This window comes from Sphingomonas jejuensis, from assembly GCF_011927695.1.
Lineage (GTDB): Bacteria > Pseudomonadota > Alphaproteobacteria > Sphingomonadales > Sphingomonadaceae > Sphingomonas_K > Sphingomonas_K jejuensis.
The window spans coordinates 553632-664244 of the sequence record NZ_JAATJE010000001.1 but is presented as its reverse complement, the minus strand read 5'-3'; the positions used below and the strand labels follow the sequence as shown (position 1 = coordinate 664244).

Annotated in this window: 117 protein-coding genes, 2 tRNA genes and 1 pseudogene (2 of these 120 running past the window's edge); 44 read left to right on the top strand and 76 right to left on the bottom strand. The window is 68.4% G+C overall.

Annotated elements, in window-relative coordinates; genetic code table 11:
* Positions 1-1593, top strand: partial view of a hypothetical protein gene (locus tag GGR88_RS03365; RefSeq protein WP_167953006.1) — the 3' portion only. 585 nt of this gene lie to the left of the window's left edge; the window shows 1593 of its 2178 coding nt (coding positions 586-2178); its start codon lies beyond the left edge, outside the window; it ends in the stop codon at positions 1591-1593.
* 16 nt (positions 1594-1609) lie between these two features.
* On the opposite strand, the gene GGR88_RS03360 is transcribed toward GGR88_RS03365, so the two are convergent.
* From GGR88_RS03360 to GGR88_RS03350, 3 genes are all read right to left on the bottom strand, one after another.
* The gene (locus GGR88_RS03360; protein ID WP_167953004.1) at positions 1610-1879 is read right to left on the bottom strand and encodes a DUF1467 family protein; all 270 of its coding nucleotides are present in this window, start codon (positions 1877-1879) and stop codon (positions 1610-1612) included.
* Positions 1879-3513 (bottom strand): ribonuclease J, encoded by a 1635-nt coding sequence (locus GGR88_RS03355; protein ID WP_167953002.1) that lies wholly within the window; start codon positions 3511-3513, stop codon positions 1879-1881. Before GGR88_RS03355 ends, GGR88_RS03360 begins: the two co-directional genes overlap by 1 nt.
* Before the next feature lie 221 nt (positions 3514-3734).
* Positions 3735-4523 (bottom strand): type III pantothenate kinase, encoded by a 789-nt coding sequence (locus tag GGR88_RS03350; RefSeq protein ID WP_167954323.1) that lies wholly within the window; start codon positions 4521-4523, stop codon positions 3735-3737.
* Positions 4524-4748: 225 nt separating this feature from the next.
* On the opposite strand from GGR88_RS03350, the gene GGR88_RS03345 reads away from it, so the two are divergent.
* On the top strand, positions 4749-5489 hold the full coding sequence (locus GGR88_RS03345; RefSeq protein WP_167953000.1) for an SDR family oxidoreductase: 741 nt from the start codon (positions 4749-4751) through the stop codon (positions 5487-5489).
* On the opposite strand, the gene GGR88_RS03340 is transcribed toward GGR88_RS03345, so the two are convergent.
* The 22 genes from GGR88_RS03340 to GGR88_RS03235 all read right to left on the bottom strand — a co-directional run bounded on the left by GGR88_RS03340 (position 5482) and on the right by GGR88_RS03235 (position 25705).
* Complete coding sequence (locus GGR88_RS03340) at positions 5482-6171, bottom strand: biotin--[acetyl-CoA-carboxylase] ligase (protein ID WP_342449763.1); 690 nt, start codon at positions 6169-6171, stop codon at positions 5482-5484. The two genes, GGR88_RS03345 and GGR88_RS03340, sit on opposite strands and share 8 nt — an antisense overlap.
* Positions 6171-7625 carry an NADH-quinone oxidoreductase subunit NuoN gene (gene nuoN, locus GGR88_RS03335; protein WP_167952998.1) on the bottom strand — a complete coding sequence of 485 codons (1455 nt, stop codon included), beginning with the start codon at positions 7623-7625 and terminating at the stop codon, positions 6171-6173. Before nuoN ends, GGR88_RS03340 begins: the two co-directional genes overlap by 1 nt.
* Complete coding sequence (locus GGR88_RS03330) at positions 7625-9187, bottom strand: NADH-quinone oxidoreductase subunit M (RefSeq protein ID WP_167952996.1); 1563 nt, start codon at positions 9185-9187, stop codon at positions 7625-7627. The genes nuoN and GGR88_RS03330 overlap by 1 nt, the downstream gene beginning before the upstream one ends.
* A 10-nt stretch (positions 9188-9197) precedes the next feature.
* Entirely contained in the window at positions 9198-11291 is a 2094-nt protein-coding gene (gene nuoL, locus GGR88_RS03325; protein WP_167952994.1) for an NADH-quinone oxidoreductase subunit L, read from the bottom strand.
* 7 nt (positions 11292-11298) lie between these two features.
* The gene (nuoK, locus tag GGR88_RS03320; RefSeq protein ID WP_167952992.1) at positions 11299-11604 is read right to left on the bottom strand and encodes an NADH-quinone oxidoreductase subunit NuoK; all 306 of its coding nucleotides are present in this window, start codon (positions 11602-11604) and stop codon (positions 11299-11301) included.
* The gene (locus GGR88_RS03315) at positions 11601-12212 is read right to left on the bottom strand and encodes an NADH-quinone oxidoreductase subunit J (protein ID WP_167952988.1); all 612 of its coding nucleotides are present in this window, start codon (positions 12210-12212) and stop codon (positions 11601-11603) included. Before GGR88_RS03315 ends, nuoK begins: the two co-directional genes overlap by 4 nt.
* A 72-nt stretch (positions 12213-12284) precedes the next feature.
* Positions 12285-12770, bottom strand: a complete 486-nt coding sequence (gene nuoI / locus GGR88_RS03310; RefSeq protein ID WP_167952986.1) for an NADH-quinone oxidoreductase subunit NuoI — start codon at positions 12768-12770, stop codon at positions 12285-12287.
* Positions 12767-13171, bottom strand: a complete 405-nt coding sequence (locus GGR88_RS03305; RefSeq protein ID WP_167952984.1) for a hypothetical protein — start codon at positions 13169-13171, stop codon at positions 12767-12769. Before GGR88_RS03305 ends, nuoI begins: the two co-directional genes overlap by 4 nt.
* A gap of 95 nt (positions 13172-13266) precedes the next feature.
* Positions 13267-14307, bottom strand: coding sequence for an NADH-quinone oxidoreductase subunit NuoH (nuoH, locus tag GGR88_RS03300; RefSeq protein WP_167952982.1), 1041 nt, complete (start codon positions 14305-14307; stop codon positions 13267-13269).
* A complete protein-coding gene (nuoG, locus tag GGR88_RS03295) occupies positions 14304-16313 on the bottom strand; it encodes an NADH-quinone oxidoreductase subunit NuoG (RefSeq protein ID WP_167952979.1) in 2010 nt (669 codons plus the stop codon). Before nuoG ends, nuoH begins: the two co-directional genes overlap by 4 nt.
* A 4-nt stretch (positions 16314-16317) precedes the next feature.
* A complete protein-coding gene (locus GGR88_RS03290) occupies positions 16318-16941 on the bottom strand; it encodes a hypothetical protein (RefSeq protein WP_167952977.1) in 624 nt (207 codons plus the stop codon).
* Complete coding sequence (nuoF, locus tag GGR88_RS03285; RefSeq protein ID WP_167952975.1) at positions 16938-18239, bottom strand: NADH-quinone oxidoreductase subunit NuoF; 1302 nt, start codon at positions 18237-18239, stop codon at positions 16938-16940. The genes GGR88_RS03290 and nuoF overlap by 4 nt, the downstream gene beginning before the upstream one ends.
* 100 nt (positions 18240-18339) lie before the next feature.
* Entirely contained in the window at positions 18340-19017 is a 678-nt protein-coding gene (locus GGR88_RS03280; protein ID WP_167952973.1) for a complex I 24 kDa subunit family protein, read from the bottom strand.
* Positions 19017-19244 (bottom strand): hypothetical protein, encoded by a 228-nt coding sequence (locus GGR88_RS03275; protein WP_167952971.1) that lies wholly within the window; start codon positions 19242-19244, stop codon positions 19017-19019. Before GGR88_RS03275 ends, GGR88_RS03280 begins: the two co-directional genes overlap by 1 nt.
* Positions 19241-20476, bottom strand: coding sequence for an NADH-quinone oxidoreductase subunit D (locus GGR88_RS03270; RefSeq protein ID WP_167952969.1), 1236 nt, complete (start codon positions 20474-20476; stop codon positions 19241-19243). Before GGR88_RS03270 ends, GGR88_RS03275 begins: the two co-directional genes overlap by 4 nt.
* Positions 20476-21351 (bottom strand): NADH-quinone oxidoreductase subunit C, encoded by an 876-nt coding sequence (locus GGR88_RS03265; protein ID WP_167952967.1) that lies wholly within the window; start codon positions 21349-21351, stop codon positions 20476-20478. The genes GGR88_RS03270 and GGR88_RS03265 overlap by 1 nt, the downstream gene beginning before the upstream one ends.
* Positions 21351-21902, bottom strand: coding sequence for a NuoB/complex I 20 kDa subunit family protein (locus GGR88_RS03260; protein ID WP_167952965.1), 552 nt, complete (start codon positions 21900-21902; stop codon positions 21351-21353). Before GGR88_RS03260 ends, GGR88_RS03265 begins: the two co-directional genes overlap by 1 nt.
* Positions 21893-22270, bottom strand: a complete 378-nt coding sequence (ndhC, locus tag GGR88_RS03255) for an NADH-quinone oxidoreductase subunit A (RefSeq protein WP_167952963.1) — start codon at positions 22268-22270, stop codon at positions 21893-21895. The genes GGR88_RS03260 and ndhC overlap by 10 nt, the downstream gene beginning before the upstream one ends.
* Before the next feature lie 343 nt (positions 22271-22613).
* A complete protein-coding gene (locus GGR88_RS03250) occupies positions 22614-23426 on the bottom strand; it encodes an inositol monophosphatase family protein (protein WP_167952961.1) in 813 nt (270 codons plus the stop codon).
* 70 nt (positions 23427-23496) lie between these two features.
* The gene (gene efp, locus GGR88_RS03245) at positions 23497-24060 is read right to left on the bottom strand and encodes an elongation factor P (protein WP_167952959.1); all 564 of its coding nucleotides are present in this window, start codon (positions 24058-24060) and stop codon (positions 23497-23499) included.
* Positions 24061-24096: 36 nt separating this feature from the next.
* Positions 24097-24666 carry a M23 family metallopeptidase gene (locus GGR88_RS03240; RefSeq protein WP_167952956.1) on the bottom strand — a complete coding sequence of 190 codons (570 nt, stop codon included), beginning with the start codon at positions 24664-24666 and terminating at the stop codon, positions 24097-24099.
* A 10-nt stretch (positions 24667-24676) separates the two neighbouring features.
* Complete coding sequence (locus GGR88_RS03235) at positions 24677-25705, bottom strand: L,D-transpeptidase family protein (RefSeq protein WP_167952954.1); 1029 nt, start codon at positions 25703-25705, stop codon at positions 24677-24679.
* Between the two features lie 131 nt (positions 25706-25836).
* Here GGR88_RS03235 and GGR88_RS03230 point away from each other — a divergent pair, with 131 nt between their 5' ends.
* Positions 25837-26385 (top strand): YcbK family protein, encoded by a 549-nt coding sequence (locus GGR88_RS03230; RefSeq protein ID WP_167952951.1) that lies wholly within the window; start codon positions 25837-25839, stop codon positions 26383-26385.
* A gap of 113 nt (positions 26386-26498) precedes the next feature.
* Entirely contained in the window at positions 26499-26666 is a 168-nt protein-coding gene (locus GGR88_RS03225) for a hypothetical protein (protein ID WP_167952949.1), read from the top strand.
* Between the two features lie 20 nt (positions 26667-26686).
* Here the strand turns inward: GGR88_RS03225 and thiE are convergent, their stop codons facing one another.
* From thiE to tkt, 8 genes are all read right to left on the bottom strand, one after another.
* Positions 26687-27382 carry a thiamine phosphate synthase gene (gene thiE / locus GGR88_RS03220; protein ID WP_209023184.1) on the bottom strand — a complete coding sequence of 232 codons (696 nt, stop codon included), beginning with the start codon at positions 27380-27382 and terminating at the stop codon, positions 26687-26689.
* Positions 27379-27894, bottom strand: coding sequence for a hypothetical protein (locus GGR88_RS03215; RefSeq protein WP_167952946.1), 516 nt, complete (start codon positions 27892-27894; stop codon positions 27379-27381). Before GGR88_RS03215 ends, thiE begins: the two co-directional genes overlap by 4 nt.
* A complete protein-coding gene (locus GGR88_RS03210; protein ID WP_167952942.1) occupies positions 27891-28805 on the bottom strand; it encodes a class I fructose-bisphosphate aldolase in 915 nt (304 codons plus the stop codon). The genes GGR88_RS03215 and GGR88_RS03210 overlap by 4 nt, the downstream gene beginning before the upstream one ends.
* 117 nt (positions 28806-28922) lie before the next feature.
* Positions 28923-29417, bottom strand: coding sequence for a thioredoxin domain-containing protein (locus tag GGR88_RS15585; protein ID WP_167952939.1), 495 nt, complete (start codon positions 29415-29417; stop codon positions 28923-28925).
* Positions 29414-30598, bottom strand: a complete 1185-nt coding sequence (locus tag GGR88_RS03200; protein WP_167952937.1) for a phosphoglycerate kinase — start codon at positions 30596-30598, stop codon at positions 29414-29416. The genes GGR88_RS15585 and GGR88_RS03200 overlap by 4 nt, the downstream gene beginning before the upstream one ends.
* A complete protein-coding gene (locus tag GGR88_RS03195) occupies positions 30595-31128 on the bottom strand; it encodes an MOSC domain-containing protein (RefSeq protein ID WP_342449704.1) in 534 nt (177 codons plus the stop codon). The genes GGR88_RS03200 and GGR88_RS03195 overlap by 4 nt, the downstream gene beginning before the upstream one ends.
* Complete coding sequence (gene gap, locus GGR88_RS03190; protein WP_167952935.1) at positions 31128-32138, bottom strand: type I glyceraldehyde-3-phosphate dehydrogenase; 1011 nt, start codon at positions 32136-32138, stop codon at positions 31128-31130. The genes GGR88_RS03195 and gap overlap by 1 nt, the downstream gene beginning before the upstream one ends.
* A gap of 15 nt (positions 32139-32153) precedes the next feature.
* Positions 32154-34115 carry a transketolase gene (gene tkt, locus GGR88_RS03185; protein ID WP_167952925.1) on the bottom strand — a complete coding sequence of 654 codons (1962 nt, stop codon included), beginning with the start codon at positions 34113-34115 and terminating at the stop codon, positions 32154-32156.
* Between the two features lie 141 nt (positions 34116-34256).
* On the opposite strand from tkt, the gene GGR88_RS03180 reads away from it, so the two are divergent.
* From GGR88_RS03180 to GGR88_RS03165, 4 genes are all read left to right on the top strand, one after another.
* Positions 34257-34463, top strand: a complete 207-nt coding sequence (locus GGR88_RS03180; RefSeq protein WP_167952923.1) for a hypothetical protein — start codon at positions 34257-34259, stop codon at positions 34461-34463.
* Entirely contained in the window at positions 34451-34762 is a 312-nt protein-coding gene (locus GGR88_RS03175; protein WP_167952921.1) for a cell division protein ZapA, read from the top strand. The genes GGR88_RS03180 and GGR88_RS03175 overlap by 13 nt, the downstream gene beginning before the upstream one ends.
* A 191-nt stretch (positions 34763-34953) precedes the next feature.
* Positions 34954-35505 carry a 5-formyltetrahydrofolate cyclo-ligase gene (locus GGR88_RS03170; protein WP_167952919.1) on the top strand — a complete coding sequence of 184 codons (552 nt, stop codon included), beginning with the start codon at positions 34954-34956 and terminating at the stop codon, positions 35503-35505.
* Positions 35505-35720 carry a DUF2842 domain-containing protein gene (locus GGR88_RS03165; protein WP_167952917.1) on the top strand — a complete coding sequence of 72 codons (216 nt, stop codon included), beginning with the start codon at positions 35505-35507 and terminating at the stop codon, positions 35718-35720. Before GGR88_RS03170 ends, GGR88_RS03165 begins: the two co-directional genes overlap by 1 nt.
* Positions 35721-35744: 24 nt before the next feature.
* Here the strand turns inward: GGR88_RS03165 and GGR88_RS03160 are convergent.
* The 11 genes and pseudogenes from GGR88_RS03160 to GGR88_RS03110 form a co-directional block, all read right to left on the bottom strand.
* A tRNA-Asp gene (locus GGR88_RS03160) sits at positions 35745-35821 on the bottom strand.
* A 43-nt stretch (positions 35822-35864) separates the two neighbouring features.
* On the bottom strand, positions 35865-36971 hold the full coding sequence (locus GGR88_RS03155) for an AI-2E family transporter (protein WP_245196548.1): 1107 nt from the start codon (positions 36969-36971) through the stop codon (positions 35865-35867).
* 218 nt (positions 36972-37189) lie between these two features.
* On the bottom strand, positions 37190-38299 hold the full coding sequence (locus GGR88_RS03150; RefSeq protein ID WP_167952915.1) for an acyl-CoA dehydrogenase family protein: 1110 nt from the start codon (positions 38297-38299) through the stop codon (positions 37190-37192).
* Between the two features lie 25 nt (positions 38300-38324).
* On the bottom strand, positions 38325-39503 hold the full coding sequence (locus GGR88_RS03145) for an acyl-CoA dehydrogenase family protein (protein WP_167952913.1): 1179 nt from the start codon (positions 39501-39503) through the stop codon (positions 38325-38327).
* Positions 39504-39516: 13 nt separating this feature from the next.
* Positions 39517-40284, bottom strand: a complete 768-nt coding sequence (locus tag GGR88_RS03140; protein ID WP_167952911.1) for a thioesterase family protein — start codon at positions 40282-40284, stop codon at positions 39517-39519.
* Positions 40281-41057 carry an SDR family NAD(P)-dependent oxidoreductase gene (locus GGR88_RS03135; RefSeq protein ID WP_167952909.1) on the bottom strand — a complete coding sequence of 259 codons (777 nt, stop codon included), beginning with the start codon at positions 41055-41057 and terminating at the stop codon, positions 40281-40283. Before GGR88_RS03135 ends, GGR88_RS03140 begins: the two co-directional genes overlap by 4 nt.
* Positions 41054-41818, bottom strand: coding sequence for an SDR family NAD(P)-dependent oxidoreductase (locus GGR88_RS03130; RefSeq protein WP_167954318.1), 765 nt, complete (start codon positions 41816-41818; stop codon positions 41054-41056). Before GGR88_RS03130 ends, GGR88_RS03135 begins: the two co-directional genes overlap by 4 nt.
* Positions 41819-41861: 43 nt before the next feature.
* Positions 41862-42878: a phosphotransferase family protein gene (locus tag GGR88_RS03125; protein ID WP_167952907.1), complete on the bottom strand. Its 1017-nt coding sequence runs from the start codon at positions 42876-42878 to the stop codon at positions 41862-41864.
* Positions 42875-44140, bottom strand: coding sequence for an acyl-CoA dehydrogenase family protein (locus GGR88_RS03120; protein ID WP_167952905.1), 1266 nt, complete (start codon positions 44138-44140; stop codon positions 42875-42877). Before GGR88_RS03120 ends, GGR88_RS03125 begins: the two co-directional genes overlap by 4 nt.
* Before the next feature lie 129 nt (positions 44141-44269).
* Positions 44270-44354: transfer RNA gene (locus GGR88_RS03115), tRNA-Leu, on the bottom strand.
* 44 nt (positions 44355-44398) lie between these two features.
* Positions 44399-44734 (bottom strand): annotated as a pseudogene (locus tag GGR88_RS03110) (magnesium chelatase subunit ChlI family protein); the annotation flags it as partial.
* 231 nt (positions 44735-44965) lie between these two features.
* Here GGR88_RS03110 and GGR88_RS03105 point away from each other — a divergent pair.
* Genes GGR88_RS03105 through GGR88_RS03090 form a run of 4 tightly spaced genes read left to right on the top strand, consistent with a single transcriptional unit; the run spans position 44966 to position 49745 of the window.
* Positions 44966-45631, top strand: a complete 666-nt coding sequence (locus GGR88_RS03105) for a TnsA endonuclease N-terminal domain-containing protein (RefSeq protein WP_167952901.1) — start codon at positions 44966-44968, stop codon at positions 45629-45631.
* Between the two features lie 54 nt (positions 45632-45685).
* Positions 45686-47629: a Mu transposase C-terminal domain-containing protein gene (locus GGR88_RS03100; protein ID WP_167952899.1), complete on the top strand. Its 1944-nt coding sequence runs from the start codon at positions 45686-45688 to the stop codon at positions 47627-47629.
* Positions 47626-48531, top strand: coding sequence for a TniB family NTP-binding protein (locus GGR88_RS03095; protein WP_167952897.1), 906 nt, complete (start codon positions 47626-47628; stop codon positions 48529-48531). The genes GGR88_RS03100 and GGR88_RS03095 overlap by 4 nt, the downstream gene beginning before the upstream one ends.
* The gene (locus GGR88_RS03090; protein WP_167952895.1) at positions 48531-49745 is read left to right on the top strand and encodes a TniQ family protein; all 1215 of its coding nucleotides are present in this window, start codon (positions 48531-48533) and stop codon (positions 49743-49745) included. Before GGR88_RS03095 ends, GGR88_RS03090 begins: the two co-directional genes overlap by 1 nt.
* Here the strand turns inward: GGR88_RS03090 and GGR88_RS03085 are convergent.
* The 3 genes from GGR88_RS03085 to GGR88_RS03075 form a co-directional block, all read right to left on the bottom strand.
* Positions 49728-51419 (bottom strand): hypothetical protein, encoded by a 1692-nt coding sequence (locus GGR88_RS03085; RefSeq protein ID WP_167952893.1) that lies wholly within the window; start codon positions 51417-51419, stop codon positions 49728-49730. The genes GGR88_RS03090 and GGR88_RS03085 overlap by 18 nt on opposite strands.
* An 84-nt stretch (positions 51420-51503) precedes the next feature.
* Positions 51504-52772 (bottom strand): Y-family DNA polymerase, encoded by a 1269-nt coding sequence (locus tag GGR88_RS03080; RefSeq protein ID WP_167952891.1) that lies wholly within the window; start codon positions 52770-52772, stop codon positions 51504-51506.
* Positions 52769-53197, bottom strand: coding sequence for a LexA family protein (locus GGR88_RS03075; protein WP_167952889.1), 429 nt, complete (start codon positions 53195-53197; stop codon positions 52769-52771). The genes GGR88_RS03080 and GGR88_RS03075 overlap by 4 nt, the downstream gene beginning before the upstream one ends.
* A gap of 207 nt (positions 53198-53404) precedes the next feature.
* Between GGR88_RS03075 and GGR88_RS03070 the strand changes: the two genes are divergently transcribed.
* The 7 genes from GGR88_RS03070 to GGR88_RS03040 are packed head-to-tail and all read left to right on the top strand — an operon-like array spanning position 53405 to position 64408.
* Positions 53405-53683, top strand: a complete 279-nt coding sequence (locus GGR88_RS03070; RefSeq protein WP_167952887.1) for a hypothetical protein — start codon at positions 53405-53407, stop codon at positions 53681-53683.
* A complete protein-coding gene (locus GGR88_RS03065; protein WP_167952885.1) occupies positions 53680-56769 on the top strand; it encodes an ATP-binding protein in 3090 nt (1029 codons plus the stop codon). The genes GGR88_RS03070 and GGR88_RS03065 overlap by 4 nt, the downstream gene beginning before the upstream one ends.
* Positions 56769-57242 (top strand): DUF7680 family protein, encoded by a 474-nt coding sequence (locus GGR88_RS03060; RefSeq protein ID WP_167952883.1) that lies wholly within the window; start codon positions 56769-56771, stop codon positions 57240-57242. Before GGR88_RS03065 ends, GGR88_RS03060 begins: the two co-directional genes overlap by 1 nt.
* A gap of 17 nt (positions 57243-57259) precedes the next feature.
* A complete protein-coding gene (locus GGR88_RS03055; protein WP_167952881.1) occupies positions 57260-60136 on the top strand; it encodes a DUF1156 domain-containing protein in 2877 nt (958 codons plus the stop codon).
* Positions 60136-60864 (top strand): hypothetical protein, encoded by a 729-nt coding sequence (locus GGR88_RS15470; RefSeq protein ID WP_167952879.1) that lies wholly within the window; start codon positions 60136-60138, stop codon positions 60862-60864. Before GGR88_RS03055 ends, GGR88_RS15470 begins: the two co-directional genes overlap by 1 nt.
* A complete protein-coding gene (locus tag GGR88_RS03045) occupies positions 60855-63995 on the top strand; it encodes a DEAD/DEAH box helicase (protein ID WP_167952877.1) in 3141 nt (1046 codons plus the stop codon). Before GGR88_RS15470 ends, GGR88_RS03045 begins: the two co-directional genes overlap by 10 nt.
* Positions 63992-64408: a hypothetical protein gene (locus GGR88_RS03040; RefSeq protein ID WP_167952875.1), complete on the top strand. Its 417-nt coding sequence runs from the start codon at positions 63992-63994 to the stop codon at positions 64406-64408. The genes GGR88_RS03045 and GGR88_RS03040 overlap by 4 nt, the downstream gene beginning before the upstream one ends.
* Before the next feature lie 55 nt (positions 64409-64463).
* Here the strand turns inward: GGR88_RS03040 and GGR88_RS03035 are convergent, their stop codons facing one another.
* Together GGR88_RS03035 and GGR88_RS03030 are read right to left on the bottom strand one after the other, a co-directional pair.
* Positions 64464-65918: an argonaute/piwi family protein gene (locus tag GGR88_RS03035; protein ID WP_167952873.1), complete on the bottom strand. Its 1455-nt coding sequence runs from the start codon at positions 65916-65918 to the stop codon at positions 64464-64466.
* Positions 65918-67267, bottom strand: a complete 1350-nt coding sequence (locus tag GGR88_RS03030) for a DUF4365 domain-containing protein (RefSeq protein WP_167952871.1) — start codon at positions 67265-67267, stop codon at positions 65918-65920. The genes GGR88_RS03035 and GGR88_RS03030 overlap by 1 nt, the downstream gene beginning before the upstream one ends.
* A gap of 90 nt (positions 67268-67357) precedes the next feature.
* Here GGR88_RS03030 and GGR88_RS03025 point away from each other — a divergent pair, with 90 nt between their 5' ends.
* Genes GGR88_RS03025 through GGR88_RS03010 form a run of 4 tightly spaced genes read left to right on the top strand, consistent with a single transcriptional unit; the run spans position 67358 to position 69474 of the window.
* Positions 67358-68425 (top strand): hypothetical protein, encoded by a 1068-nt coding sequence (locus GGR88_RS03025; RefSeq protein ID WP_167952869.1) that lies wholly within the window; start codon positions 67358-67360, stop codon positions 68423-68425.
* Positions 68426-68446: 21 nt separating this feature from the next.
* Positions 68447-68665 carry a DUF5818 domain-containing protein gene (locus tag GGR88_RS03020; protein ID WP_167952867.1) on the top strand — a complete coding sequence of 73 codons (219 nt, stop codon included), beginning with the start codon at positions 68447-68449 and terminating at the stop codon, positions 68663-68665.
* Positions 68659-69162 (top strand): hypothetical protein, encoded by a 504-nt coding sequence (locus GGR88_RS03015; RefSeq protein ID WP_167952865.1) that lies wholly within the window; start codon positions 68659-68661, stop codon positions 69160-69162. Before GGR88_RS03020 ends, GGR88_RS03015 begins: the two co-directional genes overlap by 7 nt.
* A 48-nt stretch (positions 69163-69210) precedes the next feature.
* Positions 69211-69474 (top strand): hypothetical protein, encoded by a 264-nt coding sequence (locus GGR88_RS03010; protein ID WP_167952863.1) that lies wholly within the window; start codon positions 69211-69213, stop codon positions 69472-69474.
* A gap of 75 nt (positions 69475-69549) precedes the next feature.
* Here GGR88_RS03010 and GGR88_RS03005 read toward each other — a convergent pair whose 3' ends face one another.
* The 5 genes from GGR88_RS03005 to GGR88_RS02985 are packed head-to-tail and all read right to left on the bottom strand — an operon-like array spanning position 69550 to position 74086.
* Positions 69550-70338, bottom strand: a complete 789-nt coding sequence (locus GGR88_RS03005) for a hypothetical protein (protein ID WP_167952861.1) — start codon at positions 70336-70338, stop codon at positions 69550-69552.
* A gap of 2 nt (positions 70339-70340) precedes the next feature.
* Complete coding sequence (locus GGR88_RS03000) at positions 70341-71162, bottom strand: hypothetical protein (RefSeq protein WP_167952859.1); 822 nt, start codon at positions 71160-71162, stop codon at positions 70341-70343.
* A 40-nt stretch (positions 71163-71202) separates the two neighbouring features.
* Positions 71203-72093, bottom strand: a complete 891-nt coding sequence (locus tag GGR88_RS02995; RefSeq protein ID WP_167952857.1) for a 3'-5' exonuclease — start codon at positions 72091-72093, stop codon at positions 71203-71205.
* 58 nt (positions 72094-72151) lie between these two features.
* Positions 72152-73519 carry a YifB family Mg chelatase-like AAA ATPase gene (locus GGR88_RS02990; RefSeq protein WP_245196425.1) on the bottom strand — a complete coding sequence of 456 codons (1368 nt, stop codon included), beginning with the start codon at positions 73517-73519 and terminating at the stop codon, positions 72152-72154.
* A gap of 60 nt (positions 73520-73579) precedes the next feature.
* Positions 73580-74086, bottom strand: a complete 507-nt coding sequence (locus GGR88_RS02985) for a DUF6985 domain-containing protein (protein WP_209023183.1) — start codon at positions 74084-74086, stop codon at positions 73580-73582.
* Between the two features lie 157 nt (positions 74087-74243).
* Here GGR88_RS02985 and rpmH point away from each other — a divergent pair, with 157 nt between their 5' ends.
* Genes rpmH through GGR88_RS02955 form a run of 6 tightly spaced genes read left to right on the top strand, consistent with a single transcriptional unit; the run spans position 74244 to position 78524 of the window.
* The gene (gene rpmH / locus GGR88_RS02980; RefSeq protein WP_167954315.1) at positions 74244-74378 is read left to right on the top strand and encodes a 50S ribosomal protein L34; all 135 of its coding nucleotides are present in this window, start codon (positions 74244-74246) and stop codon (positions 74376-74378) included.
* Positions 74375-74716, top strand: a complete 342-nt coding sequence (gene rnpA, locus GGR88_RS02975; protein WP_245196536.1) for a ribonuclease P protein component — start codon at positions 74375-74377, stop codon at positions 74714-74716. Before rpmH ends, rnpA begins: the two co-directional genes overlap by 4 nt.
* Positions 74713-74940, top strand: coding sequence for a membrane protein insertion efficiency factor YidD (gene yidD, locus GGR88_RS02970; RefSeq protein WP_167952855.1), 228 nt, complete (start codon positions 74713-74715; stop codon positions 74938-74940). The genes rnpA and yidD overlap by 4 nt, the downstream gene beginning before the upstream one ends.
* A gap of 31 nt (positions 74941-74971) precedes the next feature.
* Positions 74972-76681, top strand: a complete 1710-nt coding sequence (yidC, locus tag GGR88_RS02965) for a membrane protein insertase YidC (RefSeq protein WP_167952853.1) — start codon at positions 74972-74974, stop codon at positions 76679-76681.
* Positions 76678-77319 (top strand): ribosome biogenesis GTP-binding protein YihA/YsxC, encoded by a 642-nt coding sequence (gene yihA, locus GGR88_RS02960; protein WP_167952851.1) that lies wholly within the window; start codon positions 76678-76680, stop codon positions 77317-77319. Before yidC ends, yihA begins: the two co-directional genes overlap by 4 nt.
* A gap of 59 nt (positions 77320-77378) precedes the next feature.
* Complete coding sequence (locus tag GGR88_RS02955; protein WP_167952849.1) at positions 77379-78524, top strand: DegT/DnrJ/EryC1/StrS family aminotransferase; 1146 nt, start codon at positions 77379-77381, stop codon at positions 78522-78524.
* A gap of 58 nt (positions 78525-78582) precedes the next feature.
* On the opposite strand, the gene GGR88_RS02950 is transcribed toward GGR88_RS02955, so the two are convergent.
* Positions 78583-79212 carry a carbonic anhydrase gene (locus tag GGR88_RS02950; RefSeq protein ID WP_167952847.1) on the bottom strand — a complete coding sequence of 210 codons (630 nt, stop codon included), beginning with the start codon at positions 79210-79212 and terminating at the stop codon, positions 78583-78585.
* Positions 79213-79402: 190 nt separating this feature from the next.
* Here GGR88_RS02950 and GGR88_RS02945 point away from each other — a divergent pair, with 190 nt between their 5' ends.
* Together GGR88_RS02945 and dapE are read left to right on the top strand one after the other, a co-directional pair.
* The gene (locus GGR88_RS02945) at positions 79403-80065 is read left to right on the top strand and encodes a glutathione S-transferase family protein (RefSeq protein ID WP_167954314.1); all 663 of its coding nucleotides are present in this window, start codon (positions 79403-79405) and stop codon (positions 80063-80065) included.
* Positions 80066-80141: 76 nt separating this feature from the next.
* Entirely contained in the window at positions 80142-81284 is a 1143-nt protein-coding gene (gene dapE / locus GGR88_RS02940; protein WP_167952845.1) for a succinyl-diaminopimelate desuccinylase, read from the top strand.
* Here the strand turns inward: dapE and GGR88_RS02935 are convergent.
* The 5 genes from GGR88_RS02935 to GGR88_RS02915 form a co-directional block, all read right to left on the bottom strand.
* On the bottom strand, positions 81275-81694 hold the full coding sequence (locus tag GGR88_RS02935) for a GFA family protein (RefSeq protein ID WP_167952834.1): 420 nt from the start codon (positions 81692-81694) through the stop codon (positions 81275-81277). The two genes, dapE and GGR88_RS02935, sit on opposite strands and share 10 nt — an antisense overlap.
* Positions 81681-82007 (bottom strand): YdeI/OmpD-associated family protein, encoded by a 327-nt coding sequence (locus GGR88_RS02930; protein ID WP_167952832.1) that lies wholly within the window; start codon positions 82005-82007, stop codon positions 81681-81683. Before GGR88_RS02930 ends, GGR88_RS02935 begins: the two co-directional genes overlap by 14 nt.
* A 77-nt stretch (positions 82008-82084) precedes the next feature.
* Positions 82085-82624 carry a Smr/MutS family protein gene (locus GGR88_RS02925; RefSeq protein ID WP_167952830.1) on the bottom strand — a complete coding sequence of 180 codons (540 nt, stop codon included), beginning with the start codon at positions 82622-82624 and terminating at the stop codon, positions 82085-82087.
* The gene (mltA, locus tag GGR88_RS02920) at positions 82605-83816 is read right to left on the bottom strand and encodes a murein transglycosylase A (RefSeq protein WP_342449703.1); all 1212 of its coding nucleotides are present in this window, start codon (positions 83814-83816) and stop codon (positions 82605-82607) included. The genes GGR88_RS02925 and mltA overlap by 20 nt, the downstream gene beginning before the upstream one ends.
* Positions 83813-84469 carry a Tim44/TimA family putative adaptor protein gene (locus GGR88_RS02915; RefSeq protein WP_167952826.1) on the bottom strand — a complete coding sequence of 219 codons (657 nt, stop codon included), beginning with the start codon at positions 84467-84469 and terminating at the stop codon, positions 83813-83815. The genes mltA and GGR88_RS02915 overlap by 4 nt, the downstream gene beginning before the upstream one ends.
* 174 nt (positions 84470-84643) lie before the next feature.
* Here GGR88_RS02915 and secB point away from each other — a divergent pair, with 174 nt between their 5' ends.
* From secB to GGR88_RS02895, 4 genes are all read left to right on the top strand, one after another.
* Entirely contained in the window at positions 84644-85129 is a 486-nt protein-coding gene (gene secB / locus GGR88_RS02910; RefSeq protein ID WP_167952824.1) for a protein-export chaperone SecB, read from the top strand.
* A gap of 27 nt (positions 85130-85156) precedes the next feature.
* A complete protein-coding gene (murJ, locus tag GGR88_RS02905) occupies positions 85157-86731 on the top strand; it encodes a murein biosynthesis integral membrane protein MurJ (RefSeq protein WP_167952822.1) in 1575 nt (524 codons plus the stop codon).
* Positions 86731-87738 (top strand): tryptophan--tRNA ligase, encoded by a 1008-nt coding sequence (gene trpS / locus GGR88_RS02900; RefSeq protein WP_167952820.1) that lies wholly within the window; start codon positions 86731-86733, stop codon positions 87736-87738. Before murJ ends, trpS begins: the two co-directional genes overlap by 1 nt.
* Positions 87739-87888: 150 nt before the next feature.
* Positions 87889-88524, top strand: a complete 636-nt coding sequence (locus tag GGR88_RS02895) for a DUF4136 domain-containing protein (RefSeq protein WP_245196424.1) — start codon at positions 87889-87891, stop codon at positions 88522-88524.
* A gap of 85 nt (positions 88525-88609) precedes the next feature.
* On the opposite strand, the gene GGR88_RS02890 is transcribed toward GGR88_RS02895, so the two are convergent.
* Positions 88610-88762: a hypothetical protein gene (locus GGR88_RS02890; RefSeq protein WP_167952816.1), complete on the bottom strand. Its 153-nt coding sequence runs from the start codon at positions 88760-88762 to the stop codon at positions 88610-88612.
* On the opposite strand from GGR88_RS02890, the gene GGR88_RS02885 reads away from it, so the two are divergent.
* A complete protein-coding gene (locus tag GGR88_RS02885; protein ID WP_167952814.1) occupies positions 88761-89567 on the top strand; it encodes a hypothetical protein in 807 nt (268 codons plus the stop codon). The genes GGR88_RS02890 and GGR88_RS02885 overlap by 2 nt on opposite strands.
* Here GGR88_RS02885 and dnaA read toward each other — a convergent pair.
* The 3 genes from dnaA to mutM all read right to left on the bottom strand — a co-directional run bounded on the left by dnaA (position 89564) and on the right by mutM (position 92584).
* Positions 89564-90937 (bottom strand): chromosomal replication initiator protein DnaA, encoded by a 1374-nt coding sequence (dnaA, locus tag GGR88_RS02880; RefSeq protein ID WP_245196423.1) that lies wholly within the window; start codon positions 90935-90937, stop codon positions 89564-89566. The genes GGR88_RS02885 and dnaA overlap by 4 nt on opposite strands.
* 477 nt (positions 90938-91414) lie before the next feature.
* Entirely contained in the window at positions 91415-91678 is a 264-nt protein-coding gene (gene rpsT / locus GGR88_RS02875; protein WP_167952810.1) for a 30S ribosomal protein S20, read from the bottom strand.
* A gap of 93 nt (positions 91679-91771) precedes the next feature.
* The gene (mutM, locus tag GGR88_RS02870) at positions 91772-92584 is read right to left on the bottom strand and encodes a bifunctional DNA-formamidopyrimidine glycosylase/DNA-(apurinic or apyrimidinic site) lyase (RefSeq protein ID WP_167952808.1); all 813 of its coding nucleotides are present in this window, start codon (positions 92582-92584) and stop codon (positions 91772-91774) included.
* 76 nt (positions 92585-92660) lie between these two features.
* On the opposite strand from mutM, the gene GGR88_RS02865 reads away from it, so the two are divergent.
* From GGR88_RS02865 to GGR88_RS02845, 5 genes are all read left to right on the top strand, one after another.
* Positions 92661-93392: a class I SAM-dependent methyltransferase gene (locus tag GGR88_RS02865; RefSeq protein ID WP_167952806.1), complete on the top strand. Its 732-nt coding sequence runs from the start codon at positions 92661-92663 to the stop codon at positions 93390-93392.
* A 7-nt stretch (positions 93393-93399) separates the two neighbouring features.
* Complete coding sequence (gene ubiB, locus GGR88_RS02860; RefSeq protein WP_167952804.1) at positions 93400-94932, top strand: 2-polyprenylphenol 6-hydroxylase; 1533 nt, start codon at positions 93400-93402, stop codon at positions 94930-94932.
* 88 nt (positions 94933-95020) lie between these two features.
* Complete coding sequence (locus tag GGR88_RS02855) at positions 95021-95308, top strand: CsbD family protein (RefSeq protein WP_167952802.1); 288 nt, start codon at positions 95021-95023, stop codon at positions 95306-95308.
* Positions 95309-95494: 186 nt separating this feature from the next.
* On the top strand, positions 95495-95944 hold the full coding sequence (locus GGR88_RS02850) for a DUF2059 domain-containing protein (protein ID WP_167952800.1): 450 nt from the start codon (positions 95495-95497) through the stop codon (positions 95942-95944).
* A 189-nt stretch (positions 95945-96133) separates the two neighbouring features.
* A complete protein-coding gene (locus GGR88_RS02845; protein WP_342449762.1) occupies positions 96134-97366 on the top strand; it encodes a bifunctional phosphopantothenoylcysteine decarboxylase/phosphopantothenate synthase in 1233 nt (410 codons plus the stop codon).
* 24 nt (positions 97367-97390) lie between these two features.
* Here GGR88_RS02845 and eda read toward each other — a convergent pair whose 3' ends face one another.
* The 6 genes from eda to GGR88_RS02815 form a co-directional block, all read right to left on the bottom strand.
* Positions 97391-98008, bottom strand: coding sequence for a bifunctional 4-hydroxy-2-oxoglutarate aldolase/2-dehydro-3-deoxy-phosphogluconate aldolase (gene eda / locus GGR88_RS02840; protein ID WP_167952797.1), 618 nt, complete (start codon positions 98006-98008; stop codon positions 97391-97393).
* Positions 98005-99834, bottom strand: coding sequence for a phosphogluconate dehydratase (gene edd / locus GGR88_RS02835; protein ID WP_167952795.1), 1830 nt, complete (start codon positions 99832-99834; stop codon positions 98005-98007). Before edd ends, eda begins: the two co-directional genes overlap by 4 nt.
* On the bottom strand, positions 99827-101290 hold the full coding sequence (zwf, locus tag GGR88_RS02830; protein ID WP_167952793.1) for a glucose-6-phosphate dehydrogenase: 1464 nt from the start codon (positions 101288-101290) through the stop codon (positions 99827-99829). The genes edd and zwf overlap by 8 nt, the downstream gene beginning before the upstream one ends.
* A gap of 93 nt (positions 101291-101383) precedes the next feature.
* On the bottom strand, positions 101384-101866 hold the full coding sequence (locus GGR88_RS02825; RefSeq protein WP_167952791.1) for a hypothetical protein: 483 nt from the start codon (positions 101864-101866) through the stop codon (positions 101384-101386).
* Positions 101863-102612 carry a prepilin peptidase gene (locus GGR88_RS02820; protein ID WP_342449702.1) on the bottom strand — a complete coding sequence of 250 codons (750 nt, stop codon included), beginning with the start codon at positions 102610-102612 and terminating at the stop codon, positions 101863-101865. The genes GGR88_RS02825 and GGR88_RS02820 overlap by 4 nt, the downstream gene beginning before the upstream one ends.
* Entirely contained in the window at positions 102609-102902 is a 294-nt protein-coding gene (locus GGR88_RS02815; protein ID WP_342449701.1) for a hypothetical protein, read from the bottom strand. Before GGR88_RS02815 ends, GGR88_RS02820 begins: the two co-directional genes overlap by 4 nt.
* Positions 102903-102944: 42 nt before the next feature.
* Here GGR88_RS02815 and GGR88_RS02810 point away from each other — a divergent pair, with 42 nt between their 5' ends.
* Entirely contained in the window at positions 102945-104132 is a 1188-nt protein-coding gene (locus GGR88_RS02810) for an acetyl-CoA C-acyltransferase (RefSeq protein WP_167952787.1), read from the top strand.
* A 4-nt stretch (positions 104133-104136) separates the two neighbouring features.
* Here GGR88_RS02810 and GGR88_RS02805 read toward each other — a convergent pair whose 3' ends face one another.
* Together GGR88_RS02805 and GGR88_RS02800 are read right to left on the bottom strand one after the other, a co-directional pair.
* Positions 104137-105123 carry an acyltransferase family protein gene (locus GGR88_RS02805; protein ID WP_167952784.1) on the bottom strand — a complete coding sequence of 329 codons (987 nt, stop codon included), beginning with the start codon at positions 105121-105123 and terminating at the stop codon, positions 104137-104139.
* Positions 105124-105282: 159 nt separating this feature from the next.
* Positions 105283-105771, bottom strand: coding sequence for an SH3 domain-containing protein (locus tag GGR88_RS02800; protein WP_167952781.1), 489 nt, complete (start codon positions 105769-105771; stop codon positions 105283-105285).
* Between the two features lie 96 nt (positions 105772-105867).
* Here GGR88_RS02800 and GGR88_RS02795 point away from each other — a divergent pair, with 96 nt between their 5' ends.
* Positions 105868-106065, top strand: coding sequence for a hypothetical protein (locus tag GGR88_RS02795; RefSeq protein ID WP_167952779.1), 198 nt, complete (start codon positions 105868-105870; stop codon positions 106063-106065).
* Positions 106066-106107: 42 nt separating this feature from the next.
* On the opposite strand, the gene GGR88_RS02790 is transcribed toward GGR88_RS02795, so the two are convergent.
* From GGR88_RS02790 to GGR88_RS02775, 4 genes are all read right to left on the bottom strand, one after another.
* Positions 106108-107511, bottom strand: coding sequence for an NAD(P)H-dependent flavin oxidoreductase (locus tag GGR88_RS02790; RefSeq protein ID WP_167952777.1), 1404 nt, complete (start codon positions 107509-107511; stop codon positions 106108-106110).
* Positions 107512-107580: 69 nt separating this feature from the next.
* Entirely contained in the window at positions 107581-108702 is a 1122-nt protein-coding gene (locus GGR88_RS02785; RefSeq protein ID WP_167952775.1) for a glycoside hydrolase family 130 protein, read from the bottom strand.
* Entirely contained in the window at positions 108699-109454 is a 756-nt protein-coding gene (locus tag GGR88_RS02780) for an SDR family oxidoreductase (RefSeq protein ID WP_167952773.1), read from the bottom strand. The genes GGR88_RS02785 and GGR88_RS02780 overlap by 4 nt, the downstream gene beginning before the upstream one ends.
* 47 nt (positions 109455-109501) lie before the next feature.
* Positions 109502-110380: an alpha/beta fold hydrolase gene (locus GGR88_RS02775; protein WP_167952771.1), complete on the bottom strand. Its 879-nt coding sequence runs from the start codon at positions 110378-110380 to the stop codon at positions 109502-109504.
* On the opposite strand from GGR88_RS02775, the gene GGR88_RS02770 reads away from it, so the two are divergent.
* On the top strand, positions 110379-110613 hold the start of the coding sequence (locus tag GGR88_RS02770; protein WP_425338458.1) for a protein adenylyltransferase SelO family protein. Its footprint extends 1181 nt past the window's final position; only the first 235 of its 1416 coding nucleotides appear in the window; the start codon lies at positions 110379-110381; the stop codon falls past the right edge of the window. The two genes, GGR88_RS02775 and GGR88_RS02770, sit on opposite strands and share 2 nt — an antisense overlap.

The following is a 110613-nucleotide window of genomic DNA, read 5'->3' as shown; positions in this document are numbered from 1 at the left end:
AAGCAGGTCCGCGGCATCACCGCCGTGCTCGACGACACCATGTTGTCCGCGCTGGAAGGAACGGGCGCGCTGGAAGCCCGCGTCGCCGCCATTGGTGAGCGCGCGCAGGCGGCCGAGGCGATCGCCACCGGCGCCGCCGAGACGCTGGCCGATCGCATCCGCCTGGTCGACGAGGCGGGCGCCGCCGCCGGCGGGCGCATCGATGCCGCCGCCACTGGCCTCTCCGACCGCGCGCAGGCCGCCGTGGCCGAGGCGGAGGCCGCCTTCGCGCGCACCCGCGCCGGGCTGGAGGAGCAGGCCGCCGCGATGACCGCGCTTGCCGACCAGGCCCGCGCCATGATCGAGAGCGCGGCCGAGGGCAGCACCGGCGCGCTTGCCGAACGCCTGTCCCACGTGTCCGCGCAGGTGGCGGAGATCGGTGCGGCGCTGGCCCGCCACGACGGCACCGGCGCCGCCATGATCGACCGCATCTCGGGCGGGCTCGATCAGGTGGAACAGCGCTTCACCACCATCGACACCGACGGGGTGGCCCGGGCGCAGCGGCTGACCGCGGCGATGGCCGGCCTGACGGACGAGGCCGATCGCATGGCCGGCGCGCTCGCCAATGGCGGCACGCTGGCGGAAGCGCTGATGGTGCGCGCCGATCACCTGCTCGCCGCGCTCGACGCCAACGCGCGCGAGATCGACGAAACGCTGCCGGCGGCGCTTGCCCGGCTGGATGCCGCGGCCGCCACCGCGCAGGGGCGGCTGGAGGCGATCGGCCCCGCGCTCGACGGCATGAGCAGCCGGGGCGACAAGCTCCTGGGCGATCTCGCCCGCGTCGAGGCGCTGCTCGACGGGCAGCAGGCCCGGCTGCAGGCCATCGCCGGCGTCGCGTCAGACGCCGATGGCCAGGCGCGCGCGATCGTGGACGGATCGGGGGCGCAGCTCGTCGACATGATGGTCCGCGTCCGCGAAGCCGCGGGCAACGCGGCGGACCGCGCGCGCGACGCCATGGCCCGGCTCGCGCCCGATCTCGCCCGCTCGGTCAGCGATGCCGGCGACGCCGCGCTCGCCCCCATGCAGCAACGGGTGGAGGCGCAGACCGCCGCGCTCGCGGCCGCGGCCGAACGCGCGGTCGCCGCGGCCGACGCCGCCGCCGCTGCGCTGGCGGAGCGTGTCCGCCTGATTGAGGATGCCGCCGGCTCGCTCGACCAGCGGCTGGTGGAAGCCGGCGGCGACATCGGGCGGGAGGATTTCGCCCGCCGTGTCGCCCTGGTGATCTCCGGCCTCAACAGCGCGTCGGTGGATGTCCGCGCGCTGCTCGCCACCGATGCCACAGATGCCGACTGGCAGGCCTATCTCGGCGGCGACCGCAGCCTGTTCAGCCGCCGGCTCGCCCAGTTGCTGGACGAGGGCGATGCCGCCGCGCTCGCCACCCGCCTGCGGGAGGATGCCGCCCTGCGCGACGGCGTTCACCGCTTCGTGCAGGATTTCGAGGCGATGCTGCGCGCGGTGCTCGCCACCCGCGAAGGCGGCGCGCTCGCCGTCACGCTGCTGTCGTCCGACATCGGCAAGGTCTACGCGGCGTTGGTGCGGCTCCTGGCCGCCTAGCCGCCGCGCGGCAGGATCAGTTCGGCGGCCGGATCCAGACCAGGCTCTCCGCCGAGATCCAGCCATAGACATAGTTCAGGTAGAAGCAGCCGAACAGCACCAGCGACACGATTGTCGCCCGTGCCAGCACGCGCCCCAGCCTGAACTCGTGGGGCGCGCTGTCCGCCTGCCCCCGCACCCGCTCGGCGCCGGCCTCCTCGCCTGTGCGGATGCCGAACGGCAGCACGATAAAGACGGCCAGCACCCAGAACAGGAAATAGATGGCGAGGGCGGACGTCCAGCGCATCAGACCGCCAGCAGCATCACGTCCACGACGGGCTTCTTGCCGGTCCAGCGCACCGCCGTCCGCCGCACGGCCAGCCGCACCGCTTCCTGGCGCTTGTCGCCCTTGGCACCGCTGTCGAGCGCTTCCTCGACCGCGGCGACCGCCTCGGCGATGAAGTCGTCGCGGTCCTCCTCGACCGGCAGGCCCTGCGTGCGGATCTGCGGATCACCGGCCAGCTTGCCGCGCTTGTCCACCGCGGCCGCGACCGACACCTGGCCATAGGCCGCGACGCGGCGACGCTCCTGCATCGTGGATCCGTCCGCCGGCAGGATGACGTCACCGTCGATCACCAGCCGGCCGACCGGCTCGTGGCTGACCAGCGACGGCGCGCCGGGCGCGAGCCGGATCAGGCTGCCATTCTCCTGCACCACGGCGCGGCGGATGCCCTTTTCCATGGCGAAGCGGGCATGTTCGGTCAGGTGCCGAAGCTCCCCGTGCACCGGCACCAGGATCTCCGGCCGGATCCACTTGTACATCAGCTCCAGCTCCGGCCGTCCCGGGTGGCCGGATACATGGACGTGCGCCTGACGATCGGTGATCATCTGCACGCCCGCGCCCGCCAGCTGGTTCTGGATGCGGCCGATCGCCGTCTCGTTGCCCGGAATCTGCTTGGACGAGAACACGACAAGGTCGCCCTTGCTGAGCTTCAGCGGGTGGCTGCCCGACGCGATCCGCGCCAGCGCCGCGCGCGGCTCGCCCTGGCCGCCGGTGGCGACGATCATCACCTCGCGCGCCGGCAGCTTCATGGCCTGGTCGAAATCGACGGTCTCGGGGAAATCCTTCAGGTAACCTGCCGCGCGGGCGACCTTGATGATCCGGTCGAGCGACCGCCCGGCCACCACCAGCTTGCGGCCGGTGTCCTCCGCGACCTGCCCCAGCGTGTGCAGCCGCGCCGCATTGGAGGCAAAGGTGGTGACCAGCACCCGGCCCTCGGCCGCGCCGATCACCGAATCGAGGCCGGCGCGCACCGCGGATTCGGATCCGGATGCGGCGTCGTTGAACACGTTGGTGCTGTCGCACATCAGCGCCAGCACGCCCTTGTCGCCGATCGCCTCAAGCTCCGCCGCCGTGGAGGGCGTGCCCAGCACGGGATCCTCGTCCAGCTTCCAGTCGCCGCTGTGGAACACCCGGCCATAAGGCGTCTCGATGACAAGAGCGTTGCCCTCGGGGATGGAGTGCGCCAGCGGGATGTGGTTCACCGTGAACGGCCCCAGCTTATAGGGGCGGTTTGGCTCAACCATCTTCAGCTTCACCTTGTCGGCGATGCCCTCGCTGTCCAGCTTCTCGCGGATCAGGCCGGCCGTGAACGGCGCGGCATAGAGCGGCACGCCGAGGTCCTGCGCCAGATAGGGCAGCGCGCCGATATGATCCTCATGGCCGTGCGTCAGCACGATGCCGACCAGATCGTCGATCCGGTCCTCGATGAAGCTCAGGTCGGGCAGGATCACGTCGACGCCGGGCAGGCCCGGATCGGCAAAGGTGATCCCGCAGTCGACCATCAGCCACTTGCCGTCGCAGCCATAGAGATTGACGTTCATCCCGATCTCGCCGGATCCGCCGAGAGCGAGGAAAAGCAATTCCTTACCAGGTTTCATTCACATCTTTCGTCAGTGTTCGCGCGTGAAAAACGCGCCAAGGATCGGGCATCCGCCCGGAATGGGGGTGATCGGGATCGGCCTTTCCGAAGAAAGCCTCGACCCCGTTCGTTTCGGGCGGAGTCGAAAAGCACCGCTCTGGGGCGCTTCCCGGCTCCGTGCGGAACGAACGGAGGCTGTGCAGAACCTGGGGCAAGCCGTTCATCCGGGCTCGCAACCGCTCAGGCTGCGCGTTGCATATGGGCGGCCGCATGCAACATCGCCAGCCCCCTCAGCGTCAGGTCGGGTTCCACCGCATCGAACAGGTCGGTCCGCCCGTCGAACAGCACGGCCAGCCCGCCGGTCGCGATCACGCGCGCCGGTCGGCCGATCTCCGCCTTGGCGCGCGCGATCAGCCCTTCCATCATCGCGACATAGCCCCAGTAGATGCCGGACAGCATCTGCGCCTCCGTCGTGCGGCCGATCACGTCGTCGCTCGCCGGCGCCTCGATCGCGATCCGCGGCAGCTTGGCCGCCGCCGCGACCAGCGCATCCAGCGACAGGTTGACGCCCGGCGCGATCACGCCGCCCTTGTAGGCGCCGGTATAATCCACGACGTCGAAGGTCGTGGCCGTGCCGAAATCGATCACGATCAGGTCGTCGGGGTGGATGGCATGCGCCGCCATCGCGTTCAGCACCCGGTCCGCGCCGACGGTCTGCGGCTCCACCACGTCCAGCACGATCGGCCAGGCGGCGGCGCCGCGTCCGGCCACCACCGGCTCGACGCCAAAATATTTGGTCGACAGCACCTGCAGGTTGTGGAGCGCGCGCGGCACCACCGTGCCGATGATCACCGCATCGACGGCATCGCGGCCATAGCCTTCCAGCTGCAGCAGCTGGTGCAGCCACACCGCATATTCATCGGCCGTGCGCCGCGGGTCGGTTGCGATGCGCCACCGCGCGCGGATCTCGCCGTCCTCGAACAGCGCGAACACGGCATTGGTGTTTCCCGCATCGATCGCCAGCAGCATCGCGTCCCCTTCCATCGCGGTGCCGCCATGCAGCCCGGTCGCTTCCCTTTACCGCCTGACCGGGGCTTGTCGAAGGGTTGCGCGCCTCCTGCCGATCATCCGCGGCCGCTCGCGTGCCCACGCTCCGGACGATTGCCACCGGAAATGTCGCCGATCGCCGCCCCCACCCCTTCCGCGCGCGCGATCGCACACCAGATCGGCGCCTCACGATCCGGAGCATCTGCGATGACCCCCAGCGGCAACACCATCCTCATCACCGGCGGCGGCAGCGGCATCGGCCGCGCGCTCGCCCACCGCCTCCACGACGCCGGCAACCACATCATCATCGCCGGACGCCGCCTGGACGCGCTCCACGAGGCTGCGGAGGGGCGGGAGCGGATTGCCGTGGTCGAGCTCGACATCGCCGATCCCGCCTCGATCGCGGCGCTGGCCCGCCGGGTCGTTGCGGATCACCCCGCGCTCAACATCCTCGTCAACAATGCTGGCGTCATGCGGTTCGAGGCCGTGGACGCCGCCCGCGACCTCGGTGATGCGGAGGAGATGATCACCACCAACCTGCTCGGCCCCATCCGCCTGACCGATGCGCTGGTCGGCCATCTCTCCGGCCAGCCGAACGCAGCGATCGTCAATGTCACTTCGGGGCTCGCCTTCGTGCCGCGCACCGATGCGCCCACCTATTCGGCGACCAAGGCGGCCATCCATTCCTACACGGTGTCGCTCCGCCACCGGCTCGCCGGCCGGGTGGAGGTGGTGGAGCTGGCGCCCCCGGGCGTGCAGACCGACCTGACGCCGGGACAGGCCAGCCGCGACGGCTACCAGCCGCTCGACGAATTCGCGGACGAGGTCATCAGTCTCTGGTCGCAACCTGCTGAAATCCTTGTGGAACGCGTTCGCCCGCTCCGCCATGCCGAAGCCAGCGGCCAGTTCGATCAGGTGCTCGACAGGGTCAACCCGGCCCTCAACTGATCAGGAACACGTCCCCGGCCCGCACCTCGATGGTCTCCGTCGCGGTCTCCAGCCGCAGCGCTCCGTCGGCTGTCAGCCCGCGATAGACGCCGTCCACCGCCTCCGCCCCCGGCATCGCCACCCGAAGCGCGGTGCCGTCGGGGTAGGCCCGCGCCATCCACTGCTGCCGCACCGGCTCCAGCCCGTCCGCCCGCCACCGCGCGAGCCAGGCGGCGAAACAGTCAGCCAGCGTTTCGCAAAGCGCCTCGGGTCCAACCGCCGCGCCCAGCGCCGCCGTCGTCCGCCCCGGCACGTCGGGCGCACTGGCCAGGTTCACGCCGAACCCGGCTACGACCGCCTCCCCGCTCCGTTCCAGCAGGATGCCCGCCAGCTTCGCGCTCCCCAGCATCAGGTCGTTCGGCCACTTGATCGACAGCGCGGCATCCGGCGCATGCCGCCGCATCGCCTCATCGAGCGCGACGGCCGCCACCAGCGCCAGGCCGGGCGCCGGCGGATCGGCCGGCCGCAACCGCACCAGCGTGCTCGCGAACAGGTTGCGGGGGGCAGACGCCCATGACCGGCCCAGCCGACCACGCCCGGCCGTCTGCCGCCCGGCGCGCAGCCACGCTCCCTCGGCTGCACCCTGCCCCGCCTCTGCCAGCAGGTCGGCGTTGGTGGAGCCCGTTTCCGCGACGAAGCGGATCAGAACAGCGCGGCCGCCGCCTGCCCGCTCGCCAGCGCCAATGCCGGGATCAGCAGATAGCCGAGCGGCGACAGCAACACCGCGGCAGCCGCGATGAGGCCGCCCTCGAGCCGACTGTCCGACGGCGCATAGCCGGGTGCCGGCTCGTCGAAGTAGATCGTCTTGACGATCTTCAGGTAATAATAGGCCCCGATCACCGACAGCGCGATGCCGATCGCGGCCAGCTCCCAATACCCGACGCCGATCAGCGCATCGAACACCAGGAACTTGCCCCAGAAGCCGAACAGCGGCGGGATCCCGGCCAGCGAGAACATGAACACAGCCATCGCCGCCGCCAGTCCCGGCCGCGTCCGCGACAGTCCGGCGAGGCTGGCGATCGTCTCCACCGGCCGTCCCTCGCTGTCGCGCATCTGGAGCACGCACAGGAAGCTGCCCAGCGTCATGACGATGTAGATCGCCATGTAGCTGATCACCGCCGCCAGCCCCTCCGCCGTGCCCGCGGCGAGGCCGAGGAGCGCGAAGCCGACATTGTTGATCGACGAATAGGCGAGCAGCCGCTTGATGTTCGACTGGCCGATCGCCGCCACCGCTCCCAGGATGATGGAGGCGAGTGCGACGAACACGATGATCTGCCGCCATTGCTCCAGACCGGGCCCAAGCGCCTCGGCAGACACGCGCACCAGGAGCGCCATCGCTGCGAACTTCTGCGCCGTGGCGAACACGGTGGTCACCGGCGTCGGCGCGCCCTCGTACACGTCGGGCGTCCACATGTGGAACGGCACTGCGGAGATCTTGAACAGCACGCCCGCCAGCACGAACACGAGGCCGAACACCTGGCCCAGCGACGGCTGCCCCGTTGTCTCGATCGACTCCGCGAAGGCCGCGGCGATGCCGTCGAACAGCGTGGTGCCGGTAAAGCCGTACAGCAGCGATACGCCGTAGAGCATGATGCCGGACGCAAGCGCACCCAGGACGAAATACTTCAGCCCCGCCTCCGCGGACCGCAGGTCACGCCGGAGGAAGCTGGCGAGGACGTAGGCCGCAAGCGACTGGAGCTCCAGGCCGACATAGAGCGTCAGGAGGTCACCGGCCGACACCATCATCCCCATGCCGACGCAGGAGAACAGGATCAGGACCGGGTATTCCGGCTGCATCGTCCCGCCCGCGCGGCGGAAGAAGCGCGGCGCGATCAGGATGCACACCGCCGCCGCGACATAAATGCCAACCTTGCAGAAGGCGGCAAAGGCGTCGGCCTGATGGAGACCACCGAAGCTGTCACCGCCGGTCGACGCGGGGCCGAGCAGCGACACGCCGGCCAGCGCGAGCACGGCCACCGACAGCAGCGTCACCATGTCCACGCCGCGCTCGCCGCGCCAGGCGGCCGCCAGCAGCAGCAGCACGCCACCGATGATGAGGATCAGCTCGGGAGCGAGCCGGAGAAGATAGTCGGCCATCAGTGCGCCTCCGCGCCGTGCGCGTCCTGGGGACCGCCGACCTGTTCCTGGACTGCGCCGGGCGCCGCGGCGGCGACCTGCGCATCGCCGACCGGACGCGCCCGGTCGATCCGCTGCGTCAGCGCGGCGACATCCGCGCGCATCGGCGCGATGAAGCTTTCGGGATAGATGCCCAACCAGAGGACGACCGCGGCGATCGGCGCGAGAAGCGCGATCTCGCGACGCGACAGGTCCTCCATCTTCAGCACGTCCGGCTTGTCCGCCACGCCGAACACGACGCGCCGGTAAAGATAGAGCGAATAGGCCGCACCAAGGATGATGCCGGTGGTGCAGATCAGCGTGGCGAAGCTGTTCACCTGATACACACCCATCAGCGAGAGGAACTCGCCGACGAACCCCGACGTGCCCGGAAGACCGATGGTCGCCATCGTGAACAGCAGGAACAGGATGGCATAACGCGGCATCACCGATGCCAGCCCGCCGTAACGCGCGATCTCACGGGTATGCAGCCGGTCGTAGATCACGCCGACGCACAGGAACAGCGCGCCCGACACCAGGCCGTGCGACAGCATCACGATCATCGCGCCTTCCAGCCCCTGCTGGTTGAAGGCGAACAGCCCGACCATCACGATCGCCATGTGCGCGACCGACGAATAGGCGATCAGCTTCTTCATGTCGGCCTGCACCAGCGCGACCAGCGAGGTGTAGACGACCGCGACCATCGACAGCGCCAGGATCACCCAGATCAGCTGTTGCGACGCTTCGGGAAACATCGGCAGCGAGAAGCGGATGAAGCCGTATCCGCCAAGCTTCAGCAGCACGCCCGCCAGGATCACCGATCCCGCCGTCGGCGCTTCCACATGGGCGTCGGGCAGCCAGGTGTGGACCGGCCACATCGGCACCTTGACGGCGAACGACGCGAAGAAGGCGATCCACAGCCACGTCTGCGCCTCGACGGGGAAGTCCGTCTCCATCAGCGCCGGGATCGACGTGGTGCCGGCATAGCGCGCCATCCACAGCATCGCGATCAGCATCAGCACGGAGCCGAGCAGCGTGTAGAGGAAGAACTTGTAGCTGGCGTAGATCCGCCGCGTCCCGCCCCAGATGCCGATGATCAGGTACATCGGGATCAGGCCGGCTTCGAAGAAGATGTAGAACAGGAACAGGTCCTGCGCCGCGAAGGTGCCGATCATCAGCACCTCCACCAGCAGGAACAGCGCCATATATTCGGGCACCCGCCGCTCGATCGCGCGCCACGACGCACCGATGCAGATCGGCATCAGGAACACCGAAAGCATGATCAGCATCAGCGCGATGCCGTCGATGCCCAGCGCCCATGCGAACCGCCCGAACAGCGGCTGGTACTCGACGAACTGCCACCGCTCCGCCTGGCCGGCCTGGTCGAAGGTCGCCCACAGCACGATGCCGAGCAGAAGGTCGATCAGCGTCGCGCCCAGCGCGATGCGCCGCGCGTTCGCCGCTGCGGAGTAGACGCAGGCCACGGCCGCGACGAGCGGCACGAGCAGCATGACGGACAGGATCGGAAAGCCGAGCTGGTTCATTGTGTCGGCCTCAACCCAGGATCGCCCAAGTGGCGAAACCCACCAGGCCCAGAAGCATCACGAGAGCATAGTTCGCCAGCTGCCCGGACTGGAACCGGACGGCCGCCCGGCTGCCGACCTGCACTGCGGCGGCAAAGCCGTTCGGGCCGAAGCGGTCGACCAGGCCGACATCGCCCCGCTGCCAGAACAGCCGGCCGAACCAGAAGGCCGATCGCACGAACAGCAGGTGGTAGATCTCGTCGAAATACCACTTGTTGAGCAGGAACCGGTACAGGATGCGGAACTGCTCTGCGAAGCGCTGCGGCCAGTCCTTGTAGACGACGTAGGCGAGGATGGCGGTGCCGAGCCCGATCAGCATGGCGACGGTCGCCGACAGCTTCACCCACATCGGCGTTTCGTGGATGTGGTGGATCAGCGCCTCGTCGAAGGCGATGCTGCCGCGCCAGAACTCGGCGGAATCGATGAAGAACGGGGCGAAGGCGATGCCGGCGAACACGGCGCCGATGCTCAGCACGACAAGCGGCACCAGCATCGGCCACGGGCTTTCGTGCGGGTGATAACCGCCGGTGCCCGCCGGAAGATCGTGCTTCGTCGGCCCATGCGCATGCGGCTCGTCACCCGCGCTCTCCTGCGCCGGCGGATTGTCAGCATGCGCGACGGCATGACCATGATCGTGGTCATGGTCGTGGCCGTGCCCATGGTCGTCATGGAGCGCATGCTGGATATGCTCGGACGCGGCCCAGCGCGGCTTGCCGAAGAAGGTGAGGAGGACCAGCCGCCACGAATAAAAGCTGGTCAGCAAGGCGGCGAACACACCCACGAAGAAGGCGAAGCCGCCCATCGACGTGCCCGAGGCATAGGCCGCCTCGATGATCGCGTCCTTCGAATAGAAGCCTGCAAAGCCGAACACGCCGTACAGCCCGACGCCGGTGATCGCGAGCGTGCCCAGCGTCATCGTCCAGAAGGTGATGGGGATCTCACGGCGGAGCGCGCCATAATAGCGCATGTCCTGCTCGTGGTGCATCGCATGGATCACGGAGCCCGCACCCAGGAACAGCAGCGCCTTGAAGAAGGCGTGGGTGAACAGGTGGAACATGGCGATGCCATAAGCGCCGCTGCCGGCCGCGAAGAACATGTAGCCGAGCTGCGAACAGGTCGAATAGGCGATCACGCGCTTGATGTCGGTCTGCACCGTGCCGACGGTGGCGGCGAACAGCGCGGTCGCCGCACCGATGAAGGTGACGACGGTCAGCGCGGTCGCGCTCGTCTCGAACATCGGCGACAGGCGGCACACCATGAACACGCCGGCGGTCACCATCGTCGCGGCGTGGATCAGCGCGGACACGGGCGTCGGCCCCTCCATCGCGTCGGGCAGCCAGGTGTGGAGGCCAAGCTGCGCGGACTTGCCCATCGCGCCGACGAACAGCAGCAGGCACAGCACCGTCATCGTGTCAAAGCGCTGCCCCAGGAACCCGATCGTCGATCCCGCCATCGCGGGCGCGGCCTCCAGGATCGCCGGGATCGACACCGTTCCAAACACCAGGAAGGTGCCGAAGATGCCGAGCATGAAGCCGAGGTCACCGACGCGATTGACGACAAAAGCCTTGATCGCCGCGGCGTTGGCCGACGGCTTCTGGTACCAGAAGCCGATCAGCAGATAGGACGCCAGGCCCACACCTTCCCAGCCGAAGAACATCTGCACCAGGTTGTCGGCGGTCACCAGCATCAGCATGGCAAAGGTGAACAGCGACAGATAGGCGAAGAAGCGCGGCTGGTCCGGGTCCTCCGCCATGTAGCCCCAGCTGTACAGGTGGACGAGCGCGGACACGGTGGTGATCACCACCAGCATCACCGCCGTCAGCGTGTCGACGCGCAGCGCCCAGTTCACGTCCAGCGTGCCCGACTGGATCCAGGTGAGCACCGGCGCCACGCCCGGCTCCGCACTGCCCGTCAGGAACCCGATGAAGATCGGCCAGCTGAGTGCGCAGGAAATGAACAGCGCGCCCGTGGTCACCCCCTTGGCGACGATCGGCCCGAGCGCACGTTGGCCGAACCCGGCGACAAGCGCCGCCAGCAGCGGCAGGAACACGATGACCTGAATCACGGCCGGCTTACCCCTTCATCCGGTCGACGGCGTCGATCGCGATTGTGCCGCGACCACGGAAGAAGATGACAAGGATGGCAAGGCCGATCGCGGCTTCCCCGGCCGCGACCGTCAGCACGAACATCGCGAACACCTGGCCGACGAGATCGCCCAGGAAGGCGCTGAACGCGACCAGGTTGATGTTCACCGCCAGCAGGATCAGCTCCAGCGCCATCAGGATGACGATGATGTTCTTCCGGTTGGCGAAGATGCCGAGCACGCCCAGCACGAACAGGATCGCCGAGACGACCAGATAGTGGACAAGCCCGATCACAGCTCCACTCCCACGCCGACCGGCTGGTTGACGTTGCGCGTCGCCTCGTCGGGCCGGCGCGCGTTCTGCCGCGGCACCGACTGCGACCGGGTGTTCGACCGCGTCCTGTGCGTCAGCACGATCGCGCCGACCATCGCCACCAGGAGCAGCACGCCCGCGGCTTCGAAGATGTAGAGATAGCGGGTGTAAAGAAGCGTTCCGACGGCCTGGATGTTGGACATCCCCTCCGGCGTCGGCGCGACGCGCTGCGACAGCGCCAGGCTGCCTGCGCTCCATGCGCCCACCGCGATCACGATCTCGGCCGCGAGCACCAGCGCAACCAAAGTCCCGAACACGGCATAACGGGCAAAGCCCGCGCGCAGCTCGGCGAAGTCGATGTCGAGCATCATCACCACGAACAGGAACAACACGGCGACCGCGCCGACATAGACGATGACCAGCAGCATCGCGATGAACTCGGCGCCGACGATCAGCATCAGCCCGGCGGCGTTGAAGAACGCCAGGATCAGCCACAGCACCGAATGCACGGGGTTGCGCGACGTCACCGTCATCGCGCCCGACAGCAGCACGATGGCCGCAAACAGATAGAAGGCGAACGCCTGGATCACGTCGGCACTATCCCCTGTTCAACGGCAACGATCGGCGCCCGGGGGCGCGGCGGTTCACGATTGCCCGGCGCATTAACGGTAGGGCGCGTCGGCGGCAAGGTTGGCGGCAAGCGCGCGTTCCCACCGGTCGCCGTTCGCCAGCAGCTTCGACTTGTCGTAGATCAGCTCTTCACGCGTCTCGGTCGAATATTCGAAGTTCGGCCCTTCGACGATCGCATCCACCGGGCAGGCTTCCTGGCAGAAGCCGCAGTAGATGCACTTGGTCATGTCGAGGTCGTAGCGCGTCGTGCGGCGGCTGCCGTCGTCACGCGGCTCCGACTCGATGGTGATCGCCTGCGCCGGGCACACCGCCTCGCACAGCTTGCACGCAATGCAGCGCTCCTCGCCGTTCGGATACCGGCGCAGCGCATGCTCACCGCGGAAGCGCGGCGACAGCGGGTTCTTTTCGTAGGGATAGTTGATCGTCGCTTTGGGCTTGAAGAAGTAACGCAGCGTCAGCGCATGCGCCTTCACGAACTCCCACAGCGTGAACGACTTGATGATCTGGGCGACGGTCATCGGGCCAGAAGCTCCTTTGTTTCGGCCGCCGACAGCGGCGACTGCTCCTCGCTCCCGACCGAGCAAAAACCGACCGACCGCGACACACTCTCGCCCCGGTCGATCGTCAAGACGAGGCTTGCGGGCCAGCTGCCGTCCGGGCGCGTCTTCATGTACGGCGTCACCTCTTCGACGATCGCCGCCCGATCGGGGCCGGAGAACCGCATCCCCCGGTAGGTCGCCGTGCCCGGGTTCGACGCCGGCAGCAGGCTTTGCGTCATCGCGCCGAGACCGGCGTCCTGGCCGTCTTCGAACCGATACCGCAACGGCGTCGATGCCACGCGCCCGTCGGCGGCGACATAGCCGCGCCCTCCATCGGTCACGAAGCGGAGGCGCGACCGCGTGAAGGCCTCGTCGATCATCTCGCAATCATAAGAGAGGCGCGGGGCCGTCTCCGTCTCGGCCGTGGGTTCCCAAGGCCCAACCGGACTCAGCATGGCGAGGCTCAGCATGAGCATCAGCTATACCTCGTCAGCATCAGCCAGCCCGACACCAGGAACACCCAGAACAGCGACAGCGGCAGGAACACCTTCCAGCCAAGGCGCATCAGCTGGTCGTACCGGAACCGCGGCACGGTCGCCTTGACCCAGCTGAACACGAAGAAGAAAAAGAGGATCTTGGCGAAGAACCAGAAGATACCCGGCACCAGATAGAGCGGCGCCCAGTCGACCGGCGGCAGCCACCCGCCCCAGAACAGGATCGCGTTCAGGGCGCACATCAGGATGACGTTGGCGTACTCGCCCAGCCAGAACAGCGCGAAGCTCATCGACGAATATTCAGTCTGGTAACCCGCCACCAGCTCCGATTCCGCCTCGGTCAGGTCGAACGGCGCGCGCGCGGTCTCGGCAAGGGCGGAGATCAGGAACACCACCGCCATCGGGAACAGCAGCGGGTTGAACGCGAAGCCGTTGATGAAGCCGAAGACATGCGCCCGCTGCGCCTCGATGATGCCGCTGAGGTTGAACGTGCCCGCCCACAGCACCACCGAAATCAGCACGAAGCCGATCGACACCTCATAGCTCACCATCTGCGCGGCGGCGCGCAGGGCGGAGAAGAACGGGTATTTGGAGTTGGACGCCCAGCCCGACATGATCACGCCGTACACGCCCAGCGACGATACCGCGAAGATGTAGAGCAGCCCGACATTGATGTCGGCCAGCACCATGCCCGGCCCGAACGGGATCACCGCCCACGCGATCAGGGCCACGGTGAAAGTGATGATCGGCGCCATCAGGAAGATGCCGCGGTTCGCCGCTGTCGGGATGATGGTTTCCTGCAGGAACACCTTCAGCCCGTCGGCGAAGCTCTGCAGCAGCCCGAACGGTCCAACCACATTGGGCCCGCGGCGCAGCGCCATCGCCGCCCAGATCTTGCGATCGGCATAAATGATCATCGCCACCGCCAGCATCAGCGGCAAGGCAATCAGCAGGATCAGGATCAGCGTCGCGGTGAACCAGCCGAAGCCGGTGCCGAGCACACTCTGGAACCACTCGGTCACTCCGCCGCCTCCAGGAACTGCTCGCCATGCAACAGCTCGGCGGAACAGCGCTGCATCGTGTCGCTCGCCCGCGCGATGCTGTTGGTGAGATAGAAGTCGGCGATCGGATAGCGCACGCCGCCCGACACGTCGGACGGCAGCGTCGGCGGCGCCCAGTCAAACCGCACCAAGCCTTCCTGCGCCAGCATCGGCACCGCGGCACCCATCGCGACCCTGAGGCCCTCCAGCGTGTCGAACGGCAGCGGCCGGCCGACCACGGCGGACAGCGCGCGGAAGATCGCCCAGTCCTCGCGCGCGTCACCCGGCGGGAACACGGCGCGTTCGCCGCGCTGCACCCGGCCCTCGATGTTCACCCAGGTGCCGCTCTTCTCCGTATAGGCGGCGGCCGGCAGGATCACGTCGGCGCCGTGCGCGCCCTTGTCGCCATGATGGCCGACATAGACGACGAAGCTGTTGTCGAACGTGCCCGCCGGAACTTCGTCTGCACCAAGCAGGAAGACCAGCGACGGCGATGCCGCCACCACGTCGCGGATGCCGCCCGGCTGCGAATAACCGAGCATCAGCCCGCCCATCCGCGCCGCCGCCGTGTGCACGACGTTGAAGCCGTTCCACCCGTCGCGCACTGCCCGCATGTCGGCGGAAAGCTTCAGCGCCGCACCCAGCGCGCCTGCGCCGAGTGCACCCGGCCCGACGATCACCACCGGCCGCTCGGCCGCGTCGAATACGCTGGTCGCCGCCTCCGGCAGCTTGCCGAGCAGCGACAGGTCGTCGCCCAGCCACTCCACCGAATAGGTCAGATCGACCTGCGGGCCGATCGCGAAGACCTTTGCGCCCTTCTTGATGGCCTTGCGAATGCGGGTGTTCGCCAGCGGCGCTTCCCAGCGCAGGTTGGTACCAACCAGCAGGATCGCGTCCGCGTCCTCAAGGCCGTTCAGCGTCGTGTTGAACGCCACCGCACCCAGGCTTGTCACGTCATAGTCGAGGCCGGTCTGCCGTCCCTCGAGCAAGGTCGACCCCTGCCCCGCCAGCAGCTCGCGTGCGGCATACATCGTCTCGCAGTCGACCATGTCGCCCGCGATCGCCGCCACCTTGTCGCCCGCGCTGCGCAGCCGATCGGCGACCGTACTGAGCGCCTCGTCCCAGCTCGCCGGCTGCAATCGTCCGTCGCGCCGCACATAGGGGCGGTCGAGCCGACGCTTCACCAGCCCGTCGATCGCGTGGCGCGTCTTGTCGGTCGCCCACTCCTCGTTGACGTCGTCGTTCACGCGCGGAAGCACGCGCAGCACCTGCCGCCCGCGGCTGTCGACACGGATGTTGGTGCCGATCGCGTCCATCACGTCGATGGACGGCGTCTTCCTCAGCTCCCAGGGCCGCGCTTCATAGGCATAGGGCTTCGACGTCAGCGCACCCACCGGGCACAGGTCGACGACATTGCCCGACAGCTCGGACGTCACCGCCCGCTCCAGATAGGAGGTGATCTGCATCCCCTCGCCGCGGCCGAGCGCACCGATCTCCTCGACCCCTGCGACTTCCTCGGCGAAGCGGACGCAACGCGTGCACTGGATGCAGCGGGTCATGATCGTCTTGACTATCGGGCCCATGTACTTCTCGGTGACGGCGCGCTTCACCTCGTCATAGCGCGATGCGCCGCGGCCATAGGCCACCGACTGGTCCTGCAGGTCGCACTCGCCGCCCTGGTCGCAGATCGGGCAGTCGAGCGGATGGTTGATCAGCAGGAATTCCATCACGCCCTCACGGGCATGCTTCACCATCGCGCTGTCGGTGCGCACCTCCTGCCCGTCCGCCGCCGGCAGCGCGCACGACGCCTGCGGTTTGGGCGGCCCCGGCTTCACCTCGACCAGGCACATCCGACAGTTGCCGGCGATCGACAGCCGCTCATGATAGCAGAAGCGCGGGATCTCCTTGCCCGCAGCCTCGCAGGCCTGGAGCACGGTGGCACCCTGCGGCACCTCGACTTCGATGTCGTCGACCTTCAGTTTCGGCATTCGATCAGCTTCCGCTGGCGCCGGCAGCGGCCGGCTGGACAAGGCGGTAGGCGGCCAGCGCGAGAACCGCGCGGATGCCGTTGCGATTTAGCGACGCGCGCGTGCCCGGCGTCAGACAATCCGCGATTGGCCCCGTCAGCGCCATAATGGCATCGCGCTCGCCAATCGAGCCCACGTCAGTAGCGAACAGTGTCGCGACCTGATCCGGTGCCGTGTCGACCGTGCACATTGCGGCGCTCTCACCATCGTCACGCGCTGTCGGGCGGGTAGCCGCAGGCATGGACGAAAGTCGCGAGAGGAGCGTTCGTCTCTCCAGCAACTGCATCAGCATTGCCTCCGCCATGCTCCCAGCAAGCAGCACGCCGCCGAAGCTCAATTCCGCACCACGCAAACAGCTGCGCTCGCTCAAGGCAAAGTCGCGAAGGGCCGACTGATATTCAGGCGTTCTATAATCCATTCCCAAAATCTGTTGCGCACGGACGGGCTCTCTCCGGACAACGCATTGCGAGAAATGCTGCATGGCTCGCGCCGCCTGCCGCGGCGTGCCACGGACGCCATCTTGGGCGGCCGCGGGCATCGTTAAAGCCAAGGCGGCGGTCCCGAGGATCAGGGCAATCGATCGCTTCACTCCGCCGCCTCCGCAAACGTCGGCACGCCGCCGTTGCGCTCATGGATGCGACGCTCCAGCTCCGGCCGGAAATGACGGATCAGTCCCTGGATCGGCCACGCCGCCGCGTCGCCCAGCGCGCAGATGGTGTGGCCTTCGACCTGCTTGGTCACCTGCTGCAGCATGTCGATCTCGGCGACCTCGGCCTTGCCCTCGCGCAGCCGCTCCATCATCCGCCACATCCACCCCGTGCCCTCGCGACACGGCGTGCACTGGCCGCAGCTCTCGTGACGGTAGAAATAGCTGATCCGGCTGATCGCGCGGACGATGTCGGTGGACCTGTCCATGACGATGACGGCCGCGGTGCCCAGGCCGGAGCCCAGCGCCTTCAGCCCGTCGAAATCCATCGGCGCGTCCATGATCTCGGCGGCCGGCACCAGCGGCACCGACGATCCGCCCGGGATCACCGCCAGCAGATTGTCCCACCCGCCGCGGATGCCGCCGCAGTGCGTGTCGATCAGCTCGCGGAACGGGATGCTCATCGCTTCCTCGACCACGCACGGACGGTTCACATGGCCGCTGATCTGGAAAAGCTTGGTGCCCTTGTTGTTCTCGCGTCCGAAGGAGGAGAACCACTCCGCCCCGCGCCGCAGGATCGTCGGCACGACGGCGATTGATTCCACATTGTTGACGGTGGTCGGGCACCCGTAGAGGCCAGCGCCGGCCGGAAACGGCGGCTTCAGCCGCGGCTGGCCCTTCTTGCCCTCCAGGCTTTCCAGCATCGCGGTCTCTTCGCCGCAGATATAGGCGCCGGCGCCGCGGTGGACGAACACGTCGAAGTCATAGCCGCTGCCGGCCGCGTTCTTGCCGATCAGCCCCTTGTCATAGGCCTCGGCCACGGCGGCAAACAGCACCTCCGCCTCGCGGATATATTCGCCGCGAATGTAGATATAGGCCGCCCGCGCGCGCATCGCGAAGCCGGCGATCAGCGCACCTTCGATCAGCTTGTGCGGATCGTGGCGGATGATCTCGCGGTCCTTGCAGCTGCCGGGCTCGGACTCGTCGGCGTTGATTACCAGGAAGCTCGGCCGCTCCGGCGTCGGCGCCTTGGGCATGAAGCTCCACTTCATGCCGGTCGGGAAGCCCGCACCGCCGCGACCGCGCAGGCCGGACGCCTTGATGGTGTCGATGATCTTGTCGACGCCAAGGCCGATCAGGTCCTTGGTGTTGTCCCAATCGCCGCGCTTCATCGCGGCATCCAGACCCCACGGCTGATAGCCGTAGAGGTTGGTGAAAATCCGGTCCTTGTCGGCGAGCATCACTGGCCGCCCTTCTTTGCTTTTGCTTGCACCGCGAACACGACGATAAGGCTCATGAACACTGCGAACAGCGACGCGAAGATCGCGATGAACTCCGGCTTCATGCGCGCCACTCCCCACGATAATCGTGGTTCTCGTCGATCATCGCCGCCAGGTTGGTGGGCGCGCCCAGCGGCTCCACCGTGTGGCGACCCGGCTCCTGCGTTCCCGGCTTCGGCCGCTCGCCGCGGGCAAGCGCGTCCAGGACCGTCAGCGTGCGATCGTAATCGAGATCCTCGAAATTGTCGTCGTTGATCTGCACCATCGGCGCCGACGCGCAGCTGCCCAGGCACTCCACCTCGATCAGCGTGAACAGCCCGTCGTCGGTGGTCGCGTCCTTCTTCATGCCCCGGTCGTAGCATGCCCGCAGCACGTCGTCCGATCCGCGCAGCATGCACGGCGTCGTCCCGCACACCTGCACATGGTACCGGCCGACCGGGCGCAGATTATACATGGTGTAGAAGGTCGCCACCTCCAGCACGCGGATCTTCGGCATGTCGAGCTGCTGCGCGATCGCCTCCATTACCGGGATCGGCAACCAGCCCTGCGTGCCCGTCTCCTCGCCGACCTGGCGCTGGGCGAGGTCCAGCAGCGGCATCACCGCCGACGCCTGCCGCCCGGGCGGATAGCGCTCGATCACGCGCTGCGCCTGCTGCGCATTCGCGTCCGACCACCGCCACCCGCTCCAGCGCGCGCGGACCTCCGCCTCGTCAGGGATATGAGCGCGATCGGCAGCCATCAGTAGAGTTCGTCCTGTTGAGCGTTGTGCTCGTTCATCGTCATCCGCCAGATCAGCGCGCCGTAGAGCACGATCGCGGCCAGCATCCCGCCGAACAGCGCGTCCATGCCGACGGCCTCGGCCCGGCTCCACCCGGTCGCGGTACCGATGCCGATCGCCGCCGGCATCGCCGTTGCGGGCGCCACCAGCAACACGCGTCCCCAGCCGGACTGCGCGCGCAACGTCACCGGTCGCACTCCCCGAACACGATGTCCATCGCACCCAGGATTGCCGTCGTGTCCGCCAGCATGTGGCCCTTGGACATGAAGTCCATCGCCTGCAGGTGGCTGAACGCCGTCGGCCGGATCTTGCAGCGATAGGGTTTGTTGGACCCGTCCGCCACCAGGTACACGCCGAACTCGCCCTTCGGGCTTTCGGTCGCGACATAGACCTCGCCCGCCGGCACGTGGAAGCCTTCGGTATAAAGCTTGAAGTGGTGGATCAGCGCTTCCATCGACCGCTTCATCTCGCCGCGCTTCGGCGGCACAACCTTGCGGTCAAGGCTGGCGATCGGCCCCTCCGGCATGTCGCGCAGGCACTGCTTGATGATGCGCGCAGACTGCCGCACCTCCTCCACCCGCACCATGAACCGGTCGTAGCAATCGCCGCGCGTGCCCACCGGCACGTCGAACTCCATCCGGTCATAGACGTCGTAGGGCTGCGACTTGCGCAGGTCCCACGGGATGCCCGCGGCGCGGATCATCGGGCCGGAAAAGCCCCAGGCGATTGCGTCCTCGCGGCTGACGGTGGCGATGTCGACGTTGCGCTGCTTGAAGATGCGGTTGTCCGCAACCAGGCTCACGGCATCCTCGAACAGCTTGGGCAGGCGCGTGTCCACCCAGTCGCCGATGTCGGTCAGCAGCCTGAGCGGCACGTCCTGGTGGACGCCGCCGGGCCGCAGATAGGCCGCGTGCATGCGCGCCCCCGATGCCCGCTCGTAGAAGCCCATCGTGTCTTCGCGCAGCTCGAAGAACCACAGGTTCGGCGTCATCGCGCCCACGTCCATCACATGCGACCCCAGGTTCAGCATATGGTTCATGATCCGCGTGATCTCGGCAAAGAGAACGCGGATATATTGCGCACGAAGCGGCACCTCGAGGTCGAGCAGCTTCTCGACGGCGAGCACATAGCTGTGCTCCATGCACATCGGCGAACAGTAATCGAGCCGGTCGAAATACGGCAGCGCCTGCAGATAGGTCTTGTGCTCGATCAGCTTCTCGGTGCCGCGGTGGAGCAGGCCGACATGCGGGTCGATCCGCTCGATGATCTCGCCTTCCAGCTCCATCACCAGGCGCAGCACGCCGTGCGCGGCCGGGTGCTGCGGGCCGAAGTTGATCGTGTAGTTCTGGATCTCGGTGTCGCCCGGCGTCGGGTCCGACGCGTCGGTCCGCCCGATCAGCTCGTCCACATAATCCGCCATCACTTATGCTCCTCGGGCGGCAGCGGATCGCTCCGCTCCTCCTTCGCCGGCGTGGTCTGCACCGGCGGCGCGGACGGATCACGGTCCGGCTTCTCGGACGGCGCGTTGCCGGGATGCGGCTTGCCCGCGCCCGTGTCGGCGGGGGTGTCCGTCACCTTCTTGTCGCCGGCCGGCGCCTGCGCCTTGCTCTCGCTTGTATCCGCCCGCTTGATCTGGTCGGCCGTTACCGGCGTCATCGCGCCCTTGGCCTGCGGCAGCGCGGCCTTCTCGTCACCCGGCAGCGTATAGGACGCGCCTTCCCACGGGCTCTGGAACTCGAAGGTGCGATAATCCTGAGCCAGCTGCACCGGCTCGTAGACGACGCGCTTGTCCGTCTCCGAGTAGCGCAGCTCGACATAGCCGGTCAGCGGGAAGTCCTTGCGCTGCGGGTGCCCGCGAAAGCCATAGTCGGTGAGGATGCGGCGCAAGTCCGGATTGCCGTCGAACAGCACACCGTACATGTCGAACACCTCGCGCTCCAGCCAGCCGGCGACCGGCCAGATGCCGGTGACGGATGGGACGGCATGCGCCTCGTCCGTTCGCACCCGCACGCGGATGCGGCTGTTCCGGGTCAGGGACAGCAGGTGGTAAACGACCTCGAACCGCTCAGCGCCGTTCGCCGGATAGTCGACGCCGGCGATCTCCATCAGCTGCTGATATTCCAGACCGGGCGTGTCGCGCAGTGCCACCAGCGCCGGCACGATCTGGTCGCGCTCGATCGTCAGCGACACCTCGCCGACCTTGTCATACGCCTCGATCAGCGCATCGCCGATGGCGGCGCGCGCGGCGTCGATCAGGCCGTCATTGGCGGCATAGCGGGGGGCAACGGTCGGCATCAGCGCTCCAGCGTTCCCACGCGGCGGATCTTACGCTGCAGCTGCATGATCCCGTAAAGCAGCGCCTCCGCGGTCGGCGGGCATCCCGGCACATAGATGTCGACGGGCACCACCCGGTCGCACCCACGCACCACCGAATAGCTGTAATGGTAATAACCGCCGCCATTGGCGCAGCTGCCCATCGAGATGACGTATTTGGGCTCCGACATCTGGTCGTAGACCCGGCGCAGCGCCGGCGCCATCTTGTTGCAAAGCGTGCCGGCCACGATCATCACGTCCGACTGACGCGGGGACGCGCGCGGCGCCGCGCCGAACCGCTCCAGGTCATAGCGCGGCATGTTGACGTGGATCATCTCCACCGCGCAGCAGGCGAGCCCGAAGGTCATCCACCACAGCGACCCCGTGCGCGCCCACTGGAACAGCTCCTCGGTCGACGTGACCAGAAAGCCCTTGTCGCCCAGCTCGCCGTTCAGGTCGTTGAAGAAGGCCTGGTCTGGCGCACGCTCCTCGATCGGATGGCGGTTCTCTGCCGGGTTCAGGATCACTCCCATTCCAGCGCTCCCTTCTTCCACGCGTAAACATAGCCGAGCATCAGCTCGGCCAGGAAAATCATCATCGCTGCCCAGCCGGCCCAGCCGATCCCGACGAGCGACACCGCCCACGGGAACAGGAACGCCGCTTCCAGATCGAAGATGATGAACAGGATCGCGACGAGGTAGAAGCGGACATCGAACTGGCTGCGCGAATCCTCGAACGCGGGAAAGCCGCATTCATACTCGCTCAGCTTCTCGGGCGTCGGCTTGTGCGCGCCCGTCGCGCGCGCCGCCAGCATCGGCAGGAAGACGAACGCCGACGACAGGACGATGGCAACGCCCAGGAACAGGAGAATCGGCAGATATCCGGCGGCGACCGACGCCATAAAGCTGGTGCTCCGTTTGGGACGACACCGCAGATGGTGACTGTCCGGGGCGGCTTCTAGGCCCGGCGGATGCTGCAATGCAAGCATCGGGCAACGTTGCGAATCACTCGCAATCGTGCCCTCTGCCTGGCGTCTCGAGGTCGGTGGTTCAGCGCTGCGCTGACACCACCGGCGGGCCATAGACGGGCGCCAGCGAACCGATCACCTCATCCGCCGGAATCACCCGCCACGGCGTTGCGGCAAGCGCCGCCGGCAACGCCGCCTGAACGCCTCTCCCCCCAGAGTTTACAGGGGGATAGCAGGCGCCAGGCTTCAGAGAAGATGCTTATCTTCGATCAAGAGGTTAACGCAGCGCGTTGGCCAGCAGCTTGTGGAGGCGGCTGTGCACGGCCTGGTTGGCTGCCAGCAACTCCTTGCGCTCGATCGGCCGGTCACCGCCGCGATAGTCGGTCGCATAGCCACCTGCCTCGCGCACCAGCAGCAGTCCTGCCGCGGCGTCCCACGGCTTCAAGCCGCTCTCCCAGAAGCCGTCGTACCGGCCGGCGGCGACCCAGGCGAGGTCCAGCGCGGCCGCTCCCAGCCGGCGGATGCCGGCCACTTCGGGCGCGATCGCGCCGAAGATCCGGCTCCATTCCGGGAAGTTCCCATGTCCCAGAAACGGGATGCCCGTCGCCACCAGGCAGTCGGCAAGGTCGCGCCGCGCCGACACCCGCAGCCGGCCGTCCTGCAGCCAGGCACCGCGCCCCTTCTCCGCCCAGAAACTTTCATCGGTCAGCGGCTGGTAGACCAGCGCCTGCGTGATCTCCCCGCGTCCGTCCGGCCGCCGATCCTCCACCGCGATCGAAATGGCGAAATGCGGGATGCCGTGAAGGAAGTTGGTGGTGCCATCCAGCGGATCGATGATCCAGCGCGGCTTGTCCGGATCGCCCTCGATCTCGCCGGCTTCCTCCAGCAGGAACCCCCAGCCGGGCCGCGCCTTCGACAGCTCCTCGTACAGCGTGCGTTCGGCGCGCTGGTCCGCCATCGACACGAAGTCGGCGGGCCCCTTGCGGCTCACCTGCAGCTGCTGCACCTCGTTGAAGTCGCGGCGCAGCCGCGGCGCGGCCTTGCGCGCCGCGCGCTCCATGACGGTGATCAGGCCGGAATGGGCAACCATGGCAAAGTCTCTCGCGCGTGCGACGGATGATGCGGAAGCGCCCCTCCCACGGCGGCGGGAGGGGAAAGGCTCAGTCGGCCCGCTTCACATATTCCTTGGAATAAACGTCGACCACGATCCGCGTGCCCGATGCGATGTGCGGCGGCACCATCACGCGCACGCCGTTGTCGAGCACGGCGGGCTTGTAGGACGACGATGCCGTCTGCCCCTTCACCACCGCGTCCGCTTCGACGATGGTCGCCTCGATGGTGTCGGGCAGCTGCACGCTGATCGGCTTCTCGTCGTAAAGCTCAAGGACGACGTCCATGCCGTCCTGCAGGAACGCAACCTCGTCGCCCAGCATGTCGGCCGACAGCGTGATCTGGTCGTAATTGTCCTTGTCCATGAAGGTCAGCTGCTCGCCATCCCGGAACAGGAACTGGAAATCCTTGGTATCCAGCCGCACCCGCTCCACCGTCTCGGCGGACCGGAAGCGCACGTTGTTCTTGCGGCCGTCCACCAGGTTCTTCAGCTCGACCTGCATGTACGCGCCGCCCTTGCCGGGCTGCGTGTGCTGGATCTTCACGGCGCGCCACAGCCCGCCTTCATATTCAATGATGTTGCCGGGACGAATGTCCACGCCGCTGATCTTCATGGGCCTGCCTGACTGGTGGAAAGAGCGGCGGACGCCTTAACCCGGCCCCCGCCGTCCGGCAAGCAGCGGGAACGGGTTGATCGCCTCGCCCTCGTGCCAGCTCTCCCCCGCTCCCATGCGCTTGACCGAAAAATGGAGGTGCGGCCCATCCGGCGACGCGTTGCCGGTCGATCCGACCGTGCCGATCGCGGCGCCCTGCGGCACCGTCTGCCCTTCGGCCAGCCCCGGGCGGTACCGGTCGAGGTGCGCGTAGTAATCGACCCACCGTCCGTCGCTGGAGCGCAGATACGCCGTTAGCCCGCCATCCCCGCTCTGGAACAGCTTCTCCACCCGGCCCGCACGCGCGGCGAGCACGGCCGTCCCGCGCGGCGCCATGATGTCGATCGCGTCGTGCGACCGCGCCCCGCCCGCCCGGCTCTGCCCCCATGTGTCGACCAGCGCGGCGGACGAAACGCCCGCCACCGGGATGATCAGCGCCGTGCCGCCATAAGGCGGGATCATCGACGGCTGCCGCTGCGCGATCGGCGAGCCTTCTCCCTGCAGCAGCCAGAAACATCCGCCCACCAGAAGAAAGGCGGACAGGACCAGCCATCCCAGCCGGTTCATCGGGCGTCCTTCAGGCCACGAAGCGCGCGCGGGTGCCCGGCTTCACCATCAGCGACAGGCGCGCCACGTCCCAGTTGGTGAGGCGGATGCACCCGTTCGATTCCGCTCGGCCGATCTGCGCCGGCTCGCTGGTGCCGTGGATCCCGTAATGCTCCTTGGACAGGTCGATCCACACCACGCCGACCGGGTTGTTCGGGCCGGGCGGAATGCGCAGCACCTCCTCGCTGTCGGCCACGCCGCGCAGCAGCTCGGGGTCGCGGCGCCAGTCGGGGTTCTTGGCCACCCCGCGGATGGTCCAGTTGCCCAGCGGCAGCGGATCGTGCCGGCTGCCCATCGTCGCCGGGAACTGCGCGATCAGCTTGTCGGCCGCATCGAACACGCGCAGCACGCCGTCCGACTTGTCGACCGTGACCAGCGCGGCCTCCGGCTGCTCGGCGCCCACGCCGAGGCCGGCCAGCGTCGCGTTCCACGCCGCATCGTCGTCCGAATAGTTGGTGGACGCCGGCATCACGCCGGGCACGCTGATGCGCCGCCCCGCCCCGATCATCGTCTCGCGCGAGTTGAGGCGGACCAGCGTCTCCGGCGTCGTGTGGTAGCGCTCGGCCAGCCGCTCGAGCAGCGATTGGTAGGGCAGCGCCTGCAGGCGCGCCTTTTGCGCGTCGTCGGCGGGCGTCGGGACGAAGGGTCCGCGCGCTTCTTCCGGCGTGATCGTCGCGACCATCACGGGACGGATCTGCCGGTGCGGGTAGAGCGCGCGTAGCGTCGCCGGGTCGAGCTCGCCCGACTGCGTCAGGTTGTTCGCCTGCTGGAATCCGCGCAGCGCCCACTTGAAGGATTCGCCCGTCCGCCCATCGATCACGCCCGGCGAAAAGCCCAGCCGATCAAGGATCACCTGTGCGTGCATCACGGTAAGGTCGACCGGCTCGCGGAGCGGGTCGGCGGGAGCCGCCGGCCGTGCGCCCTGCGCGCCGATAGCCGTTGGAACGAGGCAAGCCGTTCCGATCGCAAGACAAAAGCTGATCAGACGCCGTGAACGCATGCAACCACTCCGCTATCTACTCACTCGTCCTCGCGAAACGAACGAGGTCCCTCATTCTTTCCGGGAGCGATCCGATCTCCACCTTCGACAGACGTTCGCTGATCCGCCTCGGCCTCGCGACGGTCGGGTCGATGGTGGTGGCCGCGCCGACCGCGACGGCCCTGGTGTCGAGCCCGTCTCCCCTTCCCCGTCCGCAGCCGCGCGTCTCGCCGCCGCTGCTGCCGGAACGCCGCCTCGCGCTTCGCAACCTCCACAATGACGAGCGGTGCGATGCCTGCTGGCTGCGCGGCGGCGCCCTCCATCCGGAAGGGCTGGCGGAGATCGACCATGCCATGCGCGACTGGCGCACGGGCGAGATGATGGAGATGGACCGGGGCCTGATCCGCCTGCTGTCAGACCTGCATGACGAGCTCGACCTTGCGCCGACGCGCGGGTTCAATCTCATCTCCGGCTATCGCTCGCCCGGCACCAACGCGGCGCTCCGCGCGCGTGGCGGTGCGCACACCGGCGTCGCGACCCGCAGCCAGCACATGCTGGGCAAGGCCGCCGACATCGCGGTGGACGGCGTGTCGACGGAGCGGCTGCGCGACGCAGCGCTGGGCCTGGGGCGCGGCGGGGTCGGCTACTATCCGGCCGACGGCTTCGTCCATGTCGACACCGGCCGCGTCCGCCGCTGGTAGGCCTCTTTTTCGCGCGCACCCGGCCCAACCGCGTCGAACCTTAAGCATGTGGGTGCGCGCGCCCTTCGCCTGATCTTAACATCGCGGCTCCACCATGGATGCGAGGATGATCGATGGATCAGGCCAGGATGGGGACGAACAAGGACACCGGGATCTCGCGGGACGAGCCATGCTCGCTTGCGCGCGAACAGATGCTGGACTGGCTGGCTGATCAGGCGCGCATCGCCGGCCAGCGCCGCCGCGAGGGGCGATCGCCGCCCCTGCCGCTCCTGCGCAATTGATCTCCGACGGGGCGCGGCGTTCAGCCGCGCAGAACCGCGTCGAACGCGCGCACGGCGGCCACCTCGTCCTCGCCCCACACGGCGGAGCAGACGGCGATGAAGTCGGCGCCCGCCTCGATCAGCGGCGGGGCATTCTGCGGCGTGATCCCGCCGATCGCGACGCAGGGCAGCTCGAACAGGGTCGTCCACCATCCCAGGACGGTCGGCTCCGGCCGGTGCTGGACCGCCTTGGTCGTCGTCGGGTAGAAGCTGCCGAACGCCACATAGTCGGCGCCCGCCTCGCCCGCCTCCATCGCCAGGTGACGGCTGTCGTGGCAGGTCACGCCGATCTGCACATCCTTGCCCAGCCGCTCGCGCGCCTCGCGCGGGTCGCCGTCGTCCTGGCCCAGATGCACCCCGTCGGCGCCAATCCGCTTGGCCAGCGCCACGCTGTCGTTGACGATGAAGGCGGTGCCCGCATCGGCGCAGATGCGCTGCAGCGGCTCGGCGAGCCGTGCGGCCTCGTGCTGGTCGATGTCCTTCAGCCGCAGCTGGAATGCGGCCACCGCGCCGGCGTCCAACGCCCTGCGCAGCCGGTCGGGAAAGCCTCCGCCAACCTCCAGGGGAGAGATCAGATAGAGTTGGCACGCCGGCCGGCGCGGGTCCCGCTCGAAACGGTTGGCGAAGTCGGGGTCCAGCGGTCCCAGCGGATCGTCGTCGATAGGCAGATCGGTCATCCGCGTGCGCATACCGCCTGCACCGCCGCCACGAAAGCTGGCAGATCGTCGAAGCGGTGCGCCACCGCATGCACCTGCCGGCGACCAACGCGCAGCGGCGGGGCAATGTCGACGATCGCATTGGGGAACGCCAGCAGCGCCAGGTTGAGGACGCCGCGCGCGTCGACGACGGCACTGGTCAGGCCCTCCGTGCGGACGCCGGCAATCCGCTCGGCAGGCACACGCACTTCCTTTGCGCGCCCGCAGCGCAGCACCACCTCGCCTTCGCCTGTCACGCTCGGATGGGTGCTGAACGACCGCAACAGCAGCAGGAGCCAGACCAGCCCTGCCAGGGAAATCAGCGACAGCGTGACGGCCAGTGCCGGCCACCAGAAGGCGACCAGCACATGAACCACGATCAGCTCGATGGCGGACAGCGATGCCAGCACCGCCAGCATCGGTGCCACCGCGCGCCGGCTGGAATGCACCAGCAGGGTGCCGTCCTCCCGCAACGGGAGGACGGCATCGCTCACTCCGCGCCCTGGTAGATCGCCACGAGGCGGTCGAGCATCGCGATCGCGTCCTCGCGCGGGCGCTGGAATGTGTTGCGACCGATGATCGATCCGTTGCCGCCGCCGTCGCGGATGTCGCGCGCATCCTGGTACACCGCATCGGCGCCCTTGGCGGCGCCGCCCGAGAACACGACGATCCGGCGGCCGTTGAAGCAGCTCTTCACGACATGGGCGACGCGCTTGGCCTGGGTGGAGGCATCCAGCCCCTCATAGGCCTTCTTGGCGTCCTTCTGCTCGATATGGTCGGTCGGCAGCTTCACCTTGATGATGTGCGCGCCCAGCAGCGCGGCCATGTGCGCGGCATAGGCGCCGACATCCAGCGCCAGCTCGCCTTCCTTCGACAGCTGCCCTCCGCGCGGATAGGACCAGATCACGGTGGCGATGCCCGCGGCCTTGGCTTCGGCGGACATCTCGCGGATCTCCTCCATCATCTCGAACACGTCGTCCGCACCCGGATAGATGGTGAAGCCGATCGCCGAGCAGCCGAGCCGCAGCGCGTCCTCGACCGTGCCGGTCACCGCCTGGTTGATCGACGACGACCAGCTGTTGGAGCTGTTGACCTTCAGGATGGTCGGGATCTGGCCGGCGAAGGTGTCCGCCCCTGCCTCGATCATGCCCAGCGGCGCCGCATAGGCGGACAGGCCGGCATCGATGGCGATCTGAAAATGATAATGCGGGTCGTACGCCGGCTCGTTGATGGCAAAGCTGCGCGCCGGGCCATGCTCGAAGCCCTGATCGACGGGCAGGATGATCAGCTTGCCCGTGCCGCCCAGGCGTCCCTGCATCAGGATGCGCGCCAGGTTGGCCTTTACGCCGGGATTGTCGGATTCGTAATTCGCCAGGATCTGGCGAACGATCGGCGTCATGGTCATGCTATCCCCTCAAGGTCATCGTTGATCGTTCGAATTGGCGTTCGGGCCGGCGCGCCGCCGCTGTCGATCGGGCGCGCCCCCATTCGGTTGGGCCGCGGCATGGGGTGGCCGCCAGCCTCATTGTCCGCGCGCCGCGGCCATGAAGTCCGTTTCCGCCCGGATCAGCGTCACGCTGCCTTCCGGCTGCGTCGCCAGCCAGCGATCCAGGTCGTGCGACACCGCCTTGCAGGGGACGCACCATTCCGCCCAGAAATCCACCACCACCAGCGACGGCGTCCCGACCGCAGGCCGCACCGGCCCGCCGCCGTCGCGCAGCTCGAACGCGGACAGCACGTCGTCCAGGGTCGCACCGGCGATCACCCGGCCACCGGCTGCCGCCTGGCGCAGCTGCCCCACCGTGCTGGTGCCGGCGGGCATCAGCCGCAGGATCGGGCGTCCTTCCGCATCGAAGGCACGCACCTCGGGCAACTGAAAGCTTTGCCCCTTGGCGTTGCGCTGCACGAACACGCGCTTGGCGGCGTCCGTCCAGGTCGCCTCGACGACGCGCGCGGATGCCCCGGCGGGCACCAGCGCGATCAGCGCCGCCGCCAGGATCGCGCGCGTGCGCCTCACCGTGCCAGCGCCTTCACGCCGGGAAGCTCCTTGCCTTCCATCCACTCCAGGAACGCACCGCCCGCCGTCGACACGAAGCTCATCTCACCCGCGACACCGGCCTGGTTCAGCGCCGCGACGGTGTCGCCGCCGCCTGCCACCGACACCAGCGATCCGTCGCGGGTCAGCGCGGCCGCCATCTTCGCAAGCGAAACCGTCGCCCGGTCGAACGGCGTCGTCTCGAATGCGCCAAGTGGGCCGTTCCACACCAGCGTGCGGCAGTTCTTCAGCACGTCGCCCAGCGCCTCGGTCGCGGCCGGTCCGATGTCCAGGATCATCTCGTCCGGGGCGACTTCGTGCACATTGACCGTCCGCGTCGGCGGGTCGGCGCGGAACTCGGTCGCCACCACCACGTCATAAGGCAGGTGCACCGTGCAGTTGGCCCGGTCGGCGGCGTCCAGGATCTCCTCGGCCGTGCCGGTCAGGTCATGCTCGCACAGCGACTTGCCGACATCCACGCCGCGCGCCGCCAGGAAGGTGTTGGCCATGCCGCCGCCGATGATCAGGTGGTCGACCTTGGCGACCATCTGCCGCAGCACATCGAGCTTCGTCGACACCTTCGCGCCGCCGACCACCGCCGCCACCGGATGCTCCGGATTGCCGAGCGCCTTTTCCAGCGCGTCGAGCTCGCGCTCCATCTGCCGCCCGGCGTAGGCCGGCAGCCGCCGCGCCAGCCCCTCGGTGGACGCATGCGCCCGGTGCGCCGCCGAAAAGGCGTCGTTGACATAGATGTCACCCAGCGCCGCGAAGCGCTCGATCACGGCCGGGTCGTTCTTCTCCTCGCCGCCGAAGAAGCGGGTGTTCTCCAGCAGGGCGATGTCCCCGGGGTTGAGCGACGCCACCGCCTCCGGGGCAACCTCCCAGTCGACATACTGGACGTCGCGGCCCAGCACCTCGGTGAACGGCCGCGTCAGCTGCGCGGTCGAAAATTCGGGCGTCGGCGTCTTCGGCCGGCCCAGATGCGCCAGCACCAGGACGATCGCGCCGGCGTCCGACAGCTCCGCGATCGTGGGCACGGCTGCTTCCAGACGCGTCGCATCCGTCACCTTCGCACCATCCATCGGTACGTTCAGGTCCTCGCGCACCAACACGCGCTTTCCGCGCACATCGCCGATATCATCCAGTGTTTTGAACGACTTCATGACAACTCCTCGACGATGATGCGATCTCCGACCCGGATCTCGCCACCCGCCAGCACCCGGCTCAACACCCCGCCACGCCAATCAGGTGTCAACGCGGCCCTCAACCCCGGCGCAATCTCGTCCATCCGCCGGCACGGGTCGCATTCCCCGGTGATCTCCACCTGCACCGCCTCGCCGATCCGCAACCGCGCACCCGCGCGCTGCGGCAGGTTCAGCGCGCCGACCAGAAGGTTCACGCGGCGCTCCTGCCACTCGATCGTCACCCCGACCTGCTTCACCGCAGCGAGCCAGTCATCCGCTTCCATCAGCGTCAGCTGCCGCCGCCCGCGCCCGCCCGGTTTGACCGCACCGCGATAGTCACCGGCGATGCCCGCCTCGACGGACACGCTTGCCCGGTCCAGCAGCTCGATCGGCCCGCGCGGCCGCCCATGCCGGGCGATGCCCAGCAGGACGCCGGTCGCGCTCCCCCCGTCGCCGGCCGCCGAGGGCGCACCGTCACTGACCGACAGCGGGGGGTGCGGCGCGTTCATCAGATCAGCTTGGCCATGGCGGTCGCGGTGTCGACCATCCGGTTGGAGAAGCCCCACTCATTGTCGTACCAGCTGACGACCCGCACCAGCTTGCCGTCCAGGACGGCGGTCTCCAGGCTGTCGACCGTCGACGATGCCGGCGTGTGGACGATGTCGATCGAGACGAGCGGCTCGTCCGAATAGACCAGCACGCCCTTCAGCGGACCCTCTTCCGACGCAGCCTTCAGGATCTGGTTCACCTCGTCCCGCGTCGTGTCGCGCTTGGGCGTGAAGGTCAGGTCCACCAGGCTGCCGTCCGGCACCGGCACGCGCACCGCCGACCCGTCGAGCTTGCCCTTCAGCTCGGGCAGCACTTCGCCCACCGCGCGCGCGGCGCCGGTGGTGGTCGGGATCATGGACATCGCCGCCGCGCGCGCACGGCGCAGGTCCGGGTGGATCTGATCCAGGATCTTCTGGTCGTTGGTGTAGGCATGGATCGTGGTCATCAGCCCGCGCTCGATGCCGATCGCATCGTTCAGCACCTTGGCCACCGGCGCCAGGCAGTTGGTGGTGCACGATGCGTTGGATACGATCACATGGTCGGCGGTCAGCTTGTCGTGGTTCACGCCGTACACCACCGTCAGGTCGGCGCCCTTCGCGGGTGCCGACACCAGCACCTTCTTGGCGCCGGCCTGGATGTGCCTGGATGCGCTTTCCTTGTCGGTGAAGAAGCCGGTGCACTCCAGCACCAGGTCGATGCCCATTTTGCCATGCGGCAGGTTGGCGGGGTCACGCTCCTTGGTCACGCGGATGCGCTTGCCGTCGACCACCAGGTCGTCGCCTTCCGCCGACACCGCGCCCGGATATTTGCCATGCACGCTGTCGCGGCTGAACAGCCAGGCGTTCGACTTGGCGTCGGCCAGGTCGTTGATCGCGACCAGCTCCAGCTCGCCCTCGCCCTTCTCGAGCAGGGCACGCGCCACCAAACGGCCGATGCGTCCAAACCCGTTGATCGCGACCTTCACTGCCATGACATCAATCCTTCCTCAGAGCGCGGCCTTCACCTTGGCCGCGATGTTGTCGGCCGTGAGGCCGAAATGATCGTAAACCGCCGGAGCCGGTCCGGACGCGCCGAAGCTGTCGATGCCGAACCGAAGGCCATTCACCATCGTGTAGCGTTCCCAGCCGAGCGTCGTGCCCGCCTCGATCGAGACGCGCATGATCTCGGACGGATCGACGTTCGGCAGGATGTCGTCGCGATAGGCCTGCGGCTGCGCGTCGAACCGCTCCCACGACGGCATGGACACCACATCGGCGCCGATGCCGTCCGCCTCCAGCCGCTCCGCGACCGACACCGCAAGCGCGACTTCCGATCCGGTCGCGATCAGGATGACGCGGCGCGGCGCCGCTGCGGCACGCAGCCGGTACGCACCCTTGGCCGACTTCATCTCTCCCGCGTCGCTGCGGAACTGCGGCAGATCCTGCCGCGACAGCGCCAGCAGCGACGGGCCATCCTTTCGCGCGACGGAAAGCGCCCAGGCTTCCGCGGTCTCGACGGCATCGCACGGGCGCCAAACGTCCAGGTTCGGGATCGCGCGAAGGCTCAGCAGGTGCTCGATCGGCTGGTGCGTCGGCCCATCCTCGCCCAACCCGATGGAGTCGTGCGTCATCACATAGACCACGCGCGCACGCTGGAGCGCGGACAGCCGGATGGCGGCGCGCGCATAGTCGGCAAAGACCAGGAAGGTGCCGCCGAACGGGATGATCCCGCCGTGCAGGGCCATGCCGTTCATCGCGGCCGACATCCCGAACTCGCGGATGCCGTAATAGATGTACCGGCCCGCATAATCGTCGCGGGTCAGCGGCGTCATGGCCTTGGTCTTGGTGTTGTTCGATCCCGTGAGGTCGGCCGATCCGCCCACCATCTCCGGCAAGGCAGCCGCCAATCCGCCGAGCACGGCTTCCGACGACTTGCGCGTCGCCTGCGGCTTGGTCGCAAGATCGGCGGAGACCGCCTCCACCGGCAGGTCCACGTCCCCAGCCATCCGCCGCTCGAACTCTGCCTGGAGCGGGTGCCCCGACAGCCGGCCCTGCCAGGCCTCACGTGCAGCGGCACCCTGCGCACCGACCTGGCGCCACGAATCCGCGATCGCCTCAGGAATGACGAACGCCTCGTGCGGCCAGCCCACCGCCTCGCGGGTCTTGGCGACGATGTCCGGACCCAGCGCCGCGCCATGCACCGCACTGGTGCCTTCCTTGCCCGGCGCACCTTTTCCGATCACCGTTGTGCAACGGATCAGCGTGGGCCGCGGATCGGCCTTCGCCTCCGACAGCGCGCGATCGACATCCTCCATGTCGTGGCCGTCGCATTCGACCACGTGCCAGCCGGTGGCGCGGTAGCGGGCGGGGATGTCCTCGCTCGACGACAGCGACACCGCGCCATCGATCGTGATCCTGTTGTCGTCCCAAAGCACGTTCAGCCGGCCGAGGCCGAGATGCCCGGCCAGGCCGATCGCTTCGTGGTTGATGCCCTCCATCAGGCACCCGTCGCCGGCGATCACCCACGTATGGTGATCCACCAGTTCCGCGCCGAACGTCGCCATCAGGTGCCGCTCGGCGATCGCCATGCCGACCGCCATCGCCAGTCCCTGGCCCAGCGGCCCTGTGGTGCACTCCACACCGGGCAGCTCGAAATTCTCCGGGTGCCCGGCGCAGGGGCTGCCAACCTGCCGGAACGACCGGACGTCCTCGATCGTCGGCCGCGCGAACCCGCTCAGGTGAAGCAGGGCGTAGATCAGCATCGACCCATGGCCTGCCGACAGCACGAACCGGTCGCGGTCCGGCCAATAGGGGTCGGCGGCGTCGAATTTCAGGTGGCGGGTCCACAGCACGGTCGCGGCATCGGCCATGCCCATCGGCATGCCGGGATGGCCGGAGTTCGCCGCCTCCACCCCGTCCATGCTGAGCACGCGGACGGCGTTGGCGAGATCGGTCGGAGCGACGGTCATCTGATATCCCGTATGAGGCGGGCGGAAGATGGTCGGAGCCTTTGTCCGCTCCCAGCCGACGCGTCAACCGCCCGGCGGAGCGCCCTTCCCGCGCGCCCGATCGCCTTGCTCCACATGGGAACGCTCCCTAGCTTCCAGCCGATGAACGAGGATCGTCTGATCGCTGCTTTCGGCCGGCTCGATCTCGCTTTGCGGCGGGTTGAGCAGGTGGCGTCGACACCGTCTGCCGGCACGGCCGACAGCGGTGATCCGGCGTTGCAGGAGCGTCATGCGCTGCTGCGATCGGCCGCCAGCGCAGCGCTCGCGGACCTCGACAGCCTGATCGAGAAGCACACATGCCGACCGTAAGCCTGCCGATCGGCGGCCGGACCTATGATCTCACCTGCCGTGCGGGCGGCGAGGATGCCCTTCGCCGCCTCGCCGGGCGCGTTGATGAAAAGGTGCGACAGGCAGCAGCCAGCGCCGGCCAGACCGATGAGGTCCGCCGCTTGCTGTTCGCGGCCCTCCTGCTCGCCGACGAAACCGCAGCCGCTCCACCCCAGCCTCAGTCGCTGGATCTCGACGCGGTCGCCGACGCGGTTGAGCGACTGGCCGCGCGTGTCGAAAAGCTGGCGGCAAGGCTTGAGGAAGAGCTCCCGGCCGCCTAAATTGGCGGTGGCGGGAACTGCCCGGTACGAGCCTTGCGAACATCCCTGAGGCTATTCATCATCCAAGGGGGCTGTCCCTGAGCAGATCCAGGTCTGACTTACATGGTCCCCACCTGACGTTTTGGGCGTCAGAGGATCTTCAGGCACACGGCCATGGCGGTCCCGCCACCCCGCCCTTCCCGGCCGCAGGCTTGGACAAACCCGCGCTTCGTGCTGCGCTTCGCGCCCGGCGGGACGCGCATGTGCTTGGCGGCGCTTCCGGCTTCGACATCGGGCAGATGCCGCCCGGGCTGCGCGACCGCCTGTCCTCGTCTCGAACGGTGGCCGGCTATGTCGCGATCGGCAGCGAGATCGATCCCACGCCCTTGATGGACGCAGCAGCGGCGCTTGGCGCCAGGCTGGCGCTTCCGCTCACGACCTCGCGAAAGGACCCGATCCGGTTCGTGGAGTGGACACGGGGCGACGCGCTCGTCGCCGGCCCCTTCGGTCTGCTTCAGCCCGCTTCGGATGCTCAGGCGGTGGATCCCGACCTGATTCTCACCCCGATGCTGGGGTTCGATCGCGCGCTCAATCGTCTTGGGCAGGGCGCCGGTCATTATGACCGGGCGTTCACGACGCTGCCTTCCGCCACGCGGATCGGCGTGGCTTGGAGCGTGCAGGAGGTTGACGCGCTTGCGGCCGATCCCTGGGACGTGCCGCTCCACGCGCTTGTCACGGAAAAAGAGTGGATCGAGGTTCAGTGATGCCGAGTTGGCGCAAACCTGCCGGGATCGGCCTCATCCTGCTGCTGATCGCGGTCTGGGCGATCATCGTCGCCAGCCTGTCGGGTCCGATCGGCCGCTTGCCGCCGGTGCTCCAGGCCATCGTCTACCTGATCGCGGGGATCGTCTGGATTCTGCCGTTGAAGCCGCTGCTTTTGTGGATGGAAACCGGGCGCTGGCGGGTTCCGCCGTCCTGATCCGCCACGGCGCTTGATGCGCGGTGGCGCGAGTGACGGGGCTCGAACCCGCGACCTCCGGCGTGACAGGCCGGCGCTCTAACCAACTGAGCTACACCCGCTTGCGCGGTGGAGGGCGCCGGTTAGGCGAGCCCGAAGCGTCCGTCAAGCGTCACGCGCGCTGCCGGCGGAAAGTTCAGGCTCTTCGCCGCGCACCTTGGTCAGCGTGCCCGATTCGAACAGGAAGCCCGCGATGTCCGGACGCCCCGCCGCCGCGATGATCGTCTGGATGATGATAAGCAGCGGGACCGCCAGCAGCGCGCCCAGCGTCCCCCACACCCACCCCCAGAAGCTCAGCGAGATCAGGATCAGCAAGGGGTTGATGGTCAGCCGGCGCCCCAGCACCAGCGGGGTGATGACGTTGGCCTCCACCAGGTGCAGCCCGATCTGGATGGCCGCCGGCAGCAGCGCGTACCAGATGTCGTTGAAGCTCATCAGTCCGCCCAGCGCCAGCAGCAGGGCGGCCAGGATCGGGCCGAGATAGGGCACGTAATTGAGCAGGGCGACGATCCCGCCCCACATCAGCGGCGACGGCATCCCGATCAGCCACAGCAGCGCCGCGGTGGTCAGCCCCAGCGCTACGTTGATGAGCGTGATCGTGCCGATATAGGCCGAGGTCGCATCGACGACGTTCTGGATCACCCGCGCGGTCTGCATCGCGCCGCCGAAGCTGTGGCGCGACCGGATCGTGTCGCGGCGCAACCGCGACCATCCGGCCAGGAAGAAATAGATCACCAGAATCGCGAAGAAGGTGTGGATCGCCGCGGTCGGCGCAGACGACGCGTAGGCAAGGACCGACGTCGGCGTTTCCACCGCCTGTTGCTGCGCCGCCGCCGTGGCGGGCGCGGAGGCGATCAGCTCGACCGTATCGTCCACGAAGCGCTGGAAGTTCGAATAGAAGTCGATCAGCGGCGCAAGGTTCGACTGGATCTGCGGAATGCGCGACGGCAGCACCGCGAACCACTGGGTTGCGGGCACGACGATGGAGGCGAGCGCCCCGTTCACCACCAGCAGCACAACGAGCAGGCAGGCGAACGCGGCGAGGCCGGACGGCACCCGCCGGCGTTCCAGCCATTCGAGGAGCGGCACCAGCGCAACGGCGATGACCAGCGCGGCGGTCACCGGCAGGAAGAACTCGGCGCCCGCCTTCAACGCGAACGGCATGCCCATGAGGAGGCCGGCGCCGCCGATCAGGGTCAGCGAGGCGAGCAGGCGGTCGCGGCGGAGCTGGACGGGGGTGTCGGCCTCGTCGGCCGCCGCGGCGCCCGTCGGGGCGAGCGCATCGACGACCCTGTCGGTCGCGGAGACCGCGGGGGGTTCTGCCTGGTTGAGGGCCTTGTTGACGGTCACAGCATTCCTCCGCGGAACGACGCTACCGGAGGACGGAGAGCGTCACCAGCGGAGAGATTTCGTTTCGGATCCGAAGCGACTTAGTAGCCCGACAGGCGGGCCAGCGCGTCGGCGTGGAAGTCCGCATCGCCGCCAAGCTCCGCCAGCACGCGCGCGCGCTTCATGAACAGGCCGATGTCATGCTCGTCCGTCATGCCGATGCCGCCGTGCATCTGGACGGCCTCCTGCACCGCAAGCGTCGTGGCCAGCGTCGCGGCGGCCTTGGCGACGGCCACGGCCCGTTCGGCGCGCGCGTCGCCGGCGTCGAGCAGCTGTTGCGCCTTCAGCGTCGCCGCGCGCGCGGCGGTGAGCTCCGAATGGAGGTGCGCCGCCCGGTGCTGCAGCGCCTGGAACCGGCCAATCTCCTGCCCGAACTGCTTGCGGGTGCGCAGATAATCGAGCGTCATCGCGGTCGCGCCCGCCGCCACGCCGTTGAGCTCCGCCGCGGCGCCGGTGCGGACGGCGGCAAGCGTCGCGCCCACCGCGTCCGCGCCGCCGACCATGGCATCCCCGTCGACCTCCACACCGTCCAGCGCGATCGTCGCGGCAAAGCTTGAATCGACCAGACGTTCGGCGGCGCGGGTCACCCCCGGCTGGCCCGGATCGACCGCGAACAGGGCGAGCCCGGCATCGTCGACCCGGGCGACGACGATCAGCAAATCGACGACATGGCCATGCGCCACGAAGCGCTTGGCGCCGGTCAGGCGAAAGCCGTTGCCCGACCGTTCGGCACGGCAGGCAATGGCATCCGGCCGGTGACGCGCGCCCTCGTCGAGCGCCAGCGACACCACCGCCTCCCCCGCCACCATCCGCGGGAACCAGCGTTCGCGCAGCTCCGGCGCGGCGCCGCGCAGCGCCGTTGCACCGGCGACGGCGGTCTGCAGGAAGGGCGACGGCGTCAGGTTGCGGCCGATCTCCTCCAGCACCACGCCCGCCTCGACATGGCCGAGGCCAAGTCCGCCATCGGCCTCGGGGATCATGATGCCGTTTAGGCCAAGCTCGCCGAGCTGCCGCCACAAGGGGCGCGACAATCCGGCTGAATCGCCGGCATCGCGCAGCGCACGGGCATGCGCCACCGGCGCGTTGTCGGCGAGGAAGCCACGCGCGGTGTCGGCGACCATCGCCTGTTCGTCGGTCAGGTAAAGCGGCACGGGTACAGTCTCCGGCTGAAGAGGATCAGGCGCCGGGCAGGCGCAGCAGGTGCTTGGCGACGATGCCCAGCTGGATTTCGGACGTGCCGCCCTCGATCGAATTGCCTTTGGTGCGCAGCCAGTCGCGGGCGGGCGCGCCGCCGCGGGTGGCCTCGCTTTCCCATTCCAGCACGTCGCTGCCGCCCGCCGACATCAACAGCTCGTGCCGCGCCTTGTTGAGCTCCGTGCCATGATATTTGACCATGGACGCGCCCGCCGGGTGCCCCCTGCCCGCCTTGAGTTCGTCGATGAAGCCTTCGAGCATGGCAGAGAACGCCTCCGCGCGGACCTCGTGATGCGCGATGCGCGCCCGCAGCAGCGGATCGTCGAGCCGGCCCTGATCGTCGACGCCGACCGTCTGCAGCGCGCGGCGACCGATGCTGGCGCCGCTGCCGCCCAGCCCCATGCCGGAGATCATCTCCCGCTCGTGCCCCAGCAGATATTTTGCGACGTCCCACCCGCGGTTGAGCTCGCCGACCAGGTTCTCCTTCGGCACCGACACATCGTCGAAGAAGGTCTCGCAGAAGGGCGAGCTGCCGGAGATGAGCAGGATCGGCTTGGTCGAGACGCCCGGGCTCGCCATGTCGAACAGCAGGAAGCTGATGCCGCCCTGCTTCGATTCGGTGGAGGTGCGGACCAGGCAGAAGATCCAGTCCGCCTGGTCGGCATAGCTGGTCCAGACCTTCTGCCCGTTGACGATGAAGCGGTCGCCGTCCAGCACCGCGCGCGTCTGCAGCCCGGCCAGGTCCGATCCCGCGCCGGGCTCCGAATAGCCTTGGCACCAGCGGATCTCCCCGCGCGCGATCTTCGGCAGATGCTCGCGCTTCTGATCCTCGTTGCCGAACTTCAGGAGCGCTGGCCCGAGCATGGAGATGCCGAAGCTGTCGAGCGGGGATCGGCAGCCGAGCGCGCGCATCTCCTCCTTCAGGACCTTGGCTTCTTCCGGCGACAGGCCGCCGCCGCCATAGGCGACGGGCCATTCCGGCACCGTCCAGCCGCGCGACGCCATTCGGTCGAGCCAGAGCCGCTGGTCGTCGGTCAGCACGGCGTTGCGGCCGCCCCACACGACATCCTTTTCGCTGCGCAGCGGCTGTCGCATCGCCGGGGGGCAATTGGCCTCGAGCCAGGCCCGGGCCTCCTGTCTGAATGCGCTGAGATCGACCATGACGTCCATTCCCTCAGAAGAAGAGTGCGATTGTCTGGGTGGCGCTGAGCACCGGGTCGCCCGCCGCGTTCCAGATGCCCATGTGCTGCGTCGTGATGCCGCCTTCGGCATGGTCGGAGGTGGAGCGCAGCAGCCACCAGCCGTCGTCCGTTTGCGGATCCGGCGTGTTGAAGTTCAGCTGCCACGTCAGCGAGCTGAGCGGGCCGACGGTGGAGGCGAGCATGATGGCGGCAGGCGGCAGCGCGTCGCCGATGCACAGCAGCTCGACCTGAGGGTCGATCCCCGCCCGATCCTTCAGCCGGACCCAGCAGGCGATGTCCGCGCGCGGCGTGTCCGGCCGCTGTTCGGCGAAGCGATAGTCGAAATTCTGCGCGAACGCGGGCGGAAAGGCGAAGGTCGGCGCATCGCCCGGTCGGCGCGACGGCGTGAAGGGGGCGGCGCGGTGGTCGATGTGCGACGGCTGCGCATCCATGAACACGAAGGTCGCCCGCGTGCCGAACCCCTTGGCCCCTGTCACATCGGCGCCCCAGAAGGCGGCGGTGCGCCCGCGCCGCAGCAGGCCCGCCACCACCGTCGCTTCGGCCTCCACGGGCCCGGCAAAGGCGATCTGGGCGGAACGGAGCGGCGGCAGCGCCCCCGCCCGGTGCCGGACCGCCGCCAGCGCCAGCGCCGCCGTCAGCCCGCCATAGGCCGTCCGCCCCTGTCGCCAGCCATCGGGGATGGCGGCGTGGAGCACACCGCCATCGTCGATCAGCGCGTCCAGGATCGCGGGCAGGCTCATGGGCGAAGCGCGCCCACCGTGAACCGACCGGAGGTGGGATGCGAGGAGGACAGCCCGCCGTCGACCGGCAGCGCCGCGCCGTTGACGTAGCTTGCCGCGCCCGACGCCAGGAACAGCACGGCCGCCGCGATCTCCTCCGCCTCGCCACCGCGGCGAAGCGGGTTGAGCTTGCCGATCGCCGCCTCGCTGCCGCGCGCGCGCGCATCGTCGTAGATCGGCTGGGTCATGCCCGTCTCGATCAGGCCGGGCAGCACGGCGTTGACGCGCACGCCGGTGCCGGCGAGCTGCTGCGCCGCCACCTGCACCAGGTTGATCACGCCCGCCTTGGACGCCGAATAGGGCGCGGGACCGGCGCCGGAGCGGAGCCCCGCGACTGATGCGGTGCAGATGATCGCGCCGCCGCCGCGCTCCGCGATGCGCGGCGCGGCATGCTTGATGGCGAGCGCCGGGCCGATCAGGTTGACCCGCAACACCTCCGCCCAGGCCGCTGCGTCGACGTCGAAGATGCCGCCGACATAGCCGCCGCTGATCCCGGCATTGGCGAAGAAGATGTCGAGCCCGCCATGGTCCGCGCACGCCCGCTCCACCGACGCCGCGACATCGGCCTCGTCGCCGGCATCGATGCGCATCGGCGTCGCGCCGTCGACCGAAACGTCCGCGCGGTCGCAGGCGATCACCTTTGCGCCGGCCGCGACGAACGCCGCCGCGGTCGCGCGGCCGATGCCCGACGCTGCCCCGGTGACGATCACGCTCTTGCCGCCAAGATCGCTCATATCGTCGATCCCCCGTCCACCACGATCGCCTGGCCGGTCACATAGCTTCCGGCCTTGGACGCCAGGAACACGGCGGCGCCGGCGATCTCCTCCGGCTCGCCGATGCGGCCCATCGGGTTGAGGCGGTTGACCAGATCCAGCTGCTTGGGGTTTTCCCACAGCGCGCGGGCAAAATCGGTGCGGATCAGGCCGGGCGCGATGCAGTTGATGCGCACATTGTCGCGGCCATGCTCCACCGCCAGGTTGCGGGCGAGCTGGAAGTCGGCGGCCTTGGACACATTGTAGGCGCCGATGGTCGGCGACCCGCGCAGGCCGCCGATCGACGACACGATGATGATCGATCCGTCCTTCCGCTCCGCCATCTCGGGCGCGACCATGGTGATGAGCCAGTTGTTGGCGATGACGTTGTTGGCGAGGATCTTGGTGAACTGATCGTCGCTGATCCCCGCCATCGGGCCGTAATAGGGGTTGGACGCGGCGTTGCAGACCAGCACGTCGATGCGCCCCCATTCGGCGCGCGTGCGGTCGACCAGCGCCTGCAGCTCGTCCTTGCGGGAGATGCTGGCGGCCACGGCGATCGCGCGGCCGTCGCCATGGCGGGCGTTGATGTCGGCGGCGACCGCATCGCAGGCATCCTGGTTGCGGCTGGAAATGACGACCTTCGCGCCGGCCTCCGCCATCGCCTCGGCGATCGCCTTGCCGATCCCGCGGCTGGATCCGGTGATGACCGCGACCTTGTCGGTCAGGTCGAACAGGTTCATCGCCATGCGCTTGCCATCCTTTCACGATGTGCCGCGGACGCCATCATGCCCCCGCCCGCTCCGCCTGCTGCCAGCCTGCCTCGGCCAGCATCTCCACGCGGCCCTTGAAGACGCCGGCATCGCTGCTCGACGCGTTGCCCTGCTCGGCACGTTTGCAGATGCCCTGAATGATGCCGACGAAGCGGAAGAGATTGAACGCGAAATACCAGCGCAGGTCGGGCAGCCCGCTGCGCCCGGTCGCCGCGGCATAGCGGTCCACCGCCTCGTCCAGCGTCGGGATGCCGGTGCCGGCCAGGTCGAGCCCGCCGAGCCCGGCGCGCCCGTCCACCGGCATTTCCCAGTTCATCGCAAGGTAGGCGAAGTCGGCCAGCGGATCGCCGATCGTCGACAGCTCCCAGTCGATCACGGCGGCGACCTGGGGGCGATCCGGCGCCAGGATCAGGTTGTCGAGCCGGTAGTCGCCGTGGATGATCGCGGTGCGCGTCTGGTCGGGCACCGTGCGCGGCAACCAGTCGATCAGCCGCTCGACCGCTGGCAGATGCTCCGTCTCCGCCGCGCGGTACTGCTTGGTCCAGCGCTCCACCTGACGGGCGAAATAATTGCCGGCGCGGCCATAATCGCCAAGGCCGACCGCTTCCGGATCGATCGCGTGGAGCCGGGCGAGCGTGTCGATCATCGCGTGATAGGTGTCGCGGCGCGCATCGGGCGACAGCGCGGGCAGCTGACCGGCCCATTCCGTGCGGCCGTCCACCAGCTCCATCACGAAGAAGGGCGCGCCGATCACGCTCTCGTCCATGCACAGACCAAGCGGACGCGGCACGGGAAAGCCGGTCGGGTGGAGCGCCGTCATCAGCCGGTGCTCGCGGTCGACGGCATGCGCGGACGGGAGCACGGGGCCGAACGGCTTTCTACGCAGCACATAGGCGCGGCCGCCCGCATCGATGCGGTAGGTGGGGTTTGATTGGCCGCCGCTGAACTTGGTGGCGCTTGCCTCCCCGTCGAAGCCGGCGATGGTCGCCGCCATCCAGCGGCTCAGCGCCGCCTCATTCAGGTCGCTCATCCCCGCGCCGGACGCTGGGTCGCGGCGTCCTCGTACTTGGCGAGCTCGATCCGGGCGATAGCGCGGTTGTGGACCTCGTCCGGGCCGTCGGCGAAGCGCAGCGTGCGCACGTTGGCCCAGGCCGCGGCCAGGCCGAAATCCTCCGACACGCCGGCGCCGCCATGCGCCTGCACCGCGTCGTCCAGGATGCGCAGCGCCATGGTCGGCCCCTGCACCTTGATCATCGCGATCTCGAGCGCGGCCGACTTGTTGCCGGCGCGGTCCATCATGTCGGCGGCCTTCAGGCACAACAAGCGCGACGATTCGATGTCGATCCGCGCCCGCGCGATCCGCTCGTGCCAGATCGACTGGTCGGCGATGCGCTTGCCGAACGCGACGCGCGACACCAGCCGGCGCGCCATCGCCTCCAGCGCGGCTTCCGCCACGCCGATGGTGCGCATGCAGTGGTGGATGCGCCCCGGGCCAAGACGCCCTTGCGCGATCTCGAAGCCCCGCCCCTCGCCCAGCAGCAGGTTGGCGGCGGGCACGCGTACCCGGTCCAGCAGCACCTCGCCATGCCCGTGCGGCGCATGGTCGTAGCCATAGACCGGCAGGATGCGCTCGATCCTGACGCCGGGCGTGTCCATCGGCACCAGGATCATCGACTGCTGGCGGTGCTTCTCGGCGGTTTCGTCGGTCCGGCCCATGACGATCGCGAGCTTGCAGCGCGGATCGCCGACGCCCGACGACCACCATTTGCGCCCGGAGATCACATAATCGTCGCCATCGCGCTCGATGCGCGTGCGGATGTTGGTGGCGTCGGACGAGGCGACGTCCGGCTCCGTCATCAGGAAGGCGGAACGGATCTCGCCTTCCATCAGCGGCTTCAGCCAGCGGTCCTTGTGGTCGCGCGTGCCGTAGCGGTGGAGAACCTCCATGTTGCCCGTGTCGGGCGCGGAGCAGTTGAACACCTCCGACGCCCAGCCGATCCGCCCCATCTCCTCGGCGCACAGCGCATATTCGAGGTTGGTGAGCTGCACGCCGTCGAAGGCGAAGCTGTCGTCGACATGCGCCTGGCCGCTGTGCGGCGGCATGAACAGGTTCCACAGCCCCGCCGCCTTCGCGCGCGCCTTCAGCTCCTCGATCACGGGCACGACCGCCCAGCGATCGCCCTCCGCCACCTGGGCGTCATGCTCGGCGGTGCGGGGCGCGATCTCGGTGCGGATGAAATCGCGCACGCGGTCGCGGTAGTGCGTTTCGCGCTCGCTCAGGCGAAAATCCATGGGCATCCTCTCCCGGCCGTTTCGACCGTGTGGGGCGCGACCATAGCCGGCGATCGGGCGTGTGCAAGCGCGGAAAATGGCGGAAAACCGCCGACTTCAACCTGACGCTACGGCAGGGCGGGCAGAGGATGGTGCGGGCGGTCGGGCTCGAACCGACACTCCTTGCGGAACCGGATTTTGAGTCCGGCGCGTCTACCAATTTCACCACGCCCGCGTCGCCACGCGCCTTGCCACAGCGCCTCGGCCGGCGTCCAGTCTCTAGCTGACCGGCGCACGCCTGCGATAGCTGAGTGCTTCGGCGACATGGATGCGGCCGACCCGGTCCGCGCCTGCGAGATCGGCGATCGTGCGCGCGACGCGCAGCGTGCGGGCATAGCCGCGCGCCGACATGCGCGTCGCCTCCGCCGCCTGGGCGAGCAGGCGGGTGCCGGGCTCGTCCGGCGCGGCCGCCGCCTCCGCCACCGCTCCCGGCGCATCGGCGTTGGTGCGGGCGCCCGCCTCGGCATAGCGCATGCGTTGACGGTCCCGCGCTTCGGCGACGCGCGCGCCGACCTCCGCCGATCCTTCGGTCGGCGGCGGCAGCACGAGGTCGGCTGTGAATCCGAAAACCATGTCGGACCGGATCATTCCCCGAGCCCCGAACATCGCACAAGCCAGTCGGAATAGCTGACAAGTCAGCGCGACCAGTTAGCAAGAGAGGAAAAGCACATGCGACCAGTTTCGCGTGGCGGGAGAGCCGTAACCTATTCTAAAGTCGGTCTTATGGTCCTTAAAGAGCACTTCCAGCAGCGCCCCATCGAGGCGACGTTCAGTTCGTTCCGAAGCATGGTCCCGCTGCGCACGCCTTCGGGACCGCAGCAGGTCGAATCGGAGCTGGAGGCCGAACTGCTGGAGCAGCTGGCCTTCGCGCCCGGCACCTACGACCTGCTCACGCAGCCGATCATCGAATACGCGACGAACGGCAGGGCGCGGCGATACACCCCCGACATCATCGTGCAGCTGCACGCGTCAGGGGACGACGCACCAAGCCGCTATGTCATTGAGGTGAAGCGCCAGGCCGACCTTATCGCCAACGCGGCGCAATACGCGCCCAAGTTCGAGGCCGGGCGCGTCGCCGCCGAGAACGTGGGGGCCGCCTTCCGCATCATGAGCGAGGATCGCATCCGCACGCCCTACCTCGCCAACGCGCGCCTGCTCCGACGCCACCTCGACGCCGACCCGGAGCTCGCGGCGTTCGACCACATTCGCCGGGAGCTTGGCGCGCATGGCGTCACCGTGGCGGAGGCGATCGCGCTGCTGCGCAGCCTGGGCATGGACGAGCCCGACATCCGCGCAGGCATCGAGCAGGCCGTGGCCTGGCGCATGCTGCTGTGCGACCTCTCCCGTCCGTTCGACGACGCGACCGTGGTCTGCGCCCGCGCGCCCGGCGACCTTCCCAGGCCCGACGACGATCCGATCATGATGTCATTGTGGGACGCAGATTCCGAGTGAACATTCAGGGAACATAATGTAAGCTAGGCGGACCAGTTAGCCGCCGAGGCCAAGATGAAGATCGGCACGAAGAAGGGTGACAAGGTCCGATACGGGGGCGCGCAGATGCGCGTCATCGGCGCGCGTGACCTCGACACGCTCGTCGTGGTAAGCGCCGAGGGCGAGTACTTCGACGCGTCGATCAAGGATCTCGAGGCGGAGGCGGTGGGACAGGTGCGTTCCGGCACCTCCGTCGACCCCAAGCGCGCCGCGAAGGTGCCAGCCTATGTCGAGGCGCTCGGACCGCTGCTCGGCAACGACCGCAACACCAAGGCCGCGGTGACCGAAGCCGCGAAGAAGCTCGGCATCTCCACCTCCGCCGCATACGACGCGATCAGGCGGTTCAGGGAGACGGGCACGACGGACCAGCTGCCGCCGCCGACACGGCCGGGCGGACGGGGCAAGTCGCGCATCAACCCCAAGGCGCAAAAGATCATCGAGGAGGTGCTGGAGGCGACCGTGCTGAAGCGCGGCGGGGCCAAACCCCGCAAGTTCTTCCGCGAGGTCAAGCGCCGGCTGGAGAAGGCAGGGCTGCAGGTCGCGCACGCGACCCTCGCCGACCGCCTGACGAAGATCCCGGAGCACCGCTGGACCAAGACGCGCAAGGGCTACAACGAGACCCGCAAGACGCACGACCCGATCAGGGATCACTATCCCGAGGTGCATCGCCCGTTGGAGGTCGTGCAGATCGACCACTGGAAGGCGGACATCGAGATCCTGTCCGACGACCGCCTGCAGGTCATCGGCCGCGTCTGGATCACGCTCGCCATCGACGTCTACTCGCGCATGGTGTTCGGCATGCACGTCGGCATCGACGCGCCAAGCACGACCACGTTCGCCATGGCCATGATCAACGGCATGACGCGCAAGGACGCGATCGCCGAGCGATACGGGCTCGAGTGGGACAACCCGATGTGCGGCAAGCCCGAGCGGCTCGAGGCCGACAACGCGCGCGAGTTCACCGGCGAGTCGGCGAACGCATCGGCGGCGCACTTCAACATTCGATTGAAGTGGCGGCCCCTGGGCCAACCCCAATACGGCGCACACATCGAGAGGCTCAACGGCAATCTGGCCGACCGCTTCAAGGACCTGCCGGGTGCCACAGGCGCTACATCGACCGAGCGAGGGGAGCTCCGCCCCGAGATGACGGCGGCGTTCACTCTGGAGGACGTCACCAAGCACGCATGGATGATCGTCGACGAATACCACAACGACGTCCACACTGGGATCGGCATGCCGCCGCTGGAGAAGTTCAGGGGCTACTACTTCGGCCCGAACGGGCAGAAGCACCGACTGCCGGACGTGTTCGTCGACAACCTCCAGTTCCGCATCCACTGGTTCCCGCTCGTGAAGCGCAGCATCCAGCGCTACGGCATCAGGATCGACCACCTCGACTACTACAGCGAGTCGCTGGAGTGGCTGGTCAGGAACCGCAAGAGCTACGGCCAGCTCGAGATCCGCCGCCACCCGTTCGACGTGCGCGTCATCTACGTCAAGCATCCGGACAGGAAGGCCGAGGACCCTGACGCGACGGACGGGGACGAGTGGATCCCGGTCCACGTCCGCCAGCTCAACTTCCCCGAAGCCAGCATCCACGAACTGCAGGCGGCACGGCGCGAGGCGCTGCGGCGCAAGCGCGAGCCCACGCCCGAACTGCTCAGCAAGATCATAGACGAGCAGCACCGCCACATCGAAGAGGCGGTCAAGAAGACCAAGAGTGCCCAGCGCGAGGCCGCACGGCAGCAGCACCACAGCAGGATCAGAAAGGAGGCGCCGGTGCCCGCCGCCCGGAGCGGAGCCGTGCCGAGGTTCGTGCAGCCGACCTCGACGCCAGCATCGACGCAATCCGACGAGCAGCCCGTGCGGAACGGGAAGACACAACAGGCACCCGCCGAGGGCAGCATCGCCGCCATCCTCGCGGGCATCAGCGACGACGACGTGGAGGCGATGTTCGAATGAGCGACACCTACGACAACCCGACGCTCCGGCCGGAAATGCAGGAGTTCCTCGACATCGAGGGCCGCGGGCGTCTCGGCGAGTGCTGGAACCGTGTCTGGGTGCCGACGCCCTCGACCAAGGAGGCGTTCATCGAGCTGCAGGACTGCATGAACGCCGCGCAGTCCACGAAGCCGCGAGGCCTCATCATCACGGGCGAGGCCGACACGGGCAAGAGCCGCACGATGCAGGCGTTCCGCGACCTCCACCAGCCGCGCATGGACCCGGAAAGCGAATACGCCGAGCACCGCGTCATCTACCTGACCGCGCCGGACAACCCCGATCCGGTCGTCGTGCTCAAGAAGATCCTCGCCGAGCTCGGACATCCGCTGCGCTACAACCCCTCGCCCGCCGACCTGCGCAGCCACGCCGTCACCATGCTCAAGGCCTGCCGCGTCGGAACCGTCATGATCGACGAGATCCACGACATCTCGCGCGACAGCCGCATGAACTCGAAGATCGTCAGCTTCCTCGTGTTCATGAAGAGCCTCATCAACGACACGGGGCGGCCGTTCGTCGTCGGCGGCACGCAGGTCGTCCTCGACATGATCGCGAGCGAGGACCAGATCGCCGGCAGGCTCAACACGGTGATCAAGCTGAAGCCGTTCACGCTGTCCGAGTTCGCGATGATCCTGCTGGCCTTCGAGCGCATGCTCCCGCTGCGCCGGCAGTCGCGGTTCCGCGAGAACGAGGGGCTGGTCCAGCTCGCGTACACGCTGACGCAGGGCTACATCGGCCGCCTCAACTACCTGCTGGAGGACGCCTGCAAGGTCGCCATCGACAGCGGCGAGGAGCGGATCACGTTGTCCACCATCGACCGCGTCAGAGACCGCAGCATCGTGTCGGTCGGTCGCCGGGTGGCCTGATGCCGGTCGAGACGCTCCTGCCGCGTCCGCGGCCGAAGCCTGCAATACAGCCGTGGCCGTTCCGGCCGCAGCCGCTGCCGGACGAACTGCTATCGTCCTACCTGTGCCGCCTCGCCGTCGGCATGGACCTGAAGCCCATCACCTTCCTCAACACGGTGTTCGGCTCGGCGAAGAACCTGCTGGCGCAGGACCTCGACAACTTCGCGCCACCCCGGATCGTCGAGCGGATCGCACTCGGCACGCTGCGGCCCGCCGAGGAGATCCACGCCTGCACGCTGCGGGCCTACGCCGGAACGCTGATCACCGCGCACAACCCGAAGGGCCGTAACCCCTGGCTGCTGCCGACGACGATCGACAACAACGTGCGCCTGAGGACCGGGCTGCAATACTGCCCCGCGTGCCTCGCCACCGACGCGAAGCCCTACTTCAGACGGCGATGGCGACTGGCATTCGTCACGTCCTGCACGACCCACGGCCAGCTGCTGCGCGACCGATGCCCGCAATGCGACGCGCCCGTCCATCAGCACGCCGCCGCATCTGCGATGCACTGCTTCAAGTGCGGCGGCGAGCTGTGCGAGCAGGCTGCGGCGGTCGCGCGGCACGACCACATCGCCTGGCAGAGCATGCTTGAGGCGGCGCTGGAGCGTGGCTGGGGGCCGCTCGGCGACGAGCATCTCCGCGCCCACGTCGCGTTCGCCATCGTGCGGCAGGTCGCTGCCCTGCTCGTCAACGGCCGCCACGCGCAAGCCCTTCGCCAAGTGGTTGCGAGGGACTGGGGCGGGGATCCCGCGCCCTACGAGAAGCCGACGGCGCGCCAGCCGTTCGAGTATCTCGACGTCGCCGACCGGCACCGCCTGTTCGACATGGTCGAACGGCTGATGAGGGGCTGGCCGCACCGGTTCGTCCACTCATGCCTGGAGGCGGGCATGCACCGCTCCCATGCCATCAAGGACATGCCGAACCCACCGTTCGCCTACGAGCGGGTCATGCGCGCCTACATGGACGCCACACCATACCAAGCCACGGAGCCCGAGGTCGCCGCCGCCGCGGCTTGGCTCCGCCGGACCAGGGGCAAGGCGACATACCGCGACCTGCGCGCGATCTGCGGCGAGAGCCGCGCCGCCATATACCGGCACATGGACTACGAACGGCGGCAGGCGGTTCCCTCGCGCTGGCGCACCGAGGCCATGGCGGCCCTAGAGAGCCAGGGCTGACGCGATACGCCGACGCATGAAGTCGGCATAGGCCGCGCGGTCGTCCCACAGGCCGAAGGGGCGCGCGACGCCCCTAACCACGAACTCCGGCGCGAAGCCGGGCTGGGCGACCTTCGGCGAGCGCCAGCTCCCGTCGACCGAGACGCAAGCCCTTCGGGCCGCATTGGCAAGGTCGCGGTCGCTCATGCCCCCTCTCTTCGGCAACAGCAGTCCCAGGCTGCGCTCGTCGCCTAGTGGCGAGCCTCGATCCACGACGACGAGCCGTCGTCCCCCCACTCGCACGATGGCAACCAGCGGCTCGCGCGTGAGATCGAGGCCCCCGTGCGGCGACCTACGGCCCGACGTGGTTGGCTGCGCGTCCAGCCGCCAGCCCCGTGATCGGCATGCCGTCTCAAGAGCGATCCAGGTGTCAGCCAGCGCCTTGAATGGTAGACGGGCCGCCACTTCGCCCGCTCTCGCCCTGCGCCTCAGGACCGCCGCGCCGACCTCCGGGTCGGCTCCAGGCTGGCGCCCGCCGGTGCCGAATGGCGCGGCGTCCCGGGGATCCTCTCCGATCAAAGCCCGGTCGCGCCGAACGCCTGCGCCGCAGGCGACGGAGACCACCTCGACATCCCTCGCGCTGACGAGATCGACCGATCCGGTCGGCACCTCCACCGACCGACGGCCGGTCGAGCCGGCGCGGCCGGTGGTCAGGACGACCAGACGGGCGTTGGCGGGCCTTGTCCTGCCGTCAGGCGGCGGAAGGTCCCGTCCGGCGCCTCGCTCGGAACCGGGGTGACGCACCTCGACGCGCTTGAATGGCAGTGGCGGAGCGATCGCCTCGATGCGCAACGCGACGAACCTCGGCTGGGCGTCGACCCTCGTTACCCATCGTCCGACCAATCGCATCCGAACAGGCACTCGCCACGGCCACACCAGATCAAGGTTGACGGCGCGACCGTCACGCGCCTCGTGGTCCACGCTCAGCTGCTGGAACGCCGCATCGTGCAGCGAGCGGATCGCCTTGTCCGCTATCACCGCGGCGGCGGCGACGGCCTCGTCGCGCGACAGGTCGCGCCCAGCCTCCAGCACGACCGTGCCGTCATCGCGCACCCGCGAGAGCTGGCGGCTGACCAGGCCGCGTTCGCCCGACACGGCGGGGTCGCGTATGCCGTCGAAGAGCTCCAGCAGGAACCCGCTGCTCACGCCGAACAGCGCGCGAAGCAGCGCCATGGGCGGCAGCAGGACCCAGTCGGGGTCATTCCACCTCCGCTCGCGCGGCGCATTCCCCTCCACGGCCAGCCGACGTAACAGGAAGCCCGGAACCGACGCGAAGCGCCGCGACGGGAACGGTCGACCCCGCGGCTGCGGGTGGAGCCCCACCCCGATCTCCTCCCTCCAGCCATTGCACTCGAAGCTGTCCTCGATGGCAAGCCCCGGCGCCCACCGCTTCCACTGGCCTCCCACCCAGCACGACCCCGGCGCCAGCAGGTCCAGCTGGCCGCAGCCGAGCCAGTGCGACGACACGTCATGGACCGGATCGAAGCCGGGCGCGTCCATGTCCGACGCGACGACCACCTCGACCTCCACCTCCTGCGCCTCGCCGCGCGGCTGGCGCACGCCGCCCAGGCCCACGATCTCGGTGGTTCCCGGCAGAGAGACGAAGCTGTCGATGAGGACGGGTCGATTCGGCACGCCGGAAGGTAGAGCGGGCGAAGTCGCAACGCGAGTCGTTCGAGGCCACGCGACGACGCTGACCATCGTGTACCAGCGTCGGGATCAGCGGGCCGACACGACCGGAACCTCGGCGATGCGGGTCGTCCACGCCGGCGACTTGGCCTCCGCCCGCATCCGCCACTCGCGGGCGAAGCCCTGTGCCGCAGGCACCGCGGTGAACCGTCCGAACCTGCCGTTCACCTCGTCGAGCGCGGTCATCAACCTCGCCCGGCGGTCCACGTCCCCCTCGAACAGCGTGCGCGGCCGCTGCTCCTCTGCGACCAGGTCGTCGAGCATGATGCCCGCCTTGGTGTATGCCGGCCCGTCCCGCCACGCCGCCTCCACCCCGCGCCGCGCGGCGGCGAGCAACTCGAGCGAGTCGGCCGTCATCGGATGCAGCGCAATGCGGCGGCTGCCGTGATGCTGCGGAAGATCCCGGCGATGGGGATTGGTGTGGAAGAAGACGGTGAGCTGTCCGGCCACCAGCCCGTGCGATCGCAGCTTCTCGCCCGCCCGCATCGCATATTGGGCCACGGCGCCCATCAGCGTCTCCAGGTCGGAAACCGGCGCGCCGAACGAGCGGGTCACCGCCATGCCCTTGCGCCGCGGCTCGACCACCTCGACGACGCTGGCGGCCACGCCCTGCAGCTCGGCCACCAGCCGCTCGAGCACCACCGTCCCGAGCCCGCGCGCCTGCTTCAGCTGCATGTCGCGGAGCTGACCGGCGGTCGTGACGCCAAGCGTCGCCAGCTTGGCCGCCGTGGCGCGGCCGACGCCCCACACGTCGGCGACGGGAAAGCGGTCGAGCACGAACGCGCGGATCGCGGGATCGCGCAGGTCGGCCACGCCGTCGAACAGCGGGTTCTTCTTCGCGGCCGCGTTGGCGACCTTGGCCAGCGTCTTGGTGGGACCTATCCCGACGCAGGTGGGGATCGTCGTCCATCGCCGCACCTGGTCGCGCATCCCGTTCGCGTGGACGGTCAGGTCGCGGTCGGCGAAGGGCGCCAGATCGAGGAAGCTCTCGTCGATCGAGTAGATCTCAACCTCGCTGGCGAACTCCTCGACCGCCGCGACGACGCGGCGCTGCATGTCGCCGTAGAGGGTGTAGTTGGACGAGCGCACGACGACGCCATGCTTGTCCAGACGGTCGCGGATGAGATGGATGGGATCGCCCATCCTCACACCAAGCGCCTTCGCCTCGTTCGACCTGGCGATCGCGCAGCCGTCGTTGTTGCTGGCCACCACGACCGGCACGCCGACGAGCTTGGGGTCGAACGCCCGCTCGCAGCTGACGTAGAAGTTGTTGCAGTCGATCAGGCCGATGGCGGTCACGCGCGGTAGCGTCGTGCCAGCGCCACGACCACGCCCCAGATCTCGACGTGCTCGTCGACGCGGATCGCGTCGTAACCCTCCGCCTCGGGCACCAGCCACAGGCGGTCCCCGCGGCGGCGCAGCCGCTTCATGGTCCTGTCGCCATGGACCAGCGCCACGACGATGTCGCCGGGTCGTGCCTGCACCGCGCGGCTGACGACGACGAGGTCGCCGTCGTTCACGCCCGCGTCCACCATCGAGTGCCCCGCCACCCGCATGACGTAGCTCGCCGCCGGATGGTCGATCAGCCATGCCGCCAGGTCGATCGGCTCCTCCATGTCGTCCTGCGCGGGCGACGGGAACCCCGCCGGCGTCGTGCACAGCAGCAGCCTCGCCTCGGCGGGCACCAGCTGGAACGGCACCTCGATGAGCCGGATCGCGTTCATGGCCGTCCCTGTGTCCTCCCGGTCGTCATGCAGCGGTTATAGGCTGGAGCCCCGGAACGAACAAAGCGGGAACTCGGACCCCGCGGACGGGAACGCGGCCAGGATGGACCACGACACCGGCGGCGCGCACCGCGCCTGTCGAGAAAAAAGCTCGCGCGGACGAAAGCGCTTGGTCCACCAGCCGCTTCTTCCTATAATGCGGAAACGATGAAGGGGTCGGACATTCTCAGGCAGGCGGGTGAGGCGCTCTACGGGGAGCGCTGGCAGACGCCGCTGTCCCGCGACCTGGGCGTGACCGACCGCACCATGCGGAACTGGGCGGCGGGTCGCCACGAGGTGCCCGGCGACGTGCCGGACAAGCTGCTGACGATCCTGCGGCAGCGGGGCGACAGCATGGCGCGGCTGGCCGCGAGGATAGAGGAACACGTGCGCGCGGAGGGCGGCCGCCCGACGGCGCAAGAGGAAAAGGCGAGAGAGGGACAATGAGCGCACCGACCATCTACGACCTCTGCGCCCCGCGCCCCGACGTGCTGTCGGGCGCGATGTCGGAGGGCGACTTCGCGGCGCGCCTCGGGCCGGTGGTCAACCGCACCGGCCATCCCGACTACGTCGACCCGATCCGCTTCTTCACCAACACCTATCCGACGGCCGGCCTCAAGGAGCTGCTCGACCAGGTGCTGCGCCGCCTGTCCGGCACGCCCGGTGCGGTCTCCTCGGTGTTCCGCCTCGACACCAGCTTCGGCGGCGGCAAGACGCACGGGCTCATCGCGCTAATCCACGCGGCACGCAGCGCAGCGTCGATCCCCAACCTGGCCGAGTTCACGTCGGTGACGATGCCGGGGACTGCGCGCGTCGCCGCCTTCGACGGCGAGGCGTCCGATCCGACCAACGGGCGCGCCATGGGCGACGGCGTGCTCGCCTACACGCCCTGGGGCGAGCTGGCCTACCAGCTGCGCGGCCGCGACGGCTACGAGCGCGTCCGCGCGTCCGACGTGGAGCGGAAGGCACCCGGCTCCGAGACGCTGTCCGAGCTGCTGGGCGACGAGCCGGCGCTGATCGTGCTGGACGAGATCGGCGAGTATCTGCGCAAGAGCCCAGGCGCCGGCGGCCGCGACCAGCTCGCCGCCTTCATCAAGGCGCTGTTCTCGGCCGTCGAGTCCTCGCCGCGCGCCGCCGTGGTGTTCACGCTCGCGGTGCGCGCCGACGGCAAGGCGACCGACGCCTTCGCCGCCGAGAACGAGGCCGTCGCGAAGCTGATCGCCGAGGCCGAGAGCGTGTCCGGCCGCAAGGCCACCATCCTCAACCCGACCGGTGACGACGAGACGGTGGCCGTGCTGCGCCGCCGCCTGTTCGAGACGATCCGGCCCGGTGCCGCCGACGAGGTCGCCGCCGCCTACGCAACGGTGCAGGCGGACAAGCGGGTCGAGAGCCGCGAGGGGGTGCGAGGATCCCGGTTGGCCGACACCTACCCGTTCCACCCCGACCTCATCGACACGCTGACCGACAAGACGGCGACGCTGGCCGACTTCCAGCGCGTGCGCGGCATGCTGCGCATCCTCGCCAAGACGGTGGCCGGCCTCTGGGCCCGGCGCGCTCCGGACGCGTTCGCCATCCACACGCACCACATCGACCTCGGCCAGGAGGACGTGCAGCGAGAGTTCACGACGCGTCTCGGCCAGTCTGCGTTCGTTCCCGCCATCAACAACGACGTCGCCGGTCCGGCCGGCAAGCCCGCGCTCGCCCAGGCAGTCGACGCGGACATGAACGCCGGGCTGCTTCCGTATGCCTCCTACGCCGCCCGGACGATCTTCGTGCACACGCTCGCGTTCAACAACGAGCTTCGCGGCATCACGCCTGCACAGCTGCGCTACTCGATCGCTTCGCCGGCCTCCGACCTCGACCTGCTCGACGCCAGCCTGGTGCGCTTCCAGACCGATAGCGCGTATCTCGACGATCGCCCCGGCGCTCCACTTCGCTTCAACGCAGAGGCCAACCTCACGCAGATCATCGCGCGCGAGGAGAAGGGCATCGACGCGGAGCGCATCCGGCTCGAACTCGACAGCCGGATCAAGGACATCTTCTCCGGCGACCGGCCGACCTTCGACCCGATCCTGTTCCCGGCCGGCGCGTTCGATGTGCCGGACGACGTCGGCGACGGCAAGCCGCGCCTGGTCGTGGTCAAGCACGAGACGCTTGAGGTCTCGTCGCAACTCGACGCAGTGCCCGAGTTCATCGCCCGCATGTACACGCGTAAGGGTGCCGAGGAGGACAAGATCCGACTCCTGCGCAACAACCTCGTCTTCCTGCTCGCCGACGAGCGCGCGGTGTCCCAGATGCGCGAGGCAATGAGCCGCCGCATTGCCCTCGCCGAGCTCAAACGCCCCGAGCGCCTGGTCGACCTGGCCGACCACCAGCAGCAGGAGATCCTGCGGCAGGAGCAGCGGTCGGAGCAGGCCGTCGCCGTCGCGATCCAGGGATGCTACCGCCACCTGCTCTACCCATCCAAGGCGGCGCTGGGCGACGGGTCGGTCAGCCTCGGCTACGCCTCGATAGACAACCCCTCGACCGCGGAGAAGCCCGGCGCCGGACAGGTGCAGGTCGTCCGGCAGCTTTCGGCGAGCAACAAGCTCAAGTCGCCGGAGGACGCACCCGACGCGCCCGCCTACATCCGCGACCGCACGCCGCTCAAGAGCAAGCGCCAGATGACCGCCGCTGCGCTGCGAGAGGAATTCCGGCGCGACCCGAGCCTACCCATCCAGATCGGCGACGACCCGTTCAAGAAGATCGTGCGCAAGGGGATCGAAGACGGCGTGTTCGTATACCGGCGCGAGGACCTCGTCGCTGGTCAGGGCGAGCCGATGCCCAGCATCGTCATCGATGAGTCCTCGGTCATCTTCACCGCCGACTACGCCAAGGAGCACGGCATCTGGCCGCGGCCGGCACCAACCACCGGCGGTGGCGTCGGGTCTGGCGGCATCGAGGGGGGAGGCACCAACTCGGCCGACGGCGGATCGCAGGGCGGCGAGACCACCGCCGGCGCGCACCAGACTGGAGCTGGCGGACCCGCGACAGGCGACCCCGGCGCGACGACACAACGCGGCGCGGCTGACGCAGGCGGGGCAAGCCCGGGCACAGTGTTCATGCACGAGGGCGTGTTGAAGGAGGCGCTCAACGTCGTCTTCCAGAAGGCGCGCAGCGCAAAGGCGGTCAGTCTTGCGTCGGTGACCATCTCGCCCTTCGACTACGCCGACGCCTTCAAGCTGCTGCCTGTGGCCGAGGGCGTGCCCGACGCCACCAAGCACGTCGAGATGGAGGGCGACCTCGCCACCGCGGCCGGCGGCGAGCTCAGCATCCGGGCCGAGGGCACGCTGACGGAGATGAAGGGGCTGCGCGAGTTCGTCGAGCCCCTGCTCCGGGCCGCGAGCGAGAAGCGGCTCGAGGTCGTCATCCGGCTCGACTTCGCCAGCGGCCTCGCGCTCGACGGCGATGCTCCCGAGCGCATTGTCGACCGTCTGACCCGCTTCGGCGCCGCCGCCGCCTTCGTCGAAGCCTCCGCCAAGGTGAATTCGTGATGCAGACCCGCAGGAAAGCCGAATACATGGCCCGTCCCACCATCCAGCCCTCCTACGAGGTCCGCGCACGTCGGGCCGGCAACGAGCTCCAGGTCGAGATCTGGCAGCTGCCCTCGCCGGCGAGCCCCCACGTCACGGTCCCCGTGCGGGTCGCCGGCCTCGCCGGACGCAACCTGGAGATCAACCAGATCCGGATCCTCAAGCGACTGCGCGACGCCGGCATCCGCCTAGACGTCATGCCGGTCGACGGCTTGCGCGCACCCATCGATGAGGCGGCGGCGCTGCGGATCGCGCTGATGTTCCGCGTGCTGGCTCCCATGCGCTCGCGCGCCGCCATGGTGCAGGTCGCCGAGGGTATCGAGGACATGGCGCGCGAAGAAGCCGCCTACTGGCTCGGCATGGCCGTCCATCGTAAGAACCCGCGCCGCGTCCTGACCGCGCTGCGCGTGCTGCTCACCACCACCCAGCGCTGATCGGGGAAGAACTGAACATGACGACCCGCCTAATCGAGCGCTTTTTGCCAATTGCCGCCATCGGAGAAGAAGGTGCCAGAGAGCGTCGGCTCCCGACCTCGCTGCCGCCGATCAACTTCCTGCACGTGTGGTGGGCGCGTCGGCCGCTCGTCGCCTCTCGCTCCGCTATTCTCGCGTCGCTCGCTCCCGCGACGACGGACCACGCCGAATTCCAGAAAGCGCTTGGCATAGCCGGCGACCCCGTCGCGACGCGAGCTGCCATCGAAGCCGCTAAGCGAACGGGTCGGGATCTTGGGAGTGACCCATACGGTTACCCGCGCGCGTTCAAGTATGATCCCGCTCGCGACGCAGCCAAGATCGTCCCTGACATCGCCGAGAAAGTCGTTTTAGACGCAACCGCGGGTGGTGGTTCCATACCGTTTGAAGCTCTTCGTCTGGGGACCACATCGCTCGCGAACGATCTTAACCCTGTCGCCGCCATTATCCTGAAGGCCACCACCGAGTATCCGTATCGCTTTGGCAAGCCGCTCCTAGAGCGATACAAGCAGTTGGCTGGGGAATTTAGCGGGCGGGTTGAGGCGGCTCTTCAGTATCTCTATCCGGAAGAAGACGAGGGCTGCCGAGTCGACGGGTATATTTGGACCCGAACCACCGAATGCCCGTATTGCGGAGGCGAGACCCCGCTTTCCCCGACTTGGGTGATCGCCCCCGGCCGCGGCATCAAGGTTGGACCGCACCTAGGCGCGGGACCCAACACACCGGGTCGGGTCTGCACCTATGATCTTGTGGCCGCATCGTCCGCCACTGAGCCGACTGTCGCCGGTGGCGACGGCGTATGCGTCTTCGAAGACTGCGGCCGAGCCATCTCGGGGACGGAAATCAAGACTCTCGCCAAATCGGGCAAGATGGGTGATCAGCTCGTCGCCGTCGCTTACAGACGTCGCGTTGATAAAGTGACCAAGAATGGATCGACCCGATCTGCTTGGGAGCGAAACTACCGTGCCGCTCGCGACAAAGACGACAACCGGCAAGAGGTTGATGGCCTACTCGCCGCCAAGCTCCCAGAATGGGAAGCATTCGACATTATTCCAAACGAGTCCTATCCGGAAATAAGCAACGATGACCGACCTCTAAACTATGGAATGCCACTTTGGCGCGATCAATTCTCTAATCGTCAACTGTTCGCTCATGGAACTTCGTCCGAGGTGTTCCGTGCCATGGTCGATGAGCACGACCGAGCAGGAACCCTCGACGATCTTACCAAGGCTGCATTTGTTTACATCGCGTTCTCCCTCGACAAGTTCAGAGACTACAATTCGAGAATGACGCGATGGCACTCCAAGCGTGAGGTGATCGTCAACACCTTCGATCGGCATGACTTCGCCTTTAAGTGGTCGTATGCCGAAATGGCTGCTTCTCACGTCGGACGTGGCCTTGAATGGGCACTCGCCGGGAGTAAAGACTCGTTGTCGAGCATTATCGATCTCATCAGTCCGGATGTCAGCCTGTTTTCCGACAATACGACAGGGCGGATAGCCATTTCAAATTCGAGCGGCTCGTCGCTGCCTCATATCGAAAATGGTTCGGTGGACGCCGTCATCATCGACCCACCCTACGGCGCCAACGTCATGTATGCCGAGCTGTCCGACTTCTTCTATGTCTGGCTGAAGCGCACCGCCGGCCTTGTCGTCCCAGAACTGTTTACTCGGCGCCTTGCTGACAAGGAAGCCGAAGCCGTCGCCAATGCGGCGCACTTCAAGGGCCAGAAGGGCGCGGCCAAGCTGGCCAATCGCGACTATCAGGACAAGATGGCCGGCATCTTCGCCGAGTGCCGCCGGGTCCTGAAGGACGACGGCATCATGACCGTCATGTTCACCCACAAGGACACGGGCGCGTGGGACGCGCTGGCCATGTCGCTGATGGACGCCGGCTTCGTCATCACCGCGTCTTGGCCGGTGAACACCGAGGCGTCCGGCTCACTCCACATCAAGGACAAGGCCGCCGCCAACTCCACTATCTTCCTCGTCTGCCGCCCCCGCCTGGAGCAAGGCGGCGAGGCGAGCTACTGGGAGGAGGTCGAGCCGCTCGTCGCCAAGGCGGTCCGCGAGCGCATCGACGAGTTCCAAGCGTCCGGCATCGCCGGCGTCGACCTGTACCTCGCCAGCTTCGGCCCGGCGCTGGAGGCGTTCTCGCGCCATTGGCCGCTGACGCGCGGCACTCCCGCGCCGCAGCCGCCGGCCAAGCGCGGATCGCAGGGCGACCTGCTGGAGGAGTTCGACCCATATGCCGTCCGCCCCGAGGACGCGCTCAACGCCGCGCGCCGGGAAGTGAAGGCGTGGCGCCTCGCCCAGCTCGCCGATCGTCGCGCCAGCCGCGACATGGATCCAGCCACCGCGTGGGTCGCGCTCGCCTGGGACGCGTTCCGTGCGCCGCAGTTCGCCTATGACGAGGGACTTCGCCTTGCACGTGCCGTCGGCCTCGACATGACGCAGGTGGTCGGGCGCCTGGCCGAGAAGAAGGGATCCGACCTCAAGCTGTGGGACAGCGCCACTCGCGTCGCCAAGGGCGCGCTCGGACCGGCGGATGGTTCGCGCGGCATGATCGACGCCCTCCACCATGCCGCCAACACCGCGCGCAAGCAGAGCGTGGAGGCGGCGCGCGACCAGCTAGAGGCCAACGGGTTGCTGAACGACGACGAATTTAAGGTTGCGCTGGAGGTGATGCTGGAGGTGCTGCCGCCGTCCAAGACATTCTCGGGCATCGACGCCGATGACGCCGTGAAGCCTGCCGCAGACGACTTCGACGCGCTCGAGAAGCTGCGCCGCATCGTCTACGGCGAGGAAATCGGCGCGCCGAAGCAGCTGTCGCTCTACGAGCAGCTCGACGCCGCGTGATGGCAAGCAGGTCGGCAGACGACTTCGCGCACGAGCGCGGAACGCTCGACGCGGCTTACGCGCAGAACGAGACCGGACGAGACTCGTTCGTCGCGCTGGCGCACACCGCCCTCTTCGCGTCCTCGGTCGCGTTCGTCGGCGATGTCACTCCGCTCAAGGATGCGGTCTGGCGGCCGGCCCTGATCCTCGGCTGGATCGCCAGCGTGCTCGGGTTGCTCGCCCTCACGTTCAGCTTCGGGGCCGCCCGTCGCGCGATTGACGCGCGTCGGCGCGCCCTCAACGACGACGACCCTCCCTCATCACCAGTGCTGGACATCCTTAACGCCATTTCCCTCTGGTCCTTCCCGGTCAGTCTTCTATGTTTGTTCTCCTTCGTCACAGCGAACGTGGTGTCCGCCGATGAGCCGTCGTCCAAGCCCCCCGCCTCCGCCCAGCCCACCATCCCGGCCGTCGCGCCTCAACGAGGGTGTCAACCCCCCGCCGCGAGCGCCAACACGTGCGCCTGCCCCACCCCCGCCGCCGCCCAGCCCACCCCGTCCGTCGACCGGCACGCGGGGGACGTCGCCTCCACCACGCGCGCCGAGCCACATCGCCCCGGGCGGGCGCGTCCAGGGGGGCGTCACGCCGGCACCGCGCGCCCCGACTCAGACGCTGCCACCACCACCTCCTCCGCCCCCGCCGGCGAAGAAGTGACGGGCGGCAGGCCCCGGGAAGACAGATGCTTCTGAGCGACCGCATCTGGAAGCGAAAATACACGCGCGAGGACGGCGACCTCGTGCGCAAATTCTACGTGCCAGCGCTCTCCACCGCCAAGCGCTACGACCGCATCACGGGTTACTTCAACGCCGAGGGCCTCGCCCTCGCCTCGGCCGGCATCGAACACCTCGCTCTGAACGAGGGCACGATGCGGTTGATCGTCGGCTGCACGCTCGACGACGCCGAGGTGAAGGCCGTCGAGGAAGGCCTGTCGATGGGGGAGATGCTCTCCGACAAGCTCGGGCAGGCCCTGCCCGCCGCTAAGGAGGGAGACGAGCGCCAGGCGCTCGAGCTGCTCGCCTGGCTCGTCTGCCACCGCCTGCTCGACATAAAGGTCGCCGTCCGATGCCGGCCCGGCACCCGCATTCCAGTGGGTGGCACGACGATCTTCCACGAGAAGTGCGGCATCGTCGAGGACAAGACCGGCGACCGGCTGGCCTTCACCGGGTCGCTCAACGAGACATACCAGGGTTGGCGGCTCAACGGCGAGACGATCAGCGTGTTCACTTCCTGGGGACCCGCGGCGGAATACGTCGACGACGAGGACGCCGCCTTCGACCGATATTGGCAGGACGAGGCGGACAGCGTCATCGTGGTGGACGTGCCCACGGCCGTTCGCGACGAGCTGCTCAAGTTCCTGCCGCCCGACGACGAGGCACCGCGGCGGCTCAAGCGCGCCGCGAAGGAGCAGGAGGACCAACCCACGGCGGAGGAGCCGAACGTCGAGATCGAGGAGCCGACGCCGGTCGAGGACGTCAGCCCGGCCGAGCGTCGTGCCGAGGTCTGGGACAGCATCGCCAACGCCGCCACGAATCCTGATGGCGGGATCTGGGTCGGCGAGGCGACCAGCCCCGTCGAAGCCTGGCCGCACCAGCGGAAGGCGTTCCTGCGCATGTACGGCGACGCGCCCGACCACGCACCGAGGCTGCTGGTCGCCGACGAGGTCGGCCTCGGCAAGACCATCCAGGCCGGCCTCCTCATCCGCCAGTCGTGGCTGGCCGGCCGCATGCGCCGGGCGATCATCCTCGCCCCCGCCAACGTCTGCCCGCAGTGGCAGGCGGAGCTGCGCGAGAAGTTCGCGCTAAACTGGCCCCTCTACGACGGCCAGTGCATGCACCGTTACGACCCGGCGACGCAGACCACCGTTGCGACGCCGGTAAGCCGGACAGCCTGGTCGCGCGAGCCCTTCGTCATCATGTCGAGCCATCTGGCCCGCCGGCGCGACCGTCGGCCCGAGCTGCTCACCGCCGACGAATACGATCTCGTCGTCGTCGACGAGGCTCATCATGCGCGGGTGTCGCGGACGGGAAGGAAGTCCGAGCCCAACATGCTGATGCGGCTGCTGCGCGATCTACGCGCCCGCACCCGCGGCCTCGTCCTGCTCACGGCTACGCCGCTGCAGACCAACGCGCTGGAGCTCTACGACCTGCTGGCCCTCCTTGGCCTCCCCGACGAATGGACGCCCGACGAGTTCGAGCGCTACTTTCAGGCGCTTCGCGAGCCGCTCGTGCCTGCATCTGCGTTCGAGGCCTGCGCCCGGCTGTTCCAGGCGACAGAGCGGGAATACGGTTCGATCGCCGAGCATCGCGCCGCCGCGATGGGCGCCGGCGGCCGAAACCCGCCGCTCTCACGCGTGGCCGTGCGGACGGTGCTCGCCGCGCTCCGGGGCGAGTCCTCGATCAAGCGGCGGCGACTCGGTCCCACCGAGCGTCAGGCCGCCGTCCGCATCATGCTCGGCCACACGCCGATCAGCGCCCTCGTCTCGCGCCACACCCGGGCACTGCTCCGCCGCTATCGCGCCGAGGGCAAGCTGGACGCGCGGATCGCGACCCGCGTCGTCGCCGACCGCTTCATCGACATGAGCCCAGCCGAGCGCGAGCTCTACGAGGCCACCGAGAAGCTGATCACCGACGCCTACGCCACCGCCGACGAGAAAACGCGCGCCGCGGTCGGCTTCGTCCTCACCATCTACCGCAAGCGACTGTCGTCCAGCTTCACCGCGCTGGCCTGCTCGCTGCGGGGCCGGCTGGAGCGGGCGAAGGACAGCGACGACGACCTCGTCGGGCTGGAGGACGAGGGTCAGGAGGTCGACGCGGACGAGGCCGCGGAGCACGACCGGGAGGCGCGCCAGCTGCTCGAGGCCGACGCCATCCAATCGCTCCTCGACCGGATCGCGCAGCTGCCACCCGACAGCAAGGCGCTCGCCCTAGCGCGCGAGCTGAAGACGCTTGAGGCGGACGGCTACCAGCAGACCATGGTGTTCACCGGCTACACCGACACGATGGATGCGCTGCGCGACTGGCTCGCCCGCGAGACGGGGCGCGAGATCATCTGCTTCTCCGGCCGAGGCGGCGAAGTCCGCGGCGTGGACGGCCGATGGCGGCCGGTGTCACGGGCGGACATCAAGCGTCGGTTCCGGGCCGGCCAGGGCGACGTCCTGCTCTGCACCGACGCGGCCGCCGAGGGGCTGAACTTCCAGTTCTGCGGGTCGCTCATCAACTACGACATGCCCTGGAACCCGATGCGGGTGGAGCAGCGCATCGGGCGCGTCGACCGCCTCGGCCAGAGGTTCGACGACATCCGCATCGTCAACCTGCACTACGCCGACACCATCGAGACGCAGGTCTACCAGGCGCTGTCGTCCCGCATCCGGCTCTTCGAGACGCTGGTCGGCGGCCTGCAGCCGATCCTCTCGTCGGTGAGCAAGCGCATCGCCGAACTGGCCCTGTCGGGCGCGCACGTCGACATCGACGCCATGGTCGCCGGGCAGGTCAACCAGCCGCCGCCAGCCGTCGACCTGGACGACGCGGACGCCGCCCTGGACGAGATGCCGACGCTCGGCCGCGCGGCGCTCGACCTCGCGGATCTGGTGCGCGTCATCGGTGACGCCGACCTGCTGCCGCCCGGATACCAGGCGGCGACCCTCAGCCCGAAGGAGTGGACGGTGTCGACCGACACGCTGACCAAGCCGGTGCGCGTCACCCTGGACCGGGACTTCTACGGCAAGAACTTCGATTCGGCCGAGTTCTGGACGCCGGGCTCGCCCGCGTTCCCCGGCGGTGCGCCAGCCTCGGGCGCCCTGCCGTCGAGGGCGGCGGCGTGAGGGCCGGGCCGCCCCGTCACGACCTGGCGGCCGCGCCGCACATGCCGATCGACGGCGGCAAGGACGCCGACGACGCCGCGCTCGCCGAGCTGTTCGACTATGCGGGGATGCGCGCCGAGGAGGCGGTCCACGCCTGGCGCGAGGAACGGCGCAGGCTCAACCTGGGCCTCGACGCCTATGGCGGCGCATGCGTCATCATGACGGTCGACGACCGCAGGCTGCTCAACGCGCTCAAGCGCATCGGCGCCGTCGAGAAGGGCACCTACTCCGGCACCTGGGACGTGAAGCGCACCTGGGCCCACCACGGACAGGAATGCGGCGTGGACTGCACGATGGCCGAGGTGGTCTGCGACATCCTCAACGCGAGCCTGGGCGATCGCGCACGTGCCCACGTCCACAGCTGGTGGTCATGACCAATCCGGCCTTCGCGTCCGGCCGATAAGCAGCCGGACGACAGCACAGGCCGTCTCAGATGTAGAATCGATAGTCCGACCGCTCGATCTGCGCGTCGCTGACGTGCTTCAGCACTTTGCCCACCTGCCGGGCGGCGCGGATCGGGATCGGCAGGGCCTGGTCGAACTGGGTGGAGTTCCAGTTCATCTTCGTCAGGCCAAGGATCTCCTCGCCCAGCTGCTCGATCGGCGAGTCGCAGCTGTGCGGACGCAGCAGCAGCGGATTGGGCGTCCTGGCGCCGGGGTAGGTGCGATACCACGGCACGCTGCCGCGGGTGTAGAGCATCAGGTCGCCGCCGAGCTCTACGCCCGTCCCCCTGAAGGCCGGGTAGTTGCCCTCGCGCATCAGCATCTGGTGCGGGCTCTCCGACACCCAGACGAGGTCGCTGAACGAGATGCCCGCATCGGTCGCCGCCGCCATCATGCCGTCCGCCTCGGCCGCGTCGAAGCGCGAAGTCTTCATGATCACCAGCCGCGCAGGCAGGTGGCCGTGCTGCGCCCGATACTCCTCGAGCGACCGCACGACGAGCTGATAGGCGTCGCCGCGCTCGAGATAGGGATGCCTGTCGTGCTTGTCGTGCAGCGCCTTGCCGCCGCGCAGGATAAGGCCCCGGCCGCGCTCGTCGAACATCTGCGCGGTGCTGGTCATCAGGTTGCGACCGCCGAGGTCCTTGTAGAAGCCGATGCCCAGGAACGTCGTCTTGTATTCGCCCTCCCTGACCGGCAGCCGCCACGGCGCCCGACCGGCCTTGTAGAAAAGCGCGTTGAGCATGTTCCACGCGCGGGTCGCCGGGTCCTGCACCTTGCGCATGGTCTTGCGGATCTTGTGGGGGATCTTCGCGTGGTCGTCCCACAGCGTCGGCCACGCGACCTGCGTGGGGGCGTGCATCAGCAGCGCCCGCGCCTTGTACATGTCGCGGAAGTTGAGCGGGTCGCGGTCGTCGTCGCCATCCTCGGTGCCACCTCCGGCCTTGGCGTTGACGATCTTCGCGATCAGGTCGGTCGGCAGCGCCGCCACGATCACGTCCGGCTTGGACGACCCCTCCAGCAGGATGCGGGTCTGGTCGGCGAAGAGCTCGACCGCCGCGCCGACGGCGTCGTTCTGCTTCGCGATGCCCGTCACCTTGCGGATGTCGCCGTTCGGGATCATCCGCTGCAGCGTGTCGTCGGTGGTGAAGCCGCAGCGGAACGGGTTGCGGTTCTGGAGCCCGGGGAAAGGCGGGAAGAGGTTGGCGCGGGGGTGCGGCTTGCCATCCTTCGTCAGCTTGCCGCCGATGCCCTCCCGGCACCGCTCGAGGAACCTGGAGAAGCCGGCGATCGACTCGCCGGTCCCGATCACGCCCACGCGGATGACGTCGCCGACCATCGGCTGGAGCGGGCCGTAGTCCAGCAGCCCCGCGCGCGGGTCGATGTGGAGGCCACCGTCGCCGAACTCAAGCCTCGGCTCGGGCATGTAGATCGGGGTGAACATCAGATCATTCCCTCCTGAGCGACCCGCTCCGCCTCCTCCGGGTCCTCCTCTCGCCAAACGTCCTCCGGCACGCTGACAGGCAGCGACAGCGGCTCCAGCGGCTCGAACCCGATGCGCGGGCGGTCGTCGACGCCCTCGGCCGGATCGTCGAGAAGGGTCGGCGCCGGTGCGGTGGCCGAGGCGATCAGCAGATGGCGCCACATGATGAACTGGCCGCGGATCGCACCCGCCTTCTCCAGCTTCTTCTTGCCGGCGAGCATGATGCTGGACGCCGGATGGGTGCGGTAGCCGTCCGAGGTGAAGACAAAGGTGGGCGTGATCGACATGAACCATTCGTCGCCGATCCGCTGATAGCGCGGCACGAAGGCGTGGTGGCGCATGATGTCGTCGCGACCCTCCTTGCCGATCAGCGTCACCACGTCGGCGCTCGTCACGTTCTGGAGCGAGCGGTAGACGTATTCCCGCTTCATCCCGGGCCCCGGCGCGCGGAAGCACAGGCCGCGCGTCTCCTTGTCGAAGAAGCAGTCGCCGGACAGCTGCGCCTCGACGCTCCGGCGCAGCAGCTCGATGACGGCGTTCTGGTCGTCCACGTCGTCGAGCAGCACCACGGCCTCGGTCTCCACCGCCTCGACCGAGCCGACGTCGACGATCTCCTCCAGCACCGTGCCGCGCGGATCGCGGAACGACCAGAAGGTCCGATCGCGGATCACCCAGTCGAAGTGCATCGGCCCGTCGTGCAGCAGCATCTCCTTCACCGCCTCGCGGCCCGACTTGAACGGCGATTCCGCGACGAAGATCTCCTCCGGCAGCACCATGCGAACCAGGTTCAGGTGCGCGGGCTCGCCCGCCAGCATCGGCGGCACGTAGGTTCCGAACGTGTTCTTCTCGATCGTCAGCGCCGCGATCGCGTCGGCGGCCTTGGCGTCGAACACGTCGGCCGCCTTGTCGAAGTCCAGCCGGCGCGGCTCGTCGAGACGCCCCGCATTGACCGCCTTCCAGAACATCGTGTGATCGCTCAGACGGACCAGCACGATGATCATCGGGATATTCGACGGACCCCAATATGCGAGGTCAGCCGGCTCTAAAAGGTATTCGAATCGCTGCTCATCCTCCCCCGTGTAGCTGCCGCCCACCGTCGTCTTGACCTGCACGCCCACCCACTTCGCCAGCATCGCGTGCGTCAGCGGGTCGCGCAGCTCCATCATGCCGTCCACGCCCGTCTCCAGCCGGTTCAGGCCATGGAACGCGAACCCCATCGACGCGGCCCGGGCGGACACGAGCTGCTCGCCCTGGTGACCGTTGAGGACGTTCTGGTGGAGGCGCTTCGGTTGAGGCTGGCTCTGGAACATAGCGGGAATGTAGCAGACCGCGGCGCCGCCATGAAGCGGCTTGGCAATGCGGCAGAAGACGGTGACAATAACGGACAGAAGGACAACCGGATGATCGGCATTCTCGTATTGCTCCTGCTCGCGGCGCTGGCGGGAGTCGTCTACCCATACCTCCCCGGCGCGAGGCGCTGGCAGTTCGGCCTCGGCGCGCTGGCCGCGTTCCTCGGGATCGGCATCGCCGCACCGAACGGCGCCAAGCCCACCAACGTGCCGGCCGCGGCCGCACCGACGGCAACGCCGGCCGCACCTTCCAAGCCGTTCCTGACCATCGAGCCGCGTGCGCTCGACGCCCACCGCGTCGAGCTGAGCATCGGCACGAACGTGCCGACCCCGATCAAGGTTTCGACCAGCATCGACCTGCACGGCCAGAAGGGCACGGACACCTACGTCGGCTACAGCGAGTTCGTGACGCTCACGGCGGCGACCACGAAGGTGGTGCTGGACACGGCCAAGGCCGACAAGCCGCTGCCGGCCTCGACCTACGACGCGACCGTCAGCTTCTTCCCCAAGTGGGGCGCGGAGGGCAACCCGGCCGCGGCAGGCGTGCCCGAGCTCCACGCCGAGCGGCAGTTCCGGCTGTCGGCCTCGGGCGGCAGCGTCGCCGACACGCAGCAGCGGGACGAGCGCCGGCGCTGGATCATGGAGAACGTGATCGTCGGCACCCCGTTCGACCGGGCCGCGTTCGAGCGGCAGCTGGGTAGGGCCGAGCGCGGCCCGTCCGACCTGAACCTGCACGACGCCTTCTACTATCCCGGACCGGGCATGACGCTGCTGGTGAACCAGGTCACGCACAAGGTGGCGACGTGGAAGGACGGCAACGCCATCCCCGCGCCGAACGCGACCAGGGCCGACTTCGCCTCGCGCGGGCTCACCTGGCCGCTGACCGTGGACAGGGGCTGGCTCGGCTGTGCCGGCGACGCGGTCTGGTTCGAGGCTCCCGACTTAACCTTCTACGCTGTGAACGGCGCGGCCGCGCGGCAGTACAGGGACATCAAGCCGATATGGGCGGAAAACCAGCAGATGATGCGCGAGCTGCGGGCGGCGGGAGCGAAGGGCGGCCCGACGCTGAGGATCAACATCGGCGACCTCATCCAGGAAGGCCGCAAGCTATGCGGCTGATCCTTGGCTGAGGTGGCGGCCATGCCGCGCGGATCGCAACACGAGCTGACGGGCCGGCTCGACCGAGACGGACACGGCTTCATCCTCCGTCCTGACGGAGGCGGTCAGTGGCGGCTCGACACCGGCTTCCTCGCGGGCTGGAAGGCGAGCGGGCTCGTTGGTCGCAACGTCCGGGTCCTCGGGACGAGGGACGCGTTCAACGTGCTGGCCGTCAGCCGGATCGAGCCATCCGGATGGTGAGCGCCACCAGTCTGACGGGCGCGGCCGGCGAGCACTTCGTGATGAGCGAGCTGCTCCGGCGCGGCTACATAGCGGCGCTCGCGCCGGCAGGCGTTCCCAACTGCGACATCGTCGTCACCGACGAGATTGGCGACCGTCTCTGCGCCGTGCAGGTTAAGACCCGGAACAGCACCGGGGCCGATGACGGCTGGCACATGCGCAAGAAGCACGAGGCGCTGACCTCGCCCACGCTGTTCTACTGCTTCGTGGACTTCGCCGCGCACAAGCCGGGCGGCGCGTTCACCTACGTCGTCCCCGCCGCGATCGTCGCCGCCACGCTGGCCGAGGCGCACCAGGCCTGGCTCTCGCAGCCGGGAAAATGGGGCCAGCAGCGAAAGGACAGCGACTTCCGGCGGTTCCTGCCCGACTACGGCCACCTGAAGATGGACAAGTTGGAGGCCGGTTGGCTGGAGCTATACCGCGAGGCGTGGCACCTGCTTGGCGCAGCCGCAACCTGAAAGGCTGGCCACCGACCCCCTCGAAGATGCACATATCGGACCTGAGCCATGACCAACACATCCGAAAACCCCCTGCTCAAGTTCTGCGCACCTCGCGACGCGGGCGCCGCTTTCCTGGCGACCCACGAAGGCAGCTTCGCCATGATCGAGCCGTTGACGCCGCGAGCCGAGTCCTGGCTGCGCGCCAACGTCGACGCCGAGGCGACGTGGATGGGAAAGGCGCTGGTGGTCGAGTTCCGCTACTTCCCCGACCTCGTCGACGCGATCATCGATGCGGGCTTCCTGTTCGAGCGGGACGCCTTCCCCAACTGATCGCGGGATGGATCCGCGGGCTTCCGCCCGCCTGGATAGTCTGCGCCACGGTGTTACGCTCCAGTCCAGCGCCGCTCAGGCGCGAAGCCCCCCTTCCTGGACGATGAGCCCCAGCAGATGGCGGGTCAGCGCGTCCGCGCCGCGGCCATGCGCCAACCTCCCCCAGTCGTCCCAGCGATCGACCCTCCGGGCGAGCCAGGCGAACAGGTCGTCCCTGCCCGTCTCGTCCGTGAAGGCCTGCGACCATGAGACGCGCATCGTCGGCATGCGCGCCTCCGCCGCGATGCCGGTGAGGGTCACAAGGTGGGTGCGGCCGACGCGCTCGCGGGCGAAGACGTGGCGCCTGAACCCGACGGATCGCTCGAACTCCCTGAGCGCAGCCTCTCGGCCGCCATCTGCGCCTCGCCCCGCGGCTGCGACCGCCTCGACGACCTCGGCCATCGGCATGCGTTCCCATGCCGGCTCGCGGGTGGCCTGCAGCATCAGCATCACGGAACGGCCCTCCGGCGAAAGCGGCGCCTCCAGCGGCGCGGTCCCGAAGCTCGTCCTGTGGGCCGTGTCGAGCATCCCGATCGAACCGAGCCAGCACTGGTAGAAGCGCCAGAACAGCATGTCGCCACCGAACAGGTCGTGCCTGCGCTCGTCGCCGAGGAGCCACCGGCCGTCGATGGCGGTGAGGACCCGGGTCATCAGCTCGTGCTGCTCCGGCGCGAAGTGGACGTCAGGGAAGCCGAGTTCGCCCTCCCAGAAGGCGTCGCGCACCGTGCTCCAGGTGCGGCCGTCCTCGTCCTCGATCTCGCCCCCGCGCACGCGGAGCCACCATCCCCACGGCAGCTCGCCCGAGTGTCGATCGCGCCGGTCCACCTTCAGGCTCCCTTCTTCGGGTCGAGGCCGAAGGCGGGCAGCGGCGGGCCTTCCCTCGGCGGCACCGGCGCGCCATCGGCGATCGCGCGGAGCTGGCGCGCGAGGTTCAGGATCTCGCGCACGACGTAGGCGTCGTCCCGATACTCGGCCGCGGTCTCGGCGCCGAGGAACCTCGCGCGGTCGCCGCGATCGCCCGGCACGACGTCGTAGACGTGGTCGCACGAGAAGCCGAACCACCAGGCGTGGGCGTCACCGGGGCGGTGTTCGGTCGCGTGCTCCAGCGGCATGTACCTGACGGCCGAGGGCGGCACGTGGCAGATCCGCCTCGCCTCGGCGACCAGACGCCGGGCGGGGCTGGGACCCTCGGCGCAGATCCGCGAGTAGGTGAGCCCGCCATGCACCTCGACCCCGAGTTCCGCAGGCACCGCATTGTGATCCCATCCCCAGAGCGGATGACCGCGCGGGATGCCGACGTAGCCGCAGAGGTGGCCACCATGCGTGTCGCGCAGCATGATGCACTCGAACCCCGTCTCCTCGTCGCGCCAGCTGAGCTTGTCCGCCTCCCCCAACCAGGGGCCGTCACCCCGGGGCTTGGCGCCAGGGACGAAGAACACCTCGCTCGCGGGCACGGTGCGGTCGCGGGTGGCGTATGCCCGGCCGGTGACGAGCGTGACACCCTCCTCGCGGGTCACGTCTCCGCGCGAGCCCGGCAGCTTGTCCAAGGCGAGCGGGGAGCCGAACAACGGGGCGAGCTTGGCCTCGGGCAGCGTGGCGAGGGCCGCGGTGGTCGTCTTCGGGGTAGCGTCGATCTTCTTCTTGGTCATGGTCAGATCCTTGGTGAATGGGGAAAACCGGAGGTCGCCGTCACGCGTAGCGTTCGCGGGCCGTCATCTCGGTGAGCCTCGGACCGAGGGCGCGGGGGCGGTGCTCGGGCGCGTAGACCTCGCGCGCGAGCCAGAACTCCTCCGCCGTCAGCGCGTCGGCGGTCACCTCGCGCCACCACACCTTGGATTCGGCGTTCCAGCGGTAACCCCGGGCGCGGAGCGCATCCTTGACGCCGAAGTCGGCGCCGAACGCCTCCACGCGGACCGTCGGGCACTCGGCGCTGTCGACCAGCTCGGCCAGCACGGTGCGGCCATCCGGCAGCTCGTGGCGCAGCAGCTCGATGACGGCGTCGACGTCGTTGCCCGCGCGGTGAGCGTCGTAGAAGAAGCCGGCCTGCGAGCAGAGCCAGCCCAGGGACCTGCCCTCGAATCCCGCCGCCGCCCAGTCGATCTCGGCGCAGGTGCAGCACCACGCCCGCCCCGCGGATCCCGGCAGGCGACGCTCGACGAACTTCCTGTCGAAGGCCGCGTTGTGCGCGATGACGAGGTCGGCCGATGCGAGGAGGCGCGCGGCGGCGTCCTCGTCGATCTCCTGCCCGACCAGATCCGCGTCGGTGATGCCCGTCAGCCGCACGATCTCGTCGTCCAGCGCGCGGCCTGGATCCTCGCGCCACGACCACGCGCGGTCGATCTTCAGCACGCGACCCAGCCGGTCGTAGCGGAACCGCCTCATGGCGAGCTCGATGATCAGGTCGGTGCCGGCGTCCTTGCCGGTGGTCTCCACGTCAAGCACCAGCCCGATCGAGGTCGGCCCGCCGTCATAGTCCACGCCCGTCCTGCCCTCACGCAGGTCCAGGCGCCTGAGGACGCGGTGGCCGCCGTCGCGCTCCAGGCGCTCGACGAGATCCTCCACTCCGTTCTGCCGCAACATCGGCATTCTCCATCCGACGCGCCCCGAAGCGTGGAGCGCGTCGAACGGATTAGGAACATCAAGCGGCGGCGCGTAAAATTATTGGCGGGTCGAAGACCATTGAAATTGGACCCGCATGCTTGCGAGACAGCTCTCGCGATCCCGAATTGTAGTGTCCAACGAATCGCTTAGCCGCCCTACCACGGCGCAAGCGGCTCGGCGTCGTTCCGACTAGCTTCCGATATTCCAACATACTTCCATGTTTGACATCGGCGGCGGACACCGCCTGCACCTCCACATGCAGGTCGATGCGGTCGAGCAGCGGCCCGGAAATCTTGGTCTGGTAGTCGGCCGCGCATCTGGGCGCGCGGGCGCAAGCGAGGCTGGCGTCGCCGAGATGGCCGCAGCGGCACGGGTTCATCGCCGCCACCAGTTGGACGCGCGCGGGAAAGCTGACATGCGCGTTCGCCCGCGCAACGGACACGGTGCCGGTCTCCAGCGGCTGCCGCAGCGAATCGAGCACCGCACGCTGGAATTCCGGCAGCTCGTCCAGGAACAGCACCCCGAGATGCGCCAGGCTGACCTCGCCCGGCCGGACGCGCAGCCCCCCGCCGGTGAGCGCGGCCATCGATGCGCTGTGATGCGGCGACCGGAACGGGCGCTGCCGGCTGATGCGGCCGCCCTCCAGCGTTCCCGCGACGCTCCGGACCATCGACACCTCCAGCGCCTCCGCCGCGTCGAGCGGCGGCAGGATGCCGGGCAGGCACGCCGCCATCAGCGACTTGCCCGCGCCCGGCGGCCCGACGAACAGCAGGTTGTGTCCACCCGCCGCCGCGATCTCCAGCGCGCGCTTGGCGACCTCCTGCCCCTTGACCTGCCGCAGGTCGGGGCCGGCGTCCGGCGCGGAGGCCTCGCCCGGCAACGGCGGCGACAGGATCACGCTGCCCTTCAGGTGATTGAGGAGTGTCAGCAGGTCGGGCGCGGCGACCACCGGCACGCCGGCCGCCCAGGCGGCCTCCGCGCCCTGCGCGGCCGGACAGATCAGCCCCCTGCCCGCCTCAGACGCGTGGAGTGCCGCCAGCAGCACACCGGGCACCGGGCCGATGCGCCCGTCCAGCGACAGCTCCCCCACGACAACCGTTTCGGCCAGCGTCTCCCGATCCACCACGCCCATCGCGGCGAGCAGGCCGAGCGCGATCGGCAGGTCGTAGTGCGAGCCTTCCTTCGGCAGGTCGGCGGGCGACAGGTTGACGGTGATCCGCTTGGGCGGAAGCGACAGCCCCATCGATGCCACCGCCGCGCGGACGCGCTCGCGGCTCTCCGCGACCGCCTTGTCCGGCAGCCCGACCACCACGAACGACGGGACACCCGACGACAGCTGCACCTGAACCTCGACGGCGCGCGCCTCCAGCCCCAGAAAGGCGACGGTTGCGACCTCGGCGACCATGTTCTTCTCCCCCGCCCGCGGCTTAGAGCATGGGCGGCGGGGGTTTGGAAGCGCCCGGCGTCAGCGGCGATGGGTGCTGAGGCGCGGATCCAGCGAATGGAACACGACGTTCAACAGCCGGTCGTCGCCGTAGGCATCGCTGTTCAGCAGATGACCGTCATAGGGCCCGACCTTCACCAGGTCGCGCCCGTGCCGCCACACCATCATCAGCCCATGTTCGCCCTCCCACGCGCATCGGCATTCGATGGAGATGTAGGCGGCATCCTCGTCCATGTGCCGACGATCGTCGACGGTGATGTAGACGGGCCGGACATGATCCCAGATCTGCGCAGGAAAGGCGGGCCGGACCATGTCCAGCGGATCGTCGCCGTCGCGCGCCATCTCCTCGCAGGTTTCGCGGTAATAGGCGTAGACGTGCGGCGTGTCCTTCAGCCGGTCCTGCGGCGTCAGGGCCAGGAAGGCGGCCAGCGCTGCCCGGCACGCATCGTCGCTCGGCGGCAACTCGACCTCCATCGGCTGTCCGTCGAAATAGCCGACACCGACAACCGCGTTCCCGCTATCGCTCACCCATGTTCCCCTCGCCACCAGTCGGACCCGGCCGTCGGACGGGTGCTGCCATCTCCATCTTGACGCCCGCCCCTCCATTCGGCAATGCGCCTCCACGCAGGTCGCCCTTGTCGGCGGCCCTTTTCCGTTGACCGATCGATTTGTTGAGGAATGACCGATGAAGCGCACCTTCCAGCCGAGCAATCTCGTTCGTGCGCGTCGCCACGGCTTCCGCGCCCGTACGGCGACGGTGGGTGGCCGCAAGGTGCTGGCAGCCCGCCGGGCCCGCGGCCGCAAGCGCCTGTCGGCCTGACGCCCGTTGCCGTCGCGACGCTGACGCGTCGCGCGGATTTCCTGGCGGCCAATCGCGGCCGCCGCCAACCCACCGCCGGTTTCGTGCTGATCGTCCACCCGCGCGGTGACGGCAATCCGACGATGCGCGTTGGGTTCACCGTCACCAAGAAGATCGGGGGCGCGGTGGTGCGCAACCGCATGAAGCGCCGCTTCCGTGCGCTTGCGCGCGAACTGGTGCCGCAGCATGGGCTGGCCGGGGCCGACCATGTCATCATCGGCCGCCAGGGCGGGATCGAACGGCCAATCGACGACCTGCGCCGGGAGCTGACGCGCGCCCTCACGAAGCTCGCGCGATGAGCGGCCGGAACGCCGTCGGCAAGGCCATGATCCTGGTGATCCGCGGCTGGCAGGTCGGGCCGTCCCGCGTGCTGCCGCCGTCGTGCCGCTTCAGCCCGAGCTGTTCGGCCTATGCAATCGAGGCGGTCTCCCGCTATGGCGCCGCCAAGGGCGCGTGGCTGGCCGCGCACCGGCTGCTGCGCTGTCATCCGTGGGGTGGCTGCGGTCACGACCCCGTTCCCTGATTTTTCCGCGCCCGAAGGAGCGTTCAAGGCCTTGGACAACCAGCGCAACCTGATCCTGGCGATTGTCATGTCGGCGATCGTCCTGCTCGGATGGAGCCTGATCTCCGAACGCTACTTCCCCACCGCCGCGCCGCAGACGACGCGCGTGGAAGCCGGCAAGCAGGTCGCGCTGCCGACGCAGGAGAGCCAGCCCGCCGCCGCCGTGCGCGACCGGGTGCTGGTGCTGCGCGAAAGCCCGCGCGTGCGCATCGACACGCCGCGGCTGGGCGGGTCGATCAACCTGGTCGGCGCGCGGATCGACGATCTCGTCCTGAAATCGCACAGCCAGACCATCGCCGATGGCTCGCCCCCCGTCCGCCTCCTGTCGCCGGAAGGCGCGCCGGAGGCCTATCTGGCGACGTTCGGCTGGACGGCGGACACCGTGCGCGTGCCCGATGCGCGCACGCGCTGGACGGCGAGCGGCGACACGCTGGCGCCGGGCGCGCCGGTGACGCTCAGCTGGAACAACGGTGCGGGGCTCACCTTCGACATCATCGTCTCGGTCGACGAGAATTATCTGTTCACGGTGCAGCAGCGCGTGCGCAACGCCAGCGGCGCTCCGGTGGCGGTGCGCCCGTACAGCCTGATCGCGCGCACCGGCGCGTCGACGCATCCGGAAGACCGCGACAGCTGGACCATCCACACCGGCCCGGTCGGCTACTGGAACGGGTCGGACCAGTTCGGCACCGACTATGACGATCTGGCCATCGGGACGTCCGGGCAGCGCTTCGGCATCGCGCCGGGCGGCTGGCTGGGCTTCGGCGACAAATACTGGCTGACCGCGCTCCTGCCGGCCGCCGGGCAGACGCTGGACGCCGGCTTCTTCCAGCAGACGCCGGGGGTCTACAGCGCCGCCGCCAACGCCAACGCCGCGCAGGTGATCGCACCGGGCCAGGCCGCCGCGACGGCCACGCGGCTGTTCGCCGGCGCCAAGGAGAACAAGGTTCTCGACGCCTATCAGCGGGCCGGCATCGGCCGTCTCGACCTCGCGATCGACTGGGGCTGGTTCTACTGGTTCGAGCTGCCGATCTTCTTTCTGCTCAGCTGGCTGTTCGCGTTGGTCGGCAATTTCGGCGTGGCGATCATTCTGCTCACCTGCGTGGTGCGCGGGCTGATGTTCCCGATCGCGCAGCGGCAGTTCGCGTCCATGGCGGCGATGCGTGCGCTGCAGCCCAAGCTGAAGCAGCTGCAGGAGCGGCACAAGGACGACAAGCAGAAGCTGCAGACCGAGATGCTGGCGCTCTACAAGCGCGAAAAGGTCAACCCGCTGGCAGGCTGCCTTCCGATCCTGCTGCAGATTCCGGTGTTCTACGCGCTCTACAAGGTGCTGATGCTGACCATCGAGATGCGGCACCAGCCCTTCGCCCTGTGGATCCGCGACCTGTCCGCGCCCGATCCGCTGACGCCCTTGAACCTGTTCGGGCTGCTGCCCTTCACGCCGCCGACCTTCCTGGCGATCGGCGTGCTGCCGATCCTCCTCGGCATCACCATGTACCTGCAGTTCAAGCTCAACCCGACGCCGCCCGATCCCGTGCAGCAGCAGGTCTTCTCGATCATGCCGTGGATCTTCATGTTCATCATGGCGCCGTTCGCGGCCGGGCTGCAGCTCTACTGGGTCATGTCCAACGTGCTGACCATCGCGCAGCAGAAGTGGCTCTATTCGCGCCATCCCGCGCTCCAGGCGTCAGAAGCCAAGGCATGACGGAGGACGAGGCCGCCGACCTGCTGGAGGATGCGCGGCGGCTGTTCGCGGGGCGCGTCGACTTCCTGCTGTCCGCGCCGCAGCTCCACTTCCTGCCAGATCCGATGGTGGCGGAGGTGGCGTTTGCCGGCCGGTCGAACGTCGGCAAGTCGTCGCTGCTGAACGCGCTCTCCGGGCGCAAGGCGCTGGCGCGCACGTCGAACACGCCCGGCCGCACGCAGGAGCTGAACATCTTCGATGTCGGCGATCCGCTCACGCTCAGGCTGGTGGACATGCCGGGCTACGGCTTTGCCAAGGCGCCCAAGGACCTGGTGCGCAAGTGGAAGCACCTGGTGAACGACTATCTGCGCGGGCGGCAGGTGCTGAAGCGCACGCTGGTGCTGGTCGACAGCCGGCACGGCCTGAAGGATGTCGACCGCGAGCTGATGGGCATGCTCGACAAGGCGGCCGTCAGCTACCGGCTGGTGCTGACCAAGGCCGACAAGATCAAGCCGACCGAACTGGACGCCACCCGCGCCGCCACCGAGGCCGAAGCCCGCACCCACCCGGCCGCGCACCCGGACGTCATCGCGACGTCGAGCGAAACCGGCCTGGGTGTCCCGGAACTGCGCGCCGCCGTCCTGGAAGCAATCGGATAAGTTATTGACGCGGCGGCACCACTCATGAGGTAACTTCCCGGACGACCGGGGGGTTAGCCATGCATGCGATCAATGTTTTCTCGCCAGACTTCGACGTGGACGACTGTCTTGCCGAGATCAGGACCTGCCTTGAGCGGGGCTGGACCGGAATGGGGTTCAAGACGGACGAGTTCGAGGCTGCATTTTGCCAGTATGCCGGGCTCGATCATGCCCATTTCCTGAGTTCAGCGACCGCCGGCCTTCATCTTGCGCTGGAGGTCCTGAAGCGGGCGGACGGCTGGGCGGATGGGGACGAGGTCATCACGACCGCCCTGACCTTTGTCAGCACCAACCATGCGATCCTCCATGCCGGCCTGACGCCTGTCTTCTGTGACGTGGACGCCATGCTGTGCCTCGATCCCGATGCGATCGAGCGGGCCATCACGCCGCGAACGCGCGCGGTCATGTTCGTCGGGCTCGGGGGCAATGCGGGCCAGTGGGACCGGGTGGTGGCGCTCTGCCGGCGCCATGGCCTCCGCCTTGTTCTCGATGCAGCCCATCAGAGCGGAACGCGCCTCAATGGCCAGGCACCGGCCCGCGATGCCGATGCCGCGGTGTTCTCGTTCCACGCGGTCAAGAACCTCGGCACCGCGGATGGCGGCATGATCTGCCTGCCCGATGCCAAACTCGACGCGGCGGCGCGGCGCCTCTCCTGGCTCGGCATCGACAAGACGACGTTTGAGCGCACGGCGGCATCGGGCACCTACCAGTGGCGGTACGATGTGCCGGAGGTCGGCTTCAAATATCACGGCAACTCGGTCATGGCGGCGATCGGCCTTGTCCAGCTTCGCCGGTTGGAGCGGGACAATGCCGAGCGCCGCCGACTGGCCGGGCTCTATGATGCGCGGCTTGCACCGGTGGGCGGGATCGACCGGGTGCCGATGGCCGCTCAGTGCACGCCATCGCGCCACCTCTATCAGGTCGAAGTCGCCGATCGCGATCTGGTGCTCGACAGGCTGCGGGGCATGAACATCCACCCCGGCGTGCATTACCAGCTCAACACGCGGTTTGCGCCCTACGACCGGTTTTCGGCATCGCTGCCGCGCGCGGAGCAGGCGAGCGACCAGCTCCTGTCGCTGCCGTTGCACGTTAAGATGACCGACGGGGACGTTCAGGTCGTCTGCGACGCGCTCGCCGACGCGGTGGCGCTGCCCATGGCTGCCTGAGCCGAAACCGCAATGCGGGCGTAGCGGAGGCGGGCCGGGCGACCCGCCTCCGGACACATCAGGCGGCTTCGAACTGGCCGCTGTCCTCCAGCACGCGCAGGCGGCCGTCGGCGATGGCGAAGACAGCGCCGTGGATCTTCAGCGTGCCGGCGTCCACCCGCTCCTTCACGAAGGGGAAGGTGAGGAGGTTCTTCATGGAAACGCGGACGCATTCCTGCTCCAGCGCCTTCTGGCCCGCCTCGCCCGTGCCATGCTCGGCGACGACCTTCTCGCGCGCCTCGTCAAGCAGGTCGATCCACTTGGCCACGAAGCCGCCGTCGCCGATCCCCGCGTCCTTGAGGCTGCCGGTCAGCGCGGCGTTCACGCCGCCGCAGGCGCCGTGGCCCAGGATCAGGATCTCCTCCACGCCAAGCTTGGTGACCGCGAACTCGACGGCCGCGGACACGCCGTGGCGGCCGCCGCCCTCCTCGCAGGGGGGGACGAGGTTGGCGACGTTGCGCACCACGAACACCTCGCCCGGCCGCGTGCCGAAGATGGTGGCGGGATCGACGCGGCTGTCTGAACAGGCGATGATCATGACCTTGGGGCTCTGCCCGCCGGACAGCTCCATCCAGCGTTCACGCTCCTCCAGCCATTCGCCGCCGCGGAACCGGTAATAGCCGTCGATCATGTCCGAAAAGAGGGTCACGGTGGGTGTTCTCCTTGCCGTTTCTTGAAACAAGCGGGATCGCCGGTCCCGCGCTGGGTGGCACCTAGGTGGGCGGATCACGCCCCGCCGCAAGCCTCGATCGATCCCCGGCCCGTCCCAGCAAAGATTTGTCACGCGGGGGCAACCGTGGTTGCGGCGGGCGGCCCGGCTGCCTATCCCCGCCCGCATGATCCGCCTCGTCATCGGCAACAAGGCTTACAGCAGCTGGTCGCTCCGCGGCTGGCTGGCCGTGAAGCAGTCCGGCCTCCCGTTCGAGGAAGTCACCGTTCCCCTCTATGATGCCGAATGGGACAAGCGGCGCGGTGGGGGCGAGTTCGCGCCGTCGGGCGGCAAGGTGCCGCTGCTGTGGGACGGCGACACGGTGGTCTGGGATTCGCTCGCCATTATCGAATGGCTGGCCGACAAGGTGGGCCGCGACCACTTCTGGCCGGAGGATGACGCCGCGCGCGGGATGGCGCGGTCGATGGCGGCGGAGATGCATTCCAGCTTCGCCGCGCTGCGCCGCGAATGCTCCATGAACATCCGCGCCCGCTTCCCGTTCAAGCCGCCCGCCACCGACGTCGCGCAGGACATCGTGCGCGTGCTGCAGCTGTGGGCGGAGGCGCGGGCACGCTGGGGATCGGGCGGGCCGTTCCTGTTCGGCGCGTTCGGCGCGGCGGACATCATGTACGCACCCGTCGTCACCCGCTTCGTCACCTACCAGATCCCGGTGCCCGGCTTTGCCGCCGCCTATATGGAAGCGGTCCTGGCGCACCGCTGGATGCAGGACTGGATCGCGGCGGCGCAGGAAGAAGAATGGGTCATCGAACGCTACGAGCCGCAACCCGCCTGACCGCGGCCGGATCGGTGGCGCGCTGGCGCCTGCCCGCTCGCTAGGCAAGCCGCCCCCGCGACGCTAGGCCACGCCGGTGCCGATCGATCCCCTGCCCCTCGCCCAGGCGCTGCTGCGCGCCGACAGTGTCACGCCGGCGCGCGGCGCCGTGTTCGACGTCCTTGAGGACGCGCTGGCCGCAGCCGGCTTCACCGTCACCCGCTTTCTGGACGGCGAAGCGCCCGACGGCCCGGTCGAAAACCTGCTGGCCGTGCGCGGCACGGGCGGGCCTCACCTGGCCTTTGCCGGCCATGTCGACGTCGTGCCCGCCGGCTCGGGATGGACGCACGGCGCCTTTTCAGGGACGATCGAGGATGGCGCGCTGGTGGGGCGCGGCGCGGTGGACATGAAGGGCGCGGTGGCCGCCTTTGCCGCCGCCGCCGCCGCGACCGGCGACCTGCCGGGCACCACCAGCCTGATCATCACCGGCGACGAGGAAGGGCCGGCGGTGCACGGCACCCGCGCGCTGATGCGGCACATGGCGGATGCGGGCGTGCGCCCCGACCTGTGCCTGGTGGGCGAGCCGACCTGCGTGTCGCGCCTGGGCGACACCATCAAGATCGGCCGGCGCGGATCCGTTAACATCTGGATCGACGTGCCCGGGCGCGAGGGTCATGTCGCCTACCCGCACCTGGCCGACAATCCGGTGCCGCGCCTCGTCCGCCTGCTCGGCGCCATCGATGCGGTGGTGCTGGACGCCGGCACCGCCTGGTTCGACCCGTCGAACATCGAGGTGACGACGGTGGACGTCGGCAATCCGGCGACCAACGTGATCCCGTCCGCGGCCTCCGCACGGCTCAGCATCCGCTTCAACGACCTTCACCGCGGCGACGCGCTGGTGGAGCGGATCAGGGCGCTGGCGGCGGAACACGCACCGGGCGCGACCGTGCGCGGCGTGGTCTCCGGAGAAGCCTTTCTGACCGAGCCCGGGGCGCTGTCGGCGATCGTCTCCGACGCCATCCTGGCGGAAACCGGCAGCGAGCCCGCCCTGTCGACCAGCGGCGGGACATCGGACGCGCGATTTCTGCGCGCGCTCTGCCCGGTAATCGAGTTCGGCTTGTTGAACGCGACCATGCACAAGCGGGACGAGGCGGTGCCGGTGGAGCAGCTTCGATCGCTCACCCGCATCTACGAAGGCGTCATCCGCCGTGTCGCCGGGATCGCCCAGCTTCAGTCATAATGCTCCACCGCGTCGCCGGTGATGGCGACCCACGGGTGGCGTCGCTCTTCATAGACGGAGACGGTCGGCGGCGGAAAAGCGGGGTCCGCAAAGGCGCCGACCGCAACCATCGTCATCCCCGGCACGCCGTCGCTGCGAAAGCACAGGGTGGCACCGCAGTCGGGGCAGAAGCGGAAGGTGGCGCGCGTGCCGCTGTCGCCCGCCTGGACATAGTCCCGGTGGCGGCCCGTGATCTCCACCTGCGCATCGGGCCAGCGCGCCTGGGTCGCAAAGGCGCTCCCAGACCGGCGCTGGCAGGCGAGGCAGTGGCAGACGGAGATGCGGACCGGCTCGCCCGAACAGCGCGCCTGCAGCTGCCCGCAACGGCAGCTCGCCGTGCGGATGATGGCCTGCGCGTCAGCCGGCGCCATGGGTGGCCTTCTTCGCCGCGCCATCGATCAGCACGGCCTGCTGCCACTGTCCCGGCGCCTTGTCGGTCCGGTGGATGCAGCCGGCCCAGCAGCAGGGCCGCTTCTTGCCGTCGGTCACTTCCGCGATCGTCCGGTCGATCCGACGTCGGCGCGTGGCCGGCTGCTTCGCGTCCTCGATCCAGCAGATGAACTCGTTGCGGCCGAGCGGCGTCAGCGCCGCCCACCGCGCCATCACCCCCGGGTCGGCGCGGACCGCGCTGCGGAGGTCCTCTGGCGCCCGGTGCGCCACACCATCGGGGAAGTCGTCTGCCACAGCACCTCCGGGGCCGCGCGAACGGCCGTGTCGCTGTCGCAGACTAGCGGATCATCCGGCCCTGTCGATGCGACACCTCACGCGCGTCGCCGCCGCATGACGATGTAGAGCGCGCCCGATCCGCCATGGCGCGGATGGGCACCGCGGACGGCGGCGATCGCCCCCGCATGGCGGGACGCCGCCAGCCAGTCGCCCACGGCCCGCGCGATCGCGCCGCGCCCGGATCCGTCGCGGCGCGCCTTGCCGGTGACGAGCAGCACCAGCCGGTGTTCGTCCCGCACGGCACGGTCGAGCGCCGCGTCCAGCGTGGCATGCGCGGTGGAAAGCGTGTGGCCGTGCAGGTCGACCGTCATCGACGGTTCGGCGATGCCGCGGCTCAGCCGGCGGTCCCACCCGCCGTCCAGCGTGTTGGCCGGGGCGCGGGCCGGCTTCTTCTGATCGGGGATGCGCGCGGGAGGGATCGGGGGCGCGACCTTGGCCGGCTTTGCCGCCGGTTTCGGCGGCGGGGCGGTCGCTGCCTTCGGCGCTGCGGATCGCGGCTTCAGCGGCTCCAGCGGCCGGATGGTCGCCACCACCCGCGCCCATAGCGTCGCCTCGTCAGCGTCCAGCCGCCGCATCGCCCCGCCCCAGCCGTGCCGCCGCCGCGCGCGGGATCAGCACCAGCGCCCGGCCCCGGCTGGACATCGACCCCGCCGTCGCCTGCGCCGCCGCGCCCGCACCCCAGAAGGTGTCGAAGCGGTTGGCACCGCGGATCGCGCCGCCGGTGTCCTGCGCCACCCACAGCCCGGTTGCGGCCGGCGTCTCCGCCTCGATCAGCACGGGCGCGCCAAGCGGCGTGAACCGCGGATCGGCGGCGACGGTGGCGTTGGGGGTTACCGCGACCCCCATCGCGCCGATCGGCCCCGGTCCGGTCAGTTCGCGGAAGAAGACAAAGGACGCGTTTTCGCGCATCAGCGCGCGGCCGCGTGCCGGGTCGGCGCGAAGCCAGCCGACGATCTCCGCCATGCCGATGCCGGGCGGAAGCTCGCCCCGCTGCCGCAACAGGGCGCCGATCGCGGTATAGGGATGGCCGTTCTGGCCGTCATAGCCGATGCGCAACACGCCGCCGTCCGGCAGGCGAAGGCGCCCCGATCCTTGGATCTCCACAAAGAACAGATCGACCGGATCGGCCGCCCAGGCCAGTTCCAGCCCCTGGCCGGCCAGCGCGCCGTCCTCGATCTCGCCGCGGCTGAAATGCGGCACCACGCGCCTGTCCTGCAGCCGGCCCCGCGCCCGCCGCCCGTCGGTGCGCGTCTCGACCAAGTCGGGCGGGCGGCGATAGACCGGCACCGCATAGCCGGCGGACGGGGCGCGCGACCCGGCGATCTCCGGCTCGTAATAGCCGGTGATGAAAGCATCGCCGCCGCCGACGCGGACGGCGGCGAACTGGTTCGCGAAGAAGCCCGGCTCACCGCCGGGCGCGACGGTGGCGGCGGCGGCGCAGGCCTCCCGCCAGTCGCCGGGCTGCGTCAGGCCGGATTGGTCGGTGCGCCGTTCAAGCGCGCGGCAGCTGGTGCGGAATGCGGAAAGCGCGCGTGCGGCGTCGAGCGGGATCGGCGCGCCTGCGACCACCTCCACCCCTGCTTCGACCGCCGTGGTGCCGACGGGTGCGGGCGGCGCGGCCGGTGGCGTGGGGGCGGGCGTCGGTCGGGGTGCGGCGGTGGGCGCCGGTCGCGGCTGCGCGGCCGGCGGCGGCGTGCGCGGTGCGACGCAGCCTGCCAGCAGCAGGGCGCCCGTCGCCGCCGTCGCGGCCGCCAGGTGCCGGATCACGACGCCTCGTCGGTTTCGACGAGCAGCCAGTTGGGATCGTTGGACTTCAGCGGGCGCGCGAAGGTCCATACGTCGTGCGTCGGCACGGCATCGTCCATCGAGCCGTTGATCACGTTGCCGGCGCTGTCGCGGGTGACCGCGGCGATGTCCGCATCGAACCGCACGGTGATGCGGGCAGTGCGCCCTTCCACCGACGCGGCCGAGATGACCGCCTTCTCGATCGTGACCAGCCGGTTGTCGAGCACCTCGCCCGCCGCGCGGCGCGCCGCGATCGCTTCGGAAAAGCTCTCGCGCACGTCGGCGTCCGTCAGCCAGCCGAGCTGTTCCTCATCGCCCTTCCAATAGGCCTCGAGGATCATGCGATAGGCGGACTTGGAGCCATCAAGGAAGGCGGCGGCGTCGAAGCCGTTCTCCGCCTGCGCGATTTGGCGAAGGCCGGCGGCGGCGCCCGGTTCGACGCTGCTGTCGAGCGCGATCAGCCCGTCCTTCGGCGGCACGGCGTCGGTCACCGGCCGGGTCGCGCCCTGCGTCACGGCCCTGTCCTCCGCCTGCGTCGGGAACGACTCTTCGTGCCCGGACCGCTTGCCGAGCACCATGTAGAGCCGGAGCGCAAGAAACGCTGCCACCATGGCGATGAGAACGACTGCGACCACTGCAACTCCGATCCGCGAACGAGCGAGGCGACAACATAGGGCACAGCGGCCGCCACTTCAAACGGCGACGCGATTGCCCTCCCCGGCCCTGCCTGCTAGTCCGCCGCGGAAACCGGCCCCGGGCGATCCGCCCATGGGCCTGACCCGTTCACGACAGCCACGGAAAGAAACAGGATGGCCGACGACGCGCTTCCCAATGGTGCGGACAACCAGCCGCAGGTCGGCATGGTCGCCCAATATCTGAAGGATCTCTCCTTCGAGAACCCAAATGCGCCGGCGGTGTACCAGTTCCAGGAGCAGCCGCGCGTCGACGTTCAGTTCAACATCCAGTCGAACAAGGTCGGCGACGACGTCTACGAGGTTGTCCTGAAGATCGACCTGAAGGCCGACAGCGCGGGCCGCACCGCCTATCAGGTCGAGCTGGCCTATGCCGGGCTGTTCGCGATCCGCAACCTGCCGGACGAGCATCTCCAGCCCTTCCTGCTGGCGGAAGCGCCGCGGCTGCTGTTCCCGTTCGCGCGGCGCGTGCTGGCCGACAGCGTGCGCGACGGCGCCTTCCCGCCGATGCTGCTCGATCCCGTCGACTTCGGCGCCTTCTATCAGCAGCAGGCGGTGGCGCAGCAGGGCGGCGGCGACAGCCAGTCGATCGGCAACGCCTAACCCCTTCCGACCAGGCGGGCACCGCCCATGAACCTCATGAAGGCGGTCGGAACGATCGGCGGCTTGACCATGGTCAGCCGCGTGTTCGGCTTCGCGCGCGAAATGATGATGTCGCGGATCATGGGGGCGTCCGGCGCGGCCGACGCCTTCCTGGTCGCGTTCCGACTGCCCAACACCTTCCGCCGGCTGTTCGGCGAGGGCGCCTTTTCCGCCGGCTTCGTGCCCCTCTTCAGCCAGCGGCTGCACGGATCGGGCGGGATCGAGGATGCCAAGCGCTTCTCCGAAGAGGTGCTGGCGATCTTCCTGCCGATGCTGTTCGCCTTCACGCTGGTATTCGAGCTGGCGATGCCCCTTTTCGTGTGGGCGATCGCATCCGGCTATGCCGACGAACCGGCCAAGTTCGACCTGACCGTCGCGCTCACCCGCATCACCTTTCCCTACCTGCTCCTGATCAGCCTGGTGTCGCTGTTCTCGGGCGTGTTGAATTCGCTCACCCGCTTCGTGGCCGCGGCGTTCGCGCCCGCGCTCCTCAACATCGCGATGCTGGGCGCGCTGATCCTGGAGCCGACCGGCGGCGTGCCGAGCGCCTATGCGCTCTCCATCGGCGTCACGGTGGGCGGTTTCCTGCAGCTCGCCCTGCTGTGGTGGTCCGCGCGCCGCGCCGGCATTTCGCTCGCCCTCCGGCGGCCACGCATCACGCCGTCTGTGAAGCAGTTCTTCGTGGTCGTGATCCCCGCCACGCTGGGCGCCGGCGTCTACCAGATCAGCCAGTTCATCGACACCTTCTTCGCCACGCGCCTGCCCGAAGGGTCGATGAGCTACCTCAACTATTCGGACCGTTTGAACCAGCTGCCGCTGTCGATCATCGGCACCGCGCTCGGCACCGCCATCCTGCCGCAGATCAGCCGCTTCATCGCCAAGGGCGAGCCGGACGAGGCCGCAAAGGTGCAGGGTCAGGCGGTTGAGCTGTCCATGCTGCTCTGCCTGCCCGCCGCGCTTGCCCTTGCGGTGGTCGCAGGGCCGCTGGTCGCAGCATTGTTCCAGGGCGGCCGCTTCACGCCCGAAGACGCACTGATCACCGGCAACACCCTGGCCATCATCGTCTCCGGCCTGCCCGCCTATGTGCTGGTGAAGGTGATCACCCCCGGCTTCTACGCGCGCGAGGATACCAAGACGCCGGTTAAAACCGCCGCCATCGTGCTGATCGCCAACGTCGCGCTCAATTTCCTCCTGATCCCGCCCTTCGGCATCTACGGCCTCGCCATCGCGATCGCCGCCTGTTCCTGGCTGAACTGCATCATGCTGACGGTGGTGCTTGCCCGCCGCGGGCATTTCCGCATCGAGCCGTGGCTGTGGAGCCGCATCCTGCGACAGCTTGCCGCCGGCGGCGCGATGGTCGCGGCATTGTGGGGCGTGCGCACCGCCATGGCCGATTTCTTCGCCGGCTCCACGATCGAGCGGATGGCCGCGGTCGGCGCGATCGTGGCGACCGGCGGCATCGTCTATTTCGGCGTCGCCTGGGCGATCGGCGCGGTCGACCGCGAGGCGATCCTGACGCTCACCCGCCGCCGCCGCGGCGCCACTGCGGGAGGAGCCGCCTGATGCGCATCGTTTCCGGCATCCAGCCGACCGGCAGCCTGCACCTGGGCAATTATCTCGGCGCGATCCGCAACTGGGTGCGGATGCAGGACGAGAACCACGCCGCCGGCGGCACCACGCTGTTCTTCCTGGCCGATCTCCATGCCATTACCGTTCGGCAGGACCCGGCGGAGCTTGCCGCCAACACCCGCTCCATGGCGGCGGCGCTGATCGCGTGCGGGGTCGATGCGACCCGCTCCGTCCTGTTCAACCAGGCGCGGGTGCCCGCCCATGCCGAGCTCTGCTGGCTCCTGAACGGCACCGCCCGCATGGGCTGGCTGGGCCGAATGACGCAGTTCAAGGAGAAATCGGGCAAGGACCGGGAGGGCGCCTCTGTGGGCCTGTTCGGCTATCCCGTGCTGCAGGCCGCCGACGTGCTGCTTTACGGTGCCACCCATGTGCCGGTCGGCGCGGACCAGAAGCAGCATCTGGAGCTTGCCCGCGACATCGCGGCCAAGTTCAACACGGACACCGGCACCGACACCTTCGTGCTCCCCGACCCGATCATTCCGGCGGCATCGGCGCGGATCATGTCGCTGCGCGACGGCAGCGCCAAGATGTCCAAGTCGGACCCGTCCGACATGAGCCGCATCAACCTGACCGACAGCGACGATCAGATCGTCCAGAAGCTGAAAAAGGCCAAGAGCGACACGCAGCCGCTGCCGGACACGGAGGACGGGCTCACCGACCGGCCGGAGGCACGTAACCTGCTCGGCATCCATGCCGCGCTGGGCGACGAGACGGTGGCGGACGTGCTAACCCGTCATGCCGGCGGCGGGTTCGGGCCGCTGAAGACCGCCATCGCCGAACGGATCATCGGCGTGCTCGGCCCGATCCGCGACCGGCTGGTGGCGCTGGAGGCCGATCCGGAGGCGATCGACGGCGCGCTGCGGGCGGGGGCGGAGCAGGCGCGGACGCTTGCCGCACCCCGGCTGGCGGCCGCCTATACCGCGCTGGGGCTCGCGCGCTGACACCATCCGACGCGCACCGGCAACCGTTCGCCGCGTGCGTCGTTCAACATCAATTCATGCCGCATCCGGCAAGATGTTGATAACGGTGCCGCTTTCCGCGCGCCGGCTTCAAAGAGAGGTTCAGTGATGAATCCGCGTCGTCGCCTGTTCATGTCACTCGTACCCGCGGCTTTCCTGGGCCTCGCGGCGTGCGCCACCCCGTTCCGCGCGGACGTCTCGCGGTTTCAGCAGCTTCCGGTCCCGCAGGGACAGACCTTCGCCATCCGTGCGCTCGACCCGGACAAGCAGGGCGGACTGGAATTCAGCCAATATGCCAGCCTGGTCGCCCGCCAGCTGGAGCAGGTCGGCTACCGGCAGGCCCAGGGCAACAACGCCAATCTGATCGTCAAACTCGACTATGACGTCGACAACGGGCGTGAGCGGGTGGTGAGCACGCCGGGCTTCGGTGGCGGTGCGTGGGGCGCGCCCTATGGCGGCTTTTATCGCCCCTGGTACGGCCGCCGCGGTCGCGCGGGCTTCTATTATGGCTGGAACGACCCGTTCCTCTACGGCCCCGGCTGGGGCCCGGAGGTGAACAGCTACACCATCTACACCAGCTCGCTTGAAATGCAGATCGAGCGTGCCGGCAATGGCGAGCGATTGTTCGAGGGGCGCGCCAACGCCGTCTCCCGCTCCAACGACCTGCCCTATGTGGTCCCGAACCTGGTCGAGGCCATGTTCACGGGCTTCCCGGGCAACAGTGGCGAGACCGTCCGCATCAGCGTGCCGCCGCCCGATCGCCGCTGACGCCTTCGGCGAGATCATAGAGGAAGGGGCTTCGCCACGGCGGAGCCCCTTTTTTCATGATAGCAGCGAGAACGTCGGAATTCGCTTACGCACAATCGACGACGCTCCGGCTCGTGTTCGTAAAGTTCACCAGCGTATCAGCTTCTTTACTCTTGCGGTCGAATAAGGCTTGAATGGAGCGGCTGCCGGTACAATCCCCATCTTGGCGCGCGTTCGCGGTCTTCGTGTCCTTCTTCATGTACCTGCTGATCGTGAAGGATCGCAGCCAGGAGATGGCTTCGGTATTGGATGGCGTCAGATTGGCTTACTGGCTCTGCGTCCCGCTTGGTCTGCTCGGGTACAGCTTTGGCTTTCGCATCTTACCGGTCAGCTTCTGGCGTGTGTACTCGGGCGTGTTCACGTTCGAAGTCACGGTCCGTTTGGTCAATCAATCCATGGGTGGTCGGCATTCCCTGCCGATCATCCTGATCGGTGCAGTCCTTGTTGCGGTGACTTGCCTTGCTCTTTTCCGCTACGCCGAACTGGTGAGGGGAGGCAGGATTGAGGCACAGCCTCCAAGGCCAACGTCAGCGCCGTCTTGGCTGAAGTTAAGGACGGCTGTCGTCCATTTCGCCACGACCGTTCGTGACAAGGAAGGGCCACTCTTCGGGCTGCTCTCCGCGGTCGGTGGCGCAACCGTCATCGGTTCAGTCGCAATCGGCGTTGCCTTTACATTCGAACTTGAGATCTCAGGTCTAGGCAGCGTTCCAGCAACCGCTTTCATCATTTTCGCGGCGATCGTTGCGTCAGGTCCGGTGGTGGCAGCCGGCGCCATCCTCATCGGCTTGCCCTTCACTCGGCTTGTTTCCCGCCTTCATTGGGAGCGAGCGTCCACCTATGGGATCGGCGGAGCCATCCCCGGCGCGGTGCTGCTTACCGGCGATGCGCCGACCACGGCCGACCTGATCATCAGGAGTTCCGGCACCATTTACGGGTGCACCTGCGGACTGCTCTGGTGGTATCTACATCGACGCCACGTCCTAGAAGCCAAGCTTCCGCTCTAGTTCTCCAGCTGGCGAAGCAGCACACGGACGTCCCCGTCCAACTCCTGGTCTTCCAGGCGAAGGCGGTCGATCTGCTTGACGGCGTGGATCACCGTTGTGTGGTCGCGCCCGCCGAAGCGGCGGCCGATCTCGGGCAGCGAGCGCGGGGTCAGCCGCTTGGCCAGGTACATGGCCACCTGCCGCGGGCGCGCGATGGCGCGGCTGCGGCGCGCGGACAGCATCTCGCTCTGCCGCATGCCATAATGTTCGGCCACCGCCTTCTGGATGTCGTCGATGGTCAGCCGCCGCGGCGCGGCGTCCAGCATCTCGCCCAGCACCTCTGCTGCAAAGGCAGTGTCGATCGTCCGCTCGCTGAGCGTGGCATAGGCGGTCAGCCGGTTGAGCGCGCCCTCCAGCTCTCGGACGCTGGACGCCATGCGGCGGGCGAGCAGCGCCGACACGTCGTCCGGCAGGCGGCTGCCCAAGGCCGCGCACTTGGCATCAAGGATGCGGCGGCGCAGCGCCTCGCCGGCGGGGCGGATGTCGCACACCAGGCCGCCCACGATCCGCGACTGGATGCGCCCTTCCAGGTCGGTCAGGGCCTGCGGGCTGCGATCGGCCGTGATGACCAGCCGGCCGCCGGCGGCGATGATCTCGTCGATCGTGTGGAGGAACTCCTCCTGCGTCGATCCCTTGCCGGCGATGAACTGGATGTCGTCGATCATCAGCAGGTCGGCGGCGCGCAAGCGGGCCTTGAAGCTCAGCGTGTCGCGGTCGCGCATCGCGGACACGAATTCCACCATGAAGCGCTCGGCCGACATCGACAGCACGGTGGCGCCGGGGCGCGATGCGGTGAAGGCCTGGCCGATCGCCTGCAGGAGGTGCGTCTTGCCCTGCCCGGTCGCGCCGTGGATGAACAGCGGGGTGAAGCGCATCTCGCCGCGCCCGAGGCTCATGGCGGCATTGGCGGCGACGCGGTTCTCGTCACCCACCACGAAGCTGTCGAAGCCGAGCCGCGGATCGAACGCGGTGGACCGGTTCGGCTGGGCCGGGATTGCGGCTGCGGCCGGGACGGGAGCTGCGGGCTCCGCGTCGCTCGGCACGCTGACCAGCCGCGGGCGCTCCATGCTGGCGGCGATGCGGACGCCGTGGATGGCGGGAAGCGTGCTGCGCCAGGCCAGCACCAGCCGGTCGGCATAATGGGCGGTCACCCAGTTCGCCATGAACTCGGACGGAAGCGTCAGCAGCACCACGCCGTCTTCGGCAAGGCCGGCGAGCGCGATCGGCTTCAACCACCGGTCGAACAGGCGCGCGCCGCAGTCGCGGCGAAGACCGTCACGGATCGACGTCCAGGCAGCGCCCAGCATCCCGTCGTCCGCGGTGTCGGTCATCGCCTCTCGTTCTGCCAGCATCGCCATCCCCGACCATCATCTTCACGAGGCGCAGCGATCCCCTCACCGGAAAACGGGTTTCCGGACAGCAGGCTCGCTTGCGCTGTGATCCGGCAACGACGGCTGCCGGAAGCTGTTTCTAGGAAGGGAAAAGCCGGGCGATCAAGGGACCGGCTGTCAAATTTCGGAAATAAACCCAGTTGACTCCGGATTTCCGCGACTTTCAGCATGCCGTTGCTAAGTCACTGTGATTGAGCGGTTTTTAAAATTGTACGAACACGTCTGGAGGCTCGAATCGTGGAGACTCCGGGGCTTGTGCGAAGTTGATGGATCGTCGTTGAAGATGCCGTCGGGAACCTTCTTGATGTTCGTTCGTACGCGCCGACCTCCCCATTTGGATGGCGACTCGACCGGACGGCAAAAGGCCCGCCGCGATCGCTCGCGACGGGCCTCGTGAACCCCGTATTTGTCGGCGGATCAGCCGAGCGCGGCGACGCGCTTGGTCAGGCGCGAGAACTTGCGCGAGGCGGTGTTCTTGTGGAGCACGCCCTTGGCCACGCCGCGCGCCAGTTCCGGCTGAACGGCCGCGATCGCCGCGGTGGCGGCGTCACGGTCGCCGGCTGCCAGCGCCGCCTCCACCTTCTTCACGAAGGTGCGGATCCGGCTGACGCGGTTGCCGTTGATCACCGCGCGCCGATCGTTGCGGCGGATGCGCTTCTTTGCCTGCGGCGTGTTCGCCATCGTCGTCCTCGAGCTAAATGAAATGGCGGCGCTGGGACGCCCCAGCACCGGAAGGAGCCGCGCTTACGCCGAAAAGCCGTGTCCGGTCAACCGTCAGCGCTGGCATTTCGGGCACCAGAAGGTCGATCGCCCGCCTTCCGCCCGCCGCCGCACGGTGCCGCCGCACGGGCAGCGCTCCCCTTCCCGCCCATAGACTCGGAACTGCTTGGAGAAATAGCCGAGCTCCCCGTCCGGCCGGGCATAGTCGCGCAGCGTCGACCCGCCCGCCTCGATCGCGGCGAGCAGCACCTGCCGCACCGCGTCGGCCAGCAGGTCGAGCCGCCGCCGGCTGATCGCGCCGCCCGCGCGCGACGGCGAGATGCCGGCCACGTTCAGCGCTTCGCACACATAGATGTTGCCCAGCCCGGCGACGATCCGCTGGTCGAGCAGCAGCGCCTTGATGGGCGCGGCCCGCCCCGCGAGCACCCGTTGCAGATGCGCGCCCGAAAAGTCCGGGCCGAGCGGTTCGGGGCCAAGCGCGCGAAAGGGCGGCCAGGCCTCCACCGCGTCGCTGTCCAGAAGGTCGACGGAGCCGAACCGCCGCGGGTCGTTGAGCGCCAGCCGGCGCCCGCCGTCCGTCTCGATCAGCAGGTGATCATGCGTCCCGATGTCCGTCGGATCGACCCGCCAGCGCCCCGACATGCCCAGGTGGAACACCATGGTCGCCCCGCGGTCGGTGTCGACCAGGCCATATTTCGCCCGCCGCCCGAGCGACACCACCCGCGCCCCCGTCAGCCGCTGGATGAGGTCGGGCGGAAAGGCGCGGCGAAGATCCTCGCGCCGGGCCTCGACCCGCGCCAGGATCGCGCCCTGAAGCACCGGCCGGAGCCCGCGCACGGTTGTTTCCACCTCGGGGAGTTCCGGCATCAGCCGCAGCTAGGTTCGGTTTGCCCGGACAGCAAGGCTTCGGTAGAGCCCGGGCGACGTGCCACCGGAGCCCACCATGACCGACACCGTGCAATTCGGCGACACGCCCGTGGCGCCCGCCGAGAAGACCGCCCTTGTGGGCGCCGTGTTCTCCTCCGTGGCGTCCCGGTACGACCTGATGAACGATGCCATGTCCGGCGGCATGCACCGGTTGTGGAAGGACCGCTTCGTGGCCCGGGTGAAGCCGCGCGCGGGCGAGGCCATTCTCGACATGGCGGGCGGCACCGGCGACATCGCCTTCCGGATGGCGGCGCGCGGCGCGGCGATCACGGTGGCCGACATCAATCCGGAAATGCTGGCCGTCGGCATCGACCGCGCGGCCAAGCGCGGCATCACCGATCTGGTCTGGTCCGAACAGAACGCCGAGACGCTGAATCTGCCGGACCGCAGCTTCGATGCCTACACCATCGCCTTTGGCATCCGGAACGTCACGGACATCCCGGCGGCGTTGCGGGAGGCGCACCGCGTGCTCCGCCGCGGCGGGCGCTTCTTCTGCCTGGAATTCTCGACGGTCGAATGGCCGGGGTTCGCCGACCTCTACGACGTCTATTCCCGCCGGGTGGTGCCGCAGCTCGGCAAGCGCATCGCGGGCGACGAGGCCAGCTACCGCTATCTGGTGGAATCGATCCGCCGCTTTCCGCCGATGCCCGCGTTCGAGCGGATGGTGGCCGATGCGGGGTTCCGGCAGACGCGGGTGGAGCCGATCATGGGCGGCCTCGTCGCCATCCACAGCGGGTGGAAGATCTGACCCGCCCGTGACGACCACCGCGACCCATCTCTGGCGGCTGTTCCGCTGGGGGCGCACGCTCGCCCGCCACGGTGCGCTGCGCGGGATCGAGCGCGATCCGCTCGCCCCGCCCGCCCTGCGCCGGCTCGTCCGCATCGCGCGCATCGGCGCGCGCGTGCCCGATCAGCCCCGCTATGCCGAGGCGTTCCAGGCGCTCGGCCCCGCCGCCATCAAGTTCGGACAGGCGCTCGCCACGCGCCCCGACCTGGTGGGCGAGGAAGCGGCCACCGACCTCTTGCGCCTGCAGGATCAGCTGCCGCCGGCCCCGTTCGAACAGATCCGCACCAGCATCGAGCAATCGCTCAACCGGCCGATCGCGGACGCCTATGCCGAATTCGACGAGGTGGCGGTCGGCGCTGCCTCGATCGCGCAGGTCCACCGCGCGGTCACCACGGACGGCCGCAAGGTCGCGGTGAAGGTGCTGCGCCCCGGTGTGGAGGAGGACTTCACCCGCGCGCTCGAGACCTATGAATGGGCGGCCGCGCAGGTGGAGGGCATGGGCGGCGAGGTCGCACGGCTCCGCCCCCGCCTGATCGTCGCCACCTTCCGCCAGTGGACCTTGCGGGAGCTCGATCTGCGGCGGGAGGCCGCGTCCGCGTCCGAGCTGGCCGAGCTGATGGTGGCGGAACCCGGCTTCGACGTGCCGGCGATCGACTGGGCGCGCACCGGCCGCCGGGTCATGACGCTGGAATGGATCGACGGGATCAAGCTGTCGCGCCGTGCCGATCTGATCGCTGCCGGGCATGATCTGCCCGCCCTCGCCGCGCGTCTGGTCCGCGCATTTCTCCGCCAGGCCATCGCCGAGGGCTTCTTCCATGCCGACATGCATCAGGGAAACCTGTTCGCCCGCGCGGACGGCAGCATCGTCGCGATCGACTTCGGCATCATGGGCCGGGTCGACCGGCGCGCGCGGCTGTGGCTGGCCGAGATCCTCCACGGCCTGATCACCGGCAATTACGCGCGCGTCGCGGAGATCCATTTCGAGGCGGGGTACGTGCCCCCACACCACAACCTGGCCGAATTCACGACCGCGCTCCGCGCCGTGGGCGAGCCCATTCGCGGGCTGAAGGTCAAGGACATCTCGATCGGCCACATGCTCGACGGGCTGTTCGCGATCACGCGCGACTTCGACATGCCGACGCAGCCGCACCTCCTGCTGCTGCAAAAGACGATGGTGATGGTGGAAGGCGTCGCCACCGCGCTCGATCCCGACATCAACATGTGGGAAACAGCCGGCCCCTTCGTGAAGGAATGGCTGCGCGGCGAACTCGGGCCGGAGGCCAAGATCGCCGACACGGTGCTGCGTGACCTCCGCACGATCCAGCGCCTGCCGGAGCTGCTTCGCCGGATCGAGGCGAGCTATCCGCCGGAGGGTGCCGCGCCGCCTCCGCCGCCGCTGCGCGAGATCCAGCTGGTGCGCGTGGGTGCCGGCTGGCGCCATGTGGCGACCGCCGCGGCAGGGGTGCTGGTCGGCGCGCTCGGCATGTGGATCTTCATCTGAGATCGTTGCGGCGCGGCACCAACTCGCGATCTGCCCGTTCTGTTGACCGATGGCGGCGACACGGCCGCCCTTTTGACAGGAGGCACGCATGAACAACAGCACCCTCGAAGGCGCGACCCGGGATCTGGGCGGCAGCGTGAAGGAAGTGGCCGGCATCGCGACGGGCGACCGCTCGCTGGAGGCCGAGGGCCGCACCGACCAGTTCGGCGGCAAGCTGCAGAAGGCCTATGGCAACGCGGCCGACGCCGTGCAGCAGCAGGCCGGGCCGCTCGCCGACAAGGCGCGCAGCTTCGCCAAGGAGCGTCCGTGGGCCACCGCGGCGCTGGCCGGCGTCGTCGGCATCGCGCTTCTGAACACGCTGCGCGGCAAGCGTTGAGCGCACGCTCTTCACCGTTGGTGAGGCATGGCGGGGCCGTCCTTCGGGGCGGCCCCGCTTTCGTTGTGGCCCACCACGCTGCCCCCCGTGAGGACGCGCGGTGCGGTCCGTCCAATCGGATTGCGCCACCCAGGCAATAGGGTCGTGCGCAGAACGCCGGACCCGAGGACGAGGACACCAGGACCCATGCTGATCGCCGCACTCCTCCTCCAGGCCGCCGCTCCCGCCGCCGCAACGCCGGAGGCGGTCGATCTCGGCCGCCGGCTGGCGGCGACCGGCACGCTTGCCACGCTCATCCCGCTGATCGTCGAGAAGGACCTGACCGACCTCGCCGCCGAGGATCCGGCGATGACGGCGGCGGATCGTGACGCACTCTTCACCCTCGGCCGCGCGCAGGCTGACGCCGGTCGCGCGCGACTGCTGGGCGCCATGGGCGCCGTTTACGCGCGTGAGCTTTCGGTCGATGATCTTCGCCGCCTCGTCGCGGCTGCCGAGGAACCCGCCGCGCAGCGTATGCGCGCCCTCCAGCCACGGCTGATGATGGAGACGATGGCGTCACTCGGCCCGATCGACCTCAAGAAGGATGTCGCTGCCGCCTTCTGCCGCGAACGCGGGCGGCTCTGCGACCGGGACTGACACGGCGGCGGCCCGGCGCTGTCCTACAGCCCCGATCATCGTTATAGGGGCGGTGATGAGCCGATCCCGCCTCGCCGTCCGCGCCTCGCATCCGCTCCGCCACCATCTTCCGACCGGGTCGAAGTTGATGCCGACGTGCCATCAATTTCATCAACTTCCGGGTCGTCGTCGGTGACGACGGGCCCGCGAATCTTGCTGATCGTTGGCGGCGGCATCGCGGCCTACAAGGCGTGCGAGCTGATCCGTCTTCTCCGTCGCGACGGCATGTCGGTGCGCTGCGTTTTGACGGACGGCGGCGCGCATTTCGTCACGCCCATGACGCTGGCCGCACTCAGCGAGCAGCAAGTCCACACCAGCCTGTGGGACCTGAAGGACGAAGCGGAGATGGGGCATATCCAGCTCAGCCGGCAGGCCGACCTGGTGGTGGTGTGTCCCGCCTCCGCCGACCTGCTGGCGAAGATGGCGGGCGGCATCTCCGACAGCCTCGCCACCACGCTGCTGCTCGCAACCGACAAGCCCGTGCTCGCCGCGCCCGCCATGAACGTGCGCATGTGGCTGCACCCCGCCACGCGGCGCAACGTCGCGACGCTGCGCGCGGACGGCGTCACCGTGATGGAGCCGGACGAAGGCGCCATGGCCTGTGGCGAGTGGGGCCCCGGACGCCTGCCGGAGCCCGACACGATCCTCCGCGCGATCCGCGCCGCGTTGGCACCGGCGGCGGCTGCGCCGACCCTGCCTCCGCCGGCACCGACCGCCCCTGCCCGCCCCGGCCGTGACGAGCGGCTGCGCGGGCGCCATGTGCTGGTGACGGCGGGTCCGACGCACGAGCCGATCGATCCCGTGCGCTACATCGCCAACCGGTCATCCGGAAAGCAGGGCTTTGCCGTCGCCGGCGCGCTTGCCCGGCGCGGCGCGCGCGTCACGCTGGTTGCCGGCCCGGTCGCGCTGGCGACCCCACCGGGCGTCGACCGCATCGATGTGGAAACGGCGCGCGAGATGGCGGCGGCGGTTGAACATGCCCTCCCGGCCGACGCCGCCGTGCTGGTCGCGGCCGTGGCCGACTGGCGTGCCGAGCCGGCCGACCAGAAGATCAAGAAGCGCGGCGAAGGACCGCCGCCGCTCGCCCTGTCGGAGAACCCGGACATCCTCGCGGGGCTGGCGCGGTCCGACCACCGGCCCGGCCTGCTGGTCGGTTTCGCAGCGGAGACCGAACAGGTTGAGGTGCATGCGCGCGAGAAGCTGGCGCGCAAGGGCTGCGACTGGATCGTCGCCAACGACGTGTCCGGCGACGTAATGGGCGGCGACGCCAACCGGGTGCTGTTCGTCACCCAGGACGGGGTCGAGGACTGGCCTCGGCTCGGCAAGGACGAGGTGGCGGACCGCCTCGCCGAACGGATCACCGCCGCGTTGCTGTGGGTGTGACCCGCGGGTCGGCGGCGGTGGCGCTCAGGCCGGGCGGATTGCCGCTGCCTTCGCCGCCGCGTCGCGGATCGCGTCCGGGTCGGGGGAGCCCTTGCCGACCAGCCAGCTGCCGCCGACGCACAGCACGCTCGGCTCGGCCAGCCAGGCAGGCGCGGTCTCGGCGGTGATGCCTCCGGTCGGGCAGAAGCGCACCTCACCGAACACCGCCGCGAACGCCTTCAGCGCCTTCAGCCCGCCCGACGCTTCCGCCGGGAAGAACTTGAACCGGTCGAGGCCCAGATCCAGGCCGGTCATGATGTCGGCGCTGTTCGCGACGCCGGGCAGGAACGGCACGCCGGACTTCACGGCCGCCTTCCCCAGCTTCTTGGTGAGGCCGGGGCTGACGATGAACTCCGACCCGGCATCGATCGCGCGTTCCAGCTGCTCCTCGTTGAGCACGGTGCCGGCACCGACGATTGCGCCGTCGACCTGCTTCATCTCGCGAATGGCATCCAGCGCCGCCGGCGTGCGCAGCGTCACCTCCAGCACCTTCAGCCCGCCGGCGACCAGCGCCTCCGCGATCGGCCGGGCATGCGCGGCGTCCTCGATCACCAGCACCGGAATGACCGGGTTGGTGCGCATCACGGTTTCGATTCTGCTCATCGCCGGTCGTTCTCCATCGCGGACAGGAGCGGAGACGCTCCCCGCTCCGCCCCATCGCTGCCGTGGCGGAACAGCGCAAACAATTCCCGCCCCACACCCGTCGCAGCCGGCGGCGCATCGGCCACCGGACGACCGGTGAAGTCGGGCGCGCCGATCACGTCGATCGTTCCGGCAACGGCGTCGACCCGCACGATATCGCCGTCGCGCACCTTGCCCACCGGACCGCCGTCCAGCGCCTCGGGCACCAGGTGGATGCACGCCGGCACCTTCCCGCTGGCGCCCGACATGCGTCCGTCGGTCACCAACGCAACCTTGAAGCCGCGGTCTTGCAGCACGCCCAGCGACGGCGTGAGCTTGTGCAGTTCGGGCATGCCGTTCGCCTGCGGTCCCTGAAACCGGACGACGACGACAACGTCGCGTTCCAGCTCACCCGCCTTGAACGCATCGATCACCTGATCCTGGTCGGAAAAGACGCGGGCCGGCGCCTCGACGATCCAGCGGTCCTGCTCCACCGCCGACACCTTGATCACCGCGCGGCCGAGATTGCCGTCCAACAGGCGCATGCCGCCATTGGGCTGGAACGGAGCGGTGACGGGCGCGAGCATCGTCTCGTCCCGGCTGTCGCCCACCGCCGACCAGGTCAGCTGGTCGTCGGCGGTCAGCGTCGGCTCCCCCATGTAGGCGGCCATGCCGCCCGCCCAGATCGTCGGGATATCGCCGTGCATCAGCCCGGCACCAAGCATCTCCTTGATGATGTAGGCGGTGCCGCCGGCCACCTGGAACGCGTTCACGTCGCCCGAGCCGTTGGGGTAAACCCGTGCGATCAGCGGCGTCGCTTCCGAAATGTCGTTGAGGTCCGCCCAGTCGAGCACCATGCCGCCCGCACGCGCCATCGCCGGCAGGTGGATGGCATGGTTGGTGGAGCCGCCCGTTGCCATAAGCGCGACGGCCGCATTGACGATCGCCCGCTCGTCGATGATCTCGCCCATCGGCCGATAGTCGTCGCCGCTGATCGCGATCTCCGCGACGCGGTGCACGGCGGCGCGGGTCAGTTCCTGCCGCAGCTTGGTGCGCGGCTGCACGAAGGCGCTGTTGGGAACATGGAGGCCCATCGCCTCCATCATCATCTGGTTGGAATTGGCGGTGCCGTAGAAGGTGCAGGTGCCGGTCGTGTGGTAGCTCTGCGACTCGGACTCGAGCAGCTCGTCCCGACCGACCTTGCCTTCTGCATAGAGCTGCCGGATGCGAACCTTCTCCTTGTTCGGCAGGCCGGACGGCATCGGCCCGCCCGGCACGAACACGGTCGGCAAGTGACCGAAGCGCATGGCGCCCATGAACAGCCCGGGGACGATCTTGTCGCAGATGCCGAGCATCAGCGCGCCTTCGAACATCGCGTGGCTGAGCGCGACGGCTGTGGACAGGGCGATGGTGTCACGGCTGAACAGCGACAACTCCATGCCGGCCTGCCCCTGCGTCACGCCGTCGCACATCGCCGGCACACCGCCGGCGACCTGCGCGGTCGCGCCGACCTCCCGCGCGAAGACCTTGATCTGTTCGGGATAGCGATCGTAGCTGTGATGCGCCGACAGCATGTCATTGTAGGCGGTGACGATGCCGATGTTGACGGCATGGCCGCTGCGGATTGCAGGCTTGTCCTCCCCGGACGCGGCAAAGCCATGGGCCAGGTTACCGCAGCTCAGCCTCCCGCGATTGGTGCCCGCGTCGCGCTGCCGGTGGATCAGGTCCAGATAGGCCTGGCGGGTTGTGGCGCTCCGCTTGCGGATCCGCTCGGTAATCGCGGCAATGCGCGGATCGAGATCATTCATGCCAGCTGGCTCCTCCGCGTTCGATCATGGCGACGCTGCTGTCGGGACCCCAGCTGCCGGCCATATATCGCTTCACGTCCTGTCCGGCCTCAGCCCAGGCATGGTGGATGGCATCGATCCAGGCCCAGGCCGCTTCCACCTCGTCGCGGCGAACGAACAGCGTGTTGTCGCCTTCGATGAAGTCGAGCAGCAGCCGTTCGTAGGCGATTCGGCGGCGCGTGCCGGACGACTCGCTGGAGAGCGACACGTCGAGCGGCACCTCCCGCAGCTTCATGCCGTCGCGGTCCAGGCTCGGCTGCTTGGCCATGAACAGCAGCTGGATGTTCTCCTTGGGCTGCACGTTGATGACCATGGCGTTCGACTGCAGCGCACCGGTGGCGCGATCGAAGATGGAATGCGGCACGGGCTTGAACTGGATGTAGATCTCCGACTTGCGCTCCGCCATGCGCTTGCCCGTGCGCAGGTAGAAGGGCACGCCGGCCCAGCGCCAATTATCGATGTAGGCCTTCAGCGCAACGAAGGTCTCCGTGCCTGACTCGGCGCCAAGCTCGTCCGTGTAGCCGGGCACCGCCTGCCCGGCGACCGCCCCCGCCCGGTATTGCCCCCGCACCGACAGCTTGGTGACGTCGTCCGCGCTCATCTTGCGCAGGGAGCGGAGGACCTTCACCTTTTCGTCGCGAACCGCGGTTGACCCGGTAGACGCTGGCGCCTCCATCGCGACCAGCGCCAGCAGCTGCAGAAGATGGTTCTGCACCATGTCCTTCAGCGCACCGACGCCATCATAATAGCTGACCCGTCCTTCCAGACCCACGGTTTCGGCCACCGTGATCTGAACATGGTCGATCGCGCCGGCGTTCCACAGCGGTTCGAACAATGTGTTGCCGAACCGCAGCACCAGCAGGTTCTGGACTGTTTCCTTGCCGAGATAATGATCGACGCGGAACACGCGGGCTTCGTCAAACACAGCGTTCACAGCGTCGTTGACCTCGCAGGAGGACGCCAGATCCTTGCCGATCGGCTTCTCCATCGCGATGCGGACGTCAGAGCCGGACAGGCCCGCTCCTTCCAGCCCGCGCACCACGGGCGCGAACAGCGAGGGCGGCGTCGACATATAGACGCTGATGCCGCGGGCGCGCCGGTCGGCCACCATATCCGCCAAGGCGTGGAAGTCCTGGCCTTCACCCCCGATCGATACCGGGCAGTAGCGTACCAGCTGCAGGAACCGGTCAACCGCGGCCTGATCGAACCGATCCTTCTTCAGATGCTCGACGAGCTTGCCCGACAGCTCAGCGCGGAACGCAGCATCGTCCATGACCGTCCGCCCGGAACCGACGATCAACATGTCGTCGGGCAGCAACCCGTCGAGCATCAGGTGGTAAAGCGACGGGAACAGCATGCGGTAGGCGAGGTCGCCGGTTGCGCCGAACAGGATCAGGGTCTGGTAACGCTCGGCCATCGGTGCTCCGGCTGTTGCTGCGGACGCGAACGCCTTAACGCGCGGGCTGGTGGAAGGGCAACGACGCGCTCGTTCGCCGGTGCGGGAACGATCCTATCGCTGACCCGGACGACAGCCGACGATGCCGGTCACCGGCACGGCAACCGCATCGCCGGCGGCAGGCGTGTAGGCGAGCGTGCCTTCCGACACCACGGCGCCATCCGTCACGTCGGCGCGCTGCTCGATCCTGAGCGACCATTCCACCGATGTGCTGGCATCCGCGAATCGTGCACGCTCGGCAAAACCGGCAAGGATCGGGCCGCTTTGCGCGGCGCGCGCCAGGTCTATCTCGCCCCCCGCCAGAGCGATCCGGCTGGTGGCGTTGTCGCTGCGCGCCATCAGGACGAGCTTTCGACCGGGCGAGATCGTCCAAAGGAAGAGGGCGCAGCCCTGCGCCGGCAGCGGCTGGGTGGAAAGAGTGCGGAGCGGCAGGCCATCTTCGACAACAGGAGCCGGAGCGACGGTGGGCAGCGGATCGGTCGATGCCGCACCAGCCGAACAACCGGCGAGCAGCAGCAAGGGGAGGAGGCGGATCATCGAGCAGTCCCTACCATGACCAGGAAGGCGGGATAAGCCGCAACGGCCAGAAGCGCCCCCAGCGGCAGCCGGGTCGACCGCGTCATCGGACGCCCGCGTGCCCGTGCCGCCGCGACAGCCGCCAGACCCATCAAGCTCCCCAGCAGCAGCACGACAGGGAGCAGCGCCCAGCCAAGCCATGCGCCGAGCGCGGCCATCAATTTCGAATCGCCGCCGCCCATGCCCACGCGACCCCGCAACAGCCTGTAGCCGGTCGCGATGATCCACAGCGACGCATACCCGGCAAGGAGACCGATAAGTCGGTCGAGGAGATCCGGAGGCATGGACGTGAGCGACGCGAGCAATCCTGCCGCGGCAAGCGGCAGGGTCAGCCGGTCGGGCAACCAGTGATGCTCGACATCCAGAACCGCCAGCAGCAGCAACGACCAGCCGAAGGCCGCGCCGATCAGGCCCACCGGCGCTGGCGTCACTGCCAGCGCCGTTGCCCCTATCACCGCAGCGGCGATCTCGATGGCCGGGTGGCGGTGGTCGATGGCCGCCCCACAGGTCCGGCAGCGGCCGCGCTGCAGCGCGTAGGAAAGAACCGGCACCAGTTCGGCGGCACGGAGGCGCCGCCCACAACTGTCGCAGGCGGAACGGCCGCGCGACACGCTTCGACCGGCAGGCCAGCGCATCGCGACCGTCGCCAGGAAGCTGCCCACGATCAAACCCAGCAGCGCTCCGGCTGCCGGCCACCACGCGGTCACGTCGTTGCGGGTGCGCGCTTGCGGATCAGGTAGCGGTAGACGCCGAAGATGTTGATCCCGAACAGCACGATGTTCTGGGACGCGAGCGCGCCTTCAGAGTCAAGCAGCCCGGCAGTGATCCACGCGATCGACGATCCCACGAACAGCACGAAGCCCCAGCCGGTCAACCGCCTTCCTCCATCGAATGATACCATGAAAGCGGCGATCATCCCGCTGATGGAGGCGAACCACTTCACGCTCTCGAGCATCGTTTCATCCATGGTGCATCCTCCACGCGGTTTGCGCAGCAACGCGCGCGCACCTAGATCGGGAGCGAAAAGCAGGAGAGAATAATGGCCGCCGACCCCATCGTAATCGCCTCGTACGCCCGCACGCCGATGGGAAGCTTTCAAGGCGCGTTGTCCGGGCTGAGCGCCACCAGCCTGGGCGCGGCCGCGGTGGCCGCTGCCGTGGATCGTGCGGGCGTGGCTCCGGACAACGTGGACCGGATCTACATGGGGTGCGTGCTGCCGGCCGGGCTCGGCCAGGCGCCGGCGCGCCAGGCTGGGCTCGCCGCCGGCCTGCCGGAAGGGCTGGAGGCGACCACGATCAACAAGATGTGCGGATCGGGCATGCAGGCGGCGATCATGGGCGCCGAGGCGCTCGCCGCCGGATCGGTCGACCTGTTGGTCGCCGGCGGCATGGAGAGCATGACCAACGCGCCTTATCTTCTCACCAAACACCGCGGTGGTGCGCGCATCGGCCATGACCGTGTGATGGACCACATGTTCCTGGACGGCCTTGAGGATGCTTACGAGCCGGGCCGACCGATGGGCAGCTTCGCCGAGGAAACGGCACGCGAGTATCAGTTCACGCGCGAGGCGCAGGACGATTACGCCGTCGCCTCCCTCACCCGCGCTCAAGCCGCGCAGACATCCGGCGTCTTCGACCGGGAGATCGTCGCGGTGGATGTGCCGGGCAGAAAAGGCAGCGTCCGCGTTGAGGCGGACGAGCAGCCTGCGAAGGGCGATGCCGCGCGTATCCCGACGCTGAAGCCGGCCTTTTCGAAGGACGGAACGATCACGGCTGCGAACGCGTCGTCGATCTCAGACGGAGCCGCGGCACTGGTCCTGACGCGGGCGTCGGTGGCGGAGCGGCTGGGGATCACCCCGGTCGCTCGCATCGTGTCGCATGCCGCGCACGCGCATGCCCCATCGCGGTTCACCACCGCGCCGGTGTTCGCGATGCAGAGGGCCTTGGAGAAGGCGGGATGGCAGGTGGGCGATGTCGATCTGTTCGAGGTCAACGAAGCATTTGCCTGCGTCGCGATGATCGCGATGCGCGACCTGTCGATCCCGCACGAGGTGCTGAATATCCACGGTGGAGCTTGCGCGCTCGGCCATCCGATCGGTGCGAGCGGGGCGCGGGTGCTGGCCACGCTCCTGTCAGCACTTGAGGGATCTGGTCAGCGGCGCGGGCTCGCCTCGCTCTGCATCGGTGGTGGGGAGGCGACGGCAATGGCGGTGGAGTTGATGAATTGAGCGGTCAGGCAGCGCGCGGGCGGGGTTGTCGCAGCCCCGTCAGCGCCACTGACAGGTAAGGCAGCCGCATCGCGGCAACGTGAACGAGGATGGGCATCAGCAAGGCAGCGCCCATCGACGCGAGGAAGACGCCGATCGGCCAGGCATTGAGCCGTTCGAGCAGCTGACGCGCCGCCGATCCAAAGATCGGGTGCCAGAGATAGATGGTATAGCTGAACGACCCGACGGCGGCGAGGATCGGCACATGCGGCATACGCTGCATCAGGATCAGCACCGCTGCGCAGCCGCAGATCACGGCGAAGAGCGACGAAGTCGGAATATCGAGCACATAGCCGAAGGTCCCGAGCGCCTTGGTCGACATGACGAGCAACAGTACGCCAAGCGCCAAGATGCGCCATTCGGCAGCTTCGATGAGCGCGGGATGGTGCCGCATGAGTATACCGAAGACGAAATAAGGCGTCAGGTAGAGCGCTCCACCGAGGCTGAAGCCGTCGAACCATGGAAGCGACCACATGGCGAGCGACGCAAACAGCATCGCCAGCATCAATTGCACCCGGCTCGGCGTGGCCAAGGCATGCCAGATGCCGAACACGACAAAGAGCAGCAGAAGCGCCTGCAAAAACCAAAGATGAAGGTAGCTGGTGAAGAAGGATCGAAGCGCGAAGGGTTCGCCATAGATCTCGTACCGGCTAAGTCCGAACACGGCGGTTGCGACAAGCAGAGGGACCCCGAGCCGGCGGAACTTCTTCAGTGTGAAGATCCTGAGCGATTCTGGCCGGGGCGGATTGGCAGCAAACAGATATCCCGAAAGAGCCGTGAAGATCGGCATGCGCACGAATGCTAGGCAGTCCATCAGGGATCGCAGCACGTGATCCTGCGGCAAGTGCATGCCGGCGTCCGACGATGATCCGACGACATGGTAGAGCACAAGAAGGATGCAGGCGAAGCCGCGTACACTCTCGGTACGATCCGGAACGCCACGCGCACGCATACTCAGTCTCCGCCGGAGAACTGCACGTGCCCCCCTCAGATGGGGGTTGTATCGTTCGCCGGCTTGAGCGTCGAACCGGGTTGAAGCGTTTATGGAACGACTGAACGCAGGTAAGTTAATAAAAATTAACGAGTTTTATCAAGGACTGTCCAAATTGGATCAATCGACCACCTCGGCGGCCGACACGCCCCACAACGATGCGGACTCGACGAACCCTCGTCTTCCACCCACGTCGATCACGCACCATCCGCTGTCACAGCGCTCGATCGTTCCGATGACGCCAGGCTCTGCTCGCCACATCACCTTCGCGGATGCATCGGGCAAGGCCCGCAATGCGCGGGTCTCTCCCCGCAGCATCGCGGTGCGGCGCTCGCTCAACAGGTTCGCCTGCATCCATCCCTGCGTGCCGTCCGGATCCTCGACCTTTCGCCAGGCGGGGAAGGTCTCGATGACGCGCAGCGGAAGTCCGGGGCGCTGGTAGAGCCAGGTGGCCGGGAAGTTCCGGCCGGGGCCGGTCCGCATCCTCGCCTGGCTGGCCGAGATCGACACCCAATAGGGCACCTGCTGCTGCGCCCAGGCGACCCCGCCGGCGATGAGGCTGGTGGCGACGAGGCTGATGGCGACCAGACAGGCGGATGCTTTCTTCATGACGGAGCGATGCCAAAGGCTGCCCAAAGGATCAATTGCGGGAACGCGGACCCGCAAACATGAGTTAGCCTCAACAGTTTCAAACAGGAGGTCATCATGAAATCATCTGCTCTGGCAGCGCTCGCGCTGGCGACCGTCGCTCTTGGCGCATGTTCGTCCCCGACACTTCGCGGCGCGGCCATCGGCACGGCAGGCGGTGCAGGTGTGGCTGCGGCGACCGGCAACGACGTGGGCGACGGTGCTGCGGCGGGTGCGGTTGCGGGCGGCGTGATCGGCGCGATCGACCCCGAGTGATCGGACCGGGCCGCCTGCCACATGGCAGACGGCCCGCCCGTCTCAGTCGCCCGTCAGGATCCTGTCGACCAGCTGGCCGACAGTGGGCACGAATCCATTCGAGTAGAAGGGATCCCGCTTGAAGTTGTAGGCACCATGTCCTGCGAACATCAGATTCTGCTCGACGTCGCCGCCGTGCGCGATGTCCTGAAGCGTCTTCTGGATGCAGAAGCTGCGCGGATCGGCGAGACGGCCGGTCGAATTACCCTCCGTATCCGCCCAAGCCGAGAAAGAGCATTGGCTGAGGCAGCCCATGCAGTCCGCCTGATCCTTGCGAATGACTGCCTTCTCTTCCGGTGTAACGAACACGAGCGTGTTATCCGGCGTCTTGAGGGCATCAGTGAAGCCGGCGCCGTACCATTCGCGTGCGCGCAGAAGGTCGCCGCGCGTCACCCAGAAGTTCTTGCCCTTCACGCCGACATCAAGCTGGTACTGGTGATCGCCGGCTTCCTGTGCGGAGAATGCGATCTGCCGTTCGGACCGCGCCTCCAGTGCGCGCAGGAACGGGTTCCGCACCGCCGACGAGTAGAAGCCTGTCGGCGAAAACTTGTGGAGGAGCACCTCCCCTTCCTCGATATTGGTCAGGCGCGCCTTCCACTCGTCAGGGATGGGGCTTTCCTGCGTCAGGAGCGGACGGGTGCCGAACTGAAAGGCGATCTCGCCAAGCTCCGGATTATCGATCCAGTCGTTCCAGTCACGCAGGTACCATACGCCCCCCGCCATTACGATCGGCACGCTGTCCGAGATGCCGCCTTCCCGCATCGTATCGCGCAGCGCCTTCACACGCGGGTAGGGATCCTGCGGCGCCAGCGGATCTTCTGCGTTGGACAGGCCGTTATGTCCGCCGGCAAGCCAGGGATCCTCGTAGACCACAGCGGCAAGCCACTCGGACGCTTTGGAATAGGCGCGCTTCCACAAAGCCCGGAAGGCACGCCCGGAGCTGACGATTGGCAGGTAGTGGACCTGGTACGACGCCGCGATCTCACTGAGCTTGTACGGCATGCCCGCGCCACAGGTGACGCCGGACACCATGCCGCGCGTCCGTTCCAGCACCCCATGAAGAATGCGCTGTGCGCCGCCCATCTCCCACAGCACGTTGATGTTGATCGCGCCGCGTCCGCCGGCGATCTCAAATGCGCGCTTTACCTGCTGTACAGCGCCCTCGATGGCGTACTGGATCAGCTCCTCGTGCCGCTCGCGGCGGGTAAGCGCGTGATAGACTTGCGGGATAATCTTGCCATCCGGATCGTAGCTGTCGGCGTTCACGGCAGAGACGGTGCCAATCCCCCCGGCCGCCGCCCACGCGCCGGCAGACGCATGGTTGGTCGCCGCGACACCCTTGCCACCTTCCACAAGCGGCCACACCTCGCGGCCGTTATAGACAATGGGCTTCAATCCCTTGAACATCGTCACTCCTTCGCTCGGCGCGTCATAATGCGCCGAGCGACCTTTGGCGCGAAAAAACTGGATGCTGGCTCACAGCCCGAACCGCGCCTTCGGGATATGAGTGATCCGGCAGGCAAGGTCGGCCTCCCCCGATGCGACGACGAAATGGTCGCCGGCATCCGCGATACCGGTCGTGAAAACGACGTCCGACACATACATCTGGCCTGCCAAGGGTGCGGTGAGGTCAGCGCGCGCTTCCAGCAAGGCAGCGTGATCCGTGCGGACGACCCTGGCCGGATCGTTGTGCGCCAGCATCGACCAATATGTCCGATAGATGCCGACCACCCCCTGCGGCTCCACGCCGTGCCAAAGCGTCAGCCATCCGTCTTCCGTAAGGACCGGGGGCGTGCCGCCGCCCATGCGCGCGGTGGCAACGGTGCCCGCATGCGGGCGGATGCCCGGCTGCTCGTGCGGGCGCCAGTGAAGTGCATCCGGTGACGTCGCCAGGTTGATGGACGGTCCCGCGCGCCACTCGCTGCCCGGCGGATAGGCGAAGTAAAGGTCGCCGAGCGGCCGGGTCTGCGCCCAGTAGCGATCCTCGATCGTCCCTTCGAAGATCAGCATATCCTTGTTCTGATGGTCGAGCACGATCCCGTCGCACCGCCAGTCCAGCCCATTTTCCGACGAATAGAGCGTGGTTGCGTGACGCTCCGGGCTGACGGTGCAGGTGGTCATCAGGTAGCGACCATCGACGCGCGAGATGCGTGCATCCTCGACGCCATAGCATTGCGACGACGATCCCGGTGCGATCGCGCGATCGTAATGAACTGCGACGACGCTGAGCCCATCCGGGTCGAGTTCCACCGGCAGCAACCAGGACAGCGAGGTCAGCGCCATGACCCGCCACCGTTCCCCGATCAGCGTGAACTTGCGCGGATCGGTGCTGTCGACAGTGTCGGCATGGTAGGCATCGAGCACATAGCTGCCGTTATCCCAGCGGATCGCGTGGATGTGGCCATGTCGTCGGGGCTCGGTGAGCGCTTCGGCGACGCGGACCATGATCAGCAGATTGCCATTTGGCAGGCGGGTCAGCCCAGGATTGAAGGCGCCGAGGACGTGCGTCTGCCCACCGAGGTCTTGCGCGAGCGGCGAACGAGCAAGATCAACATCCGCGGGCTCGAACACCAGTCGATCGACCTTAAACATCGTCATTCGTCGTTCACCCGTGGCACCACGGTGATTTGCTGGATCGTGGTGCGGTCCGGCTGCGTCAGACAGAAATGGATGGACACCGCAATGTCCTCCGCGCGGAGCATCGACTGACCCTTTATCCGCTCCGCCTGCTCGGATGCGGAAATGTCGGGATAATGGAAGTCGGCGCCGGTCAGGCCGGGCTCAACGAGGCTGACCTTGATGCCCTTGTTGCCCAATTCTCGGCGCAACGCCTGCGAGAAGCCGGCGATGCCCGCCTTGATCCCTGCATAAACGGTTGAAGACGGCCCAAGCACATGGGCCGACATCGACCCAATCAGGAAAATATGACCATTGTCGCCCATGGCCTTGATGGCGGCATGGGCGCTGAGGACATAGGCGCTGAAGTTGACCGCAAGTGCATACCGCACCTCCTCCTCGGTCATATCGGACAATCCCCTGGCGGGGACGGCGGCGTTGATGATGGCAACATCCAGGCCGCCCAGCTTGCTTTGAGCGGCATCGAAGAAGCGCTTCACGTTATCAGCGTCGCCAAGGTCGGTGGTCATTCCGTCGCCTTCGCCGACTTCCCCGATACGGGCGACGACATCGGCCAGATGATCCGGATTTCGGCCGCAGACAAACAAGCGCGCCCCTTCCGATGCGAGCAGCACCGCCGCTGCCCGGCCTATCCCCGTGGTGCCGCCGGTGACCGCGATGCGCCGCCCCTTCAACGTTCGTTGGGCAGTGTGGGCGTCGGCGGCAGTGGTCATGAAGAGTTCCCCGGCAGAAAGGCGATGCGCCTCCAAGCGCGCGGGGGTCAGCGCGGTTCCGGGCCGATCTGATCGAGGAAGCGATCAATGGCTGCGACCGCGACCGGCTCGTCCAGTGTCGGCGCGTGTCCGACGCCCGGCACCGTCACCGCCGTTGCATAGGGTAGGCGGGCCGCCATTCGTGCCTGCACCTCGGCCGACAACAGATCAGATCGCTCCCCGCGCAAGATAAGGACAGGGATCGGCGCCAAGCGGTCCAACGCGGGCCACAGGTCGACGCCCGCCTCCCCACCCGGCAAGCGGAAGGGCTCGGCAATGCGCATGTCATAGTCGAACGCAACGCGACCGGAGGGCTCAAGGCGCATGACCCGCTTGGCCGCGTCGATCCAGTCGCCGAGCGCAAAGGTTGGGTGAACCTCCCGCTGATTGTCGGCCAGCGCGCGAGCGGCATGCAGCCAAGTCGGATAGCTGCCGCCCCGCCCGACATAGCCGCGGATCCGCTCGAGCCCTGTCGGATCGAGCTCCGGCCCGACATCGTTCAGGATCGCACCTGCCATCTCGACCACGCCGGCGCCGGCCATCAGCATGGTGACAAGGCCGCCCAAGGAGGTGCCGACCGGAACAACCGATCCGGGGCGAAGCTCCGCGAGGACTCGGGCCAGATCCGACACATAGGTCAGCGGCGTGTAGCTGAGCGGGTCGCGCGCATAGCCGCTCTCCCCCCGACCGCGCAGATCCACGGAGATGACGCGGTGACGCCCCTTCATCCGAGCCGCAAGGCTCGCGAAATCGCGGACGTTGCGGGTCAGCCCCGGTATGCAGAGCAGGGCCGGGCGATCCTTCGGTCCGGGCTGGTCGCGGTGGTGAAGCCGCACACCGTCGGCCGACCAGACATAGCCATCGTGCCAGTCCAGTCCGTCCCCCATGGTTGCGCTGCTCCTTGCCCGCCCCCCATATCGCGGGATGGTCGACTGCCCGCAACCCGCCCGCATCATCGAGACGTTGGGCGGAGACTTCTACGATCCCGTGGCTCCGGCCGACTTTCCTCAAGCCGTGTTGCGCTACCGCAACGATCGCGCGGCGGCGGAGCTTGGACTTGACAGGATTGACGACGAAGCCTGGGTGCAGCGCTTCGCTAGGTTCGAGCCGTTCGAGGGTA

What these genes read in the sequence shown, in the direction of transcription:
- rpsT (WP_167952810.1), bottom strand. Translation starts at nt 91,678, where the DNA reads ATGGCGAACACGCCGCAGGCAAAGAAGCGCATCCGCCGCAACGATCGG.
- GGR88_RS03145 (WP_167952913.1), bottom strand. Translation starts at nt 39,503, where the DNA reads ATGGTCGATCTCAGCGCATTCAGACAGGAGGCCCGGGCCTGGCTCGAG.
- GGR88_RS03000 (WP_167952859.1), bottom strand. Translation starts at nt 71,162, where the DNA reads ATGACCAAGAAGAAGATCGACGCTACCCCGAAGACGACCACCGCGGCC.
- GGR88_RS03195 (WP_342449704.1), bottom strand. Translation starts at nt 31,128, where the DNA reads ATGAACGCGCCGCACCCCCCGCTGTCGGTCAGTGACGGTGCGCCCTCG.
- yihA (WP_167952851.1), top strand. Translation starts at nt 76,678, where the DNA reads ATGACGGAGGACGAGGCCGCCGACCTGCTGGAGGATGCGCGGCGGCTG.
- yidD (WP_167952855.1), top strand. Translation starts at nt 74,713, where the DNA reads ATGAGCGGCCGGAACGCCGTCGGCAAGGCCATGATCCTGGTGATCCGC.
- GGR88_RS03090 (WP_167952895.1), top strand. Translation starts at nt 48,531, where the DNA reads ATGCCGGTCGAGACGCTCCTGCCGCGTCCGCGGCCGAAGCCTGCAATA.
- GGR88_RS03165 (WP_167952917.1), top strand. Translation starts at nt 35,505, where the DNA reads ATGCCGAGTTGGCGCAAACCTGCCGGGATCGGCCTCATCCTGCTGCTG.
- efp (WP_167952959.1), bottom strand. Translation starts at nt 24,060, where the DNA reads ATGAAGATCAGCGGCGTGGACATTCGTCCCGGCAACATCATTGAATAT.
- GGR88_RS03330 (WP_167952996.1), bottom strand. Translation starts at nt 9,187, where the DNA reads ATGAACCAGCTCGGCTTTCCGATCCTGTCCGTCATGCTGCTCGTGCCG.
- GGR88_RS03240 (WP_167952956.1), bottom strand. Translation starts at nt 24,666, where the DNA reads ATGAACCGGCTGGGATGGCTGGTCCTGTCCGCCTTTCTTCTGGTGGGC.
- zwf (WP_167952793.1), bottom strand. Translation starts at nt 101,290, where the DNA reads ATGGCCGAGCGTTACCAGACCCTGATCCTGTTCGGCGCAACCGGCGAC.
- GGR88_RS03175 (WP_167952921.1), top strand. Translation starts at nt 34,451, where the DNA reads ATGCCGACCGTAAGCCTGCCGATCGGCGGCCGGACCTATGATCTCACC.
- GGR88_RS03270 (WP_167952969.1), bottom strand. Translation starts at nt 20,476, where the DNA reads ATGGCGGATTATGTGGACGAGCTGATCGGGCGGACCGACGCGTCGGAC.
- GGR88_RS03035 (WP_167952873.1), bottom strand. Translation starts at nt 65,918, where the DNA reads ATGTTCACCCCGATCTACATGCCCGAGCCGAGGCTTGAGTTCGGCGAC.
- nuoI (WP_167952986.1), bottom strand. Translation starts at nt 12,770, where the DNA reads ATGACCGTCGCCCAGATCATCAAGTCGTTCACGCTGTGGGAGTTCGTG.
- GGR88_RS03355 (WP_167953002.1), bottom strand. Translation starts at nt 3,513, where the DNA reads ATGAAACCTGGTAAGGAATTGCTTTTCCTCGCTCTCGGCGGATCCGGC.
- GGR88_RS02790 (WP_167952777.1), bottom strand. Translation starts at nt 107,511, where the DNA reads ATGTTCAAGGGATTGAAGCCCATTGTCTATAACGGCCGCGAGGTGTGG.
- GGR88_RS03130 (WP_167954318.1), bottom strand. Translation starts at nt 41,818, where the DNA reads ATGAACCTGTTCGACCTGACCGACAAGGTCGCGGTCATCACCGGATCC.
- GGR88_RS03305 (WP_167952984.1), bottom strand. Translation starts at nt 13,171, where the DNA reads ATGATCGACGAGGCCTTCACGCGGTCGCGCCTCCGCTTCGTGACCGAT.
- GGR88_RS03095 (WP_167952897.1), top strand. Translation starts at nt 47,626, where the DNA reads ATGAGCGACACCTACGACAACCCGACGCTCCGGCCGGAAATGCAGGAG.
- tkt (WP_167952925.1), bottom strand. Translation starts at nt 34,115, where the DNA reads ATGACCGTCGCTCCGACCGATCTCGCCAACGCCGTCCGCGTGCTCAGC.
- GGR88_RS02825 (WP_167952791.1), bottom strand. Translation starts at nt 101,866, where the DNA reads ATGATCCGCCTCCTCCCCTTGCTGCTGCTCGCCGGTTGTTCGGCTGGT.
- GGR88_RS03180 (WP_167952923.1), top strand. Translation starts at nt 34,257, where the DNA reads ATGAACGAGGATCGTCTGATCGCTGCTTTCGGCCGGCTCGATCTCGCT.
- mutM (WP_167952808.1), bottom strand. Translation starts at nt 92,584, where the DNA reads ATGCCGGAACTCCCCGAGGTGGAAACAACCGTGCGCGGGCTCCGGCCG.
- GGR88_RS03235 (WP_167952954.1), bottom strand. Translation starts at nt 25,705, where the DNA reads ATGCGTTCACGGCGTCTGATCAGCTTTTGTCTTGCGATCGGAACGGCT.
- GGR88_RS02895 (WP_245196424.1), top strand. Translation starts at nt 87,889, where the DNA reads ATGTCACTCGTACCCGCGGCTTTCCTGGGCCTCGCGGCGTGCGCCACC.
- secB (WP_167952824.1), top strand. Translation starts at nt 84,644, where the DNA reads ATGGCCGACGACGCGCTTCCCAATGGTGCGGACAACCAGCCGCAGGTC.
- GGR88_RS02990 (WP_245196425.1), bottom strand. Translation starts at nt 73,519, where the DNA reads ATGGTCGCCGAGGTCGCAACCGTCGCCTTTCTGGGGCTGGAGGCGCGC.
- murJ (WP_167952822.1), top strand. Translation starts at nt 85,157, where the DNA reads ATGAACCTCATGAAGGCGGTCGGAACGATCGGCGGCTTGACCATGGTC.
- GGR88_RS02805 (WP_167952784.1), bottom strand. Translation starts at nt 105,123, where the DNA reads ATGCGTGCGCGTGGCGTTCCGGATCGTACCGAGAGTGTACGCGGCTTC.
- GGR88_RS03210 (WP_167952942.1), bottom strand. Translation starts at nt 28,805, where the DNA reads ATGACCATGACGCCGATCGTTCGCCAGATCCTGGCGAATTACGAATCC.
- GGR88_RS03100 (WP_167952899.1), top strand. Translation starts at nt 45,686, where the DNA reads ATGAAGATCGGCACGAAGAAGGGTGACAAGGTCCGATACGGGGGCGCG.
- GGR88_RS02785 (WP_167952775.1), bottom strand. Translation starts at nt 108,702, where the DNA reads ATGACGATGTTTAAGGTCGATCGACTGGTGTTCGAGCCCGCGGATGTT.
- GGR88_RS02925 (WP_167952830.1), bottom strand. Translation starts at nt 82,624, where the DNA reads ATGCGGCGGCTGGACGCTGACGAGGCGACGCTATGGGCGCGGGTGGTG.
- ndhC (WP_167952963.1), bottom strand. Translation starts at nt 22,270, where the DNA reads ATGGCGTCGGTCGCCGCCGGATATCTGCCGATTCTCCTGTTCCTGGGC.
- GGR88_RS02865 (WP_167952806.1), top strand. Translation starts at nt 92,661, where the DNA reads ATGACCGACACCGTGCAATTCGGCGACACGCCCGTGGCGCCCGCCGAG.
- GGR88_RS03045 (WP_167952877.1), top strand. Translation starts at nt 60,855, where the DNA reads ATGCTTCTGAGCGACCGCATCTGGAAGCGAAAATACACGCGCGAGGAC.
- GGR88_RS03140 (WP_167952911.1), bottom strand. Translation starts at nt 40,284, where the DNA reads ATGAGCCTGCCCGCGATCCTGGACGCGCTGATCGACGATGGCGGTGTG.
- GGR88_RS02995 (WP_167952857.1), bottom strand. Translation starts at nt 72,093, where the DNA reads ATGTTGCGGCAGAACGGAGTGGAGGATCTCGTCGAGCGCCTGGAGCGC.
- GGR88_RS02855 (WP_167952802.1), top strand. Translation starts at nt 95,021, where the DNA reads ATGAACAACAGCACCCTCGAAGGCGCGACCCGGGATCTGGGCGGCAGC.
- GGR88_RS03265 (WP_167952967.1), bottom strand. Translation starts at nt 21,351, where the DNA reads ATGCCGACCGTTGCCCCCCGCTATGCCGCCAATGACGGCCTGATCGAC.
- GGR88_RS03105 (WP_167952901.1), top strand. Translation starts at nt 44,966, where the DNA reads ATGGTCCCGCTGCGCACGCCTTCGGGACCGCAGCAGGTCGAATCGGAG.
- GGR88_RS02775 (WP_167952771.1), bottom strand. Translation starts at nt 110,380, where the DNA reads ATGGGGGACGGACTGGACTGGCACGATGGCTATGTCTGGTCGGCCGAC.
- GGR88_RS03125 (WP_167952907.1), bottom strand. Translation starts at nt 42,878, where the DNA reads ATGAGCGACCTGAATGAGGCGGCGCTGAGCCGCTGGATGGCGGCGACC.
- gap (WP_167952935.1), bottom strand. Translation starts at nt 32,138, where the DNA reads ATGGCAGTGAAGGTCGCGATCAACGGGTTTGGACGCATCGGCCGTTTG.
- nuoN (WP_167952998.1), bottom strand. Translation starts at nt 7,625, where the DNA reads ATGGCCGACTATCTTCTCCGGCTCGCTCCCGAGCTGATCCTCATCATC.
- GGR88_RS03135 (WP_167952909.1), bottom strand. Translation starts at nt 41,057, where the DNA reads ATGAGCGATCTTGGCGGCAAGAGCGTGATCGTCACCGGGGCAGCGTCG.
- edd (WP_167952795.1), bottom strand. Translation starts at nt 99,834, where the DNA reads ATGAATGATCTCGATCCGCGCATTGCCGCGATTACCGAGCGGATCCGC.
- GGR88_RS03345 (WP_167953000.1), top strand. Translation starts at nt 4,749, where the DNA reads ATGACCCCCAGCGGCAACACCATCCTCATCACCGGCGGCGGCAGCGGC.
- GGR88_RS03020 (WP_167952867.1), top strand. Translation starts at nt 68,447, where the DNA reads ATGCCGCGCGGATCGCAACACGAGCTGACGGGCCGGCTCGACCGAGAC.
- GGR88_RS03015 (WP_167952865.1), top strand. Translation starts at nt 68,659, where the DNA reads ATGGTGAGCGCCACCAGTCTGACGGGCGCGGCCGGCGAGCACTTCGTG.
- trpS (WP_167952820.1), top strand. Translation starts at nt 86,731, where the DNA reads ATGCGCATCGTTTCCGGCATCCAGCCGACCGGCAGCCTGCACCTGGGC.
- GGR88_RS03010 (WP_167952863.1), top strand. Translation starts at nt 69,211, where the DNA reads ATGACCAACACATCCGAAAACCCCCTGCTCAAGTTCTGCGCACCTCGC.
- thiE (WP_209023184.1), bottom strand. Translation starts at nt 27,382, where the DNA reads ATGACCGATCTGCCTATCGACGACGATCCGCTGGGACCGCTGGACCCC.
- GGR88_RS03060 (WP_167952883.1), top strand. Translation starts at nt 56,769, where the DNA reads ATGCAGACCCGCAGGAAAGCCGAATACATGGCCCGTCCCACCATCCAG.
- GGR88_RS02850 (WP_167952800.1), top strand. Translation starts at nt 95,495, where the DNA reads ATGCTGATCGCCGCACTCCTCCTCCAGGCCGCCGCTCCCGCCGCCGCA.
- GGR88_RS03055 (WP_167952881.1), top strand. Translation starts at nt 57,260, where the DNA reads ATGACGACCCGCCTAATCGAGCGCTTTTTGCCAATTGCCGCCATCGGA.
- GGR88_RS03025 (WP_167952869.1), top strand. Translation starts at nt 67,358, where the DNA reads ATGATCGGCATTCTCGTATTGCTCCTGCTCGCGGCGCTGGCGGGAGTC.
- nuoF (WP_167952975.1), bottom strand. Translation starts at nt 18,239, where the DNA reads ATGCTCGCCGACAAGGACCGGATTTTCACCAACCTCTACGGCTATCAG.
- GGR88_RS03120 (WP_167952905.1), bottom strand. Translation starts at nt 44,140, where the DNA reads ATGGATTTTCGCCTGAGCGAGCGCGAAACGCACTACCGCGACCGCGTG.
- GGR88_RS03230 (WP_167952951.1), top strand. Translation starts at nt 25,837, where the DNA reads ATGGTGGTGGCCGCGCCGACCGCGACGGCCCTGGTGTCGAGCCCGTCT.
- dnaA (WP_245196423.1), bottom strand. Translation starts at nt 90,937, where the DNA reads ATGACCGACACCGCGGACGACGGGATGCTGGGCGCTGCCTGGACGTCG.
- GGR88_RS03250 (WP_167952961.1), bottom strand. Translation starts at nt 23,426, where the DNA reads ATGGTTGCCCATTCCGGCCTGATCACCGTCATGGAGCGCGCGGCGCGC.
- GGR88_RS03225 (WP_167952949.1), top strand. Translation starts at nt 26,499, where the DNA reads ATGGATCAGGCCAGGATGGGGACGAACAAGGACACCGGGATCTCGCGG.
- GGR88_RS03070 (WP_167952887.1), top strand. Translation starts at nt 53,405, where the DNA reads ATGAAGGGGTCGGACATTCTCAGGCAGGCGGGTGAGGCGCTCTACGGG.
- GGR88_RS03200 (WP_167952937.1), bottom strand. Translation starts at nt 30,598, where the DNA reads ATGAAGTCGTTCAAAACACTGGATGATATCGGCGATGTGCGCGGAAAG.
- GGR88_RS02935 (WP_167952834.1), bottom strand. Translation starts at nt 81,694, where the DNA reads ATGGCGCCGGCTGACGCGCAGGCCATCATCCGCACGGCGAGCTGCCGT.
- GGR88_RS02800 (WP_167952781.1), bottom strand. Translation starts at nt 105,771, where the DNA reads ATGAAGAAAGCATCCGCCTGTCTGGTCGCCATCAGCCTCGTCGCCACC.
- GGR88_RS02795 (WP_167952779.1), top strand. Translation starts at nt 105,868, where the DNA reads ATGAAATCATCTGCTCTGGCAGCGCTCGCGCTGGCGACCGTCGCTCTT.
- GGR88_RS03030 (WP_167952871.1), bottom strand. Translation starts at nt 67,267, where the DNA reads ATGTTCCAGAGCCAGCCTCAACCGAAGCGCCTCCACCAGAACGTCCTC.
- GGR88_RS02780 (WP_167952773.1), bottom strand. Translation starts at nt 109,454, where the DNA reads ATGACCACTGCCGCCGACGCCCACACTGCCCAACGAACGTTGAAGGGG.
- GGR88_RS02810 (WP_167952787.1), top strand. Translation starts at nt 102,945, where the DNA reads ATGGCCGCCGACCCCATCGTAATCGCCTCGTACGCCCGCACGCCGATG.
- GGR88_RS03260 (WP_167952965.1), bottom strand. Translation starts at nt 21,902, where the DNA reads ATGGGAGTGATCCTGAACCCGGCAGAGAACCGCCATCCGATCGAGGAG.
- rpmH (WP_167954315.1), top strand. Translation starts at nt 74,244, where the DNA reads ATGAAGCGCACCTTCCAGCCGAGCAATCTCGTTCGTGCGCGTCGCCAC.
- GGR88_RS03350 (WP_167954323.1), bottom strand. Translation starts at nt 4,523, where the DNA reads ATGCTGCTGGCGATCGATGCGGGAAACACCAATGCCGTGTTCGCGCTG.
- GGR88_RS03280 (WP_167952973.1), bottom strand. Translation starts at nt 19,017, where the DNA reads ATGGCTGCCGATCGCGCTCATATCCCTGACGAGGCGGAGGTCCGCGCG.
- eda (WP_167952797.1), bottom strand. Translation starts at nt 98,008, where the DNA reads ATGAGCAGAATCGAAACCGTGATGCGCACCAACCCGGTCATTCCGGTG.
- GGR88_RS03065 (WP_167952885.1), top strand. Translation starts at nt 53,680, where the DNA reads ATGAGCGCACCGACCATCTACGACCTCTGCGCCCCGCGCCCCGACGTG.
- GGR88_RS02955 (WP_167952849.1), top strand. Translation starts at nt 77,379, where the DNA reads ATGCATGCGATCAATGTTTTCTCGCCAGACTTCGACGTGGACGACTGT.
- GGR88_RS03360 (WP_167953004.1), bottom strand. Translation starts at nt 1,879, where the DNA reads ATGCGCTGGACGTCCGCCCTCGCCATCTATTTCCTGTTCTGGGTGCTG.
- GGR88_RS02890 (WP_167952816.1), bottom strand. Translation starts at nt 88,762, where the DNA reads ATGAAGAAGGACACGAAGACCGCGAACGCGCGCCAAGATGGGGATTGT.
- nuoG (WP_167952979.1), bottom strand. Translation starts at nt 16,313, where the DNA reads ATGCCGAAACTGAAGGTCGACGACATCGAAGTCGAGGTGCCGCAGGGT.
- GGR88_RS15470 (WP_167952879.1), top strand. Translation starts at nt 60,136, where the DNA reads ATGGCAAGCAGGTCGGCAGACGACTTCGCGCACGAGCGCGGAACGCTC.
- GGR88_RS02885 (WP_167952814.1), top strand. Translation starts at nt 88,761, where the DNA reads ATGTACCTGCTGATCGTGAAGGATCGCAGCCAGGAGATGGCTTCGGTA.
- GGR88_RS03075 (WP_167952889.1), bottom strand. Translation starts at nt 53,197, where the DNA reads ATGAACGCGATCCGGCTCATCGAGGTGCCGTTCCAGCTGGTGCCCGCC.